Origin of the sequence: Geomonas edaphica (assembly GCF_004917075.1) — a bacterium.
Taxonomy (GTDB): Bacteria; Desulfobacterota; Desulfuromonadia; order Geobacterales; family Geobacteraceae; genus Geomonas; species Geomonas edaphica.
This window is the reverse complement of sequence record NZ_SSYB01000004.1, coordinates 453151-565606: the sequence shown is the minus strand read 5'-3', so window position 1 is coordinate 565606 and position 112456 is coordinate 453151. Positions and strand designations below refer to the sequence as shown.

Annotated in this window: 115 protein-coding genes (2 of these 115 running past the window's edge); 72 read left to right on the top strand and 43 right to left on the bottom strand. The window is 60.0% G+C overall.

Annotation, left to right across the window (positions count from 1 at the left end; all coding sequences use genetic code 11):
• Positions 1–1439, top strand: partial view of an excinuclease ABC subunit UvrB gene (gene uvrB, locus E8K79_RS13355; RefSeq protein WP_136515160.1) — the 3' portion only. The gene continues 541 nt to the left of window position 1, outside the view; only the last 1439 of its 1980 coding nucleotides appear in the window; its start codon lies beyond the left edge, outside the window; the stop codon is at positions 1437–1439.
• Positions 1440–1813: 374 nt separating this feature from the next.
• Here the strand turns inward: uvrB and pcnB are convergent, their stop codons facing one another.
• On the bottom strand, positions 1814–3250 hold the full coding sequence (gene pcnB, locus E8K79_RS13350) for a polynucleotide adenylyltransferase PcnB (RefSeq protein ID WP_136515159.1): 1437 nt from the start codon (positions 3248–3250) through the stop codon (positions 1814–1816).
• A 105-nt stretch (positions 3251–3355) separates the two neighbouring features.
• On the opposite strand from pcnB, the gene E8K79_RS13345 reads away from it, so the two are divergent.
• From E8K79_RS13345 to E8K79_RS13325, 5 genes are all read left to right on the top strand, one after another.
• On the top strand, positions 3356–3658 hold the full coding sequence (locus tag E8K79_RS13345; protein ID WP_246037908.1) for a nitrous oxide-stimulated promoter family protein: 303 nt from the start codon (positions 3356–3358) through the stop codon (positions 3656–3658).
• Positions 3659–3787: 129 nt separating this feature from the next.
• Positions 3788–4648 carry an ATP-binding protein gene (locus E8K79_RS13340; protein WP_136515158.1) on the top strand — a complete coding sequence of 287 codons (861 nt, stop codon included), beginning with the start codon at positions 3788–3790 and terminating at the stop codon, positions 4646–4648.
• 148 nt (positions 4649–4796) lie between these two features.
• The gene (locus E8K79_RS13335; protein ID WP_129124971.1) at positions 4797–5402 is read left to right on the top strand and encodes a peroxiredoxin; all 606 of its coding nucleotides are present in this window, start codon (positions 4797–4799) and stop codon (positions 5400–5402) included.
• A gap of 164 nt (positions 5403–5566) precedes the next feature.
• The gene (locus E8K79_RS13330; RefSeq protein ID WP_135869095.1) at positions 5567–5977 is read left to right on the top strand and encodes an exosortase system-associated protein, TIGR04073 family; all 411 of its coding nucleotides are present in this window, start codon (positions 5567–5569) and stop codon (positions 5975–5977) included.
• A gap of 3 nt (positions 5978–5980) precedes the next feature.
• A complete protein-coding gene (locus tag E8K79_RS13325; RefSeq protein ID WP_136515157.1) occupies positions 5981–6352 on the top strand; it encodes an exosortase system-associated protein, TIGR04073 family in 372 nt (123 codons plus the stop codon).
• A 132-nt stretch (positions 6353–6484) separates the two neighbouring features.
• Here the strand turns inward: E8K79_RS13325 and E8K79_RS13320 are convergent, their stop codons facing one another.
• Complete coding sequence (locus E8K79_RS13320; protein ID WP_135869097.1) at positions 6485–6721, bottom strand: hypothetical protein; 237 nt, start codon at positions 6719–6721, stop codon at positions 6485–6487.
• Positions 6722–7000: 279 nt separating this feature from the next.
• Here E8K79_RS13320 and E8K79_RS13315 point away from each other — a divergent pair, with 279 nt between their 5' ends.
• From E8K79_RS13315 to purT, 3 genes are all read left to right on the top strand, one after another.
• Complete coding sequence (locus E8K79_RS13315; protein ID WP_136515156.1) at positions 7001–9487, top strand: TIGR03960 family B12-binding radical SAM protein; 2487 nt, start codon at positions 7001–7003, stop codon at positions 9485–9487.
• Between the two features lie 237 nt (positions 9488–9724).
• A complete protein-coding gene (locus E8K79_RS13310) occupies positions 9725–11215 on the top strand; it encodes an Rne/Rng family ribonuclease (protein WP_135869099.1) in 1491 nt (496 codons plus the stop codon).
• A gap of 19 nt (positions 11216–11234) precedes the next feature.
• Positions 11235–12413, top strand: a complete 1179-nt coding sequence (gene purT, locus E8K79_RS13305) for a formate-dependent phosphoribosylglycinamide formyltransferase (RefSeq protein ID WP_136515155.1) — start codon at positions 11235–11237, stop codon at positions 12411–12413.
• 211 nt (positions 12414–12624) lie between these two features.
• Here the strand turns inward: purT and E8K79_RS13300 are convergent, their stop codons facing one another.
• The 5 genes from E8K79_RS13300 to E8K79_RS13280 form a co-directional block, all read right to left on the bottom strand.
• Complete coding sequence (locus E8K79_RS13300; RefSeq protein ID WP_136515154.1) at positions 12625–13341, bottom strand: phosphatase; 717 nt, start codon at positions 13339–13341, stop codon at positions 12625–12627.
• A 243-nt stretch (positions 13342–13584) separates the two neighbouring features.
• Positions 13585–13860: an ATP synthase F0 subunit C gene (gene atpE / locus E8K79_RS13295; protein WP_015722622.1), complete on the bottom strand. Its 276-nt coding sequence runs from the start codon at positions 13858–13860 to the stop codon at positions 13585–13587.
• A 135-nt stretch (positions 13861–13995) separates the two neighbouring features.
• Complete coding sequence (gene atpB / locus E8K79_RS13290; protein WP_135869102.1) at positions 13996–14685, bottom strand: F0F1 ATP synthase subunit A; 690 nt, start codon at positions 14683–14685, stop codon at positions 13996–13998.
• A gap of 4 nt (positions 14686–14689) precedes the next feature.
• Positions 14690–15079 carry an ATP synthase subunit I gene (locus E8K79_RS13285; RefSeq protein WP_135869103.1) on the bottom strand — a complete coding sequence of 130 codons (390 nt, stop codon included), beginning with the start codon at positions 15077–15079 and terminating at the stop codon, positions 14690–14692.
• The gene (locus tag E8K79_RS13280; protein WP_135869104.1) at positions 15048–15293 is read right to left on the bottom strand and encodes an AtpZ/AtpI family protein; all 246 of its coding nucleotides are present in this window, start codon (positions 15291–15293) and stop codon (positions 15048–15050) included. Before E8K79_RS13280 ends, E8K79_RS13285 begins: the two co-directional genes overlap by 32 nt.
• A gap of 258 nt (positions 15294–15551) precedes the next feature.
• Between E8K79_RS13280 and E8K79_RS13275 the strand changes: the two genes are divergently transcribed.
• Positions 15552–15965 carry a winged helix-turn-helix domain-containing protein gene (locus E8K79_RS13275; protein ID WP_136515153.1) on the top strand — a complete coding sequence of 138 codons (414 nt, stop codon included), beginning with the start codon at positions 15552–15554 and terminating at the stop codon, positions 15963–15965.
• Positions 15962–16699, top strand: a complete 738-nt coding sequence (locus tag E8K79_RS13270; RefSeq protein ID WP_136515152.1) for a sulfite exporter TauE/SafE family protein — start codon at positions 15962–15964, stop codon at positions 16697–16699. Before E8K79_RS13275 ends, E8K79_RS13270 begins: the two co-directional genes overlap by 4 nt.
• Here the strand turns inward: E8K79_RS13270 and E8K79_RS21295 are convergent.
• From E8K79_RS21295 to E8K79_RS13240, 6 genes are read right to left on the bottom strand one after another with little or no spacing between them, the layout of a single operon-like run.
• Positions 16662–17048 carry an ATP-binding protein gene (locus E8K79_RS21295; RefSeq protein WP_198419819.1) on the bottom strand — a complete coding sequence of 129 codons (387 nt, stop codon included), beginning with the start codon at positions 17046–17048 and terminating at the stop codon, positions 16662–16664. The genes E8K79_RS13270 and E8K79_RS21295 overlap by 38 nt on opposite strands.
• A gap of 2 nt (positions 17049–17050) precedes the next feature.
• Entirely contained in the window at positions 17051–17362 is a 312-nt protein-coding gene (locus E8K79_RS13260) for a hypothetical protein (protein WP_135869107.1), read from the bottom strand.
• Between the two features lie 10 nt (positions 17363–17372).
• Positions 17373–18200 (bottom strand): 4Fe-4S binding protein, encoded by an 828-nt coding sequence (locus E8K79_RS13255; protein ID WP_136515151.1) that lies wholly within the window; start codon positions 18198–18200, stop codon positions 17373–17375.
• Entirely contained in the window at positions 18190–18846 is a 657-nt protein-coding gene (locus E8K79_RS13250) for a MauM/NapG family ferredoxin-type protein (RefSeq protein WP_136515150.1), read from the bottom strand. The genes E8K79_RS13255 and E8K79_RS13250 overlap by 11 nt, the downstream gene beginning before the upstream one ends.
• Positions 18847–18850: 4 nt before the next feature.
• A complete protein-coding gene (locus tag E8K79_RS13245; RefSeq protein WP_136515149.1) occupies positions 18851–21169 on the bottom strand; it encodes a molybdopterin-dependent oxidoreductase in 2319 nt (772 codons plus the stop codon).
• Positions 21170–21197: 28 nt separating this feature from the next.
• Positions 21198–21461, bottom strand: a complete 264-nt coding sequence (locus E8K79_RS13240) for a chaperone NapD (protein WP_136515148.1) — start codon at positions 21459–21461, stop codon at positions 21198–21200.
• Between the two features lie 339 nt (positions 21462–21800).
• On the opposite strand from E8K79_RS13240, the gene E8K79_RS13235 reads away from it, so the two are divergent.
• Positions 21801–22853, top strand: a complete 1053-nt coding sequence (locus E8K79_RS13235) for a GspE/PulE/PilB domain-containing protein (protein WP_136515147.1) — start codon at positions 21801–21803, stop codon at positions 22851–22853.
• Positions 22854–22945: 92 nt separating this feature from the next.
• Here E8K79_RS13235 and hemL read toward each other — a convergent pair whose 3' ends face one another.
• Positions 22946–24229 carry a glutamate-1-semialdehyde 2,1-aminomutase gene (gene hemL, locus E8K79_RS13230; RefSeq protein WP_136515146.1) on the bottom strand — a complete coding sequence of 428 codons (1284 nt, stop codon included), beginning with the start codon at positions 24227–24229 and terminating at the stop codon, positions 22946–22948.
• A gap of 404 nt (positions 24230–24633) precedes the next feature.
• On the opposite strand from hemL, the gene E8K79_RS13225 reads away from it, so the two are divergent.
• From E8K79_RS13225 to E8K79_RS13150, 16 genes are all read left to right on the top strand, one after another.
• Positions 24634–24990: an NADH-quinone oxidoreductase subunit A gene (locus E8K79_RS13225; protein WP_135869114.1), complete on the top strand. Its 357-nt coding sequence runs from the start codon at positions 24634–24636 to the stop codon at positions 24988–24990.
• Positions 24981–25493 (top strand): NADH-quinone oxidoreductase subunit B, encoded by a 513-nt coding sequence (locus tag E8K79_RS13220; protein WP_136515145.1) that lies wholly within the window; start codon positions 24981–24983, stop codon positions 25491–25493. The genes E8K79_RS13225 and E8K79_RS13220 overlap by 10 nt, the downstream gene beginning before the upstream one ends.
• A gap of 33 nt (positions 25494–25526) precedes the next feature.
• Positions 25527–26012, top strand: a complete 486-nt coding sequence (locus E8K79_RS13215) for an NADH-quinone oxidoreductase subunit C (protein WP_136515144.1) — start codon at positions 25527–25529, stop codon at positions 26010–26012.
• Positions 26013–26067: 55 nt separating this feature from the next.
• Complete coding sequence (gene nuoD / locus E8K79_RS13210; protein ID WP_136515143.1) at positions 26068–27237, top strand: NADH dehydrogenase (quinone) subunit D; 1170 nt, start codon at positions 26068–26070, stop codon at positions 27235–27237.
• 31 nt (positions 27238–27268) lie between these two features.
• Complete coding sequence (gene nuoE, locus E8K79_RS13205; RefSeq protein WP_136515142.1) at positions 27269–27775, top strand: NADH-quinone oxidoreductase subunit NuoE; 507 nt, start codon at positions 27269–27271, stop codon at positions 27773–27775.
• Positions 27776–27812: 37 nt separating this feature from the next.
• A complete protein-coding gene (gene nuoF / locus E8K79_RS13200; protein ID WP_135869119.1) occupies positions 27813–29594 on the top strand; it encodes an NADH-quinone oxidoreductase subunit NuoF in 1782 nt (593 codons plus the stop codon).
• Positions 29595–29711: 117 nt separating this feature from the next.
• Positions 29712–32177 (top strand): molybdopterin-dependent oxidoreductase, encoded by a 2466-nt coding sequence (locus E8K79_RS13195; RefSeq protein ID WP_135869120.1) that lies wholly within the window; start codon positions 29712–29714, stop codon positions 32175–32177.
• Positions 32178–32218: 41 nt separating this feature from the next.
• Positions 32219–33268 carry an NADH-quinone oxidoreductase subunit NuoH gene (nuoH, locus tag E8K79_RS13190; RefSeq protein ID WP_135869121.1) on the top strand — a complete coding sequence of 350 codons (1050 nt, stop codon included), beginning with the start codon at positions 32219–32221 and terminating at the stop codon, positions 33266–33268.
• Between the two features lie 41 nt (positions 33269–33309).
• Positions 33310–33708, top strand: a complete 399-nt coding sequence (gene nuoI / locus E8K79_RS13185) for an NADH-quinone oxidoreductase subunit NuoI (protein ID WP_135869122.1) — start codon at positions 33310–33312, stop codon at positions 33706–33708.
• Positions 33709–33718: 10 nt separating this feature from the next.
• Entirely contained in the window at positions 33719–34222 is a 504-nt protein-coding gene (locus E8K79_RS13180; protein WP_135869123.1) for an NADH-quinone oxidoreductase subunit J family protein, read from the top strand.
• A 19-nt stretch (positions 34223–34241) separates the two neighbouring features.
• Positions 34242–34544 (top strand): NADH-quinone oxidoreductase subunit NuoK, encoded by a 303-nt coding sequence (gene nuoK / locus E8K79_RS13175; protein ID WP_135869124.1) that lies wholly within the window; start codon positions 34242–34244, stop codon positions 34542–34544.
• A gap of 150 nt (positions 34545–34694) precedes the next feature.
• Positions 34695–36698, top strand: a complete 2004-nt coding sequence (gene nuoL / locus E8K79_RS13170; RefSeq protein WP_136515141.1) for an NADH-quinone oxidoreductase subunit L — start codon at positions 34695–34697, stop codon at positions 36696–36698.
• Positions 36699–36749: 51 nt separating this feature from the next.
• Positions 36750–38444: an NADH-quinone oxidoreductase subunit M gene (locus tag E8K79_RS13165; protein WP_136515140.1), complete on the top strand. Its 1695-nt coding sequence runs from the start codon at positions 36750–36752 to the stop codon at positions 38442–38444.
• A 31-nt stretch (positions 38445–38475) separates the two neighbouring features.
• Positions 38476–39930 (top strand): NADH-quinone oxidoreductase subunit N, encoded by a 1455-nt coding sequence (locus tag E8K79_RS13160; RefSeq protein ID WP_136515139.1) that lies wholly within the window; start codon positions 38476–38478, stop codon positions 39928–39930.
• 510 nt (positions 39931–40440) lie between these two features.
• Positions 40441–40764: a hypothetical protein gene (locus E8K79_RS13155; RefSeq protein WP_136515138.1), complete on the top strand. Its 324-nt coding sequence runs from the start codon at positions 40441–40443 to the stop codon at positions 40762–40764.
• Complete coding sequence (locus tag E8K79_RS13150) at positions 40761–41384, top strand: hypothetical protein (RefSeq protein WP_136515137.1); 624 nt, start codon at positions 40761–40763, stop codon at positions 41382–41384. The genes E8K79_RS13155 and E8K79_RS13150 overlap by 4 nt, the downstream gene beginning before the upstream one ends.
• A gap of 90 nt (positions 41385–41474) precedes the next feature.
• On the opposite strand, the gene E8K79_RS13145 is transcribed toward E8K79_RS13150, so the two are convergent.
• The 3 genes from E8K79_RS13145 to E8K79_RS13135 all read right to left on the bottom strand — a co-directional run bounded on the left by E8K79_RS13145 (position 41475) and on the right by E8K79_RS13135 (position 45188).
• Positions 41475–41714, bottom strand: coding sequence for a DUF2442 domain-containing protein (locus E8K79_RS13145; RefSeq protein ID WP_136515136.1), 240 nt, complete (start codon positions 41712–41714; stop codon positions 41475–41477).
• Between the two features lie 53 nt (positions 41715–41767).
• Entirely contained in the window at positions 41768–41971 is a 204-nt protein-coding gene (locus E8K79_RS13140; protein WP_281276102.1) for a DUF4160 domain-containing protein, read from the bottom strand.
• A 157-nt stretch (positions 41972–42128) separates the two neighbouring features.
• Positions 42129–45188 (bottom strand): hypothetical protein, encoded by a 3060-nt coding sequence (locus E8K79_RS13135; protein ID WP_136515134.1) that lies wholly within the window; start codon positions 45186–45188, stop codon positions 42129–42131.
• Between the two features lie 401 nt (positions 45189–45589).
• Between E8K79_RS13135 and E8K79_RS13130 the strand changes: the two genes are divergently transcribed.
• The 12 genes from E8K79_RS13130 (at position 45590) to E8K79_RS21610 (ending at position 55808) form a co-directional block, all read left to right on the top strand.
• A complete protein-coding gene (locus E8K79_RS13130; RefSeq protein WP_136515133.1) occupies positions 45590–46240 on the top strand; it encodes a hypothetical protein in 651 nt (216 codons plus the stop codon).
• A 985-nt stretch (positions 46241–47225) separates the two neighbouring features.
• Positions 47226–48203, top strand: coding sequence for a restriction endonuclease (locus E8K79_RS13125; RefSeq protein ID WP_136515132.1), 978 nt, complete (start codon positions 47226–47228; stop codon positions 48201–48203).
• Positions 48204–48436: 233 nt separating this feature from the next.
• A complete protein-coding gene (locus E8K79_RS13120) occupies positions 48437–48850 on the top strand; it encodes a TIR domain-containing protein (protein ID WP_136515131.1) in 414 nt (137 codons plus the stop codon).
• Positions 48847–49833 (top strand): caspase family protein, encoded by a 987-nt coding sequence (locus tag E8K79_RS13115; protein ID WP_136515130.1) that lies wholly within the window; start codon positions 48847–48849, stop codon positions 49831–49833. The genes E8K79_RS13120 and E8K79_RS13115 overlap by 4 nt, the downstream gene beginning before the upstream one ends.
• A gap of 659 nt (positions 49834–50492) precedes the next feature.
• Positions 50493–51407 (top strand): toll/interleukin-1 receptor domain-containing protein, encoded by a 915-nt coding sequence (locus tag E8K79_RS13110; protein ID WP_136515129.1) that lies wholly within the window; start codon positions 50493–50495, stop codon positions 51405–51407.
• A gap of 74 nt (positions 51408–51481) precedes the next feature.
• Entirely contained in the window at positions 51482–51817 is a 336-nt protein-coding gene (locus E8K79_RS13105) for a transposase (RefSeq protein WP_407925480.1), read from the top strand.
• Positions 51817–52776, top strand: a complete 960-nt coding sequence (locus tag E8K79_RS13100) for a transposase (protein ID WP_136515128.1) — start codon at positions 51817–51819, stop codon at positions 52774–52776. The genes E8K79_RS13105 and E8K79_RS13100 overlap by 1 nt, the downstream gene beginning before the upstream one ends.
• A gap of 181 nt (positions 52777–52957) precedes the next feature.
• On the top strand, positions 52958–53668 hold the full coding sequence (locus E8K79_RS13095; RefSeq protein ID WP_162604663.1) for an N-acetylmuramidase family protein: 711 nt from the start codon (positions 52958–52960) through the stop codon (positions 53666–53668).
• Complete coding sequence (locus E8K79_RS13090) at positions 53592–54329, top strand: hypothetical protein (protein WP_136515126.1); 738 nt, start codon at positions 53592–53594, stop codon at positions 54327–54329. The genes E8K79_RS13095 and E8K79_RS13090 overlap by 77 nt, the downstream gene beginning before the upstream one ends.
• Before the next feature lie 94 nt (positions 54330–54423).
• Complete coding sequence (locus E8K79_RS13085; protein WP_246043820.1) at positions 54424–55389, top strand: transposase; 966 nt, start codon at positions 54424–54426, stop codon at positions 55387–55389.
• A gap of 100 nt (positions 55390–55489) precedes the next feature.
• Positions 55490–55615, top strand: coding sequence for a hypothetical protein (locus E8K79_RS21615; protein ID WP_281276081.1), 126 nt, complete (start codon positions 55490–55492; stop codon positions 55613–55615).
• A gap of 67 nt (positions 55616–55682) precedes the next feature.
• Positions 55683–55808 (top strand): hypothetical protein, encoded by a 126-nt coding sequence (locus E8K79_RS21610; RefSeq protein WP_281276080.1) that lies wholly within the window; start codon positions 55683–55685, stop codon positions 55806–55808.
• A 194-nt stretch (positions 55809–56002) separates the two neighbouring features.
• Here E8K79_RS21610 and E8K79_RS13080 read toward each other — a convergent pair whose 3' ends face one another.
• Both E8K79_RS13080 and E8K79_RS13075 read right to left on the bottom strand, forming a co-directional pair.
• Positions 56003–56305: a hypothetical protein gene (locus E8K79_RS13080; RefSeq protein ID WP_136515124.1), complete on the bottom strand. Its 303-nt coding sequence runs from the start codon at positions 56303–56305 to the stop codon at positions 56003–56005.
• Positions 56306–56314: 9 nt separating this feature from the next.
• Positions 56315–56608, bottom strand: a complete 294-nt coding sequence (locus tag E8K79_RS13075) for a hypothetical protein (protein WP_136515123.1) — start codon at positions 56606–56608, stop codon at positions 56315–56317.
• Between the two features lie 288 nt (positions 56609–56896).
• Here E8K79_RS13075 and E8K79_RS13070 point away from each other — a divergent pair, with 288 nt between their 5' ends.
• Together E8K79_RS13070 and E8K79_RS13065 are read left to right on the top strand one after the other, a co-directional pair.
• Complete coding sequence (locus tag E8K79_RS13070; protein ID WP_136515122.1) at positions 56897–57382, top strand: VOC family protein; 486 nt, start codon at positions 56897–56899, stop codon at positions 57380–57382.
• Positions 57383–57424: 42 nt separating this feature from the next.
• On the top strand, positions 57425–57976 hold the full coding sequence (locus E8K79_RS13065) for a chalcone isomerase family protein (RefSeq protein WP_136515121.1): 552 nt from the start codon (positions 57425–57427) through the stop codon (positions 57974–57976).
• A gap of 30 nt (positions 57977–58006) precedes the next feature.
• Here the strand turns inward: E8K79_RS13065 and E8K79_RS13060 are convergent, their stop codons facing one another.
• Together E8K79_RS13060 and E8K79_RS13055 are read right to left on the bottom strand one after the other, a co-directional pair.
• Positions 58007–58555 (bottom strand): hypothetical protein, encoded by a 549-nt coding sequence (locus E8K79_RS13060; protein ID WP_136515120.1) that lies wholly within the window; start codon positions 58553–58555, stop codon positions 58007–58009.
• 12 nt (positions 58556–58567) lie between these two features.
• The gene (locus E8K79_RS13055) at positions 58568–59095 is read right to left on the bottom strand and encodes a hypothetical protein (protein WP_136515119.1); all 528 of its coding nucleotides are present in this window, start codon (positions 59093–59095) and stop codon (positions 58568–58570) included.
• A 244-nt stretch (positions 59096–59339) separates the two neighbouring features.
• Here E8K79_RS13055 and E8K79_RS13050 point away from each other — a divergent pair, with 244 nt between their 5' ends.
• The 7 genes from E8K79_RS13050 (at position 59340) to E8K79_RS13020 (ending at position 64848) form a co-directional block, all read left to right on the top strand.
• Positions 59340–59621, top strand: a complete 282-nt coding sequence (locus tag E8K79_RS13050; RefSeq protein WP_136515118.1) for a type II toxin-antitoxin system RelE/ParE family toxin — start codon at positions 59340–59342, stop codon at positions 59619–59621.
• An 8-nt stretch (positions 59622–59629) separates the two neighbouring features.
• The gene (locus tag E8K79_RS13045) at positions 59630–59944 is read left to right on the top strand and encodes a HigA family addiction module antitoxin (RefSeq protein ID WP_136515117.1); all 315 of its coding nucleotides are present in this window, start codon (positions 59630–59632) and stop codon (positions 59942–59944) included.
• 583 nt (positions 59945–60527) lie between these two features.
• Positions 60528–61793, top strand: coding sequence for a hypothetical protein (locus E8K79_RS13040; protein ID WP_136515116.1), 1266 nt, complete (start codon positions 60528–60530; stop codon positions 61791–61793).
• Between the two features lie 385 nt (positions 61794–62178).
• Positions 62179–62916 (top strand): LytR/AlgR family response regulator transcription factor, encoded by a 738-nt coding sequence (locus E8K79_RS13035; protein WP_136515115.1) that lies wholly within the window; start codon positions 62179–62181, stop codon positions 62914–62916.
• 104 nt (positions 62917–63020) lie between these two features.
• On the top strand, positions 63021–64043 hold the full coding sequence (locus E8K79_RS13030; RefSeq protein WP_162604662.1) for a rhodanese-like domain-containing protein: 1023 nt from the start codon (positions 63021–63023) through the stop codon (positions 64041–64043).
• Between the two features lie 183 nt (positions 64044–64226).
• A complete protein-coding gene (locus E8K79_RS13025; protein WP_136515552.1) occupies positions 64227–64466 on the top strand; it encodes a type II toxin-antitoxin system Phd/YefM family antitoxin in 240 nt (79 codons plus the stop codon).
• Positions 64453–64848, top strand: coding sequence for a type II toxin-antitoxin system VapC family toxin (locus E8K79_RS13020; RefSeq protein WP_162604661.1), 396 nt, complete (start codon positions 64453–64455; stop codon positions 64846–64848). The genes E8K79_RS13025 and E8K79_RS13020 overlap by 14 nt, the downstream gene beginning before the upstream one ends.
• A 103-nt stretch (positions 64849–64951) precedes the next feature.
• Here E8K79_RS13020 and E8K79_RS13015 read toward each other — a convergent pair whose 3' ends face one another.
• The 8 genes from E8K79_RS13015 to E8K79_RS12980 all read right to left on the bottom strand — a co-directional run bounded on the left by E8K79_RS13015 (position 64952) and on the right by E8K79_RS12980 (position 71404).
• Complete coding sequence (locus tag E8K79_RS13015; RefSeq protein ID WP_136515112.1) at positions 64952–65857, bottom strand: hypothetical protein; 906 nt, start codon at positions 65855–65857, stop codon at positions 64952–64954.
• Between the two features lie 189 nt (positions 65858–66046).
• Complete coding sequence (locus E8K79_RS13010) at positions 66047–66745, bottom strand: DUF3108 domain-containing protein (RefSeq protein ID WP_136515111.1); 699 nt, start codon at positions 66743–66745, stop codon at positions 66047–66049.
• Between the two features lie 84 nt (positions 66746–66829).
• Positions 66830–67423, bottom strand: a complete 594-nt coding sequence (locus tag E8K79_RS13005) for a hypothetical protein (protein ID WP_246043819.1) — start codon at positions 67421–67423, stop codon at positions 66830–66832.
• 186 nt (positions 67424–67609) lie between these two features.
• Positions 67610–67918 (bottom strand): YkgJ family cysteine cluster protein, encoded by a 309-nt coding sequence (locus E8K79_RS13000; protein WP_136515110.1) that lies wholly within the window; start codon positions 67916–67918, stop codon positions 67610–67612.
• Positions 67919–67941: 23 nt separating this feature from the next.
• Positions 67942–68127, bottom strand: coding sequence for a hypothetical protein (locus tag E8K79_RS12995; protein WP_136515109.1), 186 nt, complete (start codon positions 68125–68127; stop codon positions 67942–67944).
• A gap of 106 nt (positions 68128–68233) precedes the next feature.
• Positions 68234–69010, bottom strand: a complete 777-nt coding sequence (locus tag E8K79_RS12990) for a DODA-type extradiol aromatic ring-opening family dioxygenase (protein WP_136515108.1) — start codon at positions 69008–69010, stop codon at positions 68234–68236.
• A gap of 22 nt (positions 69011–69032) precedes the next feature.
• Positions 69033–69635, bottom strand: coding sequence for a nitroreductase family protein (locus E8K79_RS12985; protein WP_135869144.1), 603 nt, complete (start codon positions 69633–69635; stop codon positions 69033–69035).
• A 206-nt stretch (positions 69636–69841) separates the two neighbouring features.
• The gene (locus E8K79_RS12980) at positions 69842–71404 is read right to left on the bottom strand and encodes an acetyl-CoA hydrolase/transferase C-terminal domain-containing protein (protein WP_136515107.1); all 1563 of its coding nucleotides are present in this window, start codon (positions 71402–71404) and stop codon (positions 69842–69844) included.
• Between the two features lie 203 nt (positions 71405–71607).
• Here E8K79_RS12980 and E8K79_RS12975 point away from each other — a divergent pair, with 203 nt between their 5' ends.
• A complete protein-coding gene (locus tag E8K79_RS12975; protein WP_135869146.1) occupies positions 71608–72198 on the top strand; it encodes a TetR/AcrR family transcriptional regulator in 591 nt (196 codons plus the stop codon).
• A 44-nt stretch (positions 72199–72242) separates the two neighbouring features.
• Here the strand turns inward: E8K79_RS12975 and mazF are convergent, their stop codons facing one another.
• The 4 genes from mazF to E8K79_RS12955 all read right to left on the bottom strand — a co-directional run bounded on the left by mazF (position 72243) and on the right by E8K79_RS12955 (position 75150).
• Complete coding sequence (gene mazF, locus E8K79_RS12970) at positions 72243–72584, bottom strand: endoribonuclease MazF (RefSeq protein ID WP_136515106.1); 342 nt, start codon at positions 72582–72584, stop codon at positions 72243–72245.
• The gene (locus tag E8K79_RS12965; protein WP_135869148.1) at positions 72581–72823 is read right to left on the bottom strand and encodes an AbrB/MazE/SpoVT family DNA-binding domain-containing protein; all 243 of its coding nucleotides are present in this window, start codon (positions 72821–72823) and stop codon (positions 72581–72583) included. The genes mazF and E8K79_RS12965 overlap by 4 nt, the downstream gene beginning before the upstream one ends.
• A gap of 223 nt (positions 72824–73046) precedes the next feature.
• Positions 73047–73265 (bottom strand): hypothetical protein, encoded by a 219-nt coding sequence (locus E8K79_RS12960; RefSeq protein WP_136515105.1) that lies wholly within the window; start codon positions 73263–73265, stop codon positions 73047–73049.
• A gap of 244 nt (positions 73266–73509) precedes the next feature.
• On the bottom strand, positions 73510–75150 hold the full coding sequence (locus tag E8K79_RS12955; protein WP_136515104.1) for a methyl-accepting chemotaxis protein: 1641 nt from the start codon (positions 75148–75150) through the stop codon (positions 73510–73512).
• Between the two features lie 230 nt (positions 75151–75380).
• Here E8K79_RS12955 and E8K79_RS12950 point away from each other — a divergent pair, with 230 nt between their 5' ends.
• The 5 genes from E8K79_RS12950 (at position 75381) to E8K79_RS12930 (ending at position 84699) form a co-directional block, all read left to right on the top strand.
• Positions 75381–79382: a PAS domain S-box protein gene (locus tag E8K79_RS12950; RefSeq protein WP_162604660.1), complete on the top strand. Its 4002-nt coding sequence runs from the start codon at positions 75381–75383 to the stop codon at positions 79380–79382.
• Positions 79383–79468: 86 nt separating this feature from the next.
• Entirely contained in the window at positions 79469–79915 is a 447-nt protein-coding gene (locus E8K79_RS12945; RefSeq protein ID WP_162604659.1) for a MarR family winged helix-turn-helix transcriptional regulator, read from the top strand.
• A gap of 52 nt (positions 79916–79967) precedes the next feature.
• Positions 79968–81206, top strand: a complete 1239-nt coding sequence (locus tag E8K79_RS12940; RefSeq protein ID WP_136515101.1) for a multidrug effflux MFS transporter — start codon at positions 79968–79970, stop codon at positions 81204–81206.
• Positions 81207–81423: 217 nt separating this feature from the next.
• Entirely contained in the window at positions 81424–83493 is a 2070-nt protein-coding gene (locus tag E8K79_RS12935; RefSeq protein WP_136515100.1) for a hypothetical protein, read from the top strand.
• A 21-nt stretch (positions 83494–83514) separates the two neighbouring features.
• Complete coding sequence (locus tag E8K79_RS12930) at positions 83515–84699, top strand: hypothetical protein (protein WP_136515099.1); 1185 nt, start codon at positions 83515–83517, stop codon at positions 84697–84699.
• Positions 84700–84775: 76 nt separating this feature from the next.
• Here the strand turns inward: E8K79_RS12930 and E8K79_RS12925 are convergent, their stop codons facing one another.
• Positions 84776–85675 (bottom strand): protoglobin domain-containing protein, encoded by a 900-nt coding sequence (locus E8K79_RS12925; RefSeq protein WP_136515098.1) that lies wholly within the window; start codon positions 85673–85675, stop codon positions 84776–84778.
• A 608-nt stretch (positions 85676–86283) separates the two neighbouring features.
• Between E8K79_RS12925 and E8K79_RS12920 the strand changes: the two genes are divergently transcribed.
• From E8K79_RS12920 to E8K79_RS12905, 4 genes are all read left to right on the top strand, one after another.
• A complete protein-coding gene (locus E8K79_RS12920) occupies positions 86284–86643 on the top strand; it encodes a CZB domain-containing protein (RefSeq protein ID WP_136515097.1) in 360 nt (119 codons plus the stop codon).
• Between the two features lie 150 nt (positions 86644–86793).
• Positions 86794–89946 carry a GAF domain-containing protein gene (locus E8K79_RS12915; RefSeq protein ID WP_136515096.1) on the top strand — a complete coding sequence of 1051 codons (3153 nt, stop codon included), beginning with the start codon at positions 86794–86796 and terminating at the stop codon, positions 89944–89946.
• 179 nt (positions 89947–90125) lie between these two features.
• Positions 90126–90893 carry a DUF5020 family protein gene (locus tag E8K79_RS12910; RefSeq protein ID WP_136515095.1) on the top strand — a complete coding sequence of 256 codons (768 nt, stop codon included), beginning with the start codon at positions 90126–90128 and terminating at the stop codon, positions 90891–90893.
• Between the two features lie 117 nt (positions 90894–91010).
• Positions 91011–92102, top strand: coding sequence for a class I SAM-dependent methyltransferase (locus E8K79_RS12905; protein WP_136515094.1), 1092 nt, complete (start codon positions 91011–91013; stop codon positions 92100–92102).
• On the opposite strand, the gene E8K79_RS12900 is transcribed toward E8K79_RS12905, so the two are convergent.
• Positions 92099–94123, bottom strand: coding sequence for a hybrid sensor histidine kinase/response regulator (locus E8K79_RS12900; RefSeq protein WP_136515093.1), 2025 nt, complete (start codon positions 94121–94123; stop codon positions 92099–92101). The genes E8K79_RS12905 and E8K79_RS12900 overlap by 4 nt on opposite strands.
• Complete coding sequence (ercA, locus tag E8K79_RS12895; RefSeq protein WP_136515092.1) at positions 94107–95267, bottom strand: alcohol dehydrogenase-like regulatory protein ErcA; 1161 nt, start codon at positions 95265–95267, stop codon at positions 94107–94109. Before ercA ends, E8K79_RS12900 begins: the two co-directional genes overlap by 17 nt.
• Positions 95268–95842: 575 nt before the next feature.
• Here ercA and E8K79_RS12890 point away from each other — a divergent pair.
• On the top strand, positions 95843–97924 hold the full coding sequence (locus E8K79_RS12890) for a methyl-accepting chemotaxis protein (RefSeq protein WP_136515091.1): 2082 nt from the start codon (positions 95843–95845) through the stop codon (positions 97922–97924).
• Between the two features lie 101 nt (positions 97925–98025).
• Here E8K79_RS12890 and E8K79_RS12885 read toward each other — a convergent pair whose 3' ends face one another.
• Both E8K79_RS12885 and E8K79_RS12880 read right to left on the bottom strand, forming a co-directional pair.
• Positions 98026–99582, bottom strand: coding sequence for a 4Fe-4S binding protein (locus tag E8K79_RS12885; protein WP_136515090.1), 1557 nt, complete (start codon positions 99580–99582; stop codon positions 98026–98028).
• Positions 99579–100460, bottom strand: coding sequence for a DUF362 domain-containing protein (locus tag E8K79_RS12880; RefSeq protein ID WP_136515089.1), 882 nt, complete (start codon positions 100458–100460; stop codon positions 99579–99581). Before E8K79_RS12880 ends, E8K79_RS12885 begins: the two co-directional genes overlap by 4 nt.
• Before the next feature lie 173 nt (positions 100461–100633).
• Between E8K79_RS12880 and E8K79_RS12875 the strand changes: the two genes are divergently transcribed.
• The 5 genes from E8K79_RS12875 to E8K79_RS12855 all read left to right on the top strand — a co-directional run bounded on the left by E8K79_RS12875 (position 100634) and on the right by E8K79_RS12855 (position 103686).
• Positions 100634–100819, top strand: coding sequence for a MerR family transcriptional regulator (locus E8K79_RS12875; RefSeq protein ID WP_135869167.1), 186 nt, complete (start codon positions 100634–100636; stop codon positions 100817–100819).
• A gap of 46 nt (positions 100820–100865) precedes the next feature.
• Positions 100866–101420: a MerR family transcriptional regulator gene (locus E8K79_RS12870; RefSeq protein WP_136515088.1), complete on the top strand. Its 555-nt coding sequence runs from the start codon at positions 100866–100868 to the stop codon at positions 101418–101420.
• Between the two features lie 102 nt (positions 101421–101522).
• Entirely contained in the window at positions 101523–101948 is a 426-nt protein-coding gene (locus E8K79_RS12865) for a four-helix bundle copper-binding protein (RefSeq protein ID WP_136515087.1), read from the top strand.
• A 61-nt stretch (positions 101949–102009) separates the two neighbouring features.
• Complete coding sequence (locus E8K79_RS12860) at positions 102010–103197, top strand: hypothetical protein (protein ID WP_136515086.1); 1188 nt, start codon at positions 102010–102012, stop codon at positions 103195–103197.
• A 39-nt stretch (positions 103198–103236) separates the two neighbouring features.
• Positions 103237–103686 (top strand): YbhB/YbcL family Raf kinase inhibitor-like protein, encoded by a 450-nt coding sequence (locus E8K79_RS12855; RefSeq protein WP_136515085.1) that lies wholly within the window; start codon positions 103237–103239, stop codon positions 103684–103686.
• A gap of 52 nt (positions 103687–103738) precedes the next feature.
• Here the strand turns inward: E8K79_RS12855 and E8K79_RS12850 are convergent, their stop codons facing one another.
• Positions 103739–104146 (bottom strand): bacteriohemerythrin, encoded by a 408-nt coding sequence (locus E8K79_RS12850; RefSeq protein WP_136515084.1) that lies wholly within the window; start codon positions 104144–104146, stop codon positions 103739–103741.
• Positions 104147–104219: 73 nt separating this feature from the next.
• Positions 104220–104591 carry a hypothetical protein gene (locus E8K79_RS12845; RefSeq protein ID WP_136515083.1) on the bottom strand — a complete coding sequence of 124 codons (372 nt, stop codon included), beginning with the start codon at positions 104589–104591 and terminating at the stop codon, positions 104220–104222.
• Between the two features lie 163 nt (positions 104592–104754).
• Between E8K79_RS12845 and E8K79_RS12840 the strand changes: the two genes are divergently transcribed.
• Both E8K79_RS12840 and E8K79_RS12835 read left to right on the top strand, forming a co-directional pair.
• Positions 104755–105861, top strand: coding sequence for a lipid II:glycine glycyltransferase FemX (locus E8K79_RS12840; protein ID WP_136515082.1), 1107 nt, complete (start codon positions 104755–104757; stop codon positions 105859–105861).
• Positions 105862–105999: 138 nt separating this feature from the next.
• Positions 106000–106197: a rhodanese-like domain-containing protein gene (locus tag E8K79_RS12835; RefSeq protein WP_135869175.1), complete on the top strand. Its 198-nt coding sequence runs from the start codon at positions 106000–106002 to the stop codon at positions 106195–106197.
• Between the two features lie 162 nt (positions 106198–106359).
• On the opposite strand, the gene E8K79_RS12825 is transcribed toward E8K79_RS12835, so the two are convergent.
• Genes E8K79_RS12825 through E8K79_RS12815 form a run of 3 tightly spaced genes read right to left on the bottom strand, consistent with a single transcriptional unit; the run spans position 106360 to position 108963 of the window.
• Complete coding sequence (locus tag E8K79_RS12825) at positions 106360–107985, bottom strand: ArnT family glycosyltransferase (RefSeq protein ID WP_136515081.1); 1626 nt, start codon at positions 107983–107985, stop codon at positions 106360–106362.
• Entirely contained in the window at positions 107960–108250 is a 291-nt protein-coding gene (locus E8K79_RS12820; RefSeq protein ID WP_136515080.1) for a lipid-A-disaccharide synthase N-terminal domain-containing protein, read from the bottom strand. The genes E8K79_RS12825 and E8K79_RS12820 overlap by 26 nt, the downstream gene beginning before the upstream one ends.
• Positions 108250–108963: a glycosyltransferase family 2 protein gene (locus E8K79_RS12815; protein ID WP_136515079.1), complete on the bottom strand. Its 714-nt coding sequence runs from the start codon at positions 108961–108963 to the stop codon at positions 108250–108252. The genes E8K79_RS12820 and E8K79_RS12815 overlap by 1 nt, the downstream gene beginning before the upstream one ends.
• A 209-nt stretch (positions 108964–109172) precedes the next feature.
• Between E8K79_RS12815 and E8K79_RS12810 the strand changes: the two genes are divergently transcribed.
• The 5 genes in view from E8K79_RS12810 to citF are tightly spaced (each overlapping or abutting the next) and all read left to right on the top strand, a layout consistent with a single transcriptional unit that may run on beyond the window.
• Positions 109173–110174 carry a [citrate (pro-3S)-lyase] ligase gene (locus E8K79_RS12810; protein WP_136515078.1) on the top strand — a complete coding sequence of 334 codons (1002 nt, stop codon included), beginning with the start codon at positions 109173–109175 and terminating at the stop codon, positions 110172–110174.
• A complete protein-coding gene (citD, locus tag E8K79_RS12805; protein WP_136515077.1) occupies positions 110171–110434 on the top strand; it encodes a citrate lyase acyl carrier protein in 264 nt (87 codons plus the stop codon). The genes E8K79_RS12810 and citD overlap by 4 nt, the downstream gene beginning before the upstream one ends.
• Complete coding sequence (locus E8K79_RS12800; RefSeq protein ID WP_136515076.1) at positions 110435–110911, top strand: PPC domain-containing DNA-binding protein; 477 nt, start codon at positions 110435–110437, stop codon at positions 110909–110911.
• Entirely contained in the window at positions 110911–111831 is a 921-nt protein-coding gene (locus E8K79_RS12795) for an HpcH/HpaI aldolase/citrate lyase family protein (RefSeq protein ID WP_136515075.1), read from the top strand. Before E8K79_RS12800 ends, E8K79_RS12795 begins: the two co-directional genes overlap by 1 nt.
• Positions 111818–112456, top strand: the 5' end (the start) of a protein-coding gene (gene citF, locus E8K79_RS12790) for a citrate lyase subunit alpha (protein WP_136515074.1). 900 nt of this gene lie beyond the right edge of the window; 639 of the gene's 1539 nt are visible here — the first part of the coding sequence; it begins with the start codon at positions 111818–111820; the stop codon falls past the right edge of the window. The genes E8K79_RS12795 and citF overlap by 14 nt, the downstream gene beginning before the upstream one ends.

Here is a 112456-nt window from a genome sequence, read left to right as displayed (position 1 = left end):
AGAGAAACGACATCGACTTTCACCGCGGCAGCTTCCGGGTGCGCGGCGACACCGTCGAGATTTTCCCGGCGCACGACGACGAGCGCGCCATCCGCGTCGAGTTCTGGGGCGACACCATCGACGCCATCTCCGAGATCGACCCATTGCGCGGCGTGCAGCTGCAGAAGCTCGCCCGCTTCGCCATCTACCCCGCCTCGCACTACGTGGCGACGCGCCAGACCCTGGAGCGGGCCGTGGAGCAGATAAGGCTCGAAGTGGAGGAGCGCATCCGTCACTTCAAGGAGCAGAACATGCTCCTGGAGGCGCAGCGCATCGAGCAGCGCACCTTCTTCGACATCGAGATGATGGAGCAGATGGGCTTTTGCCAGGGGATCGAGAACTACTCGCGCCACTTCGACGGCAGAAACGCGGGAGATCCCCCGTACACCTTGATCGACTACTTCCCGGACGACTTCCTGCTGGTGGTCGACGAGTCGCACATCACGGTCTCACAGGTAGGGGGGATGTACCGCGGCGACCGCAGCCGGAAGGAGACCCTGGTGAACTTCGGCTTCCGGCTCCCCTCGGCGCTCGACAACCGGCCGCTCACCTTCCAGGAATTCACGAAGAAGTTAAACCAGGTGATCTACGTCTCGGCGACACCGGCGGATTACGAGCTGAAGATGTCGGGGGGCGTGGTGGTCGAGCAGCTCATCCGTCCCACCGGGCTCATCGACCCGATCATCGAGGTGCGCCCGGCGGCGGGACAGGTGGACGACCTGCTGCACGAGGTGCGTGCCACGGTCGAGCGGGGCGAGCGCATCCTCGTTACGACGCTCACGAAGAGGATGGCCGAGGAACTTACCGATTACTACCGCGAGCTCGGCATCCGGGTGCGCTACCTGCACTCGGACATCGACACATTCCAGCGCATGGAGATCCTGCGTGACCTGCGTCTGGGCGAGTTCGACGTGCTGGTCGGCATCAACCTACTCCGCGAGGGGCTCGACCTTCCCGAGGTCTCGCTGGTAGCGATTCTGGACGCCGACAAGGAGGGCTTCCTGCGTTCGACGCGCTCGCTGATCCAGACCTGCGGCCGTGCGGCGCGCAACGTCTTCGGGCGGGTGCTCATGTACGCCGACAAGGTGACCGGCTCCATGCGCGAGGCGATCGACGAGACGCTGAGGCGCCGCGAGCTGCAACAGGCCTACAATGCCGAGCATGGCATCACGCCTGAGAGCGTGAAGCGGGTGATCGGCAACGCATTGCAGGCGCCCGAGGAGAAGGACTGGGTCACCGTGCCGGTTAAGGCGGAGGAATTCCTTAGCCCCAAAGAGCTTGAAAAGACACTGAAGCGGCTGAGAAAAGAGATGCTCGCGGCGGCGAAGGCGCAGGAGTTCGAGCGGGCGGCCGAGTTAAGGGACAAGATCAAGCGGCTTGAGGTGGCGGAAATCACCTAGGCAGTTGACGATGGACAATTGACGATTGACAACGAAAAGCCCCTCGTCCCGTTGCGGGAGAGGGGCTTTTCGTTTGGTTCTCGGGAAATTCCGGGGAAGCAGGTATGTGTTGCCTCGAAGCAGTAGGCTGGCCAAACGTTCCCCCCTTTGCGAAGGGGGGCAAGGGGGGATTTGCCTTAGTCTGACCATACAAGCACCTGCTGACGCTGAATCATGCACGCTGCTACAGCAAATGACCGATGTCGAGCAACAGGCCATGATGAAAGCTTCTTCGTTCGACCGTCTAAAAACAGCAAATAAAAAGCAAATCCCCCCCGTCCCCCCTTCGCAAAGGGGGGAGCTATAGGGCCGCCGTTTCAGTAAGATAGAGAACTTTATTCCGGCGTCGCCCCCGGCTTTTTGCGCCGCCTTCTCCGCCTGCGCTTCTTCTTCGGCGCCTCGACGGCCGCCTCGCTTCCGGCGGGTTCGACAGGCACTCCCTGTGCATCTAGCTGCTGCGCGACGTAGCGCTCCCACCACTCCGCGAGCGAACGCTTGGGAGGGGTGAGCCGCTCCACGAAGCGCAGGTACTGCAGCGCGTCGCCGAACGAGGGGCGCGCGATCACGCCGCGGCCGTTTCTCCCAGGTGTCTTGTGGAAACGCTGCTGCAGGTTGAGAATGTCCCGCACCGTTACGAGCACGCGGTTCGGAACCGCCACGGTCGGCGAAAGCTCGCCGGCAAAGGCGGCCACCGCCGCGTCGGTCGCCTGCTGGGGCGGCAGCCCCGCCCCGCGGAACGTGGCGACCTTCTCCTCCAGGTATTCGCCGAACATGAGGGCGATGAGAAGCGGCGCCGACACCGGCACCCCCTGGCCCAACTGGTCGTCGACCCATTCCAGCGCCTTGCTCACGCGCACGTGGGGGTACCCGTCCGATTCGCGGGAGAGCCAGGCGTCGAAGTGCGGGAAGAGCGGCTCGAACAGGCCGTTGTGACGCATCATCTGGTAGGTGCGCTCCCCGGCTCCCATGAGGAGCAGCTTCAGCACCTCCTCGTAGAGGCGCGGGGGCGTTGCCTTGTTGATGGTGCCGCAGAGCGCCTCGATGGCGGCTTCGGTACGTGGCTCGATGTTGAAGCCGAGCATGGAGGCAAAACGGATCGCGCGGATCATGCGCACCGGGTCCTCGGTGAAGCGGACCAAGGGATCGCCGATGGTGCGGATGAGACCGTTTTTCAGGTCCTCCATGCCGCCCACGTGGTCGATGATGGAGAAGTCGGAGATGTTGTAGAAAAGCGCGTTCACAGTGAAGTCGCGCCGTATGGCGTCCTCTTCGGGAGTGCCGAAGACGTTGTCCCTGAGGACCATGCCGTCCTCGCTTTTCAGGATGGGAGGACCATGGTGCTGCCGGCGCCTTCTCCTGCCGCGCTCGTCTTCGAGTTGCTCCGCCTCGGAAACGGCCTCGGTCGGCTCTTCCGGCGGCGTCTCGGAGGCCTCCTCGAGGGCGGCCTCGGCCGCATCGACCGTGGAGCGGAAGGTGGCGACTTCTATGATTTCATCGTGGAAGTGGACGTGGGCCAGGCGGAAACGGCGGCCGATCAGGCGACAATTACGGAACAGCTTCTTGAGCTGATTGGGAGTGGCGTCGGTGACGACGTCGAAGTCTTTGGGTTCGCGCCCAAGGAGCAGGTCGCGGACTCCGCCGCCGACAAGGTAGGCGATGAAACCGTGCTCCCTGAGTTTGTACAGTACCTTCACGCCGTTCGGGCTAAGCAGTGCGCGCGAGATAGAGTGCTCCGCCCGCGGGATGATGACTTTTTCCATGTTAGTGTTCATTCGCGGGAAAATAGCACAGTTTACGTGCAAAGGCAAAGGATGCGTACTTGATTTTGTTGACTTAAGTCATGAAGATGTGGGATTTCTTCTGTTATGGTTGCCAGCATGGAAAAGAAAGAGAAACAGGAAAAGGACATCAGGGTCCTAGACACCTTCATCGGTTTTTACTGCCGCAGCAAGCACAAGAGCCCGAAGGGCGTGCTCTGTGAGGAATGCAAGGGGCTTCTCGATTACGCGAAGCTGAAGCGGGAGAAGTGTCCGCTCGACCCTAAGCCGACCTGCAAGAACTGCCACGTGCACTGCTACGGCAAGCTCCAGCGCGCGAAGATCCGCGAGGTTATGGCCTATTCCGGCAAGCACCTCATGCTGCGCGGCAGGCTTGACCTCCTCTGGCACTACTTTTTTTAACGGACGTTCTACGTTCCGCGTTCTACGTTCTACGTTAGAACCGGATGTTTAGGAAAATGGTGCCAGGCAAAAGAGTTGTGAGTTTTCAGTTTTTTAACGTAGAACATAGAACTTGTTTAGGGGGGGCAGATGATCAGGAAAATCGTAAATATCGACCAGGAAAAATGTGACGGCTGCGGGCTCTGCGTTCCGTCTTGTGCCGAAGGGGCGATTAAAATAGTCAACGGCAAGGCACAGATCGCCGCGGACAACCTTTGCGACGGGCTGGGCGCGTGCCTGGGTGAGTGCCCGCAGGATGCCATCACCATCATCGAGCGCGACGCCGACGAATTCGACGAGGTCGCCGTTGAAAAACACCTGCAAGCCCAAGACGCACCCGCACCCGCCCACGCCCACGGTCACGGTCACGGTCACGGTCACGGTCACGGTCACGGTCACGGCGGCGGTCACGGTCACGGCGGCGGTCACGGTCACGGCGGCGGTCACGGTCACGGCGGCGGTCACGGCGGCGGCGGCGGTCACGGCGGCGGCGGCGGTCACGGCGGCGGTTGCCCCGGTTCGCGCGTCCAGAGCTTCGCCCCGGCCCCGGCGGCGCCTGCTCAGCCCGCAGGCGCGGTGCAGAGCCAGCTCGCGCAGTGGCCGGTTCAGTTGCACCTTGTGCCGGTGACGGCACCTTACTTCAAGGGCGCGGAACTGCTCATCACGGCTGACTGCGTCCCCTTCGCCTACGCGAACTATCACCAGGACTTCCTCGCCGGAAAGGCGGTGGTGGTCGGCTGCCCGAAGCTGGACGACAACAACGCCTACCTGCAAAAGCTCACCGAGCTGTTCCGGGTCTCCGGCATCACTGGTATCACCGTGCTTAGGATGGAGGTTCCCTGCTGCGGTGGCATCGTGATGGCGGCGCGTCAGGCCCTGGCCGCCTCCGGGATGGAGATCCCCTTCCGTGAGGTAACCATCAGCATTCGCGGCGAAATCATCGAGCGCTAGGCGTGCAGGGTAGGAGGTAATCGGACGGCACGACAGGGCAAAAGGACAAATAGGACGCTTTTGATCTTTTTTGATTGACAGAGGATTAGGAGGCTGGTACAGTTGCCTCCATTAGAAATCCCAATCAGCTGAAAGGAGAACAGCACTTATGAGTCTCACTACCTTGGTTACTAAGGAAGCCCCCGATTTCACGGCGCAGGCGGTAATGCCCGACAACTCCTTCGCAGAGCTCACTCTGTCCAAATACCGCGGCAAATACGTCGTGCTCTTTTTCTACCCGCTCGACTTCACCTTCGTCTGCCCCTCCGAGATCCTCGCGTTCAACAAGAGGGTTGCAGAGTTCAAGGAGAAGAACTGCGAGGTGATCGGTGTTTCCGTCGACTCAAGGTTCACGCACTTGGCCTGGAAGAACACCTCGGTCGAGAACGGCGGTATCGGCAACGTCCAGTACCCGCTGGTCGAGGACCTCGACAAGTCCATCGCCAAGGCCTACGGAATCCTGCTCAACGAGTCGGTGGCACTGCGCGGGCTCTTCCTGATCGACACCAAGGGTGTTGTTCGCCACACCGTCATCAACGACCTGCCGCTTGGCCGCAGCGTCGGTGAGGCCTTAAGGATGCTTGATGCGCTTCAGTTCGTCGAGACCCACGGCGGCGAAGTCTGCCCGGCCAACTGGCAAGAAGGCGAGGATTCCATGAAGGCTTCCACCGCCGGCGTTGCCGAGTATCTCGCCAAGAAGCACGGTAACAAGTAACTCGGATAAAACAGTAACAAAGTGACGAGGGCGCGGTTCGAAAGGACCGCGCCCTTTTCTTTTATGCATGAAAGAAAGGCAGAAACAGTGTCGTCTTGCCAATGAGAGACATCTATGCTAAAAGAACAGAGCATTTACCGACATGTAGCTCAAAAGGAGTCAAAATGCGCACCAAGGCGACTTTGTTTTCCCTGTTGCTGCTCATGGTTTTTGCCACCTCGTCTTTCGCCCTGGAGGGACAGCAGCCGGAGGCGATCGCCGAGAAGATGGCTTTCAAGCTGGTGCGCGGCGTGACGAACACGGCCACCTCCATTGTGGAAATTCCCAAGCAGTCCTACTTGACGGTGCGCGACCGTGGGGCCATCGGCTACGCGGTGGGGCCGCTTAAGGGGGTGGGGATGGCTTTCTACCGATTGCTTACCGGTCTGACGGAAACCGTCTTCTTTGCGGTGCCCCAGCCAGGTTATTACGATCCCATGATCACCCCGGAGTTCGTCTGGGAGGGGTGGGAGGAAAAACGCGTTGAACCGAGAGGGCAGAGCGAGGCCCAGCCGGTCGAGGCCAAGGGAGAATAGATGATGTACAAGCGGTTTGTCTTTGTCGCCATGCTGGCGCTTGCCTTTGCCTTGGCAACGGGAGGGAAGGCGCATGCTGAAGGCCGTGACCTCGAGTCGGCGTCGCCGCAGGAGGTCGTGGACGGCATGGCCAACAAGCTGGTCCGTGGTGTCGCCAATGTCGCGACCGGATGGCTCGAGTTTCCCAAGCAGATCTATCTGACCTGCCGGGATGACGGAGCTGCCAAGTGCGTCACGGTGGGCCCCTTGAAAGGGGTCGGCATGACGCTCGTGCGCACCGTGGCGGGGGTAGGCGAGACGGCTACCTTCTTCCTTGCCTACCCGGGTTTCTACGATCCCTACCTGGACCCCGGCTACGCCTGGCAGAAAGAATAGGCTGCAAAGACATAAAGGTAAAAAAAAAGATCTAAGGCAGATGCCTTGGATCTTTTTTTGTGTCTGCTTTCGGGAATAAAAAAAGGCCGCATCGTGAGATGCGGCCTTTCGCAATTACCCGTTAAGGGGAAATTACTTTGCAGCCGGAGCAGCTTCAGCAGCCGGAGCTTTCTCGTCTTTCTTCTCGGCTTTCTTAGCTTTCTTAGCAGCTTTTTTCTTCTTCGGAGCAGCTTTCTTAGCCGGAGCTTTTTCTTCTTTTTTTGCTTCCGGAGCAGCCGGAGCAGCCGGAGCAGCGTCAGCAGCGAAAACAACACCAGCGAAAGCAACAGCAACGAGAGCAGCAACTACGGAGGAAATGATCTTTTTCATGGGTAAATCTCCTTTACTGAAATGGGTTGGTATCCACGACATTAGCAGGTAGCGTGCCAGCGTCTCATTATAACCGTAAACACTTGATTAACCGCGTTAGGCGGAGGGGGAAGGGGCGTTGCCTCATGAAAACCTCACCCCATATGCTCCAGTCGATACCCCAAATGGGGTATACGCTTCCCCTGCAGACCGTCCAGCGGCGGGTATTTGCCTTGCCAGGTATCAGGATAGTTTGTTATTATGACCGGTCATGGCTTGACCGAGCTATCTGGGGGATTTTTGAGCAATAACATACTTTTGTCAGTAGAAAAGCCGGCCCGTTACATGGGCGGCGAGATGGGAACCGTTGCCGACCGGGAAGGGGCGCTCCGCTTCGTCCTTGCCTTTCCGGACGTATATGAAATAGGGATGAGCCATCTCGGGTTGCAGGTGCTCTACGGCGTGCTGAAAGAGCAGGCCTGGATCATGCCCGAGCGCGCCTATGCCCCGTGGCCTGATCTGGAAGCGTCGCTGCGCGCCGAGGGAAAATCCCTGGCGACCCTGGAAGCCGGCACCCCGCTGGCAAAGGCCGACATCCTCGGCTTCACCCTGCAGTACGAGCTTTCCTACACCAACATCCTGAACATGATGGACCTCTCCGGGATCCCGCTTTTGGCCGCCGAGCGACCGGACGGATATCCGCTCGTCATCGGGGGCGGCCCCTGCGCCTACAACTCCGAGCCCCTGGCCGACTTCTTCGATGCCTTCCTGATCGGTGACGGCGAGGAGGCAGTGATCGAACTGGCCGCGTGCGTCCGGGCCGCCAAGGAAGAAGGGCTCTCGAAAGGAGAGCTCCTCGAGCGGCTGGCGCGGATAGAAGGGGTGTACGTCCCCTCCTTCTTCGAGGTGAGCTACTTCCCGGACGGCCGGGTGGAGCGCATCACCCCCGTGCATGAGAACTACCGCAGCGTGCGCCGTCGTTTCGTCGCCGACCTGGAAACCGCCTACTACCCGACCTCTCCCATCGTTCCGTTCCTGAAGACGGTGCACGACCGGGTGAGCGTCGAGATATCCCGCGGCTGCACCAGGGGGTGCCGCTTCTGCCAGGCAGGCTACATCTACCGTCCGGTGCGCGAGCGCAGCCCCGAGCGTGTCTTCGAGATCATGGAGGAGGCGCTCGAGAACACGGGGTACGACGAGATCTCCCTCCTCTCCCTCTCCACCGGCGACTACGGCTGCCTCACGCCGCTTTTGAAGGGGCTCATGGACCGCTACTCCGCGAAGAAAAAGGCGGTCTCCCTCCCTTCCATGCGCGTCGGGAGCCTGAGCGACGAGATGGCCGAGGAGATCCGCCGCGTGCGCAAGACCGGCTTCACCCTCGCACCCGAGGCGGGGAGCGAACGCCTGCGCAGCGTCATTAACAAGGGGATCACCGAGGAGGCGCTCCTCGATAACGCCCGCTCCGTGTACAGCAACGGCTGGCGCCTGATCAAGCTCTACTTCATGATCGGCCTACCGACCGAGACCATGGAGGACGTGGACGGCATCGTGGAACTCTCCCGCGAGGTGAAGCGCCAGGGGAAGTTCGCCGGCAACGGCGGCGACGTCAACGTGTCGGTATCGAGCTTCGTACCTAAGCCGCACACCCCGTTTCAGTGGGAGCCGCAGATCACCGAGGCGGAGATCGTCGAGAAGCAGCGCCATCTGCGCGACGCCCTCAAGAAAAAGAAGCTGATCATGAAGTGGCAGGACGCCTCCCTCTCCGGCATGGAAGGAGTCTTCGCCCGCGGCGACCGGCGCCTGTCGCGCCTTCTCATCGAGGCGCACCGGCTCGGGTGCCGCTTTGACGGCTGGTGGGAGCATTTCGACCGCAGCAAGTGGGCGCAGGCCTTCGAGAATTGCGGGATCGACCCCTCCTTTTATCTCAGGCGGCGCGAAGTCGACGAGGTGCTCCCCTGGGATCACATCGACTGCGGCGTGACCAAGGAATTCTACCTGAAGGAGCGCGAGGCGGCGCTTGTCGGGGCGGCGACGCCCGACTGCCGTTTCGACCGCTGCACCGGGTGCGGCGTCTGCGACTTCAAGGAAGTGAAGCTGAGACTGAACGATCCGGTCCCCTTCGGCACCTATGCCAGCGAGGCCGCGCAGCAGGAGCAGACCGAAGAGGGGACCAGGATCCGCATCCGCTTCGAGAAGGTGGGGCGTATGCGTTTCCTAAGCCATCTCGAGATGCTGACCCTCTTCACCAGGGCGGTCGGCCGCTCCGGCATCCCGATCCGCTACTCCCAGGGGTTCCATCCGCACCCGAAGTTTTCCTTTGCCACTGCGCTGTCGGTTGGCATCGAGTCCTACGCGGAGTACATGGATTTCGAGGTGAACACAGGCTACACGGCGGACGAGCTGAAAGAAGCGTTGAACGCGACCCTTCCCGAAGGGGTCCGGGTGCTGGAGTCGAGCGAGATCCTGCTGCGTGCCCCGGCGCTTTCCGTCATCATGGACAAGGTGCGCTACCGCGTCACCCTCCCCGACGAACTGGCCGTATCGCTTCCGGAGAAGGTAGCAGCGTTTCTTGCCCTGGAGTCCGTGCCGCTTCGGCGCGAGAAGAAGGGGAAGGTGATCGAGTTCGACCTGCGTCACGAGCTGGCCGAGCTGAAGGCGGAAGGGAACGCCCTGGAGATGGTGGTCGGGCGCGGTAAGCCCGTCGAGTTCGCCTCCGCCATCCTGGACGTGCCGGCCGAGGCCCTCAAGGATGCCCGGCTGGAGAAGGTGGAAGTTTTATTTAGCTAAAGACGTTCAACGTTCGACGTTCCGCGTTCGCAACCGGCGTGCTTGTCGGGAGGCAACGGTGGCGGCACGTGCACCGGCTCCGGCGCACAAGATGCTGCTGCACAGCCTTCGCTGGAGCATATCGGCGATGCGAGCGCCGGTGCCGCCGGGATTATGGTGGCACGAGGTGGAAGAAGTCGAACGTTGAACGCTGAACGTTGAACGTGTTTTGAATTTTATATACAGGAAGGGGTTCACATGGGAAACGAGCTGGTTATCAACACCACCTCCCACGAGACCCGCATCGCGCTCATCGAAAACGGCACCATCGCGGAGCTGTACGTCGAAAGGAGCAGGGTGAAGGGGATCATCGGCAACATCTACAAGGGTAGGGTGGTCCGGGTGCTGCCGGGTATGCAGGCGGCGTTCGTGGACATCGGGCTGGAAAAGGCGGCATTTCTCTACGTGGCGGACGTCTTCGACGCCATGGACGAGTACGACAGTTACATCGAGCCGGAGCAGGGTGAGGAGCCGGTGCCGCACCCGCTGCACCCGATCGAGGATCTCCTCCAGGAAGGGCAGGAACTCCTGGTGCAGATCTCAAAGGAACCGATCGGCACCAAGGGGGCGCGCATCACGGCGCACATCTCGCTCCCCGGGCGTCACCTGGTCTACATGCCGACCGTGGACCACGTCGGCATCTCCCGCCGCATCGAGGACGAGGAGGAGCGCGAGCGCCTGAAAGAGATCGTCGACCGCATCAAGCCGGTCGGCGGCGGCTTCATCGTCCGGACCGTCTCGGAGGGAAAGAGCGAGGAGGACCTGGTCGCCGACCTGCACTACCTCACCAAACTCTGGGACGAGATAGCGAAGAAGAAGGACAAGGCGGGCGCGCCGACCCTGATCCACTCGGACCTCGACGTCACACAGAAGGTGGTGCGCGACATTCTCACCGAGTCTGTCGAGCGCATCGTCGTCGACTCGAAGCCCGAGCACGACAAGATCGTCCAGTTCATCAGCACCTTCATGCCCAAGATGAAGTACTCCATCGAGCTGTACGACGAGGAGGAGCCGATCTTCGATCACTTCGGCCTCGAGGTTGAGATCAGCCGCGCCCTCGGCCGCAAGGTCTGGCTCAAATCGGGCGGTTACATCATCATCGAGCAGACCGAGGCGCTCACCGCCATCGACGTGAACACCGGGCGCTACGTCGGCAAGCACAACTTGGAAGACACCATCCTGAAGACCAACCTCGAGGCGGTCAAGGAGATCGCCTACCAGCTGCGCCTGAGAAACCTGGGCGGCATCATCATCATCGACTTCATCGACATGGAGAAGGAGGTGAACCGGGAGAAGGTTTACGGCGCGCTCGAGGAGGCGCTCAAGAGCGACAAGTCAAAGACCAACATCCTGAAGATCTCCGAACTGGGGCTAGTGGAGATGACCAGGAAAAGGGTGCGCGAGAGCCTCGGGCGCATGATGTGCGAGCCCTGCCCTTACTGCGAGGGGCGCGGCTACGTGAAGTCGAAGATTACCGTCTGCCACGAGATTTTCCGCGAACTGCGCCGCGAGATGCTGGATATCCGGGGCACCAAGGTGATGCTCACCGTGCACCCGCAGGTGGCCGACCTCCTCTACGACGAGGAGCGCCGCGGCCTCGAGGAGCTGGAGAAGAACTTCAAGAAGCGGATTACGGTTCGCGCGAAACCCGGTTTCCATCAGGAACAGTTCGAAGTAGCCGTAACCTAATACACAGTCAGGAGAGAAGATGATCGGTACGCCGCTGAAGACAGGTGCGACGAGGATAATGCTTTTGGGCTCGGGGGAGCTCGGCAAGGAAGTGGCCATCGAGGCCCAGAGGTTCGGGGTCGAGGTGGTGGCGGTGGACCGCTACGCGAACGCGCCGGCGATGCAGATCGCTCATAGAAGCCACGTGATCGACATGCTAAACCGTGAGGAGCTGGACCGGGTGGTGCGCCTGGAAAACCCCGCCTACATCGTGCCTGAGATCGAGGCGATCAACACCGAATACCTTCTGGAGCTCGAAAAGGAAGGTTTCAACGTCATCCCTACCGCGCGCGCCGCGAACCTCACCATGAACCGGGAGGGGATCCGCAGGCTTGCAGCCGAGGAGCTCGGCCTCCCGACCGCGGCGTACCGTTTCGCCACAAGCATGGAGGAGTTCGCCGAGGCCGTTGCCGCCATCGGACTTCCCTGCGTGGTGAAGCCGATCATGAGCTCTTCGGGCAAGGGGCAGAGTGTTCTGCGCGATGCGGCTGACATGGAGCACTCCTTCCGCTACGCCATCGAGGGGGCACGCGGTGCCTCCAACAAGGTGATCGTTGAGGAGTTTATCCCGTTCGATTACGAGATCACCCTCCTCACCGTGCGTCACGTCGGCGGCACCACCTTCTGTCCCCCGATCGGTCACCGCCAGATCGACGGCGACTACCACGAGTCATGGCAGCCGACCCCGATGGTTCCCGCCGTGCTCGCCGAGGCGCAGCGCCAGGCCGAGGCGGTGACCGCCGCCCTTGGCGGACGCGGCATCTTCGGCGTCGAATTCTTTGTGACCGGCGAAAAGGTCTGGTTCTCCGAGGTCTCCCCTCGTCCCCACGACACCGGGATGGTCACCATGGTCTCCCAGAACCTCTCCGAATTCGAATTGCACGTACGCGCCATCCTGGGGCTTCCTGTCCCTGAGGTGGAGAGCCTTGGCTGCGCCGCGTCGCACGTCATTCTCGCGGAGGATGCTGCCGTTGAGGTCGGTTTCGAAGGAGTTGCCGAGGCGCTCGCGATACCCGCGAGCAAGCTGCGTCTTTTCGGCAAGCCGGACACCAGGAAGGGGCGCCGCATGGGAGTGGCACTCGTATTGGGCAAGGATTGTGACGACGCGAGGGAGAAGGCCGAGCAGGCGGCGCACTGCGTGAGAATCGTGAAGCGCTAGATCGAAGATCAGGCTGTTTCCACCGGGGGGCGAACTACCAAGTTCGCCCCTTTTTTTTTATTCAGGAAGTTTGGAGCGGAATTTTGTGGGGCGGGAATTGCTTGAAAAGGCCGATGCAGCACCCCACGAAGCGCGGTACGTAAACCCGCGTCCCCCCCTTTGCGAAGGGGGGACAGGGGGGATTTGCATTGCTTTCTTCGCCCTACTGGTTCTATTCGCAGATCCCGAGGAAATCAAGCAACCGTTCCCACGAGGCGTTCACCACCTGCCCCTCGGCGATCCCTGCCTCTGCCGCCAGCTTGAACGCCAGATCAAACGCCCCGACCCCCTGGCAGATGTGCGCGTCGCTTCCTATCATCACCCGCGCCCCGATCCGCGCGCAGAGCCGGGCGATCTCGGTGCAGTTCCCTTCGCTCCCCTTGCGACTCACAGCAGAGAGCGAGGAGTTGTTCAGCTCGAGCGCCGTGTCGGTGGCGAGTGCACCCATGACTATCTCCTCGTAATCGAGCGGGAAGACGGGGTTACCCGGGTGGGAGATGCATTTTACCAGCGGGTTTTCCATCACGGCGAGGAGGGTCTTTGTGTTGCGCGCGCGGTCCTGGCCGCAGATGCCGCAGTCTTCGTGGAAGCCGGCCATGACGAAGTCGAGCGTCTCCAGGACGTCCGGCTCGAGGTCGAGCCTCCCCGTGTGGTCGAGGATGTTCGCCTCGACGCCGCGGAAGATCCTGACCCCGGAGATGGTTGCCGGGACGAAGCGCATGGCGCAGAAATGGAAGCGGTGCGGTCCGCCGGGGAGCCCCGGGCCGTGGTCGGTCACCGCGAGTCCGCGCAGCCCGGCCTGGGCAGCGGCATTTGCGAGTTCGTTAATGGTGGAGTAGGCGTGCCCTGAAGCGAGCGTGTGAGTGTGCATGTCGGCTATGATTTTCATGGCCGGACTATTTCATAGCGGCTTTGAAATGTCAAGGGACCCCCCATCCCCCTCGCCCTGCCGCTGGCAGAGGATCCCCGCCCCCGGAGGGGGAGGGACAGGGAGGGGGAGCGCAGCGGCCCGTTCAATCTTCCCCCCTCCCAGCCTCCCCCCCCCGGAGGGAGGTGCCGTTCTCTCTAACCGGGAAAAGAAAAAGGGCACACCTTGCGGCGTGCCCTTTTTCAAGCTTCGTGTGGTAACGAATTACTTCGCGACAGCTTTAGCCAGCTCGAGAGCAACTTCTTTGTACGGGTTGGCGAAGAGGATGATGAGGCAGACGACCAGTGCGTAGATCGCCAGGGACTCGATCATTGCCAGACCGATCATCATGGTGGTGAGGATTTTACCGGAAGCGCCCGGGTTACGGGAAACGCCTTCAACAGCGCTCTTAACTGCGAGACCCTGGCCGATGCCGGTGCCGAGGGTGCCGAGAGCCATGCCGATGCCTGCTGCGAGTACACACATAGTAAAGAATTCCATTTGTTTCTCCTTTGCTGCGTATTTTTCCTAAATAGTATAGGAAGTAAAGTCCGTTCAATGTTCAACGTTCAACGTTCCAGCGTCCTCGGTTTTAACCTTGAACGTTGAACGCTGAACGCTGAACGTCTTTTGGTTTTAGTGCGCGTGCTCCAGCGAGCCCTGGATGTAGATCATCGCGAGGAGCATGAAGACGAAGGCCTGAATGAAGGAGACCAGCACGCCCATCAGCATCATCGGCAGCGGTACCAGGAACGGAGCCAGACCGAAGAAGATGATCAGGACGAGCTCGTGGCCGTTCATGTTACCGAAGAGACGCAGGGTGAGCGAGATAACGCGGCTCAGGTGACCGATCACCTCGATGAAGAACATCATCGGTGCTAGCCAGGCGATGGGGCCCAGGAAGTGCTTGATGTAAGCGGCGCCGTGGTGCTTCACGCCCACGATGTGGGTGGTGACGAACACGACTACCGCGCAGGCCGCGGTGGTGTTGATGTTAGCGGTCGGCGGGAAGAAGCCCGGGACGAGGCCCATCAGGTTGGACACCAGGATGAACAGGGCCAGGGTGGCCACCAGCGGGAAGAACGGACGGCCGTGCTCGCCCATGGTCTCCACCAGCATGTTCTCGATGCCGCCCACGATCACTTCCATGAAGTTCTGGAGGCCGGAGGGAACCGCCTGCAGCCTCTTGGTTGCCGCGATGGACAGAAGCACCAGGCCGAGCATGAGCAGCCAGGTGTAGACTACGGCGTCGGCACCTGCCTCGGAAAAGCCGAGGGGGTGGAGCAACTCGCGGAAGAACTGAAGGAATAAAAACGGATGAACCATGAAGCTAGCCTCCTTTACGGGTCGACAAATATATCGAAAAAGCGATTATGTTGATCACGAGGACCGAAAGTCCAATCAAAAGGCCGAAGATGTCTGCCTTTAGGACCACGATCGCCAGGTACAAAAGCGCCGCCATGATGGCCAGCCGCAGGATGTAGCGCAGTACGGCGAAGCGCGAGGCGTTGCGCGGCTGCAGGCGGAGCGCCGCTTCCAGACCGTTGCGGATCCAGAAGAAGTTCGCGATGGCGAGCATGCCGCCCGCGAAGAGCGAAACTCCGAACCTCGGTGAGACCAGCAAGGCACCGGCGGCGCCGAAAGCCCCGCTCAGCAGGAGACTCCCACGCACCAGCCAGGAGAAGATGTTACTCTCGTTTATCCTTGTCGGACCCGTCATCGCGCAGCTCTTTTCCCGCTAATATGAATATGTTGCGGAAACCTGCCGCAATGCCGAAAAACATGAAGATGAAGAAAAACCACGGGTCAGTGCCGAGCCAATGGTCCAGTTTCAACCCCACGTAGACGCCGATGGCGATGGCCACCGCGAACGCGATCCCCATGGTGGAGATCATGCCCAGCGTCCTGAGCAGGTTCTTCTTTTCTTCATTCATAACTGTGCGTCCTCTGTCCCGTATACAAATCACGGGTAGAAAACCAAGGCTAAATAGCACGTCGGCGGTACTAATGTCAATTAATTTCCAAGACGCGCCTCAACAAAAATAGCGATTTATCGCGGCGTCTTGCCCTTTATGTTACCTCAGGACGCTATGGCGCAGTGGGAAAAGGTTGCCCGTTGCGGGAAAGGTGGTACCATCTGTTGCGTTGTGCGCTTTTGGTATAACGGATGCGTCCCAGGGGAAGGAGCTGCAATGACTGACCACAGCCGCGATGACAGCTGCGGAAAGGATGGAGCGAGGGAGAGCCGGGCCGGCGCCGCTCGTTCGAGACTCTGCGTCCGCTCCAAGATCTGGATCGAACTGGACGGGGAACCGGTGCTGGGACAGGGGCGCCTCGAGCTGCTGCGACTGGTGGGGAAGAGCGGCTCCATAAACGCCGCCGCGAAGGAGATGGGGATCCCCTACCGCAAGGCCTGGACCTACATCGACTCCATGGAGAAACGGCTCGGCTTTCCGCTTGTGCTTCGCTCCAAAGGGGGGAGCGGAGGTGGAGTGTCGACGCTCACCCTCGAGGCGGAAAGCCTGCTCCAGAAGTTCGAAGCGCTACAAAAGGGGTTCGAAGAGCTCGTGAACGGCAAGTTCGCCAACCTGGGGTTCGCCCTATGACGCTCACCCTCCTGGCAGCGCTCTTCGTCTGTATCCTGGTGGTCGCCGTCCTCTACTCGAGCGTCGGGCACGGTGGTGCATCCGGCTACATCGCCCTCATGGCCCTTTTCGCCTTGCCGACCGCGTCGATAAAGCCGACCGCCCTCGTCCTCAACATCCTGGTCGCCGGTATCGCCACCTGCACCTACCGGCGCGCCGGCCAGTTTCGCTGGTCCGTCTTCTGGCCCTTCGCCGTAACTTCCATCCCGATGAGTTTCGTTGGCGGTGCGCTGCAACTCCCCGCGATCTACTTCAAGCCCCTGCTTGGGGCGGTGCTTCTCTTCGCCGCCTTCCGGCTGGTCTACCGCCGGGTCGAAAATCCGGTTCCCCCCTCGTCTCCTCCGCAGGCGGTCGCGGCGGTGATCGGCATGGTCTTAGGTTTCGTCTCCGGCCTCATCGGCGTCGGGGGAGGGATCTTCCTGAGCCCGCTCCTGCTGCTGTTCGGCTGGGCCACGCCGCGCCAGACCGCCGGCATCTCGGCGCTCTTCATCCTGGTCAATTCCATCGCCGGCCTGCTCGGTCACGTGAGTTCCTTGGGAAACGTCATGCACGGTTCCGCATGGCTCGCCGCAGCGGCCGTCCTGGGCGGCCTCTTGGGCTCGGCGCTTGGCAGCCGACTCTTACCCGTGCCGGCCATACTGAGGACCCTTTCCCTGGTCACCTTTTCGGCGGCTCTGAAGTTGATCCTGACCTAGCCGGGACCAGGCGGAGCGCCACTTCGGCGAGCGGGCAGCAGGAGACGCACGCGCCGCACCCGGTGCAGAGCCCCTCGTCGATGACGATGCCGACCCCCGCGGCGAAGGAGAGCGCCCCCGCCTCGCATCTGTCGAGGCAGGTAAAGCAGCCGCAGCTTCCGGCCGGGCAGTGCTCGGAATCGACCCGCGCCACCCTGACCACCCCCGCTTCGTCGTCTCCCGCCGCATGCGCCGACAGGCCCGGCTCCCGGTCACGCACCTCCCCGGGATCAGCCAGGACCCGGCCGGAGTTCAGCAGGAAATCCCCCACCGCGTAGAAGCTGCCGCGAAAAAAATCCTTCCGGCTCACGGTCATTTCTTGCCGCGCTTTCCTTTCTTCACGCTTTCCTTACCCCCCTGCACATGGCACTGGGTACAGTTGAGCCGCTCGGGGTGACTCGTGGCAGGCGCCCCCTTCACTCCGTCGCGATGGCAGGCGTTACACTCCTCGCCGTCCTGGTTCGCCTTCACGGCGTGCGGAATAACCGGGGGATCTCCGGGAGACTGCTGCGCATCCGCGGCCAGGTCGGGCGCAGACTCTTCCGCCTCGTCGCCCCATGCCGGGGCCTGTAGTGCCAGCGCCAGGAAGGCGCAAAGGATGAGGGGGAGCACGTTTTTCTTCATGTAAGACCTCCTATGGGGCGGACTTCTCGATCGGTCTCCCCACGTCCGTTACGGAGTGGGGCTCTTTCTTGAAACGGAACCCGACGCTTAAGGCGCGCTCGGGGCAGATGTCGAGGCAGGCAAGGCAGCGGGTGCACTCTCCGGCGCACACCCGGCACGCCCCCTGGTCCCAAAGCGGCTCGAGCACTTCCGGGACCGGGCAGACCGCAACGCAGTCGCCGCACCCCGTGCAGCGCTCCCTGTGGAAGCCTACCTTCAGAGGACTGAAGCGGGCGATGATTGCGTAGAACGCGCCCAGCGGGCAGAGCGAGCGGCACCAGACCCGCGGCGCAGCAACGCCTTCCACCAAGAGGATCGCAGCCGGGACCAAAAGCGGGACGAGGGAGGCGAAGGCGATGGCGCGCCCCATGATGCCGATGGGCGACAGCACCTCGAAAAGGGGGACCCCGGTCGCCGCCACGGTCACCAGCACGGCCGCAAGGATGTAGCGGCCGGTGGCAAGCGGCAGGAATCGTCCCCCACGCCTCACCTTGCTCGAGAACTTCTCCCCCAGCTCGGTCAGAAAGCCTACCGGACAGACCCAGCCGCAGAAGCTGCGCCCCCCAAAGACGAAGTACCCGGAAGTCACCAGGAGCGCCCCGAAGAGGAAGGAGGGGATAAGGACGCCGGAGCCGATCACCGCCTGCAGGCAGGCGAGCGGGTCCGAAAGGCGCACCCCGGCAAGTTCCGCGGAGGCCAGGTTGCCGCTGAAAAAGGTGAACCCCGCCACCGGAGAGGCGAGTAGCAAAATGGTGCCGGTCTGCACCGCCCGGCGCGGCAGCCACCACCTAGAAGTCATAGCTGTCCCTCTGGACCTCTACCGTCTCCCGCACCACGATCACCGGCTTTGGGAGCACGCAGGCGTTCTCGCAGACCCCGCAGCCGACGCACTTCTCCCGGTGCACCACCGGTTCCATGATGGTGTGCTCCCCGGTCCTGGGGTTGTGCCGCGGCTCCAGGGTGATGGCCTGGTCGATGAGCGGGCACTGGCGGTAACAGACCTCGCAACGCAGCCCGCGAATCGAGAGACACCCCTCCCGGTCCACGATCTGCGCGGTTCCCATGCGCACCTTTTCCACCTCGGTGGTCTTCGGGTCGAGCGCGCCGGACGGGCAGGCCTTGACGCAGGGGAGATCGGGGCAGAGGTAGCAGGGGATCTGTCGCGCCGCGATGTACGGCGTCCCGATCCCGACGCTCCGGTCCTGGAGCCTGATCGCGTGATACGGGCAGGCCTGGGCGCACTTACCGCAGCGCACGCAGGCGGCCAGGAAGCGACGTGCCGCGATGGCGCCGGGGGGCCTGAGCACGAAGCCGTGCGCCTCCCCCGGCCGCAGGTAGACCGAGGCCCCCCCGGCGGTCGCGAGCGCGAGTGCTAAGGGTGCCAAGGCTCCCCCCTTCAGGAACCGGCGCCGCGAGATGCCGCTATCGTCCCGCTCTTTCGGCACCTTCCTACGCCTTTTGTATCTTGACCGCGCACTTCTTGAAATCCGGTTCCTTGGAGAGCGGATCGAAGGCGTCGATGCAGATCTCGTTCACGAGCTTCTTCTCGTCGAAGAAGGTGGTGAAGACCGAGCCGCGCTCCGGGGTCCCCCTGCCGCCGATCTCGGCGGTCAGCACGATCGAGCCGCGCCGTGAGGTGATGCGCACCTGGTCGCGGTTTCTGATGCCGAGCCGCTTTGCGTCTTCCGGATGCAGCTCCACCGTCGCCTGGGAGACCGCACGCCTAAGCTCGGGGACACGCCCGGTCATGGTGCCGGTGTGCCAGTGCTCGAGGAGCCTCCCGGTGCAGAACCAGAACGGGTAGTTGCGGTCCGGGACCTCGGCTGGTGGCTCGTAGGGGCGGAACCAGACCGACACCTTGTTGTTGGGCGCCTTGTAGAACTTGATCCCCTCGCCTTTGGCAACGTGCTCGTCGTCCGCCTCGGTGTAGCGCCACCTGGTCTCCGTGCCGTTCGCCTTCACCGGCCAGCGCAGCCCGCGCACCTTGGCGTACGTGCCGTAGGGGGCAAGGTCCTTGCCGGTCCCCAAGGTGAACTTGCGGTACTCCTCGAAGATCGCCCGGTGCATCCCCTTCTCCGGGTAGGGGAAGAGCGCGCCGTGCCCCATCCTTTTCGCGAACTCGATCAACTGCCAGACGTCCTCTTTTGACTTGCCAGGGGCGTTCACCATCTTGAACCACTGCTGGGTGCGCCTTTCCGTGTTGCCGAAGACCCCCTCCTTCTCCACCCAGGAGGCCGAGGGGAGCACCACGTCGGCGAGCTCGGTGCTGCGGGTCGGGTAGATGTCCGAGACGACGATGAAGGCCTTTCTCGACTGGGCCGCCTTGCGCACACGGTTCAGGTTCGGGAGCGACTGGAAGGGGTTCGTGCACTGGATCCAGATGCACTTAAGCTCGCCACGGTCGATGGCGCGGAACATCTCGACGGTGTGCAGCCCGACCTTGGCCGGTATCTTTTCCGCCGGAACCCCCCAGATCCCCGCCGCCTTCTTGCGGTGCGCCTCGTTCATCACCACCATGTCCGCCGGGAGCCGGTGCGCGAAGGTGCCGACCTCGCGGGCGGTGCCGCATGCCGAGGGCTGGCCGGTGAGGGAGAGCGGGTTCTCACCGGGCTTGCAGATCTTACCGGTCAAAAGGTGCAGGTTGTAGATCAGGTTGTTCACCCAGACCCCGCGGGAGTGCTGGTTCACCCCCATGGTCCAGAGCGAGTTCACCTTCCGGGACTTGTCCCCGTAGACCCTGGCGAGCTCCTCGATCTTCGCGGCGGGGATGCCGGAGACCTTCTGCGCCCACTGCGGGGTGTAAGGTTTCATGAGCGCCTTGTACTCCTCGAAGGAGAGGTTCTTCACGTCGGCGGGGGTCTCGTTGAACGCCTCCTTGTCCTTCAGGCCGTAAGGGGCGTTCTCCTTCCCCCTTTTGAAGGAGACGTGCTTGGCCACGAACGCCTCGTCGTAGAGCTTGTCGCGCAGGATCACGTGGATGATGGCATTCAGGGCGGCCAGGTCGCCGTGTGGCTTGATAGCGATGAACTCGTCCGCCATCTTCGTGGTGCGCGTGCGCCTCGTGGCGATGTCGATCAACTTCACCTTCGGGTGCTTCAGCTTGTTGTCGATGAGACGCGAGAAGAGGACCGGATGCGCCTCGGCCATGTTAGCGCCCCAAAGGACGTAGGTGTCGCCGAGGTCGAGATCGTCGTAGCACCCCATCGGCTCGTCCGAGCCGAAGGTGTTCATGAAGGCCACCACCGCGCTTGCCATGCAAAGCCTCGCGTTCGGTTCCAGGTTGTTGGTGCCGATCCCCCCCTTCATCAGTTTCGAGGCGACGTAACCCTCCTGGATGGTCCACTGCCCCGAGCCGTAGAGGGCGACCGAGTCGGGCCCGTGCTCGGCGATCGCCTTCTTGTACTGCGCGGCGATCAGGTCGAGCGCCTCGTCCCAGCTCGCCTCGACCATCCTGTTCCCCTTGCGGATCAGAGGCGTGGTGAGACGGTCCTTGCCGTAGAGCGCCTTCGAGAGGAAGTACCCCTTGATACAGTTGAGCCCCTTGTTCACCGGCCCGGCCGGGTCCCCCTTGGTGCTCACGATGCGTCCCCCCTTCACACCCACCAGGACCGAGCATCCGACGCCGCAGTACCGGCAGGGAGCCTTGCCCCAGGTGATGCCGTCCTCCGCCGCTTCCGCCCACTCGGGTCGTGCCACCGAAGCGCCTGCCGCGGCAAATGCGGCCGCAGCGGCACAGGCCTTGATGAAGTCTCGTCTGGAAAGTCCCATCGCGTCCTCCTTGAGAATATTGAATGCGTTAAAAACCGGCCGGGTGGGCCCCCTCGGGAGCCGCATCCTCGAAGTTGTGGTAGGCAAGCTGCACCGAGATCACCCCCTCCATCTGCTGCAGCCCTTTCACCAGGTCGACCTCCGCGTCGATGGTGTCCGCCTCGATGACGGCCACGATCTTGCCGTCGGCAAGCACGCCGTGCACCTCTATCCCCTGGTTGCCGGCAAGTTTTTCGGCGACGCCGCTGGCCTCCTCGGGTCTGCATGACACAACGATTCCTGAAATAGGCATATCTCCTCCGGGTGAATACGGATTACTGGCATAGCAGGATCCAAAACGAAGAAATACTACCATGCTCGCTGAATTTCGCAGGTCAATGCAGAAAAAACATTACATTAGGGTAGGCTCAATTAGTCGTATAAGTTGTGGCCAAACTGTCACTGCGAACATGTCGGACCTTCAGTGAGCTTTTAGGGCCCGAGTCGTGCTTTCTGGGTCATTGAAGGTACTGGGGCCGTCGGCAAATAGGTCAGCGACAGGCGGGTAGCAGAAGTTTGTTGCGTCATAAGACTGTGTTAAGTAGAATGTGCCAACTTTATGAGTGTGGTGAAGGAACCCAGGAGGTAACGGATGTCGGCGAAGCTTGGCGAGATGCTGCTGAAGGTTGGGGCCCTGACGAAAGGGCAACTGGATCAAGTGCTGAAGGCACAGGTGATCTACGGGGGGAGAATCGGGACCAATCTCGTTGAGATGGGTCTCGTGTCGGAGGAGGAACTCGCCCATGTCCTGAGTGAACAAACCGGTGCCCCCTGCGTCGAGCCTTTCGAGCTTGGCGAGCTCCCGAGAGACGTGATCAAGCTCGTCCCTGTGGAGCTGGTGCGCAAGTATCGCGTCGTGCCCCTGGCGCTCGATGGCAAACGGCTTTCGCTTGCCATGGCCAATCCTCATGATTTCAACGCCGTTGAGGAGATCGGGTTCGTTACCGGGTACGTCGTCAAGCCGAGGATCTGCACCGAGCTCAGGTTGAACGCGGCGCTTGAGAGGTACTACCGCATCGCCCGCCCCACCCGCTTCATAAAAGTCGAAGGGGGATTGAGAACCTCATTCGAGGCGGGTTCGGCTAGTGCCGCTTCGGCGCCCCTCACAACAGGAACACGTTGGGTGAGCATGCCTGGTGAAAAGGCGCCGGTGGAGCAGTTCACCGTGAAGGACGTCGCCGAGATGATGGCGGGGGCTGCGACCGAGCTGGAGGTCGTTCAGTCGGTGGTTACCTACATGGGTGGTGAGTTCGATCGCGGTGGCTTTTTGCGTCTTAAGTCCGGTAAGGTTTGCGGCGTACAGGCCGTAGCCGATGGGGACGTGGTGGAAGGGTTCGCCGGGTTCGAGACCGAGCTGGAGCGGCTGCCGCACATGGTGCGCATGGTGGAGGAAAAGGGGCTTGTCATGTGCGAGCTTGCCCAGGGGGACGTCGACGGTTTGGTGGTGCGTGCCATGGGTGGGACACTGCCCGCGTCCGCGTTGCTGCTCCCTGTTTCCATGGGAGGGCACGTTGTGGCGGTGATCTATGCGAGCGATGCCAAGGGACGGTTAGGCGGGGGTGCCTTCGAGCTACAGCGCGTGGGCGTCATGGCCGAGCTGAGTCTTGAGATGCTCTCGTTACGCAGGAAGATAAAATCCTCCTAGGCGGCCATCCGGTCACCCGCAACAACACCAAAGAAAAAGAGGCGCCCGCAAACGCGGGCGCCTCTTTTTTTGCGCAAAGGGGAAAGCTCGGCCTAGAGCGCCTTGAAGCACTTCGCGGCGGCGGCGATGGTCTTCTCGAGGTCCTTTTCGGTGTGGGAAGCGCCCACGAAGGCGGTCTCGAACTGGGAGCAGGCGAGGTAGACACCCTCTTCCAGCATGCCGCGGAAGTAGGTGGCGAACGCCTTCGTGTCGCACTTGGCGGCGCTGTCCCAGTTGTAGACCGGCTCTTTCGAGAAGAAGCCGCAGAACATGGAGCCGACGCGGGTCGAGTAGAGCGGGTAACCGGCGTCCTTGGCCGCCTTCGCTATTCCCTCGGCGACGAACTTGCTCTTCTCCTCGAGCTTCTCGTAGAAGCCCGGCTCCTGCAGGAGCTTCAGGGTCTCGATGCCCGCGGTCATGGCGAGCGGGTTCCCGGAAAGGGTGCCCGCCTGGTAGACCCCGCCTGCCGGCGAGAGCTGGGACATGATCTCTTTCTTACCGCCGAAGGCGCCTACCGGGAGCCCTCCGCCGATGATCTTCCCGAGGGTGGTGAGGTCCGGGGTGATGCCGAAGCGCTCCTGCGCCCCGCCGTAGGCGACGCGGAAACCGGACATGACCTCGTCGAAGATAAGCACGATCCCTTCCTCGGTGCAGATCTCGCGCAGTCCCTCCAGGAACCCTTCCTGCGGCGGAACGGTACCCATGTTCCCAGCCACCGGCTCGACGATGACGCAGGCGATGGTCCCCTTGTTGGCGGCGACCAGCGCGCGCACCGAGTCGAGGTCGTTGTAGGTCGCGGTCAGGGTGTGCTTGGCGAGGTCGGCCGGAACGCCCGGGGAGTCGGGCACCCCGAAGGTGGCGAGGCCGGAGCCCGCTTTCACCAGCAGGGAGTCGGAGTGGCCGTGGTAGCAGCCGGAGAACTTGAGGATGTTGTCACGCCCGGTGTAGCCGCGGGAGAGCCTGATGGCGCTCATGGTCGCCTCGGTCCCGGAGCTCACCATGCGTACCATCTCGATGGAGGGGACCGCCGCGATCACCATCTCGGCCAGGGTGATCTCGAGCTCGGTCGGCGCGCCGAACGATGCGCCGCTATCGACGGCCTTCTTGATCGCCTCGACCACCTTCGGGTGGCAGTGCCCGACGATCATCGGACCCCAGGAGCCCACGTAGTCGATGTAGCCGTTGCCGTCTTCGTCGAAGATCATGGGGCCGGCAGCGCTCTTTATGAACAACGGATCGGAGCCTACCGAGCGGAAGGCACGCACGGGGGAGTTGACCCCGCCGGGGATGGATTTGAGCGCCTGCTGAAAGAGTTGCGACGAACGGCTGTTTTGCATGACGGGGTTCTCCTAACTGGCTGGAAATTATTAACTATCGGGCTCTCTGGTTAGCATAGCCGCTGATATTCTGTCAAGAATTAAAAACTTTTCTCGTATACGGCCGGAGGGGGTGGGAGAGGTGCAGGAGGGGTGCAGGCCTAAGGGTGTAATACAATTTGGGAAAAGTATACGCCGTTCTGTAAACGGTTCGGGGATAACTGGATAATTTCTGCTTGACAAAGATGGTGAAATGAAATAATTTTCGGTCGCAATGTTGTATACAGTATACTTTTTCGAAGGCGCAGCGCTTGCTAACTATCGGAAGCGGCGGGGCTTGTTGGTCGAGAAGCGTGCAGTATACGGCATTTCCGCGCGCTTGAAAAGAAAATCAACAACAACCTGGTAGTACGGGAGGATAAGGGATGCTTGGTGCATATCTGCCAATCTTGGTGCTGGTGGTCATAGCGGTCTTGTTCGGTCTGGGGTCGGTGGTCTTCTCATCGCTCATAGGCCAGAAGAAGCCGTCTAAGGTGAAGCTCGCACCTTACGAGTGCGGTTGCGAGCCGGTGGGCAGCGCACGCGAGCGCTTCTCGATCAAGTTCTACCTGATCGCGATGCTCTTCATCCTGTTCGACATCGAGGCGGTCTTCATGTACCCCTGGGCGGTCCTCTTCAAGCGCCTGGGCATGTTCGGCCTGGCCGAGATGGGCCTCTTCATCGTCATACTCTTCGTAGGCTACATCTACGTTTGGAAAAAAGGAGCACTGGAATGGGAGTAACTCAGCCGCTGGGCGAAAACATCATCACGACTTCTCTGGACAGCCTGGTTAACTGGGCCAGGAAGTCCTCCATCTGGCCGATGACCTTTGGTCTTGCCTGCTGCGCGATCGAGATGATGGCGACCGGTGCGGCCAAGCACGACCTGGACCGTTTCGGTATCATCTTCCGCGCCTCCCCGCGTCAGTCGGACTGCATCATCATCGCCGGCACGGTCACCAAGAAGATGCTCCCGGTCATTCAGACCGTGTACGAGCAGATGCCGGAACCGAAGTGGGTGGTTGCTATGGGCGCCTGCGCCTGCTCGGGCGGGATCTTCGACACCTACTCCGTCGTGCAGGGCATCGACGAGGCGCTCCCGGTCGACGTCTACATCCCGGGGTGCCCGCCGCGTCCTGAGGCCCTTCTCTATGGCCTGATGAAGCTTCAGGACAAGATCGCCAACGAGAAGAACTCCTTCGGCTCTTCCATCGGCTTGGGCGACAGACTCGAACCCGCCGCATAATCCAAAACGACCAAAGGGAAAGGTAAGGCTGACATGGCAGAAAATAATCGCGCTGTAGTGAAGCTGAAGGAGCGTTACGCGGATGCCCTTCTCGAGTACAAGGAGCATCGCGGCGAGGTGACGGTGATCGTCAAGAAGGAGAGCGTTCTCGAGGTACTGAAGTTCCTCAGGGACGACCTGCGTTACAACTTCCTCTCCGACCTCACCGCGGTCGACTACCTGGGCCAGGAGCCGCGTTTCATGGTGGTTTACAACCTCCTCTCCATCCCCAACAAGGACCGGATCAGGGTGAAGGCGCCGGTGACCGAGGCGGACTGCTCCATCGAATCCGCCACCGCCCTCTGGAACTCCGCCAACTGGCTGGAGCGCGAGGCGTTCGACCTTTTCGGCATCGACTTCAAGAACCACCCGAACCTGGTGCGCATCCTGATGACCGATGATTGGGTCGGGCACCCGCTCAGGAAGGACTACCCCCTCCAGGGACCCGACCGCGAGCCGTACAAGGGGCGTCTGTCTTAGGCAGAGAGTTCGAAACCAGGGAACGATTTCCATTTCCAAAAAATAGAGGCGATCAATGGCTAGTGAAATAATGACTTTGAATATGGGGCCCCAGCACCCCAGTACCCACGGCGTTCTGAGGCTCGTAGTAGAGCTGGACGGCGAGGTGATACAGAAGATCACCCCTCACATCGGCTACCTGCACCGGGGCGTGGAGAAGCTCGCCGAGCACCGCACCTACCACCAGGCACTCCCCCTCACGGACCGCATGGACTACCTGGCCCCGATGCACAACAACCTGGGCTACGTGCTGGCCGTCGAGAAGCTCCTGGGCCTCGACGTCCCGGAGCGCGCGAAGCTCGTGCGCGTCATCATGGCGGAGCTCACCCGTCTGAAGAGCCACCTGGTCTGGATCGCCTGCCACGCCCTCGACATCGGCGCGATGACCGTGTTCCTCTACGCCTTCCGCGAGCGTGAGATGGTGATGGACCTCTACGAGATGGTCTCCGGCGCCAGGATGACCTCCAACTACTTCCGCGTGGGCGGCCTGTCCCGCGAGCTCCCCGCCGGCTTCGAGCAGAAGGTGCAGGAGATCGTGGACACCTTCCCGGGTCACTTCGACACCTACGAGGGGCTTCTCACCAAGAACACCATCTGGCTGCAGAGGACCATCGGCAACGGCGTCATCTCCGCCGAGGACGCCATCGACTACGGCATCTCCGGTCCGGCTCTCAGGGGCTCCGGCGTCGACTTCGACCTCAGGCGCGACCTGCCGTACTCCGGCTACGAAGACTTCGACTTCAAGGTGCCGGTCGGCGAGAACTGCGACACCTTCGACCGCTACAAGGTACGTCTCGTAGAGATGCGCGAAGCGGTGAAGATCATCGACCAGGCCCTGAAGCGGCTGAAGCCCGGACCGATCCTCGCCGATGCCCCGCAGGTCTGCTACCCGCCGAAGGATAGCGTGTACAACTCCATCGAGGGTCTCATCCACCACTTCAAGATCGCTTCCGAGGGCTTCCCCGTCCCCGAGGGCGAGGTATACATGGCCGTCGAGAACCCGAAAGGGGAGCTCGGCTACTACATCGTGTCGGACGGCGGCAACATGCCGTACCGCATGAGGGTCCGCCCGCCGTCATTTGTGAACCTCTCCGCCATCGAGAAGATGGCCAAGGGTTCCATGCTGGCCGACCTTGTTGCCGTCATCGGAACGCTAGACATCGTACTTGGCGAAATTGACCGTTAGTTTTAATCAACAAGTAAAGGAGATGGGGTAAATGTCTAACGCTCCAGCCGAAGAAATTCCGGCCGAAGAAATCGATCTGACCGAGGCCAACGAAGTCATCGACAAGTACCTGACACTGCCGGGCAACCTCATGCCGGTCCTGCAGGGCATCCAGGAAGCCTACGGGTACGTACCGAAGCCGACCATCGACCTGGTCGCTGAGCGGCTGAACGTCTACCCGAGCCAGATCTACGGTGTGCTCACCTTCTACGCCCAGTTCCACCTGAAGCCGCGCGGCCGTTTCATCATCAGGGTCTGCGTCGGCACCGCCTGCCACGTACAGGGGGCGGAGCGCATCACCGAGACCTTCTTCGGACGCCTCGGGATCGGGCACGCGGAGACTACCGAGGACCTGCGCTACACCTTCGAGAAGGTGGCCTGCCTTGGTGCCTGCGGCATGGCGCCTCTGGCCATGGTGAACGACGACACATTCGGCAAGATGACGGTCCAGAAAGTGGACGAGATCATTGAAACCTACAACGCACGGCCGATGAAGTAAGCCGAGACGTCAATTTCTCAGCAGGGGACCTTTTGTCATGAGCGATAACGCAGGAATCAAAATACTTATCTGTCAGGGTACCGGCGGCATCTCGGCCGGCGCCAAGCAGGTCGAGGCCGAGTTCACCAGGCTGATAGCGGAGAAGGGGATCGTGGCCCAGGTCGGCAAGCGTTGCGACGTGGTCAAGACCGGCTGCCGCGGCCTGTGCGCCAACGACGTTCTCGTCGACGTCATCACCCCCGAACTGGGCAGGGTCACCTACGACTTCGTTGTGCCCGAGGACGTAGCTGCCATCCTCGACCAGCACATCGTTGCCAACGAAGTCATCGAGAAGAAAAAGGCAAAGGCCTACTACAACACCTTCGTCGACCAGCAGATGCGCGTGGTCATGACCGGCTGCGGCCAGATCGACCCCGAGCGCATCGACGCCTTCCTCGAAGAGGACGGCTTCAAGGCGATCGAGAAGTGCGTCAAAGAGATGAAGCCTTCCGAGGTCATCGACGAGGTGAAGAAATCCGGGCTGCGTGGCCGTGGGGGCGGGGGCTTCCCGACCGGCATGAAGTGGAGCTTCTGCGCCGCTTCCCCGGGCAACCACAAGTACCTCATCTGCAACGCCGACGAGGGTGACCCGGGCGCGTTCATGGACCGCTCCATTCTCGAAGGCGACCCGTACTGCGTCATCGAGGGTATGATGATCGCGGCCTACGCCATCGGCTGCGACGCCGGCTACGTCTACGTCCGCGCCGAGTACCCGCTCGCCATCGACCGTCTCCAGAAGGCGCTCGACACCTGCTACGAGAAGGGGTACCTGGGCAAGAACATCAAGGGTTGGGGCTTCGACTTCGACATGAGGATCAAGAAGGGCGCCGGCGCGTTCGTCTGCGGCGAGGAAACCGCCCTCATGGCCTCCATCGAAGGCGAGCGCGGCATGCCGCGCCCCCGTCCGCCGTTCCCGGCGGTCAAGGGCCTTTGGGGCTTCCCGACCAACATCAACAACGTTGAGACCTTCGCCAACGTGCGCCACATCATCAACAAGGGCTCCGAATGGTACGCATCCCTTGGTACCGACACCACCAAAGGGACCAAGATCTTCGCGGTCACCGGCAAGGTGAAGCACACCGGTCTCGTCGAGGTTCCGGCCGGTATGTCGGTACGCGACGTTATCTACCAGGTCTGCGGCGGCATCGCCAACAACCGCAAATTCAAGGCGGTTCAGGCAGGCGGCCCCTCCGGCGGCTGCATCCCGGCCGAGGTGCTCGACACCCCGGTCGACTACGACTCGCTCATCAAGGCGGGCGCCATGATGGGTTCCGGCGGTCTGGTCGTTATGGACGAGACCACCTGCATGGTCGACGTGGCGCGCTTCTTCCTCTCCTTCACCAAGATGGAGTCCTGCGGCAAGTGTGTTCCCTGCCGTATCGGCCTGAAGGCCATGCTCGACATCCTCGAGAGGATCACCGAAGGTCGGGGCGAGATGGAAGACATCGACACCCTCCTGGAGATGGGCGCCACCATCAAGAAGGCATCCCTTTGCGGTCTGGGGCAGACGGCTCCGAACCCGATTCTCTCCACCGTCAAGTATTTCAGGCACGAGTACGAGGCGCACATCCTGGATAAGCGTTGCCCCTCCAACTCCTGCAAGGAACTCCTCCTGTGGCAGGTGGTCCCCGAGAAGTGCGTCAAGTGCGGCGCCTGTCTGAGGGCCTGCCCGTCGAACGCCATCAAGTGGGAGAAGGGCGAGGTGGCGTACCTGGTCAAGGAGAACTGCACCAAGTGCAAGTCCTGCTACGACGCCTGCCGCTTCATGGCCATTGAGTAATAAAACCGTTCTAGGTTCTACGTTCTACGTTCTAAGTTAAACCCTTAGACGTGAACGTAGAACGTAGAACATAGAACGTAGAACCAGATTTATGACTCCGGGGAGACAGAGGTCGAGATGGTAAATCTTACGATAAACGGAAAACAGGTTGCGGTAGAAAAGGACGCCACCATTTACGACGCCGCCAAGGCGTGTGGTATCAAGATACCGATCCTTTGCCATGACAAAAAGCTGCACCCGTTCGGCGGCTGCCGCATGTGCCTCGTCGAGGTGGAGCAGATGAAGGGACGTCTCATCCCCGCCTGCACCACCCCGGTCACCGAGGGAATGATCGTGCAGACCACCACCGACGAGATCGTGAAGGCGAGGAAGCTGGTCCTTGAGCTCCTGCTCCTCAAGCACCCGATCGACTGCCCGGTCTGTGACGCCGCAGGCGACTGCGACCTGCAGAACCTCACCTACGAGTACAAGGTGAACATGAACCGGTTCGTGGACGAGAAGTTCAACCACGAGATCGACTACGAGAACCCGCTCATCGAGCGCGACATGAACCGCTGCATCCACTGCGGCAAGTGCGCGCGGATCTGCGACGAGATCGTTTCCTACGGTGCTTACACCTTCATCAACCGCGGTATCGAGGCGAAGATGGGCACCGAGTTCGACGGGCCCCTGAACTGCGAGTTCTGTGGCTCCTGCGTTTCGGTCTGTCCGGTAGGCGCGCTGAACTCCCGCCCCTTCAAGTTCAAGGCCCGCTGGTGGGCGCTGCAGAAGACGAAGAGCGTCTGCTCTTACTGCGGCACCGGCTGCCAGCTCACCCTTGGCAGCAAGGACGGCAAGGTCCTCACCACCATCTACGACGAGAACCAGGGCTTCCACAACGGCCAGCTCTGCACCCGTGGCCGCTTCGGCTACCAGTTCGTCAACTCCGACAAGCGTCTCACCACCCCGCTCGTGAGGAAAAACGGCAAGCTCCAGGAAGCAACCTGGGAAGAGGCCCTCGCCGAGGTGACCTCCAGGCTTTCTGCCGGCAAGAGCGATCCCGCTTCCGTGGCGGCGCTTGCCACCCCGAGGCTTACCAACGAAGAACTCTTCCTCCTTGAGAAGGTCTTCCGCGGCACCATCGGCACCGACAACATCGATCACTCGGCGGGCTTCGCCCACGAGGCGCTCACCAAGGGGGCCGTCGCTTCCTTCGGCGTGGCCGCTTCCCCCTCCGAGATCGCCGACATCCAGAAGTCGAACCTGCTCCTCGTCGTGAAGTCCGACGCCTACGAGACCCACCCGGTCATCGGCTTCGAGATCAACCTCGGCGTGAAGAGAAAAGGGGTCGCCATCAGGATCGTCTCCGACAAGAAAGGCAAACTCACCCGTCTGCCGGGTGCCAAGACCACGGTCCACACCCCGGGCAGCGAGGTTGCCCTCTTCAACGCGCTCTGCAAGTCGGTCATCGACCAGGGTCTCGTTGCTGAAGGCGTTGCCGGTCTGGACGCCCTGAAGGCCGCTGTCGCCGATGCCACTGCCGAGAAGGCCGGTGTCACCGCCGAGGAGATCGCGGCAATCGCAAAAGACTACGCCACCGCCGAGAAGGCACTCATCATCCTGCCGATCGGCCTCGGCTACCCCGGCCACAACGCGGCCCTCGCCTCCGCTGCAGGCAACCTCGCCATCCTCACCGGCAAGATCGGCAAGGAAGGTTCCGGTCTCCTCATCATGGGCGAGAAGAACAACAGCCAGGGCGCGGTCGACATGGGCATCTACCCGAAAGGGACCGGGCTTGCCGCCTCCGCCATCATCGACGGCTGCGCGAATGGCAACGTGAAGACACTGTTCGTCGCCGGCGAGAACCCGGTGGTTTCCTACCCGAACCGCAAGAAGGTCGAGAAGGCGCTTGAGAACGTCGAGTTCATGGTAGTTGCCGACCTCTTCCTCACCGAAACTGCGGCCCTTGCCGACGTGGTGCTTCCGGCCTGCTCCTTCGCGGAGAAGAACGGTACCTACACCTCGCTTGGGCGCCGCGTCCAGAACGTGAGAAAAGCGATTCCCGCGGTCGGCCTTGCGAAGAGCGACTTCGAGATCCTGAGCGCAATCTCCCAGGCTCTCGGCGGGGCACGCTACAACAACCAGGGCGAGGTCTTCACCGAGATCGCAGCAACCGTCCCGGCTTACAAGGGTCTCAGCCAGGCGGGTCTTAAGGACGAAGGGGCCGTTTACCCGGTCTCCGTCGCCGCCAAACTGGTTCCGGTTCAGGCAAAAGCGGTCGCACCTGCGGCAGGCAAGCTCGCCATGGTCACCGGCAGCGCCCTTTACCACTGCGGTACCATGAGCCGCTTCGGCGAAGGCCCGATGTACGTCTGCCCGGATGCCTACGCTGAACTGAACGTGGCCGACGCATCGGCACTGAAGATCGCCGAGGGTGACCAGGTCACCGTAACGAGCGCCACCGGCGCGGTGCAGGTTGCCGCCAAGGTCGGCAAGAGGGTGCCGCAGGGCGTCGTCTTCTCCCCCTACCACTTCGGTGAGGGGAGCGTCAACACCATCACTGACGGCGCCGAGGTCACTTACGTCACCGTCGCCAAGAAATAGCTGACAGCTAGAAAATCTATACAAGAGGGGAAGACTATCAGATGGATACGCTAATCTTAGGACTGCCGGTCGCGTACTACATAGCCATGGTTGCCAAAGTGCTCGTAGCCTTTGTCTTCGTACTGCTTACCGTGGCCTACGCCACCTACGCAGAGCGCAAGATCATCGGGCACATGCAGGTGCGTCTGGGTCCCATGAGGACCGGCTGGCACGGGCTCTTGCAGCCGATCGCGGACGGCGTAAAGCTGTTCTTCAAAGAGGAGATCGTCCCGTCTCAGGCGAGCAAGTTCGCTTTCCTGATAGCTCCCCTCGTCGCACTGATTCCGGCGTTCATCTCCTTCGCCGTCATCCCCTTCGGCGACAGCGTGACCATCGGCGGGTACACCGTGCCGCTGCAGATCGCTGCCTACTACGATGAAGCCGGCAAGCAGGTCTTCGACATCAACGTCGGCGTCCTCTACATCCTTGCTATGGCATCCCTGGGCGTCTACGGCATCGTACTAGCGGGTTGGGCCTCCAACTCCAAGTACTCCCTGCTCGGCGGGCTTCGCTCCGCGGCGCAGATGATCTCCTACGAGCTCGCCGCCGGCCTCGCCATCATCTCGGTCTTCATGCTCTCCGAGAGCCTCAGCCTGCACAAGATCGTAGCCGATCAGGCGGGCGGCGCATGGTACGCCTTCAAGCAGCCCTTCGCTTTCATCATCTTCTTCATCTGCTCGCTGGCAGAGATCAACAGGACCCCGTTCGACCTTCCCGAGGCCGAGACGGAGCTGGTATCCGGTTTCTGCACCGAGTACTCCTCCATGAAGTACGCGATGTTCTTCATGGCGGAATACGCCAACATGATCACCGTCTGCGCCGTCACCACCACGCTGTTCCTGGGCGGCTGGCACGGCCCGGCCTTCCTCCCCGGCTGGTTCTGGTTCATCGCCAAGGTGTACTTCCTGATCTTCCTCTGCATGTGGATCAGGGCCACCTACCCGCGTTACCGTTACGACCAGCTCATGCGTCTGGGCTGGAAGGTGTTCCTGCCGCTCACCCTGGTCAACGTAATGGCGACCGGCCTGTGGGTCATGTTCATCAGCAAGTAGTCAGAATTTAAGTTACACAACTTCTAGGCGAGGTGCCGCAAATGATAATGCCGCTCATAAAAGGTCTTCAGATCACCATTTCACATATGTTCAAGAAGCCGGTCACGCTGCAGTACCCGACCGAGCGTCCTGACGTCAAGCCCGGCTTCCGCGGACTGCACGCGCTGAACGTCTCCCACGACAAGGCGAAGTGTGTAGCCTGCTACCTCTGCCCCACCGTCTGCCCGGCCAAGTGCATCACGGTCGAGGCTGGCGAGGACGCAAACCACGACAAGTACGCTGCGAAATACGAAATCGACATGCTGCGCTGCATCTTCTGCGGCTACTGTGTGGAAGCGTGCCCGGTTGACGCGATTCGGATGACTGAACAGTTCGAACTCGCCAACTACTCGCGCGCTGACTTCACCTACACCAAAGAGAGACTCTTAGAAAAGAAATAAAGGAGCAGCAATGGAATCGTTATTCTTTCTCGTCGTGGCTGCGGTGGCCATCATTTCCAGCATCCTAGTTGTCACCTGCAAAAACCCGATCAACAGCGCGCTGTCGCTGGTGATGACCTTCTTCTGCCTGGCTACCTTCTACGTCATGCTGGACGCTCCCTTCATGGCGGCCACCCAGGTGATCGTCTACGCGGGTGCCATCATGGTCCTGATCATCTTCGTGATCATGCTCCTGAACGTGAGGGTCGAGACCGTCAAGCGCGGCACCCACGCGGTGATCGCCGGCTCCGCCATCGGGCTCTTCGTTCTCTTCCAGACCGTCTGGTTCCTGATGAAGGGTTCCATGACCGGCCAGGTCGGGACCATGACCAAGGAACAGATCGTAAGCGTCGGGCACGTCGAGCTGATCGGCAAGGCGCTTTTCACCGATTTCCTGCTGCCGTTCGAGGTCACCTCGGTGCTCCTCCTGGCTGCGATCGTTGGCGCAGTCGTTCTCGCCAAGAAGAAAATTTAACGCTACAAGGGGAACTGACATGCTAGCGATCGAAAATTACCTGATAGTTTCGGCCATCCTCTTCTCCATCGGGACCATCGGCGTCCTGACCAAGAGAAACGCCATCGTCATCTTCATGTGCGTCGAGATGATGCTCAACGCGGTGAACCTGACCTTCATCGCCTTCTCCAGGCACCTGGGCAACATCGACGGGCAGGTCTTCGTGTTCTTCGTCATGACCGTCGCCGCGGCCGAGGCCGCAGTAGGCCTCGCGCTCATGATCGCCTTCTTCAAGAACCGCGAGTCCATCGACGTCGAGGACATCAACCTGCTGAAACTGTAAACCCGACAAAACCCGTTCTAGGTTCTACGTTCTATGTTCTACGTTAAGAGCTGGGCCTGTGTGGACGGAAAGGGTAGCATCGGCGGGTGACTTGGAACTTAGAACATAGAACTTAGAACTTAGAACCTTTAGTAATAAAAGGAGTCAGGGATGTTTGATTTAGTATGGTTGATCCCACTGTGCCCTCTCATCGGCTCGGTCATCAACGGCCTACTCGGCAAGAAGATCAAAAACGAGACCGTCATCGGCGGTATCGCGGCCGGTAGCGTGTTCGCCTCCTTCATGGTCGCCTGCGGGATCCTGTTCCAGCTCCTGAGTCTGCCGGGCGAGGAGCGGGTGTTCCAGAAGACGATCTTCACCTGGATCCAGTCGGGGAACTTCAAGGCCGACATCGGCTTCCTGATTGACCCGCTCTCGGCAACCATGCTGATGATCGTAACGGGGATCGGCTTCCTGATCCACCTCTACTCCATCGGTTACATGCACGGCGAGGAAGGGTTCTACCGCTACTTCTGCTACCTGAACCTCTTTACCTTCTCCATGCTCTGCCTCGTGTCGGGCAACAACCTGCTCCTCATGTTCATCGGCTGGGAGGGCGTCGGCCTTTGCTCCTACCTCCTGATCGGCTACTACTTCCACAAGAAGAGCGCCGGCGACGCAGGCAAGAAGGCATTCGTGATGAACAGGGTCGGCGACTTCGGTTTCCTTCTCGGTCTCTTCACCCTCTTCTGGTACCTTGGTGTCAACCACAACGTCTGGACCATCAACTTCGTCGAGCTCGCGAAAAACGCCGACCTCCTCGTCCCGGGTGCCGTGGTGACCACCATCTGTCTCTGCTTCTTCCTGGGCGCCACCGGTAAGTCTGCCCAGATCCCGCTGTACACCTGGCTCCCGGACGCGATGGAAGGCCCGACTCCGGTCTCCGCGCTCATCCACGCCGCCACCATGGTCACCGCCGGCGTCTACATGATCGCCCGCATGAACTTCATCTACATCAAGAGCCCGACCGCTCTGCTCGTCGTCGCCTGCGTCGGCGCCGCCACCGCCCTCTTCGCGGCGACCATCGGCACCGCACAAAACGACATCAAGCGCGTCCTCGCATACTCCACCGTTTCCCAGCTCGGCTACATGTTCCTGGCCATGGGGGTCGGCGCCTTCACTGCCGGCGTGTTCCACCTGATGACCCACGCCTTTTTCAAGGCCTGCCTGTTCCTCGGTTCCGGCTCCGTCATCCACGCCATGCACCACGCGCTGCACCACGAGCACTCCGAGGCCGACCCGCAGGACATGAGGAACATGGGCGGGCTGTACAAGAAGATGCCGGTCACCTTCGGTACCTTCTTCATCGCCACCCTCGCCATCGCAGGCGTTCCGGGCCTTGCCGGCTTCTTCTCCAAGGACGAGATCCTCTGGCAGGCGTTCGCCAACCCGCACCACCATGATGTGAACTACGCGCTCTGGGCAGCAGGCGCCATCGCCGCCGGCCTCACCGCCTTCTACATGTTCCGCCTGGTCTGCATGACCTTCTTCGGCAAGACCCGTCTCTCCGAGAAGGCGTGGCACCACCTGCACGAGTCTCCCTGGGTCATCACCGTGCCGCTCGTCTGCCTCGCCACCCTCTCCCTGGTCGGCGGCTGGATCGGCGTGCCGAAGATCCTCGGCGAAGTCTTAGGCGACATGCCCAACTACTTCGAGCACTGGCTTGAGCCGGTATTCGCTTACTCCACCCAGTACATGATCGCCCACGGCGCTCACGGCGTCCACTCCGTGGCTCTCGAGTGGGGCCTCATGGGCACCTCCGTGGTAATCGCCTTCGCAGGCATCGGCCTTGCCTTCGCGCTGTACGTGATCGCTCCGAGCATCCCGGAGAAGTTCACCTCCATGGTCCCGGCGCTGCACCGCGCGGTCTACAACAAGTGGTACATCGACGAGATCTACGACTTCGTGTTCGTCAACCCCTGCAAGGCCCTCGGCAACTTCCTCTGGAAAGGGTTCGACGTGGTGGTGGTCGACGGCATCGTGAACGGCATCGCCGCCGTGGTCCGCGGTTTCTCCGGCATCCTGCGCTACGTGCAGACCGGCTTCGTTCACAACTACGCCTTCTCCATGGTTCTGGGCGTGGTGCTGATCGTCGCGGTATACCTCTTCCGTTAAGACTTGAAGACTTTCAGATAATTTTGACCTGAAGTAAAAGGAGCAGAGTAAATGAGCCAGCTACCGTTACTGAGCATATTAACCTTCACACCGCTGATCGGGGCGATACTGCTCCTCTTTGTGAACAAGAACAGCCACGGCGTGCTCCGTACCATCGCCATGGCGGTGACGGTGGTGACGTTTATCCTCTCGCTGCCCCTGATCACCGGGTACAACGCGCCGGGCACCGACATCGGCGGGTTCCAGTTCCTTGAGAACATCCCCTGGATCGCGGCAGGCCCCTTCCAGATGAGCTATCACCTGGGCATCGACGGTATCAGCCTCTGGCTCGTCATCCTGACCACCTTCATCATGCCGATCGCCATCCTCTCCACCTACACGGCGGTTGAGGAGAAGGTGAAGGAATACATGATCTGCCTGCTGCTTCTCGAAGTCGGCATGATCGGTACCTTTATCTCGCTCGATCTCTTCCTCTTCTACATCTTCTGGGAGATCATGCTGATCCCGATGTACTTCATGATCGGTATCTGGGGCGGCAAGAACAGGATCTACGCGGCAGTCAAGTTCTTCATCTACACCGCGGTCGGCTCGCTCCTCATGCTGGTCGCTTTGATCGCCCTCTACTTCAAGGCAGGCGGCGGCGACTTCAGCATCCTGCGCTTCTACGAACTGCACCTTGACCCGGCCACCCAGATGTGGATGTTCCTGGCCTTCGCCCTGGCCTTCGCCATCAAGGTCCCGATGTTCCCGCTGCACACCTGGTTGCCGGATGCCCATACCGAGGCACCGACCGCAGGCTCCGTAATCCTGGCCGCCGTCATGCTTAAGTGCGGTACCTACGGTTACGTTCGTTTCGCAATGCCGCTCTTCCCGGAGGCCAACGCCCAGTTCACCCCGCTCATCGCGACCCTGTCGGTTATCGGCATCATCTACGCTTCGCTCGTCGCCATGATGCAGCAAGACGTCAAGAAACTGGTCGCTTACTCCTCCGTAGCCCACTTAGGCTTCGTAATGCTCGGCGTCTACGCCTTAAACCAGCAGGGCGTCACCGGCGGCATGCTGCAGATGCTGAACCACGGTGTTTCCACCGGCGCGCTGTTCCTTATCGTCGGCTTCATCTACGAGCGGCGTCACACCCGTCTCATCTCCGACTTCGGCGGTCTCGCGAAGCAGATGCCGGTTTTCGCCACCATGTTCATGATCGTCACCTTCTCCTCCATCGGCCTGCCGGGTACGAACGGCTTCGTTGGTGAATTCCTGGTGCTCCTCGGTTCCTTCGAGAGCGGCCTTCGTTGGTACGCGATCATCGCCACCTCCGGCGTCATCCTCTCCGCCGTCTACATGCTCTGGATGTTCCAGAGGGTCATGTTCGGCGAGCTGAAGAATCCGAAGAACCAGAACCTGAAGGACCTGAACGCACGCGAAGTTGCCATCATGCTGCCGCTCATCTTCCTCATCTTCTTCCTGGGCATCTACCCGCGCCCGATCATCGACAGCATGGCGCCCTCCATCGACAAGATGATCGCGCAGACCAAGGTGCAGAAGCAGGTAGCCCAGCTTCCCGGCGCAGTACCGGCGCTTCCCCCGGGTCACATGGCCGTTCCTGGCATGTCCGAGGCAGGTGCGGCACCCGCCGGCATGCCCGCAGGTCACCCTGCAGTCGGCGCAGAAGCGGCACCGGCAGCAGCACCCGCCGGTCTGCCTGAAGGACACCCGGCCATCCCCGCAAACCACGAAGCAAAATAGACCGCTTAGAACTACTGACGGAGGATTATAGATGGAAACAATTGCTATGCCGGCCATAAACCTGGCAGTGATCATGCCTGAGATACTACTCTCATGCATAGCCATGGTGCTGCTGCTCGTCAACGTCTTCGTGCCGGGCAATAACAAGGCCTACCTCGGTTACCTGAGCATCATCGGCCTTGCAGTGACCGCGGCGAGCGTGGTGGGCGGCTGGGGGCCGTCAGTATCGGCGTTCAACGGTTCGGTAGTGCAGGACAACTTCGCCACCTTCTTCAAGGTGATCTTCCTGGTTTCCGCGGGGCTCGCGATCCTGATCGCCGACCGCTACATGGCCCAGGAAGAGTGCAACCAGGGTGAGCTCTACCCCCTGATTCTTTTCTCCACCGTCGGTATGATGCTGATGGCGGCCGGGACCGACCTGATGGTCATCTTCCTCGGTCTCGAGCTTCTTTCCATCTGCCTGTACGTGCTGGCCGGCTTCAACCGCAACAGGCTGCAGTCGAACGAGGCGGGTCTCAAGTACTTCCTGCTTGGCTCCTTCTCCACCGGCTTCCTGCTCTACGGCATGGCGCTCACCTACGGCGCGACCGGGAGCACCAAGATCCACGCCATCTCCGCTTTCGTCATGGGTAACCCCGGCGTAGCGAACAACACCTTCTTCGTTGTCGGCATGCTGCTCATGGCCACCGGCTTCGCTTTCAAGATCGCGGCGGCACCGTTCCACATGTGGACCCCGGACGTCTACGAGGGTGCGCCGACCCCGATCACCGCGTTCATGTCCGCAGGTCCTAAGGCAGCCGGCTTCGCCGCCTTCATCCGCGTGATGATCTTCGCCTTCCCGATGTTGAGGGTAGAGTGGGGCAACCTCCTGTGGGTCCTGGCTGTGCTCACCATGACCGTCGGTAACATCATCGCCCTTTCCCAGGACAACGTGAAGAGGATGCTTGCTTACTCCTCCATCGCGCATGCAGGGTACGCCCTGGTCGGTTTCGCCGCCGTCAACGCCGAAGGTGCAGCAGGCATCCTGTTCTACATGCTCTCCTACGCATTCATGAACATCGGCGCCTTCGCCGTTCTCGTTCTCATCACCAAGAAAGGCGAGAGCAACGGCAACGTGCAGGACCTCGCGGGCTTCGGTCACAAGAAGCCGCTTCTGGCCCTGGTGCTCAGCATCTTCCTGTTCTCCCTGGCCGGCATGCCGCCGACCGCCGGTTTCATCGGGAAGTTCTACCTCTTCAGCGCCGCCATCAAGGCAGGTTACGTCTGGCTGGCCGTGATCGGCGTGCTGAACTCCGCAGCCTCCCTGTACTACTACCTGCGCGTCATGGTCTTCATGTACATGAAAGACCCGAGCGAAGACTTCGAGTGGGCCGGTGCCACCCCGGCAGTCGCTGTCTGCCTGCTGGTAGCCGTCGGTGCCACCCTGGTACTCGGCATGGTTCCGGGCACCGTCCTCGAGCTGGCACAGAAGGCCGTCCAGTTCTAAGACAAGCAGGATAGGAAAAGCAAAAAAACGAGGGCACCCGATTCGGGTGCCCTTTTTGCGTCTGACCTCGATATGAGGTTATGCGGATAGTACCGGGAATGCTGAGTCCCTCCCTCGAAGCGCTGCACATGGCCTCACGTCCCCCCCTTTGCTACATTTCCACCTTCACGCTCCCCTCCTACAGGAGGCTCAAAGATGGCCAACTCACGAATACCAAGAATCATCCTGGATGACGTGGGTGAGTTAGTAGCGCCTCGTACCCCAGGCCCACTGGGGCGCAATGATGCCGCAGACCAGCATTTGGGTTTAAAACACACGAGGGGAGACACCCCTGGGCCTCTTGGGATCAATGATCATGGAGCCACAAACACGAATGTAATCCGGAGTAGGACGGCCCACATACTTGTCAGTAAAGGTTGGGACCGTCTTGCTGCGGCAGCATACCTTAGAAACCCGTGCAACGGGTGGGCAGGGAAACGCTCAAAAGGAAGGTGTGCTACAGCAGTCCGATTGGCTATCAACGCAGGTTATCAGCCTACTCCTAATAATCCTGTCTCCGCTGCGGATTACAAAGATTACTTGCCGAGAATAGGGTTTGAAACTGTGGATACAGAAAAATATGTGCCTAGGACAGGTGACATTGCAGTATTTCCGGCCGATGTCCCTACAGGCCACGTTCATGGCCACATAGAGATGTTCACGGGAGATAAGTGGCAGTCTGATTTCGTACAGGAAGGAAGCGATAGAGATGGAAAGTATGGGCAAGGGTTCTTTGTGCACCGGATCTGGACGTCCAAACCATTCTGTATCTTCAGAAGGAAGGAGGCCAAATGAGGTATTTCGTTGCGAAAGTCATGTTAGTGCTAGCAATTGCCCTGAATGCCATTCCATCAGCAGCGAAACCAACGAAGGAACTCTTGTCATGTGACCCTGTGTTCGGAATCGGTTATTCACCTTCAAAAGTGAAATTCGAACCCGCTCCCTCCGAGGTCTTTCGCTGTACCACTCTACTCGAGCAGCATAGAAAGCTGTGGGTCTTCGGTAAGCACAATAAAGGCAAGGAGACCTTCTATTACGTTTACGGTTTGATCGAAGTGGATTTCGGCGCCGGTCCGACAGGAGAATTCGAGGCTGAAAATGACGACGGCATCATAGTCGTCGTTTCCTCGGAAGGATGTAAGGAGATAGGCGCTGGATACGCGATGAGTTCGAATCCTATAGCCCGCAAAGAAGCGAGCAATATCGGTATAACAGACGACGTATTGTCAGCTCTCTTCACAGATTTGATTCAACGTGAGGTTAAGGCATTCGGAGGTGTGGACAAATTTCTTGAGAAGGTAAAGGCAACAGGCCTCGCCGACTCGACCCTTGACCCCCTCGTTCGTGAAAAGCTTCAAGCCTTGCGGAAGAGCGCTGCAACAACTGGCCAGCAACCAAGAGCCAAGGCCAAGTAAGGATGGTAGCCTGCGAACAATTGAGCAGAGGTGAAGGCGGGACATCATCATCGCACTTTATGCCTAACCTGCCTCCTCGGGAGGCGAGAACTACTCCCGCATAGGTTGCAACTCAGCTGCGATGGTGTCAGGACCGAAATCCTGTCCATCCGGCCACCCTATTCCCGAAAAGAAGAGGCGCACTTGGTTAAAATACGCAGCGTCGTTTAGGCGTGCAAAAAAATCGGTCTTTATATAGGGCGATACGTCAAACACCCCTGATTTCCCGTCAGCGAAAACTACGGCGACTTTCCTGTCAGCTAATGCCCTTACTGAAACTACCTTGTCCATTGTCACTCCAAAGGTTTGATCGGCAGAGGATTTTGCCCATTGACGGCGAGACGTCAGTCCGCAATCAGATCCTCCCGATGTATCTCAATCCAGGCCTGAACAAGCTTTTGTTTGTTCCTTGGCAAATTACCTTCCAGCAAATCGCCATCCTCAATAGAGTAAACAGCATCATGGTCGCCATAAGTCGCGTGGAGGTGTGGCAACGAATGCCGCTTGTTATCGTAGAAAAACATGTAAATGACGATTCCGTAAAACATCGAGATTGTCGGCATCGTAGACACCCCAATATACAACACATTACCCAAAATATTAAACAATAAGGGCGCCCTAGGACGCAGACCTCCTCACCAGGTGTACACACCCCGCTCCTCCGGGGCCCTCCGAGCTCCTCGGAGCCCTCTGTGGTGAGACTTTCTAACCCCCAGCTTCAAGCGCCGCCGCTCTTATCACATCACCATCGATAACCACCCGCGGATCCTTCCCTGTCAGAAACAGCGCCGATGGCTTGAGGATGATCCCCTCCCTCTCGCAAACGGCCATGAACTCCTTCTTCGGCGTACAGCCGCCGTGCTCGGCCAGCAGGAGGTGGTAGAGAAGGTCGTTCAGCGTTTGTATGCCTTGCGAGTTGTCCACCGAAACGAACAGATCCTTCTGCCTGCCAATCTGGACGAAGTTGTCACCGGACACCAAAAGCCCGTGGAGCAGCACCGGAGTCCAGGCAAGCCCCTGCGCGAGTTCAGGCAACTGCCCGGAATGATGCAGTAACAGCTCACGACACGACCCGTAAGGCTTGTTGCGCCCTTCGGCATGCTCCAGGTGCACCAGGGCGAGGGTCTCGAGGGCGTACTGTTTTTCGTCGTCCCATTCGAGGGTCTTTCGTGCGATCACACTATCCCGCGAGTACCACAAAACCCTCTCCGTCTTCCCGAACCACAGCTTATAGAGATTGTTTTGCAGCGGGTCGGTACGGAAGGCCTCGAAAAGGTTCTTTGTAAGGCAGGGCTTACCCAGATCTTCCAGGTAGGCGTACACCCAGTCGGCAGGGGGAGGCGCAGCGGTGGTCCTTTTAGCGGGCGGCTCGGGGGAGGGCGACTTGGGTCTGCGCGACTTGGATTTCGGCTTTGCCTGCACCTTCTCATCTTTAACCGCTGCCTGTTTCCAGAGCGGATACTTCCGATTGGGATCCAGATGCCAATTTACCGTTCCGGGTAAAAACCGCTCCACGAAACAAAAAAGCTCCTTTGGCCCTGCTATGCCGATTGCTTCGCATGCGTCCTGATGTTTTCTGAAGAGTGCGACCTCCGTGGGTTCGCTCCCGTCATCCTCCAATGGAGGTGTCTCGACCATGCGACGCAACTGATCTGTTACGTATTGCGTGTGGTCGATATGAAGCAGGATGTTCTCAATCTTCAGGACGTTGCGCGACCGGTTCAAATGGCTGTGCATATGCAGTATGTGGCCGCCGAGTATGCCAACCTCGAAATCTTTCAGTTGCTTATAGGAAACCGCTCGACGCGCCTTGAGGAGGAACTGCTCGATCAATAAGGAAACCGGGGGCCTAGGGCCAACGTGACTTTTCCTCAGGACGTACGGGTATTCCTCGAAGCTCATGGTGGGGCTTCCCACGATTTTCATGCAAGAGTAGAGGGCGCGTGACGTAGGTATGTCCTGTGCCCGGAGCCGTTCCGCGTATCGATCAAAATGATGACCGTTGGCACACAGGTAGGGAACGTCGTATCTCTCTAATTCATAGGCGAAGTCTTCGAGAATTTCAGTGATGAGTGGGACGGGGATGGTCAGCAATGCACGATGCTTGAAGGTTCCCATGCCCCACAGCAACGCCCACTTGGCGTCCGTCAACCGGCCGTGAACCGATTGAGCGCTGGTGGTAGTTTCCGGGTTCAGAAGTTTCAGGCATTGATAGGCCTCTTTGTAATGCATACCGTCTGGGGCCGAGAGCATGACCTCCTCTAGCTCCTGAATAAGGGTGCACTTATGCTGCGGCAGCTCAAGGTGCACCTCTTGGTCGTGGACGCTGAGAGACGGTGACGGGTCCGCTATGAATTCAACGAGACTAGGGGAGAAGGAGGTGATCTTACGCAGCTCCGGGCACTGCATCCTAACGCAGGCACCCCGTACGACATCGAGTGCGTGATCGTAGGTAAAGGTGGCGGTTTTCGATGCCATGAGAGCCTCCGAAAGGGCGGCACCGGCGGCCTCACAACCGGTGCAGCAAGCGGTGGTGAGGGATATCCTGACGGGGAATGAATCCGTATCCACCCGATACCTTGGCGAGAGGCCCATGAGGACGCAAAGCGTCTCCTCTGAGGGAGGTGCATCCCAGCCGTGCACCGTCTGCAAAGAGAGACAAAGTTCGTAGGCATAGCGCGCGCCGCCACTTGAAAACAAGAAATGGTCGAGCAAACGCCAGAGATAATCGAGGTGCAGAAGATTCGCCCCGTCCGTCAGTTTTTGCAGCAATTTGGATTCAACCTGTCGAACCCGTTCAGTGGTTACGCCTATCTCCTCCCCCAACTTCCGCAAGGAAACCTTATTGGCGGCCGGCCCAAACCGCTTCCTGGCCAGGCGCGGATACCAGTCCCAGTGTTTCGGTGGCTCGGTGCCGCCTCCGTTTGTGCCTGCAGTCAGCGTGTATTGGTCGAGCAGTCGGTCCAAGTCGAGATACAAAGCGGTGGGCAGTCCAGCTGCGGCGGACTCAACGAAAGCTACGGCACGCTCCTTGAGTTGCCACAGGTAACGGATGGCGCGCAGGGCTGTGACCGAGAAGCCAAGCCTTTTTATAACTGAACGTTCCGTGATCTTCGCAACGACGCTCCAGGCGACTGCGTCAGTTGGGGCATCCACAAAGCCAAGGAGAGGAGGGAAGGGGAAATCTGGGACGATAAGCGGATCGAGCAGCCCTTCAGGAAAATCAGCATATAAAGAGACGTCCGCAGGCACTACGGCAAGAGTGGGGAGCGCGTCTCCAGGTAGCTGTGAACCGCGTACCACGGCATGCAGCATGGCGGACAGGGCCGCATCGCTCAAGCCGGCTTCGAGCAGGTACTCTATGGTGAACGAGCAAAGAAGGTACGGAGTATCCTCCGGGAAGATGCCTGCGGCGCGAAGCCGCACCAGATCTGCAGGCGGGAGCTTGATTGTTTCCGGCCATGCATACTGCGAAGACGAAGCGGCATCGGTGAATAACTCCGCGAGGGTGCTATTCAGGATGCTCCATTTTGAAGGGACGGCAGCCATTCGGGGAGCGGAAACTTCGGAGGCAGCAGCACCCTCGGCGCAGCCCGAAGGTTGCGCCAAAGAGGAATGCATCGGTACGTAATCTAGCTGAACTCCTTCAAGCAGCCGTGTGAGTTCAGCCGTAGTTTTGGTGCCGCACCATCGGATCTTGGGGAGGCCGCGCTCGCTCAAGGCGATGAGGTCCTGGTGCGACTCGACCTTGAGATTGATGAGCACGTTACGCGCCCTGGTGGAAAGGTTTTTGAAAAGATGTGGCGGTACGGGAGCAGGTTCAGTCATGAGTGGGCAGGTCCCATCGCGAGGAATTATGAGCCGAATGAAACCATTGTATTAGATGTTTGTAATATTACAAGGGGGTGGTGAGCTCCCGCACTCACCTGCGGACCGAAGCCTACGGAGGGTGAAGGCAGGGAGGACCGGGCTAGGAAGGGGGCACGTATGGTGTTTTTTGAGTGGTGGAGGGAAGGCGTCACGCGGGGGAGAACAGCGCGGGACGCCCTACGTTTCATACGGAGTTCGGAAAAAAACGCCAGGCAACGCTTGACTAAAAATTGGCGCAGGCTAATATTCATCGCGTCTGCCGATGCGAGGCAGGTAACCCATGAAAGGAGGCCATTATGTCGGTACCGAAGCACGAACTGTCGCATCTCTGGAAGCTTTCTGACGGCGACCTCATGCAGGAAGCTCGCATCTTTGGGCGAAGGTTGAGGGGGCACGCCGCCTTCCAAAATGTCGGACCTCATGTGCCAGTGGGTGATACATTCGACACGCTGGCGGACGCACTTGGGGAGAAGTCGAATGCGGCGAAGGGTGGCGGCAAACGGATGGTCGAAGACAGGGACAAGGCACGCGAAAATATATTCACGGCCTTTACCTTTGCCGGTCAGCACTCAGTGATGGTCGCCACGCATGAAAACAATCCCTCGCTGATGGACATTGGCTACGAACTGCGCCACAGGACCTATACGAGCAAGCCGGCGACCACCATCCTGCCGGGGCAACCCGGCAAAGTGGACCTGAAACCGGGGCCGAAGGGGTCCGGGATCTTCTATGTGGTGGTGAACAAGTGTCAGGGCATGGGCAGTCTCGAGGTCCAGTACACGGACAACCCGAATGACGAGTCTTCCTGGAAAAGTGCAGAGAGGTCTTATAGGTGTAAAGTGGAGTTGAAAGGCGAGTTGGTCAAGCGGTACTACATCCGGACGAGGTACCACAACAATGCCGGATACGGTCCTTGGTCCGCAGTAGTCGACATCGTGCTGAGTTAACCCGCATTCCTGGTGCGGCTGCAGAGACCGACCTGCAGCCGCACACCTGCCTCGCTACTTCCAAACGATCCACACTTCTTGCCGCCTCACCTCGCAGGATCTCCCAGCAGCAAATGAAACGCCGCGGGCACTCTAGGATCTCGGCATCGCCTAGGTTTTCCTCAATGAGTGCCTTCTTTCCTCCCTCTCCCTCCGGGAGAGGGTCGGGGTGAGGGCGATCCCACCTCTGGCCCAATTGCTGAATTCAAAACGTAATACCTTCAACCTCCAACCTCGGCAGTAAATTGGAAACCCGTGACATCGAACCTCCGGCGCCGGTAGTAAATTGAGAGCGCCAGAGGTTGAACCTCTAGCGTCGCGAGTAAATTGAAAACGCCAGAGGTTGAACCTCCAGCGTCGTGAGTAAATTGAAAACGCTAGAGGTTGAACCTCCAGCGTCGCGAGTAAATTGAAAGCGCCAGAGGTTGAACCTCCAGCGTCGTGAGTAAATTGAAATCGCCAGAGGTTGAACCTCCAGCGTCGCGAGTAAATTGAAATCGCCAGAGGTTGAACCTCCAGCGTCGCGAGTAATTTGAAAACGCCAGAGGTTGAACCTCCAGCGTCGAGAGTAAATTGAAAACGCCAGAGGTTGAACCTCCAGCGTCGTGAGTAAATTGAAAACGCCAGAGGTTGAACCTCCAGCGTCGGGAGTAAATTGAAAACGCCAGAGGTTGAACCTCTAGCATCGGGAGTAAATTGAGAACGCTAGAGATTGAACCTCCAGCGTCAGGAGTAAATTGGGAGCGCAAGAGGTTGAACCATCAGCAGCCTCGGTCATAGGTAGTAATCCCCGTTCAGCCCCTCCACCCCTGTTAATCACATTTCTTTGCGTCTTGGCGTCTCTGCGTGAGTAAATTGGTTTGCGGTGTTGAATTTTCTTTAACAATGTTTCTGCATGTGTTAATGATGTTTACGCTATCCCGCCTAAGGAGTTGCGCAAAGTCCCATGGCCCGCAAAAACCGCACCAGTCCCCTAGAAGACATCGTCATCATCGCCAGCAAGTTCCCCTGGTGGATCTCCGTCATTCTTGCCGTCGTATCCTTCCTCATTTCCCGTGCACTCCCCTCCCAAAACCCCGGCAACCTCGTCGCGCCCATGTTCGCGATGTTCGGGCAGTTCTTTCTCGCTCCCGCCTTCCTAATCGGGGCAGGTATCTCCGCATTCAACTCCATGAAGCAGCGCAAGCTCTACGAAACGGTCAAGGCGCGCGCCGATGTCGCATCACTGAACGAGATGAGCTGGGGCGAGTTCGAGACGTTGGTAGCCGAGCATTTCAAGCGGAAGGGATTTGAGGTCGCACGAGAGGGTGGTAGCGGGCCGGATGGCGGCGTGGATCTCGTTTTGCGCAAGGGGAGAGAGAAGCACCTGGTGCAGTGCAAGCAGTGGAAGGCGTACAAGGTCAGCGTCCAGCCCGTGCGAGAGTTCTACGGAGTAATGGCCGCAGCAGGAGCAGCCGGTGGGTACTTCGTAACCTCCGGCACATTCACCGAAGACGCCAAGGCCTTTGTGAAGGGACTCAATCTCGAACTCATCGACGGCCAGAAGCTGAAGTCTATGATCGGAACAATCCGCCGCAACGTAGCACCACAGCCATCCTCAGCGAATGTTGCTGCCTCAGCCGCGCCCCACTGTCCGAGGTGCGGTGCAGCGATGCAAGTCCGAGTAGCCCGCAAAGGACCAAATGCAGGCCAGAAGTTCTGGGGCTGCAACACCTACCCAAAATGCAACGGCACCCAGGTCTTCGCGGTTGCGGGTCCGGTCCCAACGTCACCAGGTACAGAGGCGGAGCAGCCGAAAGAAGAACAGCAAAGGACCTGCCCGGATTGTGGCAGTGAACTTGTCCTGAGGACGTTCCAGGGTGGGCCGAAAGAGGGGCAGAGCTTTTACGGATGCCTTCTGTGTAAGAAAGCATGGCCAGCGTAAAGGGAAGCTTAGGCAGGATTTCAGGGGGGGCTTGTTATCCTCGTTCACCTCAGTAAGAAGAGTCCTGGTAGGCCTGGAAATAGGAATGAGTGGAGGCCGGTAGGCGAGGCAGTTATTATGTTAAGTGACTATACGTATTGTGTCCCCGGGATACCTGGGAATACCCAGAACACCGGAATACCTGAGGAGCCATATCTTCGGAATTAACTTCAATTACAAACAAGGAGAGAAAAGTGGCAGACCCGAGAGCATTCATTAGTTTTGACTTCGACCACAATGAAACTGAAAAAAACTTATTTACAGGGCAAGCAAAGAATTCAAAGACGCCATTTTCTATTCAGGACTGGTCTGCCAAATCGGCGATGCCACAGTCACAGTGGGAGGCCATAGTTAAGGACAAAATCAACAAATGCAACGCGCTTATTGTCCTTGTTGGTAAAACCATGGCAAGCGCTACCGGTGTTGCCAAGGAAATAAAAAAGGCAAAAGACCAAGCCGTTCCAGTCTTTGGCGTTTACGTTGATGGGGCAAACAATTCTAGCAACCTTCCTGATGGACTCCAGCGCAACCGGACAATCAGTTGGGACTGGGAGAAAATTGCTTCTGCTGTCGATCAAGTAATGAAAGAAGGAAAGAATATAAAGTGAGAAAAGCGCTCGTTGTCGGTATTGACCATTACATCAATGTCTTGCCATTATATGGCTGTGTCAATGATTCATTTGCTGTCAAAACCATGCTAGATCGGCATTCTGATGGTTCGGTGAATTTTGGTGTAAAGCTTCTGACCGCCACTGGCCCGGCTGATCCCGTTGGGCGTGATGAGCTTAGACAGGCCATTGAAAGCCTATTTGCGGGGGATGGTGAAGTGGCACTTCTGTACTTCGCAGGCCATGGCCATATTGAAGCAACTGGCGGGTATCTTTGCTCTTCCGACGTAAAGACTGGAAACGATGGTGTGCCATTGGCTGAGATTCTGACCATGGCAAATCAATCGAGGATTCAAAATCGAGTGATAGTTCTTGATAGCTGTCATAGCGGCGTCGCGGGAGGAAGCGCGTTGCAGCACAAGGTGGCCGAGATCAGCGATGGAGTGACCATTCTAACCGCCTCAACTGCTGAACAATATGCAACTGAGGAAAATGGAGCCGGTGTTTTTACCAGCTTACTTGTCGACGCGCTCGGCGGAGCTGCCGCCAACCTCGTAGGAGACGTAACCCCTGGCGGGGTCTATGCACACGTAGACCAGTCACTTGGGCCGTGGGCGCAAAGACCCGTCTTTAAGACAAATGTCACTCGCTTTGTGTCTTTGAGGAAAGTTCACCCCCCACTAGAACTTGCTGAACTTCGTCGGATTGCAGAGTTTTTTCCAACTTCCGGTTTTCATTTCCAAATTGATCCAAGCTATGAGCCGGAGAGACACGAATGTTGGGTCAAAGATCCGCAAGGCATTCCCACTCCGAACCCCGACCACAACGCTATCTTCAAAATCCTTCAGAAATACAACCGCGTGGGGCTTGCGGTACCTGAAGGCGCACCGCATATGTGGCACGCGGCAATGGAAAGCAAGACCGTCCGTCTAACCGCTCTTGGCGAGCACTACCGTCGCTTAGCAGCAAAGGGGCTTATATAAGGGATATTCCGACGATTATAATGGGACAGACAATAGTTGTGGAGATTCGGGGAGCCAAAGGGGGTAGTTGACGTTGTGGACCTTTTCAAGAGACAGGCTGTTCAGGCTGCGGAAAATAAGGTCCACGAGTTCAACAATGTCCGGTCCGGCCCTCACGGGAGCCCAGATATCTGCACTTTTACGTTGAGAACGTGTAGAGAAGGGAAAGCTTTAGAAAGCAATGACTTAGGGTAAGACGTCACATTACTGATTCTGCGCCATGTGTGACTCCTTGTGAGGGTGATTATTCATGGCGATCCTACTGCGGTGGTGCGACAGAAAACGTCTTAAAAAGCATGCTGCTGAAGATTAGCGCTAATCGGCTATTTTTATCGGCGATACCTATGACGTCATCTTAAGTACCTTAAAACAGCGTTGCCCACAGAACTTATGTGCCTAACCACACACCCTCGCCGGAACTTGCGGATCCCCGCAAAATTGATCCAACAAGCACAGCACCTATTTTCATTGACCATGGTCTAAAATCGATTTAAATTGCGAGACGTGTAGGACAGAACTGTATCTGAATCTATTGAATCTGTAGAATAACAGATTAGCGGAGATCAGCTGTTCATACGCACCAGAATTGCTCTGATCATACATTCTAACAGGAGGGGTAAATGCGGGTGTTTATCAGCTGGTCCGGAGAACGAAGTAAGTTTGTTGCAGAGGCAATACGCAATTGGCTTCCAAAAGTTTTACAAACTCTCCGTCCATGGATGTCCCAAGAGGATATTTCTGCTGGAGCAAGATGGCTTACTGATGTGTCTTCAGAACTTTCGCAAGCAAAGGTAGGAATTATCTGTGTAACACCTGAGAATCAACATAATCCATGGCTTCAGTTCGAATCAGGTGCGTTGTCAAAAACTATTGATCAGACATTTGTGTGCCCTGTACTGTTGGAAATGCAACCAGGGCAGTTGACCGGACCTCTCACCCAATTTCAATCTGTAGTTTTGGACCATAGTGGTGTTATGCGATTGCTAAAAACCCTAAACTCTGCCCTTGTTGAACACAAAATGCCTGAATCAGAGTTAGAGGAAATTTTTGAAGTTTGGTGGCCAAAATTGAGCAATAAAATTTCAACTGTTCCAATAATTACTGAACCAATAGCACGAAGAACGTCTGATGAAATGCTTGAAGAATTGCTCCAAAACACGCGAGAACAATTGCGTCGCGAAAATTTACGTCTCGAATATTCAAAAGAGCGCGACATCAAACTTGATAATTTTGTAGAAATGTTTGAATCATCTTTTTCACATCTCAATACTTCTGGTGAGTTATTATCAAAAGTTAAAAAAGTTTTTGAATCTTTTCCACAAACTTTGGATTTAAATTGTAAAAGTAGTCCAGATGAACCGTCTTTAGAACAATTAAACAAGGCATTCAATCAGATGAAAGACATGGCTGCAGTTGGAAAAATTGTAGAGTTTGATGTCAGTGCATTAGCCAGAGGTGTCACAGACATGAAGGAGCTCTCCCTCAAGCAGAAAGAACTGACAGAAAATATCCTAAACGGACCTGACTCCGAGTAAAGGGGTGCGGGATCCGGGGATCTGGGATCTGGGGCCAGGCTTGCAAAGTTGCAAAGTTGGGTTAACTTTGGTTAATGGCCCGCCGACAGCGCATACATTTCCCTGGTGCTCACTATCACGTCATCCTGCGGGGTAACGACCGGCAGGACATTTTCTTTGATGAGGTGGACCGGTACAAGTTCTACCTGCTTCTCCAAGAGGGGATCGAAAGGTTTGGCCATTCGATCCTCTCTTTCTGTCTGATGACCAACCACGTACACCTCCTCTGCCAGGTCTCCGACGTTCCGCTATCAAGGATCATCCAGAATCTCGCGTTTAGGTACACCCGCTGGATAAACTGGCGGCAAAACAGAGTTGTGGAATCTGGGGTCAGGCTTGCAAAGTTGCAAAGTTGGGTTAGCTTTGGCTAATGGCTCGCCGGCAGCGCATACATTTCCCTGGTGCTTACTATCACGTCATCCTGCGGGGTAACGACCGGCAGGACATTTTCTTTGATGAGGTGGACCGGTATAAGTTCTACCTGCTTCTCCAAGAGGGGATCGAAAGGTTTGGCCATTCGATCCTCTCTTTCTGTCTGATGACCAACCATGTACACCTCCTCTGCCAAGTCTCTGATGTCCCGCTATCAAGGATCATCCAGAACTTGGCTTTTAGGTATACCCGCTGGATAAACTGGCGGCAAAAAAGAGTCGGGCACCTCTTCCAAGGACGGTACAGGGCGATCCTGGTCGACGCCGACGAATACCTCCTTCAGTTGACCTCATATATCCACCTGAATCCAATTCGTGCGAATCTTGTAAAGGACCCTTCAGCCTATCCTTGGAGCAGCCATCGTGCTTATGTTGGCAAGGAAGTCCTGCCCTGGTTGCGGATGGAACCCGTCCTGGCCTACTTCGGCAACAACATGCAACGCGCCAGGTCCGCCTTCCTGGACTTCGTCAACGAGAACATTCAAAACGGGCACTGTGATGTCTTCAGCCACGGAGATATAGCCGATACACGTTTTCTCGGTCCGGATGACTTTGTGGATAAGATCCATGACAACATAGAACCAGAGCATATGAGGAAGCCTGCGATTCCCGAAATAATAGAGGCAGTGGAGCGCCTCTATGGGCTGACGGGCGGGGGGCTGGTTAATGCCGACAGAAGCTTCAAGATGGCAGAAGCACGTTCAATGGTGGCATGGGCGGTACGGGAAATGAGTGATGACACTCTCACAGATCTCGGTCATGTCTTTGGGCGCGACGTCACGACTCTTAGTTCGTCCATCACAAGGCTGACAGCTAGATCAAAGTCCGACCACGAAATTGCTGAACGGATGAAGAATCTTCATAAAATCCTTGTCGACTTTGCAACTTTGCAAGCCTGACCCTAGCCTATTTCCGTTGTCACGAACTCTCCCTTAGGAGGTTCATATGGCCAACTCCCGTGCGCCCCACTTCCACCGCGACCCCTTTCAACGCCCTGCCCTAACCCCAGGCCCACTAGGCCACAACGATGCCGCTTCGCCGGACACACGTCGTACACACATCGGGGACACACCGGGGCCCTTGGGAATAAACGATCATGCCTCTCCATTCGTCGTTGGAAGGGATCCAAACATAACGGAGCAAAGCAGAATAATTAGCAGTGTTATCACACCTAAACCAGGAACCAGAAACCAGCTTAGAGAAGAAGATTTCGTTGATGCAGCTAAGACTTTAGGAGGTGCTTCCGTAGCGGTGATCAAGGCTTTCGCAGAAGTTGAGTCTGGTGGGAAAAGCGGCTTTGGTTCCGATGGTCTACCCGTCATTGCATATGAAGGACATATATTTCGACGACTCACAAAAAGATTGCATGATCGACATATGCGCCTCTCATACGTGTACTTGGAAAAAGCGGGAGCGCAATGGAAGCTAAACAATCGCTCTCATTCTGTGTCATGGCAAACCCTACGTGCAGCGATGGAACTGGATGCCAATGCCGCACTCCAGTCCTGCTCCTGGGGAAAGTTTCAGATTATGGGGTTTAACCACAAAGCTTGCGGGTTTGAAAACGTACTTGATTTTGTGATGGCAATGAAGACTGGAGAGCGGGAACAATTAATGGGGTTTGTGAAGTTTTGTAAGTCGCGATCAGACTTGATTTCGGCAATAATGGCCAAAGATTTTAAGAAAATTGCCTGCTTGTACAACGGAGTTAATTATGGAGATTATGACAAACGTATGGAGCGTAGTTACAAAAAACATTGTAATGCGGCATCAAGCTCTCCTAAAACTTAACGTAACGGCTTTGTGGATTTTGCTTGTTTCGGTTACTTCGGCATCGGCTGGGGAACTAAAGTCAGGGGTCTACGAAAATCTAGCTATAGCAGTAGGGAAACACGGAGCCGTTGTCGGAGTTTATAAGGAAAATCAAGGGGAGGGTGTGACTAAGGACTGTTCATTCTTTCTTAGAGGCTCTTCCGCAAACAATGAAGCACGCGTAATGACTTGGAGCGATCGTTTGCTGCCGGGAACGGTGAAAGATATCCCTGGTGGGGTGGATCTCAAAATCAATAACGGGACAGATCATGCTGGATGTGGTCTCGTGTTGCTGCCACAGATTTCGACTGGAATTGTGCTCGAGTTGGTGAGGCTGACAAAATGGCTCGATCTGCAGGAAATCATTGCTGAGCGCGCTGTGTTGCACTTGGTCCCCTCCCACAAAGGGAAATTGAAAGGGGTTCTCCGCAAAGGAGCTTTGGTCGGGATACTTAGACAAAAAGATGGGTGGATGCAGGTGGAGTCGGTATTTGAGCCTCATAGTACAGTCGGGTGGATCAGATCGAGAGAAGCTGGACAGCTTATGCCACCAAACAGCCTGGACGCTGATGACCAACCGCTTTCATCTCCTGCTAAGACTACAACACATTGTCTGTACCGCGAGGGATATCCTGAGTAAAGGAACTAGGGGGACGTTGTTAATATTTTGACATTTGATTAGGCGCGGCTAAGCTTTCCGCATGCCAAGGTTAGCTCGACTTGATGCGGTTGGTTTGCTGCAGCACGTGATGGTCCGTGGCATCGAGAAGTCCGACATCTTCCTCGATGACAAAGACCGTTACTCTTTCCTCGATCGCCTATCAATGCTGCTGGTGAAGACCGGTACCTCGTGCTTCGCCTGGGCGCTGATGACCAACCACTTCCATCTTCTGTTGAGACCGGAAAAGTCCAAATTATCCTCCTTCATGCGCCGCCTACTCACCGGGTACGCGGTGACATTCAATCAGAGGCACAACCGTGCCGGCCATCTCTTTCAAAATCGTTACAAGTCCATTGTTTGCCAGGAAGAGCCTTACCTTCTGGAGCTGGTGAGCTACATTCACCTGAATCCTGTCAGGGCGCACCTTGTCCAGGGCGTGGACGCATTGGACAGCTATCGCTGGAGCGGGCACGCGGTACTAATGGGGAACCACACCCTCCCGGGTCAGGTCACGGACGAGGTGCTGTGCAGATTTGGCGGCAGTTTGTCGGAAGCAAGACGGAATTATCGGTTGTTTGTCATGGAGGCTGCAGCAAAAGGTCATCGTGAGGAGTTCGTTGGAGGCGGCATGCTCAGAAGTTGTGACTTCCTTCATGCGCAGCTTGGTGCAGAGGCGTTCGATGAGCGGATCCTCGGTGGGGGCGAGTTTGTAGAAGACGTATGGCGGGTGGAACAAGATGCACACTTAGAGGATATACCGTCCTTGGAATCAGTGGTCAGTGACGTTGCTGCAAGATACGGGATCAGCCCCGAAATACTATGTACATCCACCAAGGAGCGAACTGTATCAGCGGCCCGCGCAGTAGCCTGTTTCCTTGCACTGCGTGTCTTGGGATACAGCGGGGCGACCATTTCGGACTTGCTTAAGATATCTCGTGCAGGGGTAACGGTGGCTGCAAAGAGGGGAGAGACCTTGGTGAAGGACGGTGCAGCTAAAGATCTTGTCTCAAATGCAAAAATATTAACAACGTCCCCCTAGGGGGCTTTCTGGTAATAAAGGCACATCTGCTGTCTAATAGTGGTATAGTTGAAAGAGTAGAACTTTGAGGTAATGCAACTTTACGACAAGGAGTAACATCATGAGTAAAGGCCAAGACAGTAAGAAGTCATCGAAAAAGGAACCGGCAAAAACACAAAAAGAAAAGAAGGCGGACAAACGGCTCAAGAAAGAGGAAAAAGCTGTCGGTGTAAAGCTCACGATCTAAAAAGTCCACGTCTCCTCTCCTGCCTGCTCTTCACGCTACAAAATCGTCCGTAAAAAATGGAGACATCATGATCCTCGCAATAGTAGTTACCTGTGTATTCGGCGCCGCCGCCTTCGCTCTGCTGAACAAGGGGCCGATGGACCGCCAATCCGCGCACAGCACGGCCTATTGGGCGCGTTACGAAGGTAAATAAACCATAAGTCGTGTCCCAGAGGCGGCCTGCCGCAAGAGCAAGCCGCCTCTGGGAGACACGCGGAGCGGAGACGCCCATGGGTGTCCCCGACTTCTCACTTGCATACCGACGAAACACCGGTGTTCAGCAGTGAGGCCATTTCCACCTTGGCTGATATGGTAACGGTTGCCAAGGCTCCTGATTTGGTCACAAAGCTATGCCGGCTTCAAGACGTCGGCTTCGGTATTCAGGGACTTCAGGCTCAGCTCGACGATGTCCCCGGCGCTCAGCTTTTTAAAGCAGGCATGGACCAGTTGTTTCGCCATGTCGTTGTATTCCGCACCCGCGACTACGTTGATTTCCGTATTGGTGGAAAGACCTATCACCTTCAGATGGACGTCGCTCCCCAGAAGCATCACTCCGATATCCTTATCGCCGCCATCGCGCATGCAGAGCTGCAAAAAGCTCATCGCCACACTTTCCCACAGCTTTGCAATCTCGAACTCCCCGGTTTCCATAAAACCTCCCTATCCTTTCGCAAGCTTGAGTAGTGCAGCCTTCTTCAACGGGGTCTTGTGCAGTTCGTTCAGGCGCTGCACGCTGACCCTTTTCAGGCAGGAAAGCACCAACTGTTCACCGACCTCACAGACGCCGGTCCCGTACACGGTCATCATGACATCGCCTGTCGGTTGCAGGATCCTGATACGCGCCGCGTTGCCGCGCGTCCCGACATCGACACGACGCTCATGTTCATTTCCCGCCGCAACATCTAGCAGCGCGAACGTCATTGCTTGGTACAGCGACTGCAATTCGAATCCCATGACTCCCTCCTGTTGTTCACGTGAATAGTTAAAAAATGCCAATAATATCGGTGCCTGTCAACCGGCGCCCTGACAAAAATCGGCAAGCCGTTGGCGAGCAACTGAAAAAAACCGTTGGATGCGAAAGCATCTTCAGGAGAATTCCTAGGGGATGGGGGAGTCGCTGAGGTTTTTGACATTCGATGGGCTCTTGCTAGAGTTTGGTCCGGAATGCGTTCTGGCGTGCAATCCACTATGACTGCAAGCGCATCGTCTGCTTCGGCGTCGATGGCTTAAAAGGAGAAATGCATGAAAAAGCCTGCAAAGAACACGATCTGCCTTTGGTTCGATGGCGACGCGGAAGAGGCGGCGCGCTTTTACGCGGGGATCTTCCCCGATTCATCGGTTGACGCGGTGCACCTCGCGCCGGGGGATTACCCGTCCGGGAAAAAAGGCGATGTATTGACGGTCGAGTTTACCGTCATGGGGATTCCTTGCCTCGGGCTCAACGGGGGACCTGAGGTCAAGCACAACGAGGCATTCTCGTTCCAGGTCGCTACTACGGACCAGGCGGAGACCGACCGGTACTGGAACGCAATCGTCGGCAACGGGGGGAAAGAGATCGTCTGCGGCTGGTGCAGAGACAAGTGGGGCATCTCGTGGCAGATCACCCCGGTCGCTTTGACGGAGGCGATAACCGATCCCGATCCCGCCGCCGCAAAGCGCGCGTTCGATGCGATGATGCAGATGGTGAAGATCGACATCTCGGCCATAGAGGCGGCGCGCCGAGGCTGAGGTCCCGGGCCTGGTCCTGCCGGGGAAAGGAGGCGACAAAGCATGAGAGTGATACTTGCGTTGATCTTGGTGGTGCTTGTTGCAGGCACCGCTCCGGCGAAGGAAATCGCGGGCGTGAAGGTCGAACCACAAGTGACGGTGAATGCCGAAACGCTGACCTTGAACGGCAGCGGCATCAGGAAGAAATTCTTCGTCAAAGTTTACGTCGGCTCCCTGTATTCCGCGCGACGCCTGAACAGCGGCCCGGAAGCGCTCCGCGACACGGGAGACAAGTTGATCAGGATGGCTTTCGTCTACCCGAAGGTGGAGAAGGAGAAGATCGTCGAGGCGTTCCAGGAGGGTTTTGTGAACAACGCGCCTGACCTTGCCGATGCTGCGGAAGTAAAGAAATTCCTCTCCTTTTTCACGGGAGACTTCAAGCGTGGCGACGAGGTCGACATATTCCTGGGGGGCGACGGTACGGTGACGGCGAAGCATAACGGCAAACTCCTCGGGACCCTGATCTCCCGCCCCCTTGCCACCGCCATCCTAGCCATCTACCTCGGAGAAAAACCCGCCGACGCAAGCCTGAAGAAGGGGATGCTCGGCAAGTAAGTGCCGTTTTGCTAAGATCCGTTCACCGCTCTATCGTTTTGGTCTCGGTCCTGATTTGGGCTCTTTATCCGTCATGTAATACCTCTTCTGCTTTTCGTTCCAGATTAAAGGCTCGTAGTAGTGCTCGCCAGCGACGGTAGGGTCATAGACATCCACTCTTATTTCTGTTGGTACTTCAGATTTCCACTTTCCAAAGTAAACGGCTGGCTCGGCTGGGGCATCTGTCGGGAAAATCTCCGGGAGTGTCCCTACAACGTTCATACGATCATCAACAATGATGGTGTAAGAAAAATCCTCCCATACCTTTGCCTGTTTCGTATTGAGATAGTCTTCAGCCCAGACTGAAATAATCGAGACTACCGCTTTTGATGATTGTTCTTTCTTCAAGGGACATATTTTTGTGAATGTTAAATACTTGTGCCATGAGGCCGGCAACTTTATAGCCCGTTGTGGATCGATAACGACACAATCTCTCGGCTTTAGTTCTGTAAAGCCAATGTAGCCTTCAGCGAAGGCAAACTGGGTTGGCCATGACAGGCATGAGGCGAGAGCTATAAAAACGGTAAAGGCTTTTTGCATGCGCTGATCTCCTCAGTCCTCCGCACCATCTGGGGACCCATATGGTGTCCCAACGTACTTATAGAAACGAACGTGTTTAAATTTTTCCCGCGACCAGGCATCCGCGATAGTTCTATCCCCTTTGCTTTTTGCTCCAGGCCAACTTCCTATCGACGTGGACATGGCAAGAGGAAATATGCCGTAGCAGGGCAGTACTTTTGACCTGCCTTCTCGGTCCAAGTAGCTGTACCCGCCATGATTTTTTGGCTGACCTGGATATACAACTATCACGTGACCGTGTCCCGATTCAGCTGCGCCGCCTATAACAAGGACGCCATCATTTGCAAGTTGTGCTAGTTCATGAATCTGAACCTCTTGCCATCTAGGACTTCGCTCTACAACCTGGAGGAGGTTGTTTGCGGTAAGGTAAGGCTGGTCGTGAACGCACCTCCTTATGACGTGCCAGACGGCATGGCTGCACGACTTGGGATATGTATAAAAGGCTTCATCGCAAGCAGCTTTCAACGAGTGGCATTTTTGGCAGCTGTTGTTGCCAGACATAATCACTCCCTCCTCAACGCCTTAGGTCACTGCCTCGCGTATTAAGTATGGCAAATGAACTCGTGAGGGCAAGCCCGTCGTTAAGACCGCAAAATCTAACTCCCCCCCCCCTCATGCGTGGTAGTGTCACTAACTCGACTCAGGCAGATCACTGCTCCGCCATATTTCCCGCAGTGTGTGCGTCCATGTGGTGACGTCGCGGCAAAGGGTTGACACGCGACGCGTGACAACATAGAGTTTAGGGGTGATAAAGACTTTCGCCGACAAAGAGACGAAGCAAGTCTTCCTTACCGGGAAGTCGAAGCGATTGCCCCCGGATCTACTAGGAAGAGCGATACGTTGTCTGGAGTATATTGACCTTGCATCCGTCCTGGACGACCTGAAGGTTCCTCCCAGCAACAGGTTGCATGCCTTGCACGGAAACCGCTTCGGGCAGCATGCCATCTCAATCAATGACCAGTGGCGGATCTGCTTTAGTTGGGACAACGGTGATGCATACGACGTGGAGATAACGGATTATCATTGAGGTGTGCAATGTTTAGAAACGATAGAGACAAAAGAGAAACACCGCCGACACATCCGGGAGCAATGCTGCGGGAAGACTTCTTGCCGGATTACGGTTTGACGGCTGGAGCGCTCGCGGGGACCTTGGGAGTATCCCGACAAACAATCAACGAGTTGTTACGGGAGCGCAGGGCGGTGAGCCCTGGCATGGCGCTTCGGCTTTCCCGGTTTTTCGGAAACAGCCCTGAATTTTGGTTGAACGCCCAGCGGGCTGTAGACCTGTGGCAGGCGGAAAAGGATCTTGCAAAAGAACTGGCTGCGATCCGGTCGGTTCAGGCTGCGTAGAGGGTTGAAGTCGAAGCGTAAGGGGGGCAAACCCTTTAGCTTCAACCCTTGGTTACCTCCTCCAAATACCCTCAAGTCAAAACCACCTGCCGTTTCTAGCTTCGAACTCAAGCTGGTAAGAAAGAATCACTTTAAATGGCTGCCGGTGCGGGTAGGCCCCGTGTGCGCAGCTTTGTAACGTCTTGGCTGTTCCAAAAGCGGTACTTGTTCCAGCTTGGACCGCTTTGGGCGTCCCGTTTTATTCCACGTCGTAAGAGGTTCCTTACCCTTTTGAAAACACCTGCCTGTAAAAATTTCTTTGTTTACACATAGTAATTGTTCCAACGCTAAGAAATAGTGCTCTGGGAATTGATGTCGGTATGTCAATTGCTATAAAGGCATTCTATTTAATTGTATTCAGATTTTTGTGCACAACAGCTGCATGGTTGTGCAGATACAGTAACAAAGCTGCTTTGTATTACATGCGCAAATATTGTCATACAAAAACATCTTTTGAAGAAGCAGCAATGCAGCGGCTCATAGTAAAAGCCGCTTTTTAAATAGATGCGGATGCAATGATGGATTCATTCAACCAGGGGGTAACATGCAGAAAAGTAAAATAACGATGCTGGCAGCGGTATTGGCTGTCGCAGCGAGCGCACAGTCAGTGCAGGCCTTCGAGATAGGCGGGGCCAACGGGTGGAAGTTCTCCACGGACGGCTTCCTCAATGTCTTCGCTACCTACGAGTCGGTCGGACGGCGTCCGGCCGGCGTCATCGGGGGCGAGATCGGCGGCGACCAGACGGGTACGGGCGAGAGCCAGCAGCAGTTCAGGGTGAGGACGGGCCTGCTCCCGGTGGGCGTGGGGCTGAACATACAGTCTCCCACCACCAACGGCGTGGATTACGCGGTACGTCTCGGACTCTACCCGCAGGTTCAGAACAACGGGGGGAGCCGCACCGACCTCTCGCCGAACATCGACTTCCGCGAAATCAACATGACGGCGACCGGTGCCTTCGGCCAGGTCCTTGCCGGCCGCGCCATCAACCTCTACCAGGCCAAGAACATCCTCACCGACATGACGCTGTTCGGGGCCGGAGTGATCGGGCCGGTGAATAACGGGCCGACCATGGGGCACATCGGCTACGGCTACCTGTATCCCAACTTCGGGGCACAGATCAGGTACACCACGCCGGATATGAACGGCTTCCAGGTCGCCTTCAGCGTTAACGACACGAACGACATCGGTGCGGCGACGATCCGCAACGTGCCGCGCCTGGAGAGCGAGATCTCTTACGCCAAGGACTTCTCCGGCGGGAAGTTCCTGGGCTGGGTGTCCGGGCTTTATCAGCAGGCGAGCTTCTCCTCCGCCCAGACGGTCACCGTTCCGGTGACGCTGAACCCGGACGGCAGCATCACACCGGAGCATACCGTTGCTGCGGTGCGTCCGGGCGGTCACGTCACTTCGGTTGGCGGGGCGGGGGGCGTACAGCTCGATGTGGGTGGGCTTCAGCTACTCACCTCCTGCTACGGCGGAAAAGCGCTCGGCATGCTGGGGATGCAGGGCGCGGACGCGCTCTCCGCGGACGGCAGGGAGAGAACCAACTGGGGCTTTTTAAACCAGGCGACCTACAAGGTGACCCCTGTGGTGAAGTTGGGCGTCAACTACGGCCAGAGCAGGGCGGAACTTGCCGGCAACGACACGGAGCTGAACATCCAGAAACAGCAGGCGGCGGTGGTTGCGGTGACCTACAACGTGAACCCGTTCGTCCAGATCATCGGCGAGTACACCTGGGCGCAGGACCGCTGGTTCAACGGGGCGACTCAGGACGCCAACATCGGAGCAATCGGGACCTTTATATACTGGTAGAGACTTCCCCCCTTCGCCAAGGCAACGGGGGGCAGGCTCCCCCTTAGCCAAGGCTGCGGGGGGCGAAAATCCAGCCCGTCCTCCTCCTTCGCCTAGTTGGAATGACAAAGGCAAATCCCCCCTGTCCCCCCTTCGCAAAGGGGGGAACGTTTGGCAGGCTTTACTGCTTCGAGGCAACACTCACGTGCTTTCCCGAAATTTCCTGAAGAGCCTTCGCAAAGGGGGGGACGCTTGGGGGCGGGCAGCGCTTCGTGGGGAACTCGGCCGCTTTTCCTGAAATGTGTAAAAAAACACTTTCCCGATTTACTTGGCCCTTTGCGGACGTCACGACCGGGATGCCGCGTTTTGCTTGCATCGACTCGCAAAAGTGGCTAGAGTCCGGCTCATGTCACTGGAACAGTACCTGAGCGAGCAAGGCAACAGTATGGAGATCGGTCTGGTGCTCCTGTCGGAGGATTGGCAGGTGCTCGGCATGAACGAACATGCGTTGGGCGTCGCCGGTCCCGACATGGCGCCGGTGGGCCAGAACCTGTTTCAGATGCATCCTCCGAAGAGCCGGGAGAAAGTCCGCGGCGTCCTGGACGAGTTGTCGGGGCTGCAGGAGTCGAAGTCGAGATCGATGGTGATCGATTTCCTCGGCAAGGTTCTGATGATCAGCCTGTCGCGCCTCATGGTGCCGGGGAGCACCATAGCTTGGGCGGTTTCCTTCATGGATCTCTCGGAACAGACCGGCGCCCGAACCAACCCGACAAGCGGTCACCTCGAACTGAAAAAGATGCCGATCTACGAAAACGGCGCCTTCCATTTCCTCTCGGCGGACCAGGTACACCTGATCGAGGCCGACGGCAATTACTGCCGCATCCATACCCCGCGCAAGAAGTTTTACCTCCTGATGAGCCTCAAGGCGGTCCTTGAGCGCTTTCCGACCGCCGACTTCCTGAAGGTGCACAAGAGTTTCGTGGTGAACCTAAGACACGTGAAAGCGATCGGGCCTGCCGGGGAGAACCGCATGGTGGTCTCTTTCCACGACCCCGCCATTCCCCCCGCTCCCGTTTCCCGCCGCCTGGTGCCCGCGGTGAAGAAGGCGCTCTCGGCTGCCACCACCGTTCGTCCCTTGGATTGACCCGTTCATCAAGTTCTCCTTGAGCCTCCGGCAGCGGAGTGGGATATTGCGCGGCAACGGCGTTCCCCTGTATGGGGACATTTTCTGTTCGAAGGAGAAGTGCTATGAGGTTCAGTAACTGCAGATTGATCACCCGTATGGCGGTCCTGCTGGTTTGTCTTGCCGTCCCGGTATGGGCCGGTGCGGGCGGGGCGCAGAGCCAGGAAAAGTCCGTGCAGGCCACGGGAGCGGCACAGTTGTCGGAGGAGATCCTGAAGAGAAGCACGGTTTTCTTTGCGGCTCCGCCGTTCATGCCGGCTGAGAACGTGTACGAGGACGTCGTGAAAGACCACGAGCAGGGGTATTTTATCGTGAGCCTGCAATCCCGCGCCGAGTTCGCCAAAGGGCACGTGCCGGGTGCGGTGAACATCCCGTTCGAGGAGATCACGGAAGGGAAATCCCTGGCGCTGTTGCCGCGCGACAAAATGATCGTGTTGACCTGCGACGATGGGCACCGATCCATGATGGCGTCGCTTTACTTCAACCAGCTGGGCTACAGTGCCACCACCGTGCCGATGGGGCTAAGCCACTGGAACCGCGCCCAATCGGCGGCTCCTTACACGGCTTCGGCGGGTTACCCGGTGAGCAGCGAGAATACGGAAGCGGCACCCGGCAAGAAGATCCCTGCGGTTCCGGGTAAGGGTGCCACAGGGGACGAACTCATCACCGAGCGGACCAAAGCGGTGCTTGGCTCTGGGAAGCCTTTCTTCATGGACCGCGCCGAGCTTTACCGGGAGCAGGCCAAAGACGGGGGCAAGGGGGTATTTGTCGTCAGCATCCAGCGTCCGGAGGACTACGCCTTGGGTCATGTTCCCGGAGCGGTCAACATCCCGTTCTCGCAGATCGCTACGATGGAGAGCCTCGGCAAGCTGCCGACGGACCGGAAGATCGTCGTGGTTTGCTACATCGGTCACATCGGCGCGGCGGTCACCCTCATGCTGAACCAGTTGGGGTACGATGCCTACGATCTGCGCTTTGGGACCATGGGATGGAACGACACGACGGAGGGGCTCGGCAAGATGAAGGGATTTCTGCTGAATCTCGGGAAGGACAACAAGTACCCCGTGGAGGGGGAGATGACGAAGTGAGGCCGAGAAAAAGGCACCCGGAAAACCGGGTGTCTTTTTTTGTTCGGGTGCCGCGGGCTAGTCGCCGCTCAGAACAGCGTGGCGCAGACAAGGTTTCAGCCGCTTGGGCCGACGCTTCATGCGCGGGTGTTGACAAAGCCGCCTGGTAAATGTACGTTTCATCTGTACATTATGGAGGCGAAAATGATCAAGGTGAATGTGACGCAACTGCGCAATAATCTGACTGTCTACCTCGGCAAGGTCAAGGCCGGCGAAGAGGTGGCACTGACCTCTCGTGGCAAGGTTATAGCACGGCTAGTTCCTGAGGTCGATGAGGCGCGTGAGGCTCGTATGCGTTTGGAAGCCGCCAGAAAGGATAGTTGGGTCGGAGACGTGGTGTCGCCTATCGAAGAAGCATGGGAGGTGGAAAGTGGTGCTCCTTGACACCTGTGTGATGATCTTCGACGCTTTGGCACCGGATCAACTGACCAAAAAGGCGGTAAGGGAGCTGGAAAAGGCAAGGTACGAGGGGGAACTGGGCTGCAGCAATATCTCCCTTTGGGAAATTGCGATGCTTCTTAGCAAAGGAAGGATTAAGGTGGCAATTCCGCCCAGGGACTTTCTGATGGATATCATCGCGGCAAACAAGCTGAAAGTGCTGCCGATAACGCCGGACATCGCCTACCACTCAAGTCATCACCCCGACTTTGCTCATGGAGATCCGGCAGACAGGATAATTGCTGCGACGGCCTTGCACTACAAGGCAAGCCTTATCACCTGTGACGCTAAACTGCGTAACATAAAGGTACTTAAAACGGTATGGTAGGCAGCGGTTCGTCCGCCATGCACGTGCTGGAAAAAAGAACGGCACCCGGGAAATCGGGTGCCGTTCTTCGTTAGAGGAGGGGAAACGCACGAGGCTTTTTCCACTAGTATCTCGGACGGTACCTCTCGCCGCGGGAGACGGGGCGGTAGAGACGGCCGTCGTAGCGGCCGACATCACGACGGTAGCGCCGGTACTCGACATCGCGGTAGTGGCGTATGTTCACCACCTCGTACTGGACGAAGAGCGGAGGGTAAGAAGTCCTGGGGACGTAGGTCCAGGGACCGTTGTAGTAGGGACCGCGGAACCAGTTGCCGCCGCTGTAATAGTAATACTCGTTCCCGGTGTAGACGAGCTCGTAGGGGACGGAGACCGCCACGTAGGCGTTCAACTGCGGTGAGTAGATGAACTCGGGCGGCTCCTGCTCGTACTCTTCAGGCGCCGGAACGAGTACCGGCGCCGGGGGAGGCGGCGCTACCACGGGCGGTCCCGGAGGAGGGGGAGGTACGATGCGCTCGGGAGCGGGCTCGGGCGGCGGCGGGGGCGGGACTGCCGCGACGCGTGTCGCTGCCGGTTGCCGCGCACCCGGGACTTGGTTTCCGTAGGTGTACATGCACTGGACGTAGGAGTTGTCGTAACGCCGCTGCGCTTCGGCGCCGTAAACCTCCGAGGCGCCGGAGCCGGCTGCGGCACCGAACAAAAGGCCGGTCGCGGCCCCGATCGCGGCGCCCGCTCCCGCGTGCCCGGAAGCGGCCCCGAGTGCTGCGCCTGCGCCGGTGCCGACCGCGGTGCCGACGACCGCGCTCGTCGCCATGTTACGGTCATAGGTCTCCTGGACCGGAGAACCAAGCTGTGACTGCGCCCAGTTTCTGCAGGTGGAATCCTCCTGCATGAAAGTCTCGAAGGACTTTCCCTTGGAAGGAAGGACCCTGACGTTCGGGCCATTGGGCACGGTCACACACCCGCTCAGCATGGTAACCAACAAGATACTTTGTAGTACATGTCTTCTCATCGAATCCCCCAGCTCGTGCATCGTGCTTCGATGCGGCATGGTCTTTGGTATCGCCGAAACGGATTCTTCCGCAGCGTGCGCTGTTACATTGACAAAGAAATAGGGAAAAAATGTGGCAGAAATGTGGAAAAAAGTAAAGGAGAGGTAAATGTAACGGTATTAATGGTCAGGGGGCACTGTCTAAGCGGGCTATTCGAGGGTGAGAACCATCTCTCCGACCTTTAGTTTCGTCTTCATCTTCAATGGGATATGGCGGGTATCGTCGGAAAACCAGAAGGTGGTTCCGCCGACCTTCGAGAGGACGTCATTCGCCTTGAGCGTCGAGACGACCACCACGGTGGTGACCGTCCCCTGCCGCGTTGTCAGTTGTTGTCGCTTCGTCACGCGTGCCTCGGCGTTCCAGAGGCGTTTCCCATCGTAGATGTCGAATAGGATACTCGTCCCGGGATCGAGGGGGCGGGAGCGGAGGAAATAGAGGGAAGAAAGGTCGTCATGGGTGTCGGCCGTGATGGCCTCTTTCTTTCGGGTGTTCCTGACGAGGTCCGTTGTTTCGGCCTGCAGCCCCTTGAAGTCGAAAACGACTTCATTCCGGGTATGGTGTCTTCCCTCGTTGATGGACGCGCGGTAGATATGCGGGCGGCCGTCCGCGGACATGACGGACTCGATCCGGTCTTCGATGTGGAAAATAGTGGAGACGAGGCCCGCGGAGCGGATCGTGTTCACGGCCTTGAACCCGTCTTCCTGTCTGGTGAGCTCTATGACGGCGCTCCCTGCGCTGATGCCGTTCCAGGTCGCGTCGTAGACGAGCCGCTCCGGGGGCGGGAAGGCGTGCGCCGGGTGGATGGGCGCGGTTAGGAGCAGCACGATTCCGAGGAGGAAATTTTTCATCCGAACAGCTTACCCTGCAAAGGGGAAATTTTAACCGCTGCCGACGATTATTTTATGCCGTGGAGTGATGGAGGCTGAGTGGGCTCAGGCGAGGTCTTCCCGGGCAACGGAAGCAGGGCGTCTCGAACGGATGCGGCGTATCACGACGGGGAGCAGGAACATCAGGGCGAGGATGACCAGCATGGTGGTCTCTGGGTCCTTGATGTAGCGGTTGAGGCTGAGGGTGGAGTAGGCGATGACGCCGAAGTAAAGCATGTCACCGGCGATGGCGAAGGCCCAGCCTGCGATGAAGCCGTGCCCGGCGGCGAGTGCCGAGGCGCGTCCGGTCATGGGGTCGACGCCGAAGGCGATCAGTATAAGGCCTATGGGACCGGCCGCGGTCCCCTGGTGCTGGGCGGCGTGGCGCGCGTTGGCCGCCTTCATGGCTGCGGCGAAGCGGCGCAGGAACGGGATGCGGCTGCAGATGAGAGCGAGTACGCGCAGGATCGGCTCGAAGACGACGGCGAGGATGATGTCGGAGACGAGGTAGACGAGCGCGGTGATCTGCCAGGCGAGGCCGCTCGACTTCGCGAGCAGGACGCCGGCCGGGATGCCGCCTCCCACCGGGATCAGGAAGAGCTTCAAAACGGAGAGTATTGCCGCCGTCGACGGCAGGAAAAGCAACTGGTCTTTCATCATGGGCATCACGTCGTTTGGTAGCTTCGGTCGAAAGGTGCACAGGGTGCACACTTCCGGGCATCGTATATGAGAGCGGCGCTCGCCGCAACAGCTTTCGGCGTCTGTTGTTGCAAACGGCGGGACCAGGTGCGCCGTCAATTCCCTGCGCATGGGGGGAGCAGTAGAGCAGCTTCGAAGGGGGGGGGATCAGTCGGGGGCGGGCCTGCAGAAGAAGCGGCGGCAGATCGCCGGGCGTGCCTCATAGATGCCGCATCGGTTGCCGTCCAGGAATTCGCAGCCGTTTTCGATGATCAGTTTGTGGGGGCCATACAGGGAAAAATGCAGACGGGTGGCGCCAAGCTCCTCGAGGCGCAGGTATTCTTCCCAGGTGAGATCGATGTTCGGGAAGGATCGGCAGCAAAGGGCCGCGCACTCCCTGCAGCAGGAAGGATCGTCCAGGGGGTGGTCCAGCAACAGGCCGTGGCGCTTATCCTTATGGTGTCTGGCAAAGAGCATGGTGCACCTGTCGGCCGGCGTTGCTAGCTCATCTCGCTGTACCTGGCGGCATAAACGTTAAGCTGCTGACGCCATGCGCAGGCATCGGGATTGAAGCCGCATTGCCGGCAAGGGTTGCCCCCGGTCCGGAACCAGAGACAGATGAAATTGCGTGCGTTGTTGACCGCTTCACAACTACCGCCGACATAGTCCTGCATAGTTATTCTCATAGGCACCTCCAGTAGTGCATTTAATAGTAACCGCTCAGGGGCGGCATGCATTAGGAGTGTGCGAATTTCTGCTGCGTTCTGTACTAAAAAAACTTTCGCAATGTATTCACTCCCATTTGAAGGCGGCCATGGAGAGGGCGCCGTAGGTGTAACCATCGTGCAGCACGGTGCCGCTCCCTCCGGCCCCCATCGCGACCAGCAGGGGGAGAAAATGCTCGGGAGTGGGGTGGTTGCGCCGCGCGTTGGGTGCCTGCCGTTCGTAGTCGACCAGGTCGTTCGCCCGTCCTTCCAATACCGCTTCCTTCAGCCAGTCGGCGAATTCCTTCGCGTACGGCAAAGGTGCGGCGTCGAGCGCGCGGCCGAAGAAGTCGCCTAGGTTGTGCGTGGCGGAACCGCTGGCGAGGATCAGGATTCCCTCGTCCCGCAATGGGCGCAGGGCCTCGCCCATCTCCAGGTGATGATGGGCTCCGAGGCGGGGTTGGACCGAGAGCTGCACCACCGGGATGTCGGCATCCGGGTAGATGAGCATGAGCGGCGCCCAGGCGCCGTGGTCCAGGCCGCGTTCCGGGTCTATTTCACCGGGGATTCCCGCTTCCCGCAGCAGGGAAAGAACGCTCCCGGCTAACGCGGGAGCGCCGGGAGCGGGATAGCGCAGTTGGTACAGTTGCTCCTGGAAACCACCGAAGTCGTGGATGGTCGGCGGCTGGGGGTGACCGGTCAACCGCGGGGTGTCGGTGGTCCAGTGGGCCGAGACCGAGACGATGGCCTTGGGGCGCCCAAGCTCTCCTCCGAGACTTTTGAGGAAATCCCGCGTCGGGCAATCCTCCAGTACGATGGACGGAGCGCCGTGCGATACGAATACTGATGGAAATCTTGATGACATGACCTGCTCCTTGCTAGATCCACTAGCTGTAGAGTTTCACGCGCCCTTCAAGCGGTGCGAACGCCTTCTCTCCCGGTGCCGCCGCCGGTTTGCCGAAAGGCATCTGTGCGACGAGCTTCCAGCTTTCCGGGACGTGCCACTGCTGCCTTACCGCGTCGTCGATCACCGGGTTGTAGTGCTGCAGCGATGCGCCCCACCCTTCGGCCTCGAGGGCGGTCCATACCGCAAACTGGAGCATCCCTGAAGACTGCTGCGACCAGACCGGGAAGTTCTCGCTGTACGCCGGAAAACTCTCCTGAAGACCTTCTACCACGTCGGTGTCCTCAAAGTAGAGGACGGTGCCGTAGCCGCTGCGGAAGGCGCCGTCGATCTTTTGCTGCGTGGCGGCAAAGGCATCCTGCGGCACGATCTTCTTCAGTTCGGTTTTGGTGATGTCCCAAAGCCTGTCGTGTTCCGCACCGAGCAGGATGAGCACCCGGCTGCTCTGCGAATTGAAAGAGGACGGCACGTGCTGCACCGCTTCCCCGACAAGCTCGCGGATCCGCTCGTCGCTTGTCACCTGTTCCTTGTCCAGCGCGTAAAAAGTCCTGCGGTTTTTGATGGCGTCCCAGTATGCGGTTTTCATGACGTATGCTCCTTTGCGTTTATCGTCGGCGTCATTGTTTGACGTCATATGCTTTAACATTAAACTAAATCTGTGAGCCTGAAATGTCAACCCTCTTTTTTACGCGAGAAAGTGAAGAGGTGAGGGGAGTCGGGAAAATAAAAAAAACAGGGCGGCCCGATCGGACTGCCCTGCTCTTATTTACGGAAACGACTGGAGCTTACTGACTAGATGTCCCAGTTGTCGATCTTCATGGTGCCGTTCTTGGCGAGGTTGACCTGCATCTTGAAGACGCGGTCGAGGAGCTGCGGCTCGTGGCCTGCCTTTCTTTCGATGCAGTCTTTCTTCGCCATGTCGAAGTACTCCTGCAGAAGCGGCTTGTAGTCCGGGTGCGCGCACTTGTCTATGATGAGCTGGGCGCGGCTTTTCGGGCTCAGGCCGCGCAGGTCGGCAAGACCCTGCTCGGTGACCAGCACGTCGAGGTCGTGCTCGGTGTGGTCGACGTGCGGCACGTGCGGCACGACGCAGGTAATACCGGTCGGGTCGGTCTTGGTCGGACGGGCCGACGGGGTGTGCATGATGGAGAGGAAGGCGTTCCTCAGGAAGTCACCCGAGCCGCCGATGCCGTTGATCATCCTGGTGCCGCCGACCAGCGTGGAGTTGGCGTGCGCGTAGATGTCGAACTCGACCGGCGTGTTCATGGCGATGCACCCGAGACGACGGATCGGTTCCGGGTGGTTCGCGATGGAGAGCGGACGCATCATCACCTTGTTGCTGTACTTGTCCCAGTTCTCGTAGAAGCGCTTGAAGCCGTCCACGGAGAAGGAGAGGGAGACGGTGGAGGCGAAGTCGAGTTTCCCGGAGTCGAAGAAGTCGAGCATGGTGTCCTGCAGTACCTCGGTCCAGACCTTTAGGCCGGTGAAGGGGCCGTTGGCGAGGCCGCCGATGACCGCGTTGGCGATGGAGCCGACGCCGGACTGCAGCGGGAGGAGGTTCTTCGGCAGGCGGCCCGCCTTCACCTCGGCGGAGAAGAAGTCGATGATGTTGTTCGCGATCGCCTCGGAGGTGTCGTCCTGCTCGCTGAAGGCGCGGCCGTTGTCCGGGCGGTTCGATTCGACGATGGCGACGATCTTGTCGTTGTCGACGCGGACGTAGGGGGAACCGGCGCGGTCGTCGACGCGGCAGATCAGGTAGGGGAGGCGGTTCGGCGGGTTGATCGGCTCGACGATGTCGTGGAGCCCCTCGAAGTTCGGGATCGAGGTGTTGACCTCGATGATGATCTTGTCGGCGATCTGTACGATCTCGGGGACCGCGCCGCAGGAGGCGGTCAGCACCAGCTCACCCCTCTCGGTGATGGCGGAGCACTCAATGATGGCGATGTCGAGGCGCCCGCCGTTTTCCTTGGTGTAGAAGCCGTAGCCCAGGTCCTGTGCGAACATGGAGAGGTGCTTGTCGCCCATACGGATGCGCCCGGTGTTGATGCCGGCCTGGATGTTTTTCCCGGTCTGGTACGGCCAGCGGCGGTCGATCATGTCGAGCGAGGCCCAGCGGTCCTCGGTCTCGACGCCGACGGATGCGCCGATGAAGAGGTTGAACCTCAGTTTCCCCTGCAGGTTGTTCTTCTCGACGTGGTCGGCGAGGGCGATCGGGACCATCTTAGGATAGCCGGCCGGGGTGAACCCGGACCAGCCCACGTTCATGCCGTCTTTGAACATGGGGATGACCTGGTCCACGGTGGTGATCCGCTCGTGAAGGCTCGACTTCCTGATCCTGTTGTGCAATTCGGACATTTAGCTGCATCCTCCTGATATGATTTTTGTTTCCACCGTGATCGGCGGAAAGATTGCCGGAAACGCGCAGTTTAATTTCGAACGTTCGTTCGAAAAATGAATACAACATATCAGTACGTCGTTTTATTTGCAATAGAATTGGTAATTCCCCGGCGATTTTGCTAATGTCTTGGCGGCTGACATCAACTAAGCCGGGGTGGAGCATGGAGAAAACCGGGATTCACAAGAAACTTATGGAGGTGGGGACGCAGCTTTTCGCGGAGCGGGGTGTGAACGGCGTCAGCATAAGGGAGCTTTCCCTGGCGGCGGGGACCAGCATCTCGATGATCTCCTACCATTTCGGGAGCAAGGAAGGGCTTTACTCGGCGGTTTTGCAGGAGCAGTTCGCCTGCTTCGCCGAGATTCACGAGATCCGGCGCCAGATCTCCGATCCGGTGGAGATGATCGAGAGTTACCTGCGCTGGACCTTCCAGAGGCACCGCAACAACCCGCATCTGTTGCGCTTCTACACGAGCGAGTTGACGAACCCGACGGCGTTTTTCGAGACGCTGGTGGCCCCGGTGATCGACGAGGTGATCGTGATCATGGCGGAAGCGGTCGCGCAGGGGCAGCAGCAGGGGAAATTCAGAGGGGACGTGGACCCGGCCAATGCGGCGCTCGCGCTGGCAGGCATGGTGAATTACTTCTTTTTGAGCCTGCAGGCGACCAAGAAGCTGATAAGCCAGTCGCCGGAGCAGGACGAGAGTCTGGTGCGGCAGTACCTGGAGATCTTCATCCGCGGCATCGGCGTGTAGCTTGCGGCAGCCGGCACGGCGCGCTGTCGCCGGGCGTCGGTCTTCTATCCTTCCACTAGGGCGCGCACCTTCATAACTACTTCTTCAAGTACCTGCCTGGTCACTTTGCCGTCTTTCTCCACTCGTCTTGCGCGCCAGTCCAGGGACTTTACCTGGTCGGCGAGTATCACGCCGCGGATGCCGGTTACCCCCGACACTGCCACCTCGAACGGGTATCCCTTGACTTGTGAGGTGATCGGGCAGCAAAGCATGAGGCCGGTCTTTCTGTTGTAGATCTGGGGTGACAGAACGAACGCAGGACGTCTACCCTTGTGTTCATGCCCGGCTTGCGGGTCGAAATCGAGCCAGATAACGTCGCCACGATCCGGGACGTACCCTGCCGTCACCAAAGCTCATTCCCGACCGGCTTCCCCGTCGGGACCTCGGAGTGCATGTTGTCCTCGGTTATGGCATCCACGAGCGACTCCAGCGCAAGGGCTGCAGGGGATACCGGCCTGATGACGATGCAGTTTTCCTGCCTGACGATCTCTATCGGCGAATCCACCTCGATGCCGCACTCTGCGGCCATCATTTTGGGCAAACGCACCGCGAGGCTGTTACCCCATTTCTGAGCCTTGGCTACCATCTCTTCCTCCCGTCCCCGGTGCTGTCACGGTTGACTGTATCGATGTATCTACAATGTATCAATCTTTTCCGTATTTGTCGTGTGTGGAGTACTTCGGGACAGGCATCTTGCATAAGGAATACGGAAGAGGCAACGCTTCTCTTCCTCTTTGAACAGGAAAAGGCCACGGGGAACCGTGGCCTTTCTTGTTGGAGGACGACCGCAAGACGGTCCTGGAAGGGGATCAGCGCTTTACGAGGATTTCCTTTGCGCGCTCCATCTGGTTCGGAAACAGGTCGTCGAGTACGGCCTCTTTGCCGGCGGCCTTGCGCACGGTGTAGCGCGCGCACCCCTCGAAGTTGTCGGTGCAGTACATCATCTTGAAGACGTTGCTGGTGGAAGGCATGTTGGCCATCTGGTCATTGAAGAAGATACATCCGGAAAGCAGTTCGCAGTCAGGCATCCTACTCCTCCTATCTTGGTTTAGCGGCCGGTTTGGGGGCCGTCGGAAGGAAAACGTCGACGAAGCATAAAGTCACGCAGGTTGTGCGGGAATATATACCGTTGCCGCCCGCGCCGCAATATGTTTTTTTAATTGGTGGATCTTCTTTAGCGTATACGAACGGTGGTGGCTCCAGCTGCATCGGCGTCCCGCAAAAAAAGGCGTCCCCGGTGAGGGACGCCCTTTTCGTTGGTGACCTGTATCGTCAGAGCCGAAAGCGCTGCACTAGATCCTGGAGCTGTGCCGCGTAGCCGGTCAAGTGGGACGCCTCGACCGCGGAACGGTTCGCCCCCTGCGACGTCTGGTGCACGATCTCGGTGATTCGGTGCATGTTGCCGGAGATCTCGCTCGTCGTCGCCGTCTGTTCTTCCACGGCGGTGGCGATCTGGCTCACCTGCATGGCGACGGCGTTCACCTGTTCCAGGATCTCCCTAAGTGCCGCCCCGGACTTGGCCGCCTCATCGGTACCGGCCGCCACCTGGGATACCCCTTGTTCCATGGCGGTCACCGCACCCTTCGTCTCCACCTGGATCGCCTTGATCATCTCCCCTATCTCGCGGGTGGCGCGCGTGGTCCGCTCAGCAAGCGCCCGCACCTCGTCGGCCACCACGGCGAAACCTCTTCCCTGCTCACCGGCGCGCGCGGCCTCGATGGCGGCGTTCAGCGCGAGCAGATTGGTCTGGTCGGCGATGTCCTCGATGGTGCCGATGATGGCCCCGATCTGGTCGGAACGCTCACCAAGGCTTGCCACGGTCCGCGCCGATTCCTGGACCTTGTCGGCGATCTGTCCCATGACGGCGACGGTGCGCTCCACGACGACGGCCCCGTCGCTTGCCGACTGCGCCGCGCGCTGCGCCCCTTCTGCAGCGTTCTGGCAGTTCATGGCGATGTCGCCTGAGGTGGCCGACATCTCCTCGCCGGCGGTGGAAACGGTGCCGGACTGGCTCGCGACCTCCTCGGCCTCTTCGGCGATCTGCCGGGAGATATCGTGCATCTGGTTCGCGGCGGCGGTCACCTGTTCCGATGTGCTGCTCACCGCGCCGATCATGCTGCGCAGGTTCCCGGTCATGGTCTTCATGGTCCCCATGAGCTGTCCGGTCTCGTCCCGGTAGGAAACGTCGAGGTCGCGGGAGAGATCGCCGGTCGCTATGGTGTCGGCGACGGTGACGAGCCGTGCGAGGGGCACCGTGATGGAACGGGTGATGATGATGGAAAGGATGACCGCCATGGTGGCGGCGATAATGGCGATGACGGCGATGGAAAGCCTGATGCGGGCGGCGCCGGTCTGCGCCTCGGCAACCGTGTCCGCCATCTGCTGGGTCAAAAGCTTGGAGAATTCGATCACCTGGGCTTCCGCCTGGTGCGTCGGTTTTTTGTACTCGTTGATCGCGTTGTTGGCGTCCTGGGTGGTGGCGATCCGGCCTCCCTGCACCTCCTCGTAGACCTTGCGGAAGCCGGCGGCGTACGCCTCGCTGTCCCGCTTGATGCCGGCGAGCATCTCCTTCTCGCGCGGGTGTTCGGCAAGTTTCGCCATCTCGTCGTTGCGCGCCTGGAAACCGGTCATGGCCCCGTCCCATTTCTTCCGGTATTCCTCGAGCTTCGCGGGATCGGCCATGTTGATGAAGGCGTCCTTTTCGAAGCGGCGCAGGACGTTGATGTCGGCACGACTTGCCTGGGCGAGCTCGAGGAGCTTCGCGTGGGTGCCGGCGGCGTCTTTGACGTGGTCGAGCATCCTTGCTGTGCCGGTATATCCGAGGACGCCGAGAAGGATGATGATCATGGTGGCTATGGAAAAACAGACGTTGAGGCGGGTGCCGATTCTGAAACGGCAAAGGATGTCGAACATGGTGTTCCTCCTGCTGCTGGTTTGCCCAATGGCATCGCTCACCGTATCGGCGCCGACGGGGAATACTTGAGGGGGGATGGAACCTTAGATCCGGCAGGACCGTTGCAAAAGAGCGGTCTCAAGGTAGACTGGGTCTCTGTCTCTTCATAGTCCAATTGAGATATCTTGAAAGGACTATTCGAAGCAGATAAGCATGCGCTTATGACTGTCATGTTTTGGAGGAAAAGAGGGTGGACGAGGGGCCAACATTCAATCTGAAGGCTTTGGCAGCACTTCTGCTACCCTTGCTCGCCTGTGCAGTACAGTGGCTTTTCTGGGATTTCTTGCAGCCCTACGCCTATATCCTTTTCTATCCCTCCGTCTATGTCAGTGCTCGTCTGGGAGGTAAGCGGATCGGCATCATCGCTACCGTTATCTCCGGTTTCCTGATCTCCTATTTGTTCATCCCCCCGCTTTATTCCTTCGCCATCATCCCCGCAAGCCGGTTCGTCTCGGTTCTGGCCTTCATGGTTGTCGGCATCCTGTTCGCCTACATGCAGGAGCACCTGCAACAGGCAAGGTCCGGCGAGGTGGATGCACGCGAAAAGGCGCAAAGCTCGGAAGAGAGGCTTCGCGAAGCGCGCATCGAGCTCCTTGAGCTGGAGCGGCGCCTGGCCGAGGAGCGCCTGCAGGAGAAAGAGGAACAGTTCCGGATCATGTTCATGGAGTCGAGCCTGGGCGAGGCGCAGATGGATCCGGTCACCGGCAGGTTCCTGAAGGTGAACCCGGCCCTGTGCCGCATGACCGGTTACCGCGAGGCGGACCTCTTGCAGTTGGGACTACCCGAGGTGACCCGGCCCGAGGACCGCGAGCCCTGCAGGGCGTGCCTGAAAAGCCTCGTCGGGGAGCGTGGTGGCGTGGAGGCCGAGTTCAGTGTCCTCCGCTCCGACGGATCTGCGGTCTATTGCCAGGTGAACATGAACCTGGCGCTCGACGCAGAGGGGCGTCCGGCATCGGTGTTGGCGGTAATCCAGGATGTGACCGAGCGGCGCAGGGCGGAGGAGGCACTCCTGAAATCGGAGGAGAAGTTCGCCCTCGCCTTTTCCGGGAACCCGGCCGCCATCGCGCTCACGAGGCTCGAAGACGGGGTCTTCCTGGATGTGAACGAGACCTGGCAGATCATGACCGGGTACACCCGCGAAGAGGCCATCGGGAGGTCCGGGCGCCACATCTGGCCCGATCCCGAGTCGGCGCGCGGCTTCGTCGAGGGGCTGCGTACAACCGGGACGGTGCGGGGGTGGGAACAGCCGTTCCGAAAGAAAGACGGCGAGATCTTCATCGCCCAGCTCTGGTCGCAGCTTTTGACCGTAGGTGGTGAGCAGGTCATTCTATCGACCCTGGTCGACATCACGCCGCTCAAGCGGGCGGAGGCGGCGCTTCGCGACAGCGAAACCAGGTTCAGGACCATCTTCGACCATGCACCGGTGGCGATCGGCATCGGTGCCGTGGAAGACGGGCGCCTCTTGGAGGTCAACCCAGCCTGGCTCAGGCTTATGGGCTACCGCCGCGAGGAGGTCCTCGATCGCACCGCGGTGGAACTCGGCATTTACCTCGACGAGGGGACCCGCGAGGTGGTCGTGCAGAAGGTGCAGCAGGGGGCGGGGGTAAGCCAGGAATTGCAACTAAGGCGCAAGTCCGGGGAGGTGATCGACGTCCTCTTCTCCGCCGATATGGTGGCCATCGCCGGCAGCCCCTGCCTATTGGTCATGCTGAACGACGTCACCATACAGAAGCAGGCGGAGCGCGCGCTGCAAAAGAGCAAGCAGGAGTATCAGCAGCTTTTCCGGAACATGCTGGAGGGGTTCGCCTCCTGCCGGATGGTGCGGGACGCCTCGGGTGGCGCCGAGGACTTCGTATTTCTCAACGTCAACCGGTCGCTGCTGCACCTGACCGGCCTCACCGACCTCGGGGGAAAGCGGATCTCCCAGGTGATCCCAAACGTGCGGGAAACCAACATGGAGCTCCTGCTGGCGTGCGGCAGGGTGGCGGAAAGCGGGGAACCGGAGCACCTGGAGACCTACCTGGAGCCGCTCGAACAGTGGTACGCGGTGTCGCTTTACGGTTTGGAGCGGGGCTATTTCGTGGTCCTTTGCGACAACATCACCGCCAGAAAGCGCGAGGAGATCAGGAAAAACGCGACCGTGGAGCTCTTGCGCATCTGCAACGAGGCGCAGCGGGTGGATGAGCTGTTGTCGCGCACGGGGCATTTTTTCCGCGACCTTTCCTGCTGCGAGGCCATAGGCATCCGGCTGCGTTGCGGAGACGACTACCCGTACTTTGAGACCATCGGCCTTTCCGATGCCTTTGACGGTGAGCAGAGGGGGCTTTGCGACCGCGGCGTTCGCGATCCCCAGGGGGGGGCAGCGCTGCGCTGCCTGTGCGGCGAGGTGATCTCGGGCCGCTGCCCGAAGGAGGCGGCATGCACGCCGCGTGGGAGTTACTGGACCGCTACCGGCACAGCGGAAATAGAGGGGTACGGGACGTGCCGGTGTCACAGCGATGGGTACCATTCCCTGGCCCTGGTGCCGCTGCACTCCCACGGCGAGAGGATCGGGCTCTTCCAGTTCAGCGACAGGCGCCCGGGGCTCGTGTCTGCTGAGAAGGTCGCCCTCTACGAGGACCTCGTCGACTATATCGCGATCTCCTTCTCGAAACTGAAGGCGGATCAGGCGCTTCTGGAGGCGAGCCAGTACAACGAACAGATCATCGCCGGCGCCCAGGAGGGGATCATCGTCTACGACCGGGAGCTGCGCTACCAGGTATGGAACCCGTACATGGAGCGCTTCACCGGGATCAAGGCCGAGGAGATCCTTGGGCGACGCCCGCAGGACGTCCTTCCCTTCCTGGAGCAGACCGGGGTGGTAGAAAAACTTGCGCGCACCCTGGAGGGGGAGGAATCGGGGTCGGTGGACTTCCCCTTTTCCATAGAGAGTACTGGGGTCTCGGGATGGGCGGTCGACACGCGCGCCCCTTTGCGCAACGCGCAGCGGGAGATCATTGGCGTCATCGCCACGGTGCGGGACATCACCGCCGAGCGGCGCCTGGAGGAGCAGTTAAGGCAGGCGCAGAAGATGGAAGCGGTCGGACAACTCGCAGGCGGTGTCGCCCACGACTTCAACAACGTGCTGCAGGTGATCATGGGGTACTGCTCCCTGCTGGAGGTGGACCCGAAGCTTGGCGAAAAACAAAAGGGCGAGGTGGAACAGATCATGGTCTCGGCGGAGCGGGCGGCGCAGCTCACCAAGGGCCTCTTGGCCTTCAGCCGCAAGCAGGTCATGGAGCCGAGACGGGTGAACCTGTGCGATATCGTGCAGCACGTGCAGAAGTTCCTCGTGCGCATCATCGGGGAGGACATCACCCTTAGGGCTGTACCCTGCCCCGCGAGCGTCCTCACCATCATGGCCGACAGCGGCCATATCGAACAGGTACTGATCAACCTCGCCACCAACGCCCGCGACGCCATGTCCAAGGGTGGGACCCTTACCCTGAAAACGGAAAGCGTGGAGATCGAGGAAGGGGTGGAGAGCCCGTTCGGCCACAGTGAGCCGGGTCGCTACGCCTGCATCGTCATGGAGGACACCGGCTGCGGCATGGACGAGGAGACCCGCGGCAGGATCTTCGAGCCGTTCTTCACGACGAAGGAGGTGGGGCAGGGGACCGGGCTCGGCATGGCCATCGTGTACGGCATCGTGAAGCAGCATAACGGCTTCATCAACGTCTACAGCGAACCGGGGCACGGCACCACCTTCAGGGTGTTCCTGCCGCAGCTCGACTCCGGCCTGCCGGCCGGCAACGCGAGGGCGGAACTTCCACCGCCGCGTGGCGGCAGCGAGACCCTGCTTCTCGCCGAGGACGATGCCGAGGTACGCAAGCTCCTTGTCACCGTCCTCACCAAGTTCGGCTACCTGGTGATCGAGGCGGAGGATGGCCAGCAGGCGGTGGAGCTCTTCGCGGCCAACCGCGGTAGCATCGCACTCGTGGTGATGGATCTCATCATGCCCAGGAAGAACGGGATGGAGGCCGGGGAGGAGATCGCGAGGCTCGAGCCGGGGGCGAAGATACTCTATTCGAGCGGCTACACCTCGGATTTCATGGAGAGGCGCGGGGTGAGCGAGCAGGGGATCCAGCTCATCATGAAGCCGGTGCAGCCGGTGGATTTGCTGCGCAAGGTGCGCGAGATGCTGGACCGCTAGCCGGCAGGCTCCCCCTTCGCAAATGGGGGGGCTTTTCGACTGGGGTGCGGTTGACTTCGCATTTAATTAGTTGTATGGTGCAACCAATGGACGCACTTACCGACTACAAACTGGACAAATCTCTGGGGCACCTGGCCTCCCGCTTTTCGAGGATGGTGCTCAGGCGCTTCAACGCGGTGCTCGCGCAAAACGAGGTGCCCATCACCTCGGAACAGTACTCGCTCCTCGTGCAGCTTTGGGAGTGCAACGGACTGGCCCAGGGGATGCTGGCAGGAAAAACGGCGAAGGACAAGACCACCATGGCCCGGCTTGCTGCTGGGCTCGAGGAGCGCGGGCTCATCGTCCGGCTGCCAAGTCCCAACGACGCGCGCGAGCGTCTGCTCTATCTGACCGACCGTGGCAAGGATGTGATGGACCGCGCCACCCGCCTCGCGCGGGGCATCCTCGATGAAGCCCAGCAGGGGATCGACGCCGGAGACCTCGAGGTCTGCCGCGACGTCCTGCGCCGCGCCTGCGGCAATCTCGACCGCTAGTTTTTTTCACCAAATAGTTGTATGAAGCAACTTTTTGCGCAGTGAGGTTTCGATGAACCCGGTTACAAAGACAGCACCCCTCCACCCCTCTCAGATGAGCCGGCGCCAGCTGGCCGTCTTCGTGCTCATCTTGGGCGCCCTGACCGCTTTTTCCGCCATGTCCATAGATATGTACCTTCCCGCCTTCCCGCAGATGGCGCGCGATCTCCACATCCCGCTCAGCACGGTGCAGCTCTCCGTCTCCGCCTTTCTCTTCGGCTCCGCGCTTGGGCAGCTCTTCTATGGGCCGCTGGCGGACCGATGGGGAAGGCGTACGCCGCTTCTGCTCGGGCTGTCGCTGTACGTTGCCTCGACCATCGGCTGCGCGCTGGTTCACTCGGGAACCGCTCTTTTGCTCTGGCGCGTGATGATGGCGCTCGGGGGCGGGGCGGGGATGGTGATTTCCCGTGCGGTGGTGCGCGACCTCTACGACACGGCGGAGGCGGCGCGGATGTTTTCGCTGCTCATGCTGGTGATGGGGCTTGCGCCGATTTTGGCGCCGCTCGCCGGAGGGCAACTGCTCCTCTTCACCGGATGGAGGGGGATCTTCGTCTTTTTGAGCATCTTCGGCCTTGCCTCCCTTGTCGCCGCGGCCCTGGCCCTTCCCGAGTCGCTCCCCCCGGAGCGGCGCGTAAAGCGAAGCCTAGCCGACATGGTGGCGGTCTACGGCCACCTGTTGAAGAACCGCCGCTACCTGCGTTACGCGGTGGGGCTTGGCTGCGTGGCCGGGGTCAACTTCTCCTACATCTCCGGCGCCCCCTTCGTCTTCATCGAGCTGCACGGCCTTTCCCCTCAGTTCTTCGGCGTCTTTTTCGGCGTCAACGCCTGCGGCCTGATCGGCGCCTCGCAGATGAACCGCCGTCTGCTGCGCCGCTACACACCGAGGCGCATCGCACTCTTCGCCTTTATGACCGCCGGGGTGTCCGGCACCCTCCTCATCGCGGCGGCCGCGACCGGCTTCGGCGGGTTCCCGCTGCAGATGCTGTTCATCTTCGTCTGCCTCTGCATGACCGGCCTACTTTACCCGAACATAACGGCGCTCGCGCTGGCCCCCTTCGACAAGGCGGCCGGGAGCGCTTCGGCCCTCCTTGGCACCATTCAGTACCTCCTGGGCGCCTCCGGCGGGGCGCTCGTCGGGGCGATCCACGACGGGACCGCGGTCCCCATGACCGCTGCGATGGCGCTTTGCGGCGTGCTCGGACTGGTCGCGGTGATGACCGCCGGTGGGGAGTCGGAGCGCCCGCACGCCTAGATCTGTCGCAGCCTCACTGCGCATGTCTCGCAAACATTGCTTTGACTGTGGCAGTGTATTTCCCCTTGCACGGGAACTAGGCCATGTCTCTCGCTAGGCATTAATTGCCGCTCACTGATAACGCATTCCGTATACGATTAATAATAGGTAAATAATGTTGTCTTAGGGTAGGCGGGTGATACTCTTTGTTGGCTTATATCCAACAAGGAGGTGCTTCATGGAACAAGTGTGTCGGTCACTCAAAAGTATCGTTGTACTTGCAGTGTTGTGCTCCCTGCTAGCAGCCTGTGGCGGGGGCGGGTCCTCCTCTTCCTCCACCACCGTTAACGGCGTCGCATCAAAGGGGCCCATCAACGGAGGTGCGGTGTCGGTCTACGCGGTCAACGCCGACGGCACCCGCGGTGCGCTCCTTGGCACCGGTACGACCGGCTCGGACGGCGTCTACAAGGTGCAGAACCTCTCGTACAAGGGCAACCTCATCGTGATTGTGACCGGCGGCACCTACTTGGACGAAGCCACGGGGGCCACCACCAACAACACGGTGCTAAAGGCGGCGCTTCCCTCGGCTTCTGGTTCTGTAAACGTGGCGGTAACCCCGCTTACCGACATCGCCTTCAAGCAGATGAGCTCCGCCGCCGGAGGTTTCACCACGGCTAATATCACCAATAGTAATGCCGTGGTGAGCACTGCGTTCGGCGTGGACATCATCGGCACCCAGCCTGTCGACGTCACTGATGCAACCGAGGTTTCATCAGCGTCGAGCCAGGCGGCGATAGATTACGGCGTGGCCCTCGCCGCGATCTCGCAGATGGTGCACAGCGGCGCAGCAAGCGATGTGAAGGACGCCATCGGGATGATCCAGTCCGACCTCTCCGCGGAAACGCCGATGCTTTCGACGACCGGGGGCGCTCTCTCTCAGGCGATAGTCGATCTCACCAGCGGCCCCGAGCCGATGCTTGCCCCGACCATCAGCACCGAAACAACCTCCATGTACGGCACCATCCAGCACTTCACCAACAGCGAGGTGAATCCTCCCGATAACCCGACCGGCGTGGCGCAGGCGAAGGCTCTGGTGAGCGACCTCCGCAACACGGTGCTCACCGTGGTCGATTACCACACAGGTGACGTGGGGAGTGCGCTCAAGACACCGTTCGACGCAACTGCGGCGGAGCTGCAGACTACGGTAGGGCCCGAGCTCTCAAGCGTAGGCGACCTGGTGGGGTGGGTAGTCACCTCACTCGGCAGCATCACGAGCCTCACCCCGGGGACGACTTACCCCTTCACCGATCCTGAGAAGCATCCCGGGCAGACGCTCACCATCGTCACCGGCAGTACAGGCACCACGGCGACGGCCAGCATCGTAACCGACACCAACGTGACCCTGCTCTCCGGAACCATCTCGGTGAATGACGTGAACATGCCGACAAGCGGGAGCGTCAACTTCACTACCCTGAAGACGGCAAGCGGCGGCAATGCCACCATGACCGCCTCTTACAGTGCGGTCGTCTCCGACACGACCATGGCAATTACCTTCAGGGGGAAACTAACCTCGCCTGTGGCAAGCTTCGACTTCGACGACACCACCAATAACCGCAAGCTGACCTTCACCCTTACCCAGATTCCGAGCATGCCGGGCAGCGTCATGCTCACCAAGGCCTACTTCAAAGGGATCGCGACAAGCTCCACCGCCCGCGTCACCGGCAGCATAGACATCCCGATGCTCGTGTGGAACCCATACATAAGCCCCAACGAGGGGAATGCCGCCATCCCGACGCAGGCTGCTTTCAGCGGTAAGATCGAGGCGCTCTCCGGCAGTGACGTTACCATGACGCTGCAGGGGACCCTCACCGGCACATTCACCAACGCGGCTTCCTACAATCCGACCATCGAGGAGAGCGCCAGCAACTTCCCGAAGTGGAACGGCATCTTTAACGGCTCGTTGGTGGCGGGTAACGGCATCGATATCACCGTGATGCTGAAGGCAAGCATGTCCGTCTACCAGGTGATCAACTTCGAGGCGAAGTACACCCGCGTGCTGGCCAACGACACCACCATCTTCCTCTCCTGCACTGGGACCTACAACGTCTTCACCGAGCTCACCGCGGCGACCATGACGAACCAGCACGGCCTCAAGGTGACCATAACCCACGACAACAGCCTCGCCACGGACAGCAAGTTCAGCGGCAACATTAAGACAGCCGGCGGGGAAGAGGTCGGTACCTTCTCGAGTGTGAGCGGCGTGCCTCGGGTGACCTACGCAGACAGCTACTTCGAAACCCTGATCTAGGGCAACCCCTTGAAGGAAACTATGAGCATTGTTTTGCCGGGAGGCCGAAAGGCCTCCCTTTTCCTGCGCCTGGCGGGAGCAGCCGCGCTTTTTTGCTGCACCACCCTCGTCTTCGCCGCTGTGCCGGTCCGGGCCGCTGTGCCGATGAGTGGTTTCAACCCCGCCCTGCTTGCCGGGCGCGAGGATGGAGCCTTCCTGGATGCCTCCGCCTTTGCCGCAGATACTGTGCTGCCGGTGATGAGCATAATCGATGACAGCTGGCGTGGGCGCTTCACTCCGAAGGAACATAACCTGGCCGACCTGTACTGGTATGCGGGAAGCGGGGTGGTGGCGCGCAAGTGGCGGGTGGCGGCATTCAACCGTGGCGAGCTCTTCGTCGACAGCAACCGTGACTCCATCGAGTTCATCTACAGCGTCAAGAAGAAGCTGGACCTCCCCACGGGGCGGCGCTATCAGGCGGACATGAAGATGAGGGGATGGACGGCAAGCGGCGTGGAGGTCTCGCGGGGGGCGAGCCTGGACGCGGTGCTCCCGGGGCTTGCTGCCGGGCTCACCCTGCGCGTCATGACGCCGCACTACCTGCAGTACGGCTCCCTGAACGGCACGGTTACCGCCACCGGAGCTAAGAGCTACGACTACGACCTGTACCTCGACTATGCCTACGGGCACAACATCCTCTACCACGTGGACGAGGAACCGCTCGGGTGGGGGTACGGCTACAGCGCGGACCTGGGAGCGAGCTACAGCAGGGGAGGGTGGCGCGCAGAGGTGCTCATAAGGGACCTGTTGGGGAGTCTCGTGTGGGATTCGGTCCCCTATACGAGGGCGTATGCCGTGAACCCAACCTCCACGACCTCGCCAAACGGATACCAGGACTTCACCCCGAGCATCAGTGGATACGAGGGGGAGAAAAGACTGCGGCAGAAGATATCGGTGAAGACCGACCTCTCTATCGGGTATGACTACGAAAGCCTCAGCGTCGGGGGAACCTGCATCCTCGTGCGTGGCAGGCCGCGCACCTGGGTCTCGGCCGGCTACCGTTTCGGCTCTGCGGCTGACCTCTCCCTCGCCTACAACGTCGACTACGCAGCCTTCAGCCTCGCCGTGGCAAGTCACGGCTTTAAGGTGGGGGCGACCCTAAGCGATCCCAACCCGCGCGATGCGCGCGCCCTCGGTGGGGAGCTTTCCTACCTTTACTCCTGGTAGCTTGGCTTGCCGCGGGAGGACGGAAAAAGGCGCCCTGCAGCACGCGGGACGCCTTTTTTGCGGCCGTTTCCCGGCGTCAGTGCGCGGTGACGTTCTGGCTTTTGGCCACCAGGTAATAGACGATCCCCAGGATGAGGAGCGTTCCGGCAAGAAAGGCCTGGGTCTCCAGGGCGTCGTGGCGCAGGGTCGAGATCAGGATCTCCCGGATCAGGGCGACGATGATCACGCCGATGAAGATCAGGATGTTGAACTTACCCCCCTTGAGCGTCTTTATCTCGTTGTCCATGAGCTCGATCATCATCCAGAGGATGAGCAGCGAGCCGAGCGCGGAGAGGATACCCTTCTCGAAGTTCCCCTGGAAGATGTGGACCAGGTCCCAGAAGAAGAGGGTCACCACGGAGAGGGAGACGCCGGTGAGCGCTATGACGAGGATGAGGTTCAAGCCGTAGGTGAAGCGCTCGGCGGCATGGATCAGCTTGGATTCCAACTTGTGCGAGACGAAGACCTTGCGCAGCTCCTCTTCCTGGTAGGAGGTGCTCATGACGTCCAGGTTGATGTCCAGGATCTTCTCCACCGCGATGCGGTACTTGCGCCGGACCGCGATATCCGGGAAACTCGCCTGCAGCATCTCGATGAGGAAGCGGCGCACGACGTTCATGGCGGCGTTCACGTAGTGGGCGCTTACCTTGATGCGCACGTGGGCCTGACCGATCGCCTGCAGGGTGAGCATGTACTCGTTGTCGTAGCGCCCCGAGAAGAGGGAGAGAAACCACTCCGAGTGGGTTTTCTTCAGCCGGGCGAGGTCCTTCGGGTCGCGCAGGAACGCGGCGGTTTCCGGGATCTTCAGAAGGTACGAGTAGAACTCCTCGACCATGGCCTGGCTGTTCTCCTGCGCGAGCGGGAAAAGCTCTTTGAGCAGTTCGGCATCGGTTTCTGTGAAGTAATAGTGAGTTCTGATTTCCTGCATGGTAAGCATGTGGCTCTTCTCCTGTGCCATAAAAACTGAATCAGCGGCAGCAAATCCGCAAAATAATCGGAAAAGTCTACCACAGCAAAACCGGTTGTCTAAGCCGTATACGTCGTTGTGCCAGTTGAACGGTGTCGAAAAACGCGTAAGAACCAGTCCTGTTGCGTCGAGGTTCTGCAGTAGTGAGCATGGCGGCATGAAACGAGTAAGGAGTGCCGGCGATCGAGGCTCCAAACGGGTATTGTTCAGATCTAATGTGCTGGATCTTCTTTCAAGGGGTGGCTAAGCGTCCTCACACGGTTTACCCGCCAAATGGCTATGCGAAAAAGGGGTAAACATTCGGCAGGCTTCGCGGATGTGGGGGCTTCAACCCACCCCTGGGTGTTGTGATCCAAATCACATTAACAGAGGGTCATCTGTTGGCGTGCGCCCCTCCGGCGGAATTCCACCGAAAATTCAGCAGGAAAAGGGGTGTAGCGGCCGGTGTCGGAACGCCTGATGCACACGAGACGTTTTTTGGAATGCACTTTGCTTACTTAAGTTGTCGTGTTTGTTGCCGATAAGGAGAAGACATTTCTTTGGTCCGCAGCAACTCATAATTACAAGTGAGGGACGTGATGGATAAACAGGAGATAAACAACGCCATAAGTGAACATGCCTTATACAAGTACAGGCTCAACGAGGTGATAGCCAAAGGGGAACTTGAAAGCCCCAAGGGCCCATGTACCGAGCATGACTGTGCTTTCGGTAAATGGTTCTACGGCAGTGACATTCCCCCCAGGCATCGCTCCTCCGCTTATTACCATAGGGTAAAGGAACTGCACGCCGAGTTTCACAAGGTGGCCTGCAACGTGGCCCATATGGCGGTCGATGGAGACCGCGAAGGGGCGCAGCGAATGATGGAACTGGAGGGGGAATTCAGCCTTATATCAAACCAGATGATGGAAGCGCTAATCAAATGGAGAGACAACATTTAGCTTTTTGATGAAAATGATTAAACTCAGCCTGCCGGGTGCCGATGAATGAGTCAGGGGGAGCTTCGCTTGTTTAGCGTGCTCTACGTGACATTGTGATGAGTGATCAGCAGGGTGAGCCACCCTGCGTGTAGTATCGGGCCGGGTGATTTGATGCAAAGCAAGACAAAGGGTTGTCTTTATAAAAAGTACGCTCTCTTCTCCATTGCCGTCTGGACCTTGGTCATCGTGACGCTGGCGGCGACGGCGGTGACCGGCGACCGCAAGCAGATGCTGCAGCGGGCCGAAGACGAGGCCCGCGACTACTTCCGCCTAAATCTGCAGTACCGCGCCTGGGCCGCCAGGATGGGAGGGGTCTACGTTCCAGTCGGGAAGGCCGCTCCCAATCCCTATCTCACCGTTGCCCGCCGCGACGTCGCCACCAACGACGGCATGCGGCTTACCCTGGTCAATCCGGCCTACCTGACGCGCATGGTCTTTGCGACGGTCCCCTCTCCGCCCCAGGCGCCACACCTTCCCCCTGTCACCAGCAGGATCACCAGTCTGAAACCCGTGAACCCCGTGAACGCCCCGGACCCCTGGGAACGGGAGAGCCTGCTCGCCTTCGAGCGGGGTGAGTCCCGGGAGCGCTCCCAGGTTGCTACTATCGCCGGGGCTCCCTACCTTCGTTTCATCTCCGCCTTCGTGACCGAGACCTCCTGCCTCACCTGCCACCGCGCGTCGGGTGACCGGGAGGGGGTGGTGCGGGGTGCCTTGGTCATCTCGGTTCCCCTGGTGGCGCGCCTGGAGCAGCAGGTGGCAAGCGACCGAAACACGGTCGGGCGCTACTTCCTGCTTTGGGTGCTGGGGACCGCCGGCATCGCGGTGTCGTCACGGCGCCGTTTCGAGGACACGCGGCGGCTCCTGGCAAACGAGCAGAAGTTCCGCACCGTGTGCGACTGGACCCAGGACTGGGAATACTGGGTCGGGCCGGACGGGACGATCAGGTACATGTCCCCGTCCTGCATCGAGCTCACCGGCTATGCGAGGGAGGAGTTCCAGGAGGAACCGGAGCTTTTGTACCGGGTGGTGCACCACGATTTCAGGGAGAGCCTGAGGGCACTGCACCAGGCGACCCCGGACCCGTCACGGCCGGCGCGCACGCTGGAGGTCCCCATCCTGACCCGCGGCGGAGAGCTGCGCTGGATCCAGCACCTGTGTCGCCCCATCTTCGAGGAAGGGGTGTTCCTTGGCCTTAGGGGCTCGAACCGGGACGTCACGCGGCAGCGGCAGGACACCGAGAAGATCAGGCTCAGCGAGTCGCGCCTGGTCACCCTTTTGGGGATACTGCAGTACCCGTCCGAGACGGTCCAGGGCTTCCTGGACAACGCGCTCGAAGAAGCGATCCGGCTCACCGGAAGCCGGATCGGGTTCATCGGCCATTACGACGAGGAGCGCGGAGAGTTCACCCTGAACTGCTGGTCGCGCGACGTCATGCGGGAATGCGCCCTCCCCGAGCGGGAGATAGTGTCCACCCTGGAACAGACCGGGCTCTGGGGTGAGGTGGTACGCCAGCGCAGGGCGGTCGTCGTGAACGACTACGCCGCGGAGAGCGCGCTTAAGAAAGGGTGTCCGCAGGGGCACGCGCATCTTAGCCGCTTCATGAGCATCCCGGTCTTCAGCGGCGACCGGATCGTCGCCGTGGTCGGCATGGCCAACAAGGAAGGCGAGTACGACGATACCGACGTGCTGCAGTTGACCCTCCTCATGGAGTCGGTCTGGCAGTCGGTGGCGAACAAGCGGGCAGAGCAGGATTTGCTGGAAAGCAACGAGCGTTTCGCCGCTGCGTTCAACAACGCCCCCCTCATGCTGGCGGTCAGCACGCTTGAGGATGGGGTCTACCTCGAGGTGAATCAGCGCTTCCTGGATGCGGTGCAGTGGAGCCGGGACGAGGTGATCGGGAAGCGCTCGGTGGACTTGGGGCTCGTGACGCAGACCCAGCGTGACCAGCTGAAAGAGCGCATGCTGAGGGAGGGGCGGATCAAGGATCTGGAACTCACCCTGTACGCGAGCACGGGGCGGTCGGTGCTCTGCCGGATGTGGACCGAGACCATCGCGGTGGCCGGAGAAAAGCGGCTTTTGACCATCATCCTGGACATCACGGAGCAGCGGCGTGTCGAGCAGCAGTTCCTGCAGGCGCAGAAGATGGAGTCGGTCGGCCAGCTGGCCGGCGGGGTGGCCCACGACTTCAACAACATGCTGAGCGTCATCCTGGGGCATGCCGAACTCGGGCTCATGGACGAGGAGCTCGCTGAAGGGCAGCGCAGGCACCTGGAGGCGATCCTGGATGCCGCCAACCGCTCTTCCAGCATCACGCGACAGCTTCTGACCTTCGCCAGACGCCAGAACGTGCTCCCTAGGGTGATCGAGGTGAACGGGGCGGTGGCCGGGATGCTGAAGATGCTCGGGCGGCTGATCGGCGAGGAGATCGAGCTGCTCTGGGTCCCGGGGGACGGGGTGGACCGGATCAACATCGATCCCTCCCAGGTGGACCAGCTCCTTGCCAACCTCTGCGTGAATGCGCGCGACGCCATCGCCGGCGTTGGCCGGATCACCATCAGCACGCAAAACGCGACCCTGTCGGGTAACCCGCTCGACGCCGCCTCCGGGCTCGCCCCGGGCAGGTACGTGCTCCTCTCGGTGAGCGATACCGGGCAGGGAATGGCCGGGACGGTGCTCGACCGTATCTTCGAGCCTTTCTACACGACCAAGGAGCCGGGGAAAGGGACTGGGCTCGGGCTTGCCACCGTCTTCGGCATCGTGAAGCAAAACGGGGGAGGGATAAAGGTGCAGAGCACCCCGGGTGAGGGGACCACCTTTCGTATCTACCTTCCGTCCGTCCCGGATGAAGAGGGAGGGAGCCGCGGCGAGGCGGAGGTGTCCTACCGGAAGGGGGACGAGAGCATCCTCGTTGTGGAGGATGAGCTCTGGGTGCGCGAGATGGTTTCCGACATGCTGGTGAAGCTGGGGTATCGGGTCACCGTCGCCTCGACCCCAGAAGAGGCGCTTGCCGCGGTCTCACGGCTGGAGCGGGCCCCTGAGCTGCTTATCACCGACGTGATCATGCCGGGGATGAACGGCAGCGACCTGGCGCTGAGACTCGGGGACGCGATCCCCGGCGTCAAGACCCTGTTCATGTCAGGCTACGCCTCGGACTTCATCGCCCGCCACGGCGTCATCAACGAGGGGGTGCATTTCCTCCCCAAACCTTTCACCCTCCCCACCCTCGCCGCCAAGGTGCGCGAGGTGCTCGACGGCGCCGGTTAGCCCCGCCGTCCGGAGGTGACGCGCGCGGGATCGCTCTGCCTCGAGCGCCGCTTCCGCTCCGGTTTGCATGCCGACTGTTTTGCTTGGTTTAATTAGATCAAAAAAAGGTGAACTGAATCAAAAAACGTGGTAGTTTCACGGGCCTTTTTTTTACTAATGAGCCAAGGAGAGCACCACAGATGAAGAGATCCATCCGCAGCGCCCTTTCCACCGGTTTCAAGGCCCTGGCCCTGGCCGCCCTGACACTCGCGCCGTTTGCCGCGACCGAGGCCCACGCGGGCGCCACGCTCTGGAACGAGACCAACATCCAGTACCTTTGGGGTGGGCAGTTCAAGAACCCGTTCACCGGCACCAAGGGCACCCAGTCCACCATCACCGTGGAACATGCCAACGCCTGGAAGTACGGCGACACCTTCCTCTTTTTCGACGTGACCAACACCGAGAAAGAGAACACCGGGATCTACGGTGAGCTCTCTCCGCGCCTCTCCATCGGAAAGATCACCGGCCATGACCTCTCCGCTCCTTTCGTGAAGGACGTGCTGGTGGCCGGCACCCTGGAGATGGGTCAGGGCTTCCGCAACTACCTTTACGGCGTGGGCTTCAGCCTAAACCTGCCGAAGTTCAACTTTGCCGACCTGAACGTCTACGTGCGCAACGACCCGAAGCAGTCCGGCAGCACCTACCAGGTGACCCCCTGCTGGCAGCTCCCCTTCAGCGTGGGTAAGGCCGACATGCTCTTCGAAGGTTTTTCGGACATCGCCGGCGGCGAAGGGGACCTTGTCTTCAACATCGACGCCCAGCCCCGCCTGCTCCTCGATCTGGGCAAGTTCTGGGACGCTCCGAAGAGCATCTACTTCGGCACCGAGTTCATGTACTGGCACAACAAGTTCGGCGTGAGCGGTGTGAACGAGTACGCGCCGCAGGCTATGGTCAAGATCGTCATGTAAAAACGGCAGGGAGCCCATGGGGTTCCCGCCGAGATGCAATGAAAGGGGGCGGATTTTCCGCCCCCTTTCTCATTGGGACGCTTGCCAATAAAGCCCCGCCGCGCTAGAGTGTCGGTCATGCCCGATGCCGTCCGCCGCCACTACGAGCTTTACCCCTATCCGAGTTATCCCCTCTTTGCCTCGGTGCGCCGCGCCGACACCTACGCGAACAACCTCGACGCCCTCTGGTCCCTTTTCAACGGTGAACTTCCGCCGGCCGATCTCGCCCGCATCCTCATCGCCGGGTGCGGCACCTTCGCCCCATATCCTTTCGCCGTCGCCAACCCGAAGGCCCGGATCACCGCCCTTGACCTCTCCGAGACGAGCCTTAGGCGGGCCCGGCTGCACTGCCTCGTGCACGGGGTGACCGGGGTCGATTTCGTGGCAGGAGACCTCCTCGACCCGGCGCTCGTCACCGGCCCCTACGGTTTCATCGACGCCTACGGGGTGCTGCACCACCTGGCGGAGCCGGAAGCGGGGTTGCGCGCGCTCACCGCGCGCCTTGGGGAAGGGGGGATTATGAGGTTGATGGTCTACAGCCGCTACACACGGCGCGAGGAGGATGCCATCCGGCGGGCGCTCACCCTTTTAAAGGTGCGCGAGCCCGAGGCGGTGCGAAGGATGGTGGCGCGCAGTGCGCAAGGTTCGCGGCTGAGGGAGTTCTTCGAGAGCTCCGGCGAGGTGGCAAACCGGGCCGGGCTTGCCGATGCCCTGCTGCACCCGCAGGTGAAAAGCTATCGTATCGGCGAGCTGCTGGAGCTTGTCGCGGCAAGCGGCCTTACCCTGTTGCGTTTCGCGCACCGGGACGCCCTCCCGGAACCGGAGCGCGAGGTGGAACGGATCCTGACTATGGAGAAGGAGAAAACGTCGCCTGGCAATTTCGTGCTCTACCTCGGGCGCCGTCCTAAGGGCCCATGCCCCGACTCAAAGGCGGTCTTTCGCCTGAACCCGTGCCTTCTCCCCGCCCTTTCCCCGTGGCGTATCACCCTGGTTGACATCCCGGGGCGGCTGGGAAACGAAAACGGCCCCCTAAACGGTGCGGAGCGCCGCTTCCTGCGCCGCTTCCGCCACCCTGTCCAGGCGGCCGAACTCTCCCCTCTTGACCTGAAACGGGCCGGCAGTTACGCCGACCGTCTCTTCCTCTTGCGCTGCCGCGAGCTCTCAGTCTAGCGGTCCAGCATCTCCCGCACCTTTCTTAAAAGCTCGGCCGGGCGCACCGGCTTCGTCATCAGCTCGGTACCCTCCTCCATGAGGTCACGGCTCTTGATGATGTCCATGGTGTAGCCGCTCGTGTACAGGACGCGCGCCGACGGATCGATCCTGCGGATGGCACCGCAGGCCTCCTTGCCGCTCATCCCCGGCATCACCATGTCCATGAGTATGAGGGCGATTTTCCCCTCGTTTCTTGCGAAGGTGTCGACGGCGACGGCGCCGTTTTCCGCCACCAGCACCTGATATCCGGCGCCGGTGAGGATCTGCTCCAGCAGGGTGCGCAGGTTTGCCTCGTCCTCGACCACGAGGATGGTCTCGCTCCCGCCGCGCGGGTGCTCCAGCTCCCTCAGCGCTTCAGCCGCCTCAAAGGCGGAGGGGCTGAGCGGCAGGTAGATCTTGAAAGTGGTGCCGAGGCCCGGCTCGCTGTAGACGTTGATGAAACCGCCGTGCTGCGTCACGATGCCGTACACGATGGACATACCGAGCCCGGTCCCCTTACCCAGTTCCTTGGTCGTGAAGAAGGGCTCGAAGATCCTCCGGCGCGTCGCCTCGTCCATCCCGAGGCCGGTGTCGGAGATGGAGACCACGGCGTAAGGACCGGGTGAGCCGGCGTCGTTGGCATCGACAAACCCCTGGTCGATACGCTGCAGCGACGTGGTGACGGTGAGGAGTCCCCCGCGCGGCATGGCGTCGCGCGCGTTGGTGGCCAGGTTCACCAGCACCTGTTCGATCTGGTTACTGTCCATCTCAACCGGGAGCGGGTGCTCGGGAAGCTGCGACTTAAGCTGCACGTCCTCCCCGATGATGCGGGAGAGGAATTTTTCCACACGCCGGATCACCTCGTTCAGGTCGACGGTCTGCGTCTTGATCACCTGCTTTCTGCTGAAGGTGAGAAGTCCAGCGGTGAGCTGGGCGGCCTTGTCGGCGGCCTCCATGATCCGCTCCACCTGTTCCCGGTTTTCCGACGCCAGGGAGGGATCGTTTCTAAGCATGCTGCCGTACCCCATGATAACCATGAGGATGTTGTTGAAGTCGTGCGCCACCCCGCCGGCCAGTTGCCCGATCGCTTCCATCTTCTGGGATTGCAGGAGCTTTTCCTCGAGCTGTTTCTTCTCGGTGATGTCCTCGGCGATGCCCAGGAGGTAGCGTGCCTTTCCCTGATCGTCCATGAGGGGGATCTTCTTCGTGTGCAGGATCCGGTTCCCGGCGGCGGTGCTGATCACCTCCTCGGGGATCTCGACCAGTTCACCCGACTCCAGGGTCTCCCGGTCCTTGGCGCTGAAGAAGTCGGCCTGCTCGCTTGGGAAGAGGTCGTGGTTGCTCCTGCCGAGGATCTCCTTGCGGGAAAAACCGAGAAGTTCCTCGCCGTACTTGTTGATGGTGATGAAGTGCAGCTTCACGGCGTCTTTTGCGAAGACCATGGCGGGGATGTGATCGACCACGTTCTTCAGGAACTCCTCGCTCTGGCGCAGCGCCTCCTCGACGGCGCGACGGGTGGTGATGTCGCGCGCCACGGCGAGGACGTAGGCCTTGTCGCGAAACTGCGTCCGGTTCAGGGTGAGCTCGGCCCAGAAGCGCCCGCCCCCCTTTTTATGCAGCTCGGTGACGATCAGTTCGCGCGGCTCTTCCCGGCGCTCCGGGGCGCGTATCAGCGCTTCGGCGGCGGAATGCCACAGGTCAGACACCTCGAAAAGGGATTTTTCCAGGAGTTCCTCACGGCTCCATCCCGTCTGGCGGCAGGCGGAGTCGTTCAGGTCCACGATCCGACCGGTGACCGTTTCGACGAGGAAGATGGCGTCGTTGCTGTGATCGAGGAACGCCTTCAGCCGTTCCAGCTCCTCAAGGCGGTCCTGGAGTTCGGGGTAGTAGGTCTTTCTCAGCGAGTTCTCACCGAAACCCGCGAGTTTGCGCTGCAGGGTCTCGAGGGAATCGAGGTCGTCGCGAGGGGGGGAGTCCGATGGATCAGAGGGATTCTTCATAGACGACCTCTATGTCCCTCTTTGAGGCGCGACGCGGGTTGGTAGCCATGCAGGGGTCTTTCAGGGCGTGCTCGCTGTACTGCTTGAGATCGTCGACCCCGACCCCCACCTCGGCCAGGGTGCGTGCTACGCCGGCTTGGGCCTTAAGCGAGCGCACGTGCTCGATGAGGAGCTTCTTCTTCTGAAGGATGGGGAGGCCGCGCAGGTCGAGCCCCATCGCCTGCGCGATGCGCTCGAAGCGCTCCGGAGAGGCGTCGAAGTTGAAGTCGATGACGTGATCGAGGAGGATGGCGTTACATTCGCCGTGGGCGAGATCGAGGGCGCCCCCCAGGCTATGCGCCATAGCGTGGTTCGCCCCGAGGATTGCGTTGGAGAAGGCGAGCCCCGCCTGCAGGCTCCCCATCATCACCTGGCTCCTGAGCTCCTGGTCTTCGGGATTGCGGATGCTGGGAATAAGGCTGGAGGAGAGGATCTTTACCGCTTCCAGCGCGTGCAGGTCGGTCATCGAAGAGCTGGCGGTGGAGACGAAGGCCTCGATGGCGTGGGTCATAGCGTCGAGACCGGTGCAGGCGGTGAGGTACGGATCCATCGTGGTGAGGGTGATGGGATCGATGAGGGCGATGTCGGGCACCACCGACTTGCTGATGATGGCGATCTTAACCCGTTCGAGCGGGTTGCTGATGATGGCGAACTGCGAGACGTCGGCCGAGGTTCCCCCGGTGGTCGGGATGCAGATCAGGGGAGGCATGGGTGCCTTCACCATGTCCACTCCCTCGAATTCGAGGATGTGCCTGTGGTTCGATGAAACGATGCCGATCCCTTTGGCGCAGTCGATCGGGCTTCCGCCCCCCACCGCTACGATCACGTCGCAGCGCTCTTCACGGTACAAGGCGACCCCGGCCATGACCTCCTCGGCCTTGGGGTTGGGCGTGAGCGCGGTGAAAAGGACATATGGGAGTCCCTCCGCCTCGAGGCTCTTGGTAACATCGGCGGTCCATCCGGCCTGGACCACGCCCGGGTCCGAGACCACGAGCACCTTCCGGCCGCCGAGATTTCTGGCATAACGCCCGGCCAGTTCCCTCGCACCTGCTCCGAAGATGAATTCGGGTGCGAGAAATTTCCTCAGTTGCAGACCTTCCGCCATCTCCTGTCTCCCTGGTTCAGCACCACATGCAATCTATGCAGAAGGATTAAGGCTGATAAATCTTTGACAACCACCGTAGTATAGCAACAATCGGTTTCGATTACTACTGCTCCGTCTGATAGACGTGTCGGCGGAATTGCTCGGAAACTTTAAGGAAAAAGCGAAGGCGGTGGCCAAGTGAAGCAGCGGCTTCGCTATGCTTTGCAAAGCTTGCATGTTCCCATATCAGTGCCGGAAAAGGGCAATCCCGTCGTTGGAAGATCCGGTGATGAGTCAGTAAGGTCCGGTACTATGTCAGCGTCAGGGGGATGGGAAAAAAATTTTATGGGATAAATCGATGCTAAGTATACGAAATGTCCCGGGTAACCCGTAACGGGGGTGCGTTCGGAGGGGTGAAACGAAAAAAAACACCTTAACTTCTGCGGTTTAGCTGACGATATCGGTCTGCATTGAACCCGGATTGGCCGGGGTACTGTTACGACGGCGGAGGCGGGCGCGCCCCTCGTGTCGTCGGACGTGTTTCCTGCCGTTTCGCATCACACACGCTGCCCGGCGTGAAAAGAAAGGAGAAAGATGTGAGCTTTTTCAAAAACATGAAGATCGGTAAGAAGCTGTACCTCGTCTTTTCCATCATAATCGTACTTGTCGCCACCCTGGTCGCCGTGGCTTACATCAACCTCGCCTCGCTCGGCAAGGCTAACAGGATGAACGTCCACACCTACCAGGTGACCGAACAGGTGGCGAACATACTGACCGCACTGGTCAACATAGAAACCGGCGAGCGAGGCTTCGCCCTCACCGGTGAGGACAAGTTTCTCGAGCCGCTGAACGCCGGCAAGACCGACTTCTCCAGGGCATGGGAGGAGGCGAAGCGGCTCACCGCGGACAACCCGAAGCAGCAGGAGCGCTTGACGAAACTGTTCCAGTCCAAGGAGGACTGGCTCAAGGTCGACGTGGAGCCGCTCATCGCCCTCAGACGGCAGGCGGGCAGCGGGACCGGCATGGAGCAGGTGGTGCGGACGGTGCAGCAGGCCAAGGGAAAACAATTTATGGACGCGATGCGCGTGGTCATCGCCGACATGCAGAAGGAGGAGATGTCGCTCCTTGGCGTGCGCATGAAGGATGCCGAGGCGCTCGAGGCGAGGACCAAGGCGATCCTCGTAGGCGGTGGCATCCTGTGTGCCGTGCTCGCCTTCGTCTTTGCCACCATGGTCGCGAACGCCATTACCAGGCCGCTCGGCAGGGCGCTCGATGCGGCCAACAAGATCGCGGCGGGGAACCTGAACGTGAACCTCGATGCGGAATCCGAGGATGAGTCCGGTCAACTGCTCGCCGCGCTCAAGGGGATGACGGAGCGCATCCAGGCGCTCGTCGACGACGCAAAAACCCTTTCCCACGCGGCAGTGGAAGGAAAGCTTGCGACGCGCGCTGACGCAGGGCGTCACGAGGGGGACTTCCGGCGCATCGTCGAAGGCGTGAACCAGACCCTCGACGCGGTGATCGGCCCGCTGCAGGTGGCCGCCGACTACGTAGACCGCATCGCCAAGGGGGACATGCCCGCGCCGATAAGGGAGGAGTACCGCGGCGACTTCAACCAGATCAAGGAAAACCTGAACCAGTTGATCGCCGCCATCTCCGCGATCACGAGTGCGGCGAAGGAGGTGGCCGGCGGCAACCTCACCGTCCAGCTCGAGGAGCGCTCGGCGAACGACGAGTTGATGCGTTCCCTCTCCAGCATGGTGTCCAAGCTTTCCGCGGTGGTCACCGACGTGAAGGAGGCGGCCAACAACGTGGCGGCCGGCAGCCAGCAGATGTCATCCGGTTCGCAGCAGCTCTCCCAGGGAGCGAGCGAACAGGCTGCCGCAGCGGAGCAGGCCTCTTCCTCCATGGAGGAGATGTCCTCCAACATCAGGCAGAACGCGGACAACGCCATGCAGACCGAAAAGATCGCCGTGAAGTCCGCCCAGGACGCCCAGGAAGGTGGCAAGGCGGTGGCGCAAACGGTGCAGGCGATGAAGGACATCGCCGGGAAGATCTCCATCATCGAGGAGATCGCGCGGCAGACGAACCTTTTGGCGCTGAACGCTGCGATAGAGGCGGCCCGCGCCGGTGAGCACGGCAAGGGGTTTGCCGTGGTAGCAAGCGAGGTGAGAAAGCTCGCCGAGCGCTCGCAGAAGGCGGCGGCCGAGATCTCGGAGCTCTCCTCGACAAGCGTAGAGGTGGCCGAGACTGCTGGACAGATGCTGGACCGCATGCTCCCGGATATCCAGCGCACCGCGGAACTTGTGCAGGAGATCTCTGCCGCCTGCAAGGAGCAGGACAGTGGTGCGACCCAGATCAACAAGGCGATCCAGCAGCTCGACCAGGTGATCCAGCAGAACGCCTCGGCGAGCGAGCAGATGTCCGCGACGGCGGAGGAACTCTCCTCGCAGTCGGAACAGCTGCAGGCGACCATCGGTTACTTCAACATAGGGCAGGAGCGCGGCGCGAAGACGGCACCGGTAAGGTTTAAGGAGCCGCAGCCCGAAGCGCGGCCGGCGCGCAAGGAAGCCCCCATGAAGGCGAAGGGGGGGAGGAACAAGCTCACCCAGTCCGGCCCGGTGACCGGTGCCGAGATCAATCTGAACGATCTCGACGAGCAGTTCGAGACCTTCTAGCGGTACGGATAGCAGGCAGGCACCGGTGGAAACGATAAGGCCCGACGGCAAATGCTGTCGGGCCTTTTTTTGCCAAGGGCTGGCCGGAACGCCTGCCCGTATTAACCTTTGACTCCGGCGTAGGGATCGGGGGGGGACGCATCCCGCGATGGAGCGGAGAGGGGGGTGCGATCCTTCACCCGGAACACCTCGATGGCGGCTTTCCCCTCCAGGGGGCAGACGTTCTCGCAGATGCCGCAGCCGTTGCAGAGTTCGTCGACTACGTAGGGCTGTTGCACGGTGACCGGTTTGCCGTCGAAACCGGTGAGGGTGACCGCTTCGGAGCGGATCGCCTTGCCGGGGACGGGGCAGTGCTCCTCGCAGACGATGCAGTCGGTTCTTTTCGCGAAGGGGAGGCAGTGGTTCTTGTCGAAGACCGCCTTGCCGATCACCTCGCGCCGCTTCTCCTCGGGCTGGAGGTCCGGGATGGCGCCGCTTGGGCAGACCTGGCCGCAGAGGGTGCAGTTGTACTCGCAGTAGCCAAGGCGCGGGATTACAAGCGGCGTGTAGAGCGCCTCCGGTCCGGCCTGCAGGAAGGCGGGGTAGAGGGCGCTTCTCAGGCAGACCTTCATGCACTCGCCGCAGCGCACGCACTTTTTGAGAAACACCTCCTCGTCGCGCACCCCCGGGGGACGCAAAAGCTTCGCCTGGGCCTCGGGCGCGCGAAAGCGGAAGCTTTTGGCAAGCACGACGCCACCGAGGATACCACCCAGAAAGACGCGGCGCCCCGCGGAGGCGGGGAAGTCAAGGCGGGGACGGCCGAAGCGGAAGCGGATGCGCCGCGCGGGGCACCTCGCCTCGCACTCCATGCAGAGGATGCATTCCTCGCTCTGCAAAAGTTCCCGGTCGAAGGAGGTGGGACAATGTTCCCGGCAGGCACGGCAATCGGGACAGAGCTTCTCCGGGACGCGGCGCAAGGGGCCCAGGCGGGCGACGAGCCCGAGCAGCGTCCCGAGGGGACAAAGCCTGCGGCACCAGGCGCGGGTCTCGTAACGCTCGAGGAAGAGGATCAGGAAGAAGAGGAGCGCGGAAAAAAAGGCGAGCGGGTAGAGCGTCTCGCGGAAGGGGATGAGGTAGTCGCGCACGAGCCGGTAGCCCGGGTCGAGGAGGTCGCGCCGCTCGCCTATGACACCGTAGAGCGAGCGCCAGACGCCGCGCACCGCGTCGCCGGCGAGCGGGTGGAAAAAGAAGGTGAGGGCGCGCAGCAAAAGCGCTATGGGGTCGAGGAGCCCGGCCAGGTTCACCCCGAAGAGCGAGGCGAAAAGAAGCGGGAAGAGGAGCCAGTACTTGGCGCCGCCGGTGAGCGGGGGGAGCGCGCCCGCTTTTTTGATCCTGCCGGTGACGAGGTCGAGGAGGGTACCCAGGGGGCAGATCCAGCCGCAGAAAAACCTGCCGAGGAAAAGGGCGAGGAAAAGGACCACGAGGCCTGGCAAGAGCAGCGGCACGTACCCCTTGACCGCCAGCATGGTGCTAGCGGCGACGAGCGGGTCGGCGCGGAAGAAGCCGTTCACCGCGGCGACGATCCGGTCGCTGCCCTGGTACTCGGTCATCAGGAAGAGCACGAGGAAGAGGGCGAGGAAGCAAAGCTGTGCTATGCGCGCGGAGGTCGTCTTTCTCACGCGCGCACGATCCTCATCCTGTCGAGGCGCATCTCGCCCAGGCCGCGCTGGTAGGCGGTGCGGGTGACGGCGATGTCGGCGGGCTTCAGGCCGAAGAGGGTGGTGGCGTAGGCGTCGGCGGCGACCATGTCGGTGGAGGCGATGATCTGGTTCAGGACCTTCACGTCGGCGAGGCTTCCCCCCTGCGGCCCGTGGGCGACGAGGATCCGGGTGGCGTCGATAACGGTGAGCTGGGGGCGGAAGACGGCGTTCACGTCGGCCAGCGCCTGGTCCAGGTTGCGGTGGATGGCGCCGCGGTTGCCGCCCATTATCCCCATGACGTTCTTCATGCCGAGGGTGAGCCGGCTCAGGCCGTGGTGCTTGGCGACCGGGACGTTGATGTAGACATCGGCGGAGAGCGCTTCGCCGTACAGTTCGGCATCCTTAAGCACCTTGCCGTTCAAGGCGACCTTCTTGAAGCGTTCTTCCTCGATCTGTTTCACCTCGACGTTTCGCATCCCCTTGAGCGTCGCCTCGATGCCGCTCGAGGTGTAGCAGCGGCGGGGGTCGTTGCAGGTCCGGTCGAACACCTTCACCCGCTTCGCCCCCGCCTTCAGGCACTCCTCAACGAGCGCCTTCACCACGGCCGGGTTGGTGGTGGCGGCGTACTCGGGGGTGCGGTCCCAGCCGATGTTTGGCTTTACCACCACGGTCTGCCCGGGCTTCACGAAACGCTGCATCCCCCCCAGCGCCGCAAGCGCCTTGCGGGTCGTCGCGGCGTGGTCGCCCCCCTGGGCCACCGCGACGGTCGCCCCCTGAGCGGCGAAGAGCTCCTTAAGCCAGCCGTGCAGGAAAAGAGAAGAGAGCCCCAGGACCTTCAGGAATTTCCGTCTTTCCACGTTCCCCTCCTTGATCAGTGGCGGTGCGTCGGTGACGCCAGGTCTCATTATAGGAGTGGGGGGCGTCAATACAAGCGAAGTCCCAGCGAATTTGTCTTGACCCGTCTACCGCTTCACGGTTTAGTATCCTCCACTGTCATGGCCATGACCGACCAAAACATAAAAGGAGCGACATTATGAGCAAGGTAACGGTAGACGAGTGGACCGCCCGGTTCCGGGCCATCGGGCTGGACGACGCGGCCATGGAGAAGTGGCATCGCCTCTTCGAGAGTGAGAACCCCGAGGGGCACCAGAGCTTCCTCGAGTGGCTGGGGCTTCCCCCGGAGCGGATTGCGGCGATTCGCGCACACCACGCTTAAACCGCCGGCCCCGGGCGCCCGGGGCCGCTTTTTTCAAGGAGCAGGCATGTACCGCATCAGCCAGCTGGCCAAGAGGTTCGGGCTTTCCCGGAGCACGCTTTTGTACTACGACCAGGAGGGGCTTCTTTGCCCGAGCGCAAGGAGCGAGGCGGGTTACCGCCTCTACTCGGAGCGCGACCTGGACCGACTCGCCGCCATCGCCTCGTTCCGCAAGGCCGGGCTTTCCGTCGAGGAGATCCGCGCCATCCTCGCCGCCCCGGAAAAGGGGGAACAGTCGGTCTTGAAACGTCGGCTCGCGGCGGTCGGAGAGGAGATCACGGCGCTCAAGGCCCAGCAGAGCCTGCTTGCCCGCATGCTCCGGGTCCAGTCGGGGGAGGCGCTCCCGGAGAGCATGGACAAGGCGACCTGGGTCGCCATGCTGCGCGCGGCCGGCATGGACGACAGGGCCATGGAGACCTGGCACGCCGAATTCGAGCGCCGCGCGCCCCAGGCGCACCACGCCTTCCTCCTCTCGCTCGGCATCGCCGAACAAGAGGCGCTGACCATACGGAGGCTCTCGCAGTCGGCCTGGGCCGGTGCGGAGGGGGGAGACCCCGACTGAAAAAAGGGGAACAGTTTGTCCACGCCCGCGTTGAATTCTTCGGCAATGTGATTAGAATGTGCTAACTGTTGTGCCGACATTCCAACCACAAAGGAGAAGCCGATGAAGACATCCGAAATGTTCGCCGCCCACCCGAGAAAACTCACCATGGACGTCACCGCCGTCACCGAGTGCGTGAGCTCCCTCGTCGAGTGTGCCGACGTCTGCACCTGCTGCGCCGATGCGTGCCTGGGCGAGGCGACGGTGCAAAACCTCACCAAGTGCATCCGCCTGAACCTCGACTGCGCCGACATCTGCCAGGCCACCGCGCGTGTCCTGTCCCGCCAGACCGAAGCCGTCCCCCAGCTTTTGAGGACGCAGCTTGAGAGCTGCGCCGTCGCCTGCCGCCTCTGCATGCAGGAATGCGAGGTGCACTCGGAAATGCACCAGCACTGCCGCATCTGCCGCTCGTCCTGCCAAAGCTGCGAAAAGATCTGCCAGGACCTGATCTCCCGCCTCTCCGAAGGTACCAGGACCACCTTCCTCTGACATGCCTCGGGGCGGCGCGAGCCGCCCCTTCCGGTACGTTTCTTGAGAGAGGAGGTGGCCGATGATGAAGCTTGCCTGTAACGTCGCCGCGTACCGCCCCGATCCAGGGATGCTGGCGGCAAGGTTCGAGGCCCGGCATGCCGAGACACTCCTGGCCGAGGCGGAACGGCTCCTGGAGCGCTGCGTCGCGGACTTCAGGGAGTACTCCGCGCTGGACCGGGCCTGGCAGGAACTGAGCCACGACCTGTCCATCCTGGAAAAGGAGCTCGAGCTCGACCGGCAACGGGGCGAGGCGATGGAGCCGCAAGAGCGGGAAGTCGCCGCCCAGGAGGAGCCGGTCCCTCCCCGGGAGGAGACGCAGGAACACGCGCGGGGCGGGGAGGCGGAAGCGGCGCCGCCGGCGGAGGAGGAAGCGGAGAGGGAAGTGGAGCCGGAACTTGAGCGAGCCGAGGTGACCGGCATGATCGGGCTGCGCGGCGAGTCGATCCGGCGCAGGAAGGAGCTTGCCGGTCCGGGCGGCCCCCTGGCCATGAACGAACAGCGCGACCTCGTGCTGAAAAGGCTCTGCCGGGACTACGAGGCGGCGCTGGACAGGATCGCGGTGGCCGAGGAGGGGCTCATGCGCATCTACGGCCACGACGCCCCGTCGCCGCTTGGTTCCTGGGCGGAGACGCTCGGGGCGTCCATTGCGAGCTGCACGGTCTGGACGCGCGATGCCCTGGAGTGGATCGCCTGCTATCAGGCTAGGGAGCAGGCCTTCACCCGCGCCTTCTCAGTGCGTGCCCTGATGAACCGCAACGCGTGGGGACAGCTGCGGCACGCGCGTGACAGTTTCGCCGTGCGCGTGCAGGTGCCACCGGAGCTTTTTCAGGGGCTTGAGAACTGCCGTTTTCGCGGGGTGAGCGCGTCGCTGCTGGGGGAGGCGGGGGCGGTCCCCTGGTCCGCCCTGGTGCGGCTTCCGGAGCGGGGGGGGTACGTGAGGCGCGGGGAGCGCGTGGAGGTGGACCAGAGGGGACTTCCGCCGGTGCTCCTCGGACGGGTGGAGAACCGCCGTTCGGTGCGGCGCTCCGAGTTCTGCGGCATGGTGACCCACGAGAACGCGAGCCCGGTGGGGAAGGGGGCAAATGACGGGCTCTGGTCCGTCGAGCTTTTCCGGCCGGTGGGCGCGGTGAGCGAGCAGTTTGCTCTAGTGGAGGATCTGGTGGTGGAGGTGAAGGTCTGCGGCGTGCCGCAGGTAGGCGGGGAGTAACAGGCGGGCCGGCCGAGGCCGGTCACAAGGGGGAGACTCATGGGAGAGATGCGGTTGACCAGCCCGGCCTTCAAGGACAACGGGCGCATTCCGGCCAGGTACACCTGCGATGGTGACAACATCAATCCGGAACTCCGGATAGAGCACGTGCCGGACGGCACCAAGTCGTTGGCCCTGGTCATGGAAGACCCGGACGCCCCGAATGGGCTCTGGGTGCACTGGATCCTTTGGAACATGGGGCCCAGGACCACCGACCTCGTGGAACAGGCGGAGCCGCGCGAGGTGGTGATCGGCAAGAACAGCTGGGGACACAACCGGTACGGCGGGCCCTGCCCCCCCTCCAGCACCCATCGCTATATCTTCCGGTTGTACGCGCTCGACACGACGCTCGAGCTGGCGGGAACGGCGAGCAAGGGGCAACTGGACGTGGCGATGCAGGACCATGTCATCGAGGAGGCGGTGCTGACGGGACTCTACGGTGGTGGGTAGCAAACAGGGAGTGGGAAACGCGGCGTCCGGTATCCTTGCCGGACGCTTTTTTTTACAGCCGGGCCACTTCGGTCACGTACTGGGCAAGGGAGCGGTCCGTGTTCTGGATGTGCGCCACCAACCAGTCCTTGAGAAAGACGAGAACGTCGATGGCAACGAAAGATTCGCCCGCCTCAAAACGGTCCCTGAAGTTATGGATGGACTTGATGAAGGTGCGGTGGGCGGCGGTGTGAGCCTTCGCTGCCGGATAGCGCGCCTCGTGCATCAGGGCTTCCTCGGTACCGAAGTGGTACTGGGTGTAGTCCAGAAGTTCCACCACTATGTCATGAAGTTCATGGGTGTGGTCGTGCTGCATGAGCGCGTTGTAGCAGCGGTTCAGGATCTCCACCAGTTTTTCGTGATCGGCGTCGATCCGCTGCACTCCCAGGATCAGAGTTTTGTCCCATTCAACCAGCGTCATTAGTCGCTCCAGCTCATTAGTGGGGCTGCTTTCCATCCTTATCGGCGCGCTGCGCCGGAACTGAAATTTACCCCTATTTGAAGGCGATCACATCGAGCCGGCCGTAATCCCCGCGCTGCGCCTTCATGGTGCGCCGCTCGAAGGCGATCTCCCTCCTCTTCTGCTCCTCAAGATCTTCCTGTGTGCCGGTGGCGCCGACCCTGGAGAGTGCCTGTTGCAGCACGAAGCCTCCGGCCAGAAGCGAGGCGAGGGCGAACTTGCGCTTGGCGAGAAGCCCGACGGCGCCGGCTAAAAGCAGGTATGCGGGAGGGTTAAGCACGAAGTCGAGCAGGACATGCGCCCCGAGCCTCATGTTCAGGCGCCGCAGTTGCGGGTCGAGGTTTTCTCTTTGGTCCTCGCGGTAGTTAAGTGGCCGCTCGGCCCATTCGGTCAGTCTTTCGCCCATGACTCCCTCCTTGCCCGGAATTGGCAACGACAAGTATCTTAGCAGCACCCGCACTTTCATCAATACGACGGGTTCATTTTGTACAGTGCGGCGCACCTTGACTTGGATCCGGTGGTGGATAGAGTAAGACGTTATTAATTTGCGGGAGTCCGGGAGGTCGGCAGTGGCTATTGATGTTTCCCGCGAAGCGCTCGAGGCAGACCTCGGCAGCGGGGTGAGTCTCATCGATCCGCTGCGCAACCATCGCTGGGACCGGTTCGTTCACGCCCATCCCTACGGCTGGATCACGCACCTCTCCGGCTGGAAACGGGTGCTGGACAACAACTTTTCGCACATGTGCGGCTATTACCTGGCGCTTACCGCCCCTGGCGGCGTCATCAAGGCGGCACTCCCGATCTATGCGGTGCGGAGCTGGCTGACCGGCCGGCGCCTGGTAAGCATCCCGTTTGCCACCCTCTGCGATCCGCTGGTGTCGGAGCCGTCCGAGATGGAGATCCTGTGCGACGCGGTGCTGCGACTTGCCGAGCACCTCGAGATCCACCGCATCGAGATCAGGACGGCGCAGGCGCCACACCTGCTCGATCCGGAGAGGTTCCGCACCGACTGCGGTCTGAAACACCACTTCATCAAGCTCTCCCGCGATCCCGAGGAGGTCCGGATGCGCTTCCACAGAAGCTGCGTGCGGCAGCGTATCCTTCGCGCGGAGCGATCGGGGCTGAATATAATACGGGGAAGGCGCGAGACGGACCTGATGGACTTCTATCTTCTGCACCGGGGCATGAGGAGGAAAAAGGGGCTTCCCCCACAGCCGTACGCCTTGGTGAAATCGCTGTGGCAGACCTTCTCCGGACAGGGGCTCGCGGAGCTCCTGCTCTGCCGCAAGGGGCCCGAGACTATCGCCGGGGTGCTGCTTTTCAACTACAAAGGACGTGTCTCCATCGAATACTCCGCTATGAACACGGACCACATCAACTGCAGCCCCCTGCATTTCCTGCTCTGGAACATCATCAAGGACGCCTGCCGCGCCGGGTACCAGCGGTTCGATTTCGGACAGACCAAGGAGCAGAACAAAAGCCTGATGGACTTCAAGTCCCACTGGGGGACCGAGATCCTGGATCTTCCCCACTTCCTCTACCCCATCGACTCGGAGCTCCCCTGCCCGATATACGACCGGTCACTGGCGAGGAAGGCGTTGCATTACCTTTGCAACAAGGCGCCGGATACGGCGCTTGCCTATCTGGGGGAGTTCTGCTACCGCCACATGGGGTAGCGCGGCCTCCCCGGGTGAAGCGCTCCGGCGGCCGGTGTCGGCACCTTCGGGTGTCGCCTGAGACCGGCCTGCCAGGAGGTGGTAGATAACAGTAGCAGTGGTTCAGGGGCCATCCTAAGGGGATGGAAGGAGGAAGTCATGGCCGAGGTGAAAAGGATCCAGATTCAGGAGGCGCGCAGGAAGGTGCAGGACGGGGAGGCCCTCTTCGTCTGCGCCTACGACAGCGAGGAGATGTGCGGCGGGATTCGCCTGGAGAAGGCGCTGACCATGGGAGAGCTCAACGCGAGGCTCCCGGAGGTCCCGAAGGAGAAAGAGATCATCTTCTACTGCAACTGACCGCAGGAACACACGTCTGCCGGTCGGGCAGCGGAGTTCCAGGAGATGGGGTTCTCCAAGGTGTCGGCGCTCAAGGGTGGCGTGAACGCCTGGAAGGAGGCGGGGTTCCGGTAGAAATCGTTTGAAATGCAAAATGGCCCTCCGCCGCCGGAGGGCCATTTCTTATTCGTCACCTGCCGCCGGCGTTTGTCCTGGGGCGGCTTCCCTCACGTATCGGGCGATGCCATCGCGATTCCAAAGCACCGCCTGCCTGTTCCTGAAAGGTTGCATGAAGAAGTACTCCCGTGGGTCGATGCGACGCCGGTCCGGCTCGTAGGTGACCAGGGCCACCTTCTCGTGCGTCGCCACGTATGCGCCCACCTCTTCGGGGCTCCTTAGCTCCACCAGGGGGTGGGTGAGCCTCCCCATGAAGTGAAACTGACCGTGGTACTTCCCGGCGTGCAGCACCTCGTACCCCTCGGCTTGCTTTTGCTTTATAGCCTGCGCGATGGGGTGCATGTCGTAGCGTTGGAACATGGTCTGTCCGCCGAGGAGCACAAGCGCGCAGCAGGCCAGGGAGGCGGCCGCCACCCGGGTGACCAGGGCAGGCATGTTGCGGGGACGCAGGCACAAGAGGAGAACGCCGACCAGGGCGAGCCCGCCGGCGGCCCACCTGACCTCGTTGAGGTCGAAGAACCTTAGCATGCGTCCGTGATTTATGAACGATGCGGTGAGGAGGCCGGCGCCAAGGAGTAGGTAAAGGACCGCCATGGGAAGTCTCCAGCGAGCGACGTCGCCTTGTTCCTGGGCGATGCTCTTCGCCATCAGGAGGCTGAAGGCAGGAAGTATCGGGATCAGGTAGTGGACCTGCTTCCCGGAGAGCAGCGAGAAGACCATGAGGCTCACGCCGCACCAGATCATAACCATGCGGGACCCGGGGTCTCCGGTGAGCCCTTTCCAGGCGCGCCACGCGGGAGGGAACAGGACCCACGGCAGGAGCAGGGTCGGGATCCAGGGGAGATACCACCAAAACGGGCGCCTGTGGGCGAAGGAATGGGCCATCCGGTTCACCGTCTGCCCCCAGAGAATGGCCCGCCGGTAGGTGTCGCCGCCGTTTAACGCCGCCGGGACGAGCCACAAGGAAAGAACGCCTATGCCGATCACCAGGGAGAGCCCGATGTAGGCGTACCACCGTAAGGCGGGGCGGTCACCGGGCGCCCAGAAGGGGGCGAAAAGGGCCACCGGCAGGACGTAGACCAGGACCACGGGCCCCTTGGTGAGGATGCCAATGCCAATGGCGACCCCGAACTGGGAAAACCAGAGAAAGCGTGGCTCCTTCACCGCCGAGATCATTGCGTCCACGGCGAGGAGCACCCACAGGGTGAGCACGACGTCGAACATGATCACCGTGGACCACAGGAGGTAGGAGAGCATCGAGGCCAGGACGAGCGCCGCGTAGCGGGCGACCTGCTCGTCCTGCCAGAGCCTCTTCGCCATCCGGTGCACGAGGACCACATTCATCAGGCTGAAGATCAGGGGGATGAAGCGGAGGGTCGCTTCGTTCACGCCGAAAATGAGCCAGTCGAGGTTGAAAAGCCAGAACAGCAGCGGGGGTTTGTGGGAGTACGGGAGTCCGTTTTGCAGCGGGACGATGAAGGAGCCTTGGTTCCACATCTCCCACCCGACCGAAAGGTAACGTGTCTCATCGATCGGGAAGTAAGGGAGTAGCAGGGAGAAAGCGAGGGCCGGCAGCGCCAGGATCGCGAAGGGAAGCCAAGGCTGGCTACTCCATTTCTGATGCTGCGGCATCTTTCTTTTCCTTGTGGATGAAGAAAAGGTTTCTGACGTAGACGGTGGTGCCGAAGGCCTGTCCCAGGATGAACACCGGGTCTTTGCGGTACAGCGAGTAGACCAGGAGGATCAGTGAGCCAAAGATGCTGAAGTACCAGAAAGATTCCGGGATGACGCTCCTTCTCTTTCTTTCGGTGGCGATCCACTGTACGACGAAGCGCATGGTGAAGAAAAACTGCCCGGCGAGGCCGATGCCCACCCAGGTTTTTTCGGAGAGGGTCATCAGTCGCACCTCGTGATTTTTACGTTTTTGGCGCGCATGCGGAGCCAGCAGACGCCGAAGATGTCGACGATGCCGACCCAGAGCCGGTTCAGCGTGCCGTACTTCGAGACGCCGGCGGTGCGGGGACGGTGGTGCACCTCGACGGAGATAACGTCTCCCCCCTGCATCCTTACCAGGGCCGGAAGGAAACGGTGCATGTGGTCGAAGAAGGGAAGCTCGAGAAACGCGTCGCGGTAGAAGACCTTGAGGCCACAACCGGTATCGGGGGTCTCGTCCCTCAGGAAGAAGCGGCGGTAGGCGTTGGCGATCCTGGAGCTGATGATACGCCAGGCGGAGTCGTCCCTCTTCTTGCGGTAGCCTGCCACCATCTTGAGGTTGGGGTTGGTGCTGCTCCTGATCGCCTCGATCATCTTCGGGAGGTCGGCCGGGTTGTTCTGGCCGTCACCGTCCAGGGTCCCGATCAGGGTGCCCTCGGCCTGCTTGATGCCGGTCGCGACTGCGGCGCTCTGGCCGTAGGCGCGGTCGTGTTGCACCACTTTCAGGGACGGCACGGACTTCTTAAGGGCGAGGAGCCGGGCATGGGTGTCGTCAGTACTGCCATCGTCGACCACCACGATCTCACAGTCAAGTCCGGTCGCCACTATTTCCTGGACCAGCAAGCCTATGTTCTCTGCCTCGTTGTGGGCAGGTATCACTATTGAGATAGTCGTCATCGTGTCTCTCTTTTGGGGGGTAATGCCGGTAGTGTTTCGTTTTTGCCAACTCAGCAAGATAGCACAATTAAATGCCTGCTTCATAGTTTTTTCTGAATCCAAACGCGTCTTTTCGTCTTCAGTGAGAGGGGCGCATGGCGTGACAGAATGGATTACTTTTTTTGGTATACGCGGTTACGTATACATATCTTTAGTGTTAGTCTTTGCGGATGGTTACTTCACTTCTCTCCACGGATGATCTCGGGCAGGCCCGGGCACTGGTAGAAGCAAGCGGCCTTCGCTTCGAAGCCCCCTATGATGACCTGGTGGGTGTCTTTGAGGCGGGGCGACTCGTCGCGGTCGGGGCGCGGCAGGGTCGCGTCCTCAAGATGCTCGCTGTGGCCCCCGCGCACCAGGGGGGGACGCTCCTCGACGAGGTGGTAACCGAACTGGTCGGCCGCGGTTATCAAGACGGTGTCGATTCCTTCTTCGTCTTCACCTCACCCGCCCTCGTCCCCGGTTTCGAGGCGCTCAACTTCAACCTCCTGGTCGCCTCCGGCACGACCGCCCTCCTCGAATACGGCGACGGCCTTAGGCGCTACCTCTCCCGATACGCAAAGCAGATCCGTGCCGGCAACAACGGCGCCATCGTCGCCAACTGCAACCCCTTCACGCTCGGACACCGCTACCTGATCGAGCAGGCGGCCGCGGCCGTGGACCAGCTCTTTCTCTTCGTAGTGCGCGAGGAGCGCTCCCTATTCCCGTTCGGCGCCCGCCTGCGCATGGTGCAGGAGGGGACCGCGGACCTTGGAAACGTCGTCGTCCTCGATACCTCCTGGTACGCCGTTTCCAGCATCACCTTCCCCACCTATTTCCTCAAGGGAGGCGACCCCGGCGGGGCGATCCAGATGGAGCTCGACCTTTTGCTCTTCGCCCGGCGCATCGCACCGCACTTCCACGTGAAGACCCGTTTCGTCGGGAGTGAGCCGTGGTGCGGCACCACCGCGGCCTACAACGAGGCGATGCACCGCATCCTCCCTCCGCTTGACGTCGCGGTGCAGGAGATCGAGAGAAAAAGCGCCATGGACCGTCCCATTTCGGCCTCGCGGGTACGGGATATGCTCTTAAACGGCGAACTGGAGGGGATCGCGGAACTGGTGCCGGTAAGCACCCTGGATTTTCTCCTCTCCAGCGAGGGGATCAAGATCTGGGTAAAGGGGGAAAGCAAATGAAGATCGTGAAGAAGGCACAGGCGGGGACGATGCAGTCCAGCGACCTGATGGTGTTTCTGGAGCCCGCGGAGACGCTTACCGTGACCATCGAGTCGACGGTGGTGAAACAGTTCGGCGCGCTGATCCGGGCCAAGGTGGACGAGGTGCTCGAAAAACACGGCATCGAGTCGGGCGAGGTGCGCATCACCGACCGCGGCGCCCTCGATTACGCCATAGAGGCGCGCCTTGAGACGGCCATCATGCGCGCCACGGAGGGATAGATGGAAGGACTCTGGTACAAGGAGTGCACCAACGGCAGACGCTTCATCATCAAGATCACGCCGGGAGAGCGCCTCACCACGAGGCTTTTGCAGTTCGCCCACCTGACCGACGTGCGCTACGCCATGATCGTCTCGGCGCTAGGCAGCGTGAAGAACGTGAAGCTTAGGGGGATCAAGACCGGCGCGAAGCTCCCCATCACCGCGCCGCGCATCACGATCCACGAGATCGAGGGGCCGTGCGAACTTCTCGGCTTGCAGGGAAACATCGTCCCGGGGGAGGACGATCTCCTCGACTGCCACTTCCACATCATGATGTCCAAATCATCCGGCGAGGTGGTCGGCGGGCACCTGTACGACGCCGAGGTCTTCGCCACCTGCGAGATCGTCTTAACCGAACTCGACGTCTCCGGCGTCGAACGACACGTCTCCAAGGTCGGCGGCATCCCGACCATCTACATCGACGAGGAGTCCTCCTGATGGCCGCCTTCAAGCTGCGACGCTCCCTGCTCTACGTCCCGGGCAACATGCCCTCCATGCTGCAGAACATCCCCATCTTCAACTGTGACTCGGTGATCATCGACCTGGAGGACGCGGTGCCGTTAGCCGAAAAGGACGCTGCGCGCCACCTGGTGAAGCGCTTCCTTTTGAACTACACCGACCGCAACAAGGAACTCCTGGTCCGCATCAACCCGCTCGACTCGAAGTGGGGGTACGAGGACCTCAAGGTGGTGCTCCCGGCCATGCCGGACGGGATCAGGCTTCCCAAGGCGGACACCCCGGAGATCGTGGAGCGCCTCGACACCCTCTTGACCGAGTTCGAGGAGGAGCTCGAGGTGGAGATCGGCCGCTTCGGCATCCTCCCCTCGCTGGAGAGCGCCTTGGGCGTCATCAACGCGGTCGGCATCGCCAACAGCTCGGAGCGCATCTTCGCCCTGGCCTTCGGCGCCGAGGACTACACGGCGAGCATGGAGATCGAGAGGAGCCGTGGCGGCGAGGAACTCTTCAACGCGCGGACCCGGGTCCTTTGGGCCGCCAAGGCGAAGGGGATCCAGGCGGTAGACACCATCTTCGCGGATGTGTCGGACATGGAGGGGCTACGGGCCGAGACCGAGCTTGCGAAAAGGCTCGGCTACACCGGGAAGTGCCTGGTGAACCCGCGCCAGATCGAGGTGGTGCACGATGTTTTCGCGCCGAAAGAGTACGAGGTAGAATACGCGCTCCAGGTGATCGAGGCGATCAAGCGGGCGCGGCAGTTGGGTACCGGCGTCATCGCCCTCGGGGGGAAGATGGTCGACGCCCCGGTGGTGAAGCGGGCCGCCCGCGTGCTGCGCACCGCCTACGCCCATGGCATGGTGGATACCCTGATCGACGAGGAGGAGATTCATGGCGCTCAATAGCCTGGGACGGGAGATCCCGGATTCTTACGCGGGAAAGAGGCTCGTCCCCTACCGCGACGCCTGGTCGCTGCGGCCGGAAGGGGCCGTCGCCGCCCGCCCGGTGAAGCGCGTGAACCCGGGAGAGGGGAAGCGGCTCTCCTCGCTCAGGGAGGCGATCGAGGCGAGCGGCCTTGCCGACGGGATGACCATCGCCACGCACCACAGCCTTCGAAACGGCGATTTTCTTTTGAACCGCATCGTGGCCGAGATCGCGGCGATGGGGCTCAAGGGGGTCTGGATCGCCTCCTCCTCGGTGCATCCGGTGCACGCCGAGATCATCCCGCACATTAAAAGCGGCGTCATCGCCGGGTTCCAGTGCGGCGTGAACGGTCTGATCGGCGAGCTGGCGAGCCGCGGCGAACTCTCCTGCCCCATCGTGGTCAGAACCCACGGCGGCCGGGCCCGCTCCATCATCGAGGGGAGCGTGAAGATCGACGTCGCCTTCATCGCGGCCCCCTGCTGTGACGAGTACGGCAACATGAACGGCTACTACGGGCCGTCGGCCTGCGGGAGCCTAGGGTACGCGCAGATCGACGCGAGCTACGCCTCCTGCGTCGTCGCGGTCACCGACAACCTGGTCCCCTTC

Bases quoted from the DNA above. Each gene is read 5' to 3' on its own strand.
- pcnB (WP_136515159.1), bottom strand. From the start codon at position 3,250: ATGAACACTAACATGGAAAAAGTCATCATCCCGCGGGCGGAGCACTCT.
- E8K79_RS13345 (WP_246037908.1), top strand. From the start codon at position 3,356: ATGGAAAAGAAAGAGAAACAGGAAAAGGACATCAGGGTCCTAGACACC.
- E8K79_RS13340 (WP_136515158.1), top strand. From the start codon at position 3,788: ATGATCAGGAAAATCGTAAATATCGACCAGGAAAAATGTGACGGCTGC.
- E8K79_RS13335 (WP_129124971.1), top strand. From the start codon at position 4,797: ATGAGTCTCACTACCTTGGTTACTAAGGAAGCCCCCGATTTCACGGCG.
- E8K79_RS13330 (WP_135869095.1), top strand. From the start codon at position 5,567: ATGCGCACCAAGGCGACTTTGTTTTCCCTGTTGCTGCTCATGGTTTTT.
- E8K79_RS13325 (WP_136515157.1), top strand. From the start codon at position 5,981: ATGTACAAGCGGTTTGTCTTTGTCGCCATGCTGGCGCTTGCCTTTGCC.
- E8K79_RS13320 (WP_135869097.1), bottom strand. From the start codon at position 6,721: ATGAAAAAGATCATTTCCTCCGTAGTTGCTGCTCTCGTTGCTGTTGCT.
- E8K79_RS13310 (WP_135869099.1), top strand. From the start codon at position 9,725: ATGGGAAACGAGCTGGTTATCAACACCACCTCCCACGAGACCCGCATC.
- purT (WP_136515155.1), top strand. From the start codon at position 11,235: ATGATCGGTACGCCGCTGAAGACAGGTGCGACGAGGATAATGCTTTTG.
- E8K79_RS13300 (WP_136515154.1), bottom strand. From the start codon at position 13,341: ATGAAAATCATAGCCGACATGCACACTCACACGCTCGCTTCAGGGCAC.
- atpE (WP_015722622.1), bottom strand. From the start codon at position 13,860: ATGGAATTCTTTACTATGTGTGTACTCGCAGCAGGCATCGGCATGGCT.
- atpB (WP_135869102.1), bottom strand. From the start codon at position 14,685: ATGGTTCATCCGTTTTTATTCCTTCAGTTCTTCCGCGAGTTGCTCCAC.
- E8K79_RS13285 (WP_135869103.1), bottom strand. From the start codon at position 15,079: ATGACGGGTCCGACAAGGATAAACGAGAGTAACATCTTCTCCTGGCTG.
- E8K79_RS13280 (WP_135869104.1), bottom strand. From the start codon at position 15,293: ATGAATGAAGAAAAGAAGAACCTGCTCAGGACGCTGGGCATGATCTCC.
- E8K79_RS13275 (WP_136515153.1), top strand. From the start codon at position 15,552: ATGACTGACCACAGCCGCGATGACAGCTGCGGAAAGGATGGAGCGAGG.
- E8K79_RS13270 (WP_136515152.1), top strand. From the start codon at position 15,962: ATGACGCTCACCCTCCTGGCAGCGCTCTTCGTCTGTATCCTGGTGGTC.
- E8K79_RS13260 (WP_135869107.1), bottom strand. From the start codon at position 17,362: ATGAAGAAAAACGTGCTCCCCCTCATCCTTTGCGCCTTCCTGGCGCTG.
- E8K79_RS13255 (WP_136515151.1), bottom strand. From the start codon at position 18,200: ATGACTTCTAGGTGGTGGCTGCCGCGCCGGGCGGTGCAGACCGGCACC.
- E8K79_RS13245 (WP_136515149.1), bottom strand. From the start codon at position 21,169: ATGGGACTTTCCAGACGAGACTTCATCAAGGCCTGTGCCGCTGCGGCC.
- E8K79_RS13240 (WP_136515148.1), bottom strand. From the start codon at position 21,461: ATGCCTATTTCAGGAATCGTTGTGTCATGCAGACCCGAGGAGGCCAGC.
- E8K79_RS13235 (WP_136515147.1), top strand. From the start codon at position 21,801: ATGTCGGCGAAGCTTGGCGAGATGCTGCTGAAGGTTGGGGCCCTGACG.
- hemL (WP_136515146.1), bottom strand. From the start codon at position 24,229: ATGCAAAACAGCCGTTCGTCGCAACTCTTTCAGCAGGCGCTCAAATCC.
- E8K79_RS13225 (WP_135869114.1), top strand. From the start codon at position 24,634: ATGCTTGGTGCATATCTGCCAATCTTGGTGCTGGTGGTCATAGCGGTC.
- E8K79_RS13220 (WP_136515145.1), top strand. From the start codon at position 24,981: ATGGGAGTAACTCAGCCGCTGGGCGAAAACATCATCACGACTTCTCTG.
- E8K79_RS13215 (WP_136515144.1), top strand. From the start codon at position 25,527: ATGGCAGAAAATAATCGCGCTGTAGTGAAGCTGAAGGAGCGTTACGCG.
- nuoD (WP_136515143.1), top strand. From the start codon at position 26,068: ATGGCTAGTGAAATAATGACTTTGAATATGGGGCCCCAGCACCCCAGT.
- nuoE (WP_136515142.1), top strand. From the start codon at position 27,269: ATGTCTAACGCTCCAGCCGAAGAAATTCCGGCCGAAGAAATCGATCTG.
- nuoF (WP_135869119.1), top strand. From the start codon at position 27,813: ATGAGCGATAACGCAGGAATCAAAATACTTATCTGTCAGGGTACCGGC.
- E8K79_RS13195 (WP_135869120.1), top strand. From the start codon at position 29,712: ATGGTAAATCTTACGATAAACGGAAAACAGGTTGCGGTAGAAAAGGAC.
- nuoH (WP_135869121.1), top strand. From the start codon at position 32,219: ATGGATACGCTAATCTTAGGACTGCCGGTCGCGTACTACATAGCCATG.
- nuoI (WP_135869122.1), top strand. From the start codon at position 33,310: ATGATAATGCCGCTCATAAAAGGTCTTCAGATCACCATTTCACATATG.
- E8K79_RS13180 (WP_135869123.1), top strand. From the start codon at position 33,719: ATGGAATCGTTATTCTTTCTCGTCGTGGCTGCGGTGGCCATCATTTCC.
- nuoK (WP_135869124.1), top strand. From the start codon at position 34,242: ATGCTAGCGATCGAAAATTACCTGATAGTTTCGGCCATCCTCTTCTCC.
- nuoL (WP_136515141.1), top strand. From the start codon at position 34,695: ATGTTTGATTTAGTATGGTTGATCCCACTGTGCCCTCTCATCGGCTCG.
- E8K79_RS13165 (WP_136515140.1), top strand. From the start codon at position 36,750: ATGAGCCAGCTACCGTTACTGAGCATATTAACCTTCACACCGCTGATC.
- E8K79_RS13160 (WP_136515139.1), top strand. From the start codon at position 38,476: ATGGAAACAATTGCTATGCCGGCCATAAACCTGGCAGTGATCATGCCT.
- E8K79_RS13150 (WP_136515137.1), top strand. From the start codon at position 40,761: ATGAGGTATTTCGTTGCGAAAGTCATGTTAGTGCTAGCAATTGCCCTG.
- E8K79_RS13145 (WP_136515136.1), bottom strand. From the start codon at position 41,714: ATGGACAAGGTAGTTTCAGTAAGGGCATTAGCTGACAGGAAAGTCGCC.
- E8K79_RS13140 (WP_281276102.1), bottom strand. From the start codon at position 41,971: ATGTTTTACGGAATCGTCATTTACATGTTTTTCTACGATAACAAGCGG.
- E8K79_RS13130 (WP_136515133.1), top strand. From the start codon at position 45,590: ATGTCGGTACCGAAGCACGAACTGTCGCATCTCTGGAAGCTTTCTGAC.
- E8K79_RS13125 (WP_136515132.1), top strand. From the start codon at position 47,226: ATGGCCCGCAAAAACCGCACCAGTCCCCTAGAAGACATCGTCATCATC.
- E8K79_RS13110 (WP_136515129.1), top strand. From the start codon at position 50,493: ATGCGGGTGTTTATCAGCTGGTCCGGAGAACGAAGTAAGTTTGTTGCA.
- E8K79_RS13105 (WP_407925480.1), top strand. From the start codon at position 51,482: ATGGCCCGCCGACAGCGCATACATTTCCCTGGTGCTCACTATCACGTC.
- E8K79_RS13100 (WP_136515128.1), top strand. From the start codon at position 51,817: ATGGCTCGCCGGCAGCGCATACATTTCCCTGGTGCTTACTATCACGTC.
- E8K79_RS13090 (WP_136515126.1), top strand. From the start codon at position 53,592: ATGGAGATTATGACAAACGTATGGAGCGTAGTTACAAAAAACATTGTA.
- E8K79_RS21615 (WP_281276081.1), top strand. From the start codon at position 55,490: ATGAGTAAAGGCCAAGACAGTAAGAAGTCATCGAAAAAGGAACCGGCA.
- E8K79_RS21610 (WP_281276080.1), top strand. From the start codon at position 55,683: ATGATCCTCGCAATAGTAGTTACCTGTGTATTCGGCGCCGCCGCCTTC.
- E8K79_RS13080 (WP_136515124.1), bottom strand. From the start codon at position 56,305: ATGGAAACCGGGGAGTTCGAGATTGCAAAGCTGTGGGAAAGTGTGGCG.
- E8K79_RS13075 (WP_136515123.1), bottom strand. From the start codon at position 56,608: ATGGGATTCGAATTGCAGTCGCTGTACCAAGCAATGACGTTCGCGCTG.
- E8K79_RS13070 (WP_136515122.1), top strand. From the start codon at position 56,897: ATGAAAAAGCCTGCAAAGAACACGATCTGCCTTTGGTTCGATGGCGAC.
- E8K79_RS13065 (WP_136515121.1), top strand. From the start codon at position 57,425: ATGAGAGTGATACTTGCGTTGATCTTGGTGGTGCTTGTTGCAGGCACC.
- E8K79_RS13060 (WP_136515120.1), bottom strand. From the start codon at position 58,555: ATGCAAAAAGCCTTTACCGTTTTTATAGCTCTCGCCTCATGCCTGTCA.
- E8K79_RS13055 (WP_136515119.1), bottom strand. From the start codon at position 59,095: ATGTCTGGCAACAACAGCTGCCAAAAATGCCACTCGTTGAAAGCTGCT.
- E8K79_RS13045 (WP_136515117.1), top strand. From the start codon at position 59,630: ATGTTTAGAAACGATAGAGACAAAAGAGAAACACCGCCGACACATCCG.
- E8K79_RS13040 (WP_136515116.1), top strand. From the start codon at position 60,528: ATGCAGAAAAGTAAAATAACGATGCTGGCAGCGGTATTGGCTGTCGCA.
- E8K79_RS13035 (WP_136515115.1), top strand. From the start codon at position 62,179: ATGTCACTGGAACAGTACCTGAGCGAGCAAGGCAACAGTATGGAGATC.
- E8K79_RS13030 (WP_162604662.1), top strand. From the start codon at position 63,021: ATGAGGTTCAGTAACTGCAGATTGATCACCCGTATGGCGGTCCTGCTG.
- E8K79_RS13025 (WP_136515552.1), top strand. From the start codon at position 64,227: ATGATCAAGGTGAATGTGACGCAACTGCGCAATAATCTGACTGTCTAC.
- E8K79_RS13015 (WP_136515112.1), bottom strand. From the start codon at position 65,857: ATGAGAAGACATGTACTACAAAGTATCTTGTTGGTTACCATGCTGAGC.
- E8K79_RS13010 (WP_136515111.1), bottom strand. From the start codon at position 66,745: ATGAAAAATTTCCTCCTCGGAATCGTGCTGCTCCTAACCGCGCCCATC.
- E8K79_RS13005 (WP_246043819.1), bottom strand. From the start codon at position 67,423: ATGATGAAAGACCAGTTGCTTTTCCTGCCGTCGACGGCGGCAATACTC.
- E8K79_RS13000 (WP_136515110.1), bottom strand. From the start codon at position 67,918: ATGCTCTTTGCCAGACACCATAAGGATAAGCGCCACGGCCTGTTGCTG.
- E8K79_RS12995 (WP_136515109.1), bottom strand. From the start codon at position 68,127: ATGAGAATAACTATGCAGGACTATGTCGGCGGTAGTTGTGAAGCGGTC.
- E8K79_RS12990 (WP_136515108.1), bottom strand. From the start codon at position 69,010: ATGTCATCAAGATTTCCATCAGTATTCGTATCGCACGGCGCTCCGTCC.
- E8K79_RS12985 (WP_135869144.1), bottom strand. From the start codon at position 69,635: ATGAAAACCGCATACTGGGACGCCATCAAAAACCGCAGGACTTTTTAC.
- E8K79_RS12980 (WP_136515107.1), bottom strand. From the start codon at position 71,404: ATGTCCGAATTGCACAACAGGATCAGGAAGTCGAGCCTTCACGAGCGG.
- E8K79_RS12975 (WP_135869146.1), top strand. From the start codon at position 71,608: ATGGAGAAAACCGGGATTCACAAGAAACTTATGGAGGTGGGGACGCAG.
- E8K79_RS12965 (WP_135869148.1), bottom strand. From the start codon at position 72,823: ATGGTAGCCAAGGCTCAGAAATGGGGTAACAGCCTCGCGGTGCGTTTG.
- E8K79_RS12960 (WP_136515105.1), bottom strand. From the start codon at position 73,265: ATGCCTGACTGCGAACTGCTTTCCGGATGTATCTTCTTCAATGACCAG.
- E8K79_RS12955 (WP_136515104.1), bottom strand. From the start codon at position 75,150: ATGTTCGACATCCTTTGCCGTTTCAGAATCGGCACCCGCCTCAACGTC.
- E8K79_RS12945 (WP_162604659.1), top strand. From the start codon at position 79,469: ATGGACGCACTTACCGACTACAAACTGGACAAATCTCTGGGGCACCTG.
- E8K79_RS12940 (WP_136515101.1), top strand. From the start codon at position 79,968: ATGAACCCGGTTACAAAGACAGCACCCCTCCACCCCTCTCAGATGAGC.
- E8K79_RS12935 (WP_136515100.1), top strand. From the start codon at position 81,424: ATGGAACAAGTGTGTCGGTCACTCAAAAGTATCGTTGTACTTGCAGTG.
- E8K79_RS12930 (WP_136515099.1), top strand. From the start codon at position 83,515: ATGAGCATTGTTTTGCCGGGAGGCCGAAAGGCCTCCCTTTTCCTGCGC.
- E8K79_RS12925 (WP_136515098.1), bottom strand. From the start codon at position 85,675: ATGCTTACCATGCAGGAAATCAGAACTCACTATTACTTCACAGAAACC.
- E8K79_RS12920 (WP_136515097.1), top strand. From the start codon at position 86,284: ATGGATAAACAGGAGATAAACAACGCCATAAGTGAACATGCCTTATAC.
- E8K79_RS12915 (WP_136515096.1), top strand. From the start codon at position 86,794: ATGCAAAGCAAGACAAAGGGTTGTCTTTATAAAAAGTACGCTCTCTTC.
- E8K79_RS12910 (WP_136515095.1), top strand. From the start codon at position 90,126: ATGAAGAGATCCATCCGCAGCGCCCTTTCCACCGGTTTCAAGGCCCTG.
- E8K79_RS12905 (WP_136515094.1), top strand. From the start codon at position 91,011: ATGCCCGATGCCGTCCGCCGCCACTACGAGCTTTACCCCTATCCGAGT.
- E8K79_RS12900 (WP_136515093.1), bottom strand. From the start codon at position 94,123: ATGAAGAATCCCTCTGATCCATCGGACTCCCCCCCTCGCGACGACCTC.
- ercA (WP_136515092.1), bottom strand. From the start codon at position 95,267: ATGGCGGAAGGTCTGCAACTGAGGAAATTTCTCGCACCCGAATTCATC.
- E8K79_RS12870 (WP_136515088.1), top strand. From the start codon at position 100,866: ATGTACCGCATCAGCCAGCTGGCCAAGAGGTTCGGGCTTTCCCGGAGC.
- E8K79_RS12865 (WP_136515087.1), top strand. From the start codon at position 101,523: ATGAAGACATCCGAAATGTTCGCCGCCCACCCGAGAAAACTCACCATG.
- E8K79_RS12860 (WP_136515086.1), top strand. From the start codon at position 102,010: ATGATGAAGCTTGCCTGTAACGTCGCCGCGTACCGCCCCGATCCAGGG.
- E8K79_RS12855 (WP_136515085.1), top strand. From the start codon at position 103,237: ATGGGAGAGATGCGGTTGACCAGCCCGGCCTTCAAGGACAACGGGCGC.
- E8K79_RS12850 (WP_136515084.1), bottom strand. From the start codon at position 104,146: ATGACGCTGGTTGAATGGGACAAAACTCTGATCCTGGGAGTGCAGCGG.
- E8K79_RS12845 (WP_136515083.1), bottom strand. From the start codon at position 104,591: ATGGGCGAAAGACTGACCGAATGGGCCGAGCGGCCACTTAACTACCGC.
- E8K79_RS12835 (WP_135869175.1), top strand. From the start codon at position 106,000: ATGGCCGAGGTGAAAAGGATCCAGATTCAGGAGGCGCGCAGGAAGGTG.
- E8K79_RS12825 (WP_136515081.1), bottom strand. From the start codon at position 107,985: ATGCCGCAGCATCAGAAATGGAGTAGCCAGCCTTGGCTTCCCTTCGCG.
- E8K79_RS12820 (WP_136515080.1), bottom strand. From the start codon at position 108,250: ATGACCCTCTCCGAAAAAACCTGGGTGGGCATCGGCCTCGCCGGGCAG.
- E8K79_RS12815 (WP_136515079.1), bottom strand. From the start codon at position 108,963: ATGACGACTATCTCAATAGTGATACCTGCCCACAACGAGGCAGAGAAC.
- E8K79_RS12810 (WP_136515078.1), top strand. From the start codon at position 109,173: ATGGTTACTTCACTTCTCTCCACGGATGATCTCGGGCAGGCCCGGGCA.
- citD (WP_136515077.1), top strand. From the start codon at position 110,171: ATGAAGATCGTGAAGAAGGCACAGGCGGGGACGATGCAGTCCAGCGAC.
- E8K79_RS12800 (WP_136515076.1), top strand. From the start codon at position 110,435: ATGGAAGGACTCTGGTACAAGGAGTGCACCAACGGCAGACGCTTCATC.
- E8K79_RS12795 (WP_136515075.1), top strand. From the start codon at position 110,911: ATGGCCGCCTTCAAGCTGCGACGCTCCCTGCTCTACGTCCCGGGCAAC.